Source organism: Vandammella animalimorsus (genome assembly GCF_002285265.1).
Lineage (GTDB): Bacteria > Pseudomonadota > Gammaproteobacteria > Burkholderiales > Burkholderiaceae_C > Lampropedia.
In genome coordinates, this window is sequence record NZ_NSJB01000001.1 from 112,041 (window position 1) to 227,383 (window position 115,343).

General features: G+C 67.0%; 87 protein-coding genes, 3 tRNA genes and 1 pseudogene (2 of these 91 cut by a window edge). 53 read left to right on the forward strand and 38 right to left on the reverse strand.

What is annotated here, in order from left to right; translation table 11 throughout:
• From CK625_RS00490 to CK625_RS00525, 8 genes and pseudogenes are all read left to right on the forward strand, one after another.
• Positions 1-304: the 3' portion of a RelA/SpoT family protein gene (locus tag CK625_RS00490; RefSeq protein WP_095538984.1), read on the forward strand. Its footprint begins 1,898 nt before the window's first position; only the last 304 of its 2,202 coding nucleotides appear in the window; its start codon lies beyond the left edge, outside the window; its stop codon occupies positions 302-304.
• 260 nt (positions 305-564) lie between these two features.
• Positions 565-2,373 carry a translation elongation factor 4 gene (gene lepA / locus CK625_RS00495; protein WP_095538331.1) on the forward strand — a complete coding sequence of 603 codons (1,809 nt, stop codon included), beginning with the start codon at positions 565-567 and terminating at the stop codon, positions 2,371-2,373.
• Between the two features lie 5 nt (positions 2,374-2,378).
• On the forward strand, positions 2,379-3,353 hold the full coding sequence (lepB, locus tag CK625_RS00500) for a signal peptidase I (protein ID WP_095538985.1): 975 nt from the start codon (positions 2,379-2,381) through the stop codon (positions 3,351-3,353).
• Between the two features lie 111 nt (positions 3,354-3,464).
• The gene (locus CK625_RS00505) at positions 3,465-3,860 is read left to right on the forward strand and encodes a DUF4845 domain-containing protein (protein WP_238945430.1); all 396 of its coding nucleotides are present in this window, start codon (positions 3,465-3,467) and stop codon (positions 3,858-3,860) included.
• A gap of 48 nt (positions 3,861-3,908) precedes the next feature.
• Positions 3,909-4,565, forward strand: a pseudogene (gene rnc / locus CK625_RS00510) (ribonuclease III); the annotation flags it as partial.
• Positions 4,566-4,726: 161 nt separating this feature from the next.
• On the forward strand, positions 4,727-5,671 hold the full coding sequence (gene era / locus CK625_RS00515; RefSeq protein WP_095538333.1) for a GTPase Era: 945 nt from the start codon (positions 4,727-4,729) through the stop codon (positions 5,669-5,671).
• Positions 5,672-5,692: 21 nt separating this feature from the next.
• Positions 5,693-6,574, forward strand: coding sequence for a DNA repair protein RecO (recO, locus tag CK625_RS00520; RefSeq protein ID WP_095538987.1), 882 nt, complete (start codon positions 5,693-5,695; stop codon positions 6,572-6,574).
• 15 nt (positions 6,575-6,589) lie between these two features.
• Positions 6,590-6,865, forward strand: a complete 276-nt coding sequence (locus tag CK625_RS00525) for a hypothetical protein (RefSeq protein WP_095538334.1) — start codon at positions 6,590-6,592, stop codon at positions 6,863-6,865.
• A gap of 36 nt (positions 6,866-6,901) precedes the next feature.
• On the opposite strand, the gene hemH is transcribed toward CK625_RS00525, so the two are convergent.
• From hemH to CK625_RS00570, 9 genes are all read right to left on the reverse strand, one after another.
• Entirely contained in the window at positions 6,902-7,957 is a 1,056-nt protein-coding gene (hemH, locus tag CK625_RS00530; RefSeq protein ID WP_095538988.1) for a ferrochelatase, read from the reverse strand.
• Positions 7,958-8,289: 332 nt separating this feature from the next.
• Positions 8,290-11,340 carry a putative bifunctional diguanylate cyclase/phosphodiesterase gene (locus CK625_RS00535; protein ID WP_095538335.1) on the reverse strand — a complete coding sequence of 1,017 codons (3,051 nt, stop codon included), beginning with the start codon at positions 11,338-11,340 and terminating at the stop codon, positions 8,290-8,292.
• A gap of 257 nt (positions 11,341-11,597) precedes the next feature.
• Positions 11,598-12,401 (reverse strand): spermidine synthase, encoded by an 804-nt coding sequence (locus CK625_RS00540; RefSeq protein WP_095538336.1) that lies wholly within the window; start codon positions 12,399-12,401, stop codon positions 11,598-11,600.
• Positions 12,398-13,003 (reverse strand): DNA-deoxyinosine glycosylase, encoded by a 606-nt coding sequence (locus tag CK625_RS00545; RefSeq protein WP_238945431.1) that lies wholly within the window; start codon positions 13,001-13,003, stop codon positions 12,398-12,400. Before CK625_RS00545 ends, CK625_RS00540 begins: the two co-directional genes overlap by 4 nt.
• 98 nt (positions 13,004-13,101) lie before the next feature.
• Positions 13,102-13,962: a TatD family hydrolase gene (locus CK625_RS00550; RefSeq protein ID WP_095538337.1), complete on the reverse strand. Its 861-nt coding sequence runs from the start codon at positions 13,960-13,962 to the stop codon at positions 13,102-13,104.
• A gap of 19 nt (positions 13,963-13,981) precedes the next feature.
• Positions 13,982-14,716, reverse strand: coding sequence for a lipoprotein-releasing ABC transporter ATP-binding protein LolD (gene lolD / locus CK625_RS00555; RefSeq protein WP_095538338.1), 735 nt, complete (start codon positions 14,714-14,716; stop codon positions 13,982-13,984).
• Positions 14,709-15,965, reverse strand: coding sequence for a lipoprotein-releasing ABC transporter permease subunit (locus CK625_RS00560; protein WP_095538339.1), 1,257 nt, complete (start codon positions 15,963-15,965; stop codon positions 14,709-14,711). The genes lolD and CK625_RS00560 overlap by 8 nt, the downstream gene beginning before the upstream one ends.
• A 174-nt stretch (positions 15,966-16,139) precedes the next feature.
• Positions 16,140-20,210 (reverse strand): phosphoribosylformylglycinamidine synthase, encoded by a 4,071-nt coding sequence (gene purL, locus CK625_RS00565; protein WP_095538340.1) that lies wholly within the window; start codon positions 20,208-20,210, stop codon positions 16,140-16,142.
• 43 nt (positions 20,211-20,253) lie between these two features.
• Positions 20,254-20,330, reverse strand: a tRNA-Arg gene (locus CK625_RS00570).
• Between the two features lie 242 nt (positions 20,331-20,572).
• Here CK625_RS00570 and CK625_RS00575 point away from each other — a divergent pair.
• From CK625_RS00575 to CK625_RS00605, 7 genes are all read left to right on the forward strand, one after another.
• Positions 20,573-22,297 carry an NAD+ synthase gene (locus CK625_RS00575; RefSeq protein WP_172425040.1) on the forward strand — a complete coding sequence of 575 codons (1,725 nt, stop codon included), beginning with the start codon at positions 20,573-20,575 and terminating at the stop codon, positions 22,295-22,297.
• Positions 22,298-22,429: 132 nt separating this feature from the next.
• Entirely contained in the window at positions 22,430-22,699 is a 270-nt protein-coding gene (locus CK625_RS00580) for a BrnA antitoxin family protein (protein WP_095538342.1), read from the forward strand.
• A gap of 172 nt (positions 22,700-22,871) precedes the next feature.
• Complete coding sequence (gene glnK, locus CK625_RS00585) at positions 22,872-23,210, forward strand: P-II family nitrogen regulator (RefSeq protein WP_095538990.1); 339 nt, start codon at positions 22,872-22,874, stop codon at positions 23,208-23,210.
• A 198-nt stretch (positions 23,211-23,408) separates the two neighbouring features.
• On the forward strand, positions 23,409-24,332 hold the full coding sequence (locus tag CK625_RS00590) for a hydroxymethylglutaryl-CoA lyase (protein ID WP_095538343.1): 924 nt from the start codon (positions 23,409-23,411) through the stop codon (positions 24,330-24,332).
• 22 nt (positions 24,333-24,354) lie between these two features.
• Entirely contained in the window at positions 24,355-24,930 is a 576-nt protein-coding gene (locus CK625_RS00595) for a YbaK/EbsC family protein (RefSeq protein ID WP_238945432.1), read from the forward strand.
• Entirely contained in the window at positions 24,911-25,225 is a 315-nt protein-coding gene (locus CK625_RS00600) for a DUF1289 domain-containing protein (protein WP_095538345.1), read from the forward strand. Before CK625_RS00595 ends, CK625_RS00600 begins: the two co-directional genes overlap by 20 nt.
• A gap of 38 nt (positions 25,226-25,263) precedes the next feature.
• Complete coding sequence (locus CK625_RS00605) at positions 25,264-25,929, forward strand: 2-hydroxychromene-2-carboxylate isomerase (protein ID WP_095538346.1); 666 nt, start codon at positions 25,264-25,266, stop codon at positions 25,927-25,929.
• A gap of 22 nt (positions 25,930-25,951) precedes the next feature.
• On the opposite strand, the gene CK625_RS13830 is transcribed toward CK625_RS00605, so the two are convergent.
• Positions 25,952-26,101 carry a hypothetical protein gene (locus tag CK625_RS13830; RefSeq protein WP_172425042.1) on the reverse strand — a complete coding sequence of 50 codons (150 nt, stop codon included), beginning with the start codon at positions 26,099-26,101 and terminating at the stop codon, positions 25,952-25,954.
• Between the two features lie 213 nt (positions 26,102-26,314).
• On the opposite strand from CK625_RS13830, the gene CK625_RS00610 reads away from it, so the two are divergent.
• The 5 genes from CK625_RS00610 (at position 26,315) to CK625_RS13990 (ending at position 31,387) form a co-directional block, all read left to right on the forward strand.
• Positions 26,315-27,034, forward strand: coding sequence for a Crp/Fnr family transcriptional regulator (locus CK625_RS00610; protein WP_095538347.1), 720 nt, complete (start codon positions 26,315-26,317; stop codon positions 27,032-27,034).
• A gap of 178 nt (positions 27,035-27,212) precedes the next feature.
• Positions 27,213-28,304 carry a phosphotransferase gene (locus CK625_RS00615; RefSeq protein WP_095538991.1) on the forward strand — a complete coding sequence of 364 codons (1,092 nt, stop codon included), beginning with the start codon at positions 27,213-27,215 and terminating at the stop codon, positions 28,302-28,304.
• A 78-nt stretch (positions 28,305-28,382) separates the two neighbouring features.
• Positions 28,383-29,666, forward strand: a complete 1,284-nt coding sequence (locus CK625_RS00620; RefSeq protein ID WP_095538348.1) for an acyl-CoA dehydrogenase family protein — start codon at positions 28,383-28,385, stop codon at positions 29,664-29,666.
• A 207-nt stretch (positions 29,667-29,873) separates the two neighbouring features.
• Complete coding sequence (locus CK625_RS00625; protein WP_095538349.1) at positions 29,874-30,350, forward strand: DNA polymerase III subunit chi; 477 nt, start codon at positions 29,874-29,876, stop codon at positions 30,348-30,350.
• Positions 30,351-30,385: 35 nt separating this feature from the next.
• Positions 30,386-31,387 (forward strand): hypothetical protein, encoded by a 1,002-nt coding sequence (locus CK625_RS13990; RefSeq protein ID WP_238945433.1) that lies wholly within the window; start codon positions 30,386-30,388, stop codon positions 31,385-31,387.
• Between the two features lie 38 nt (positions 31,388-31,425).
• Here CK625_RS13990 and CK625_RS00635 read toward each other — a convergent pair whose 3' ends face one another.
• Positions 31,426-32,706, reverse strand: coding sequence for a patatin-like phospholipase family protein (locus CK625_RS00635; protein WP_095538350.1), 1,281 nt, complete (start codon positions 32,704-32,706; stop codon positions 31,426-31,428).
• Positions 32,706-33,290: a restriction endonuclease gene (locus CK625_RS00640; protein WP_095538351.1), complete on the reverse strand. Its 585-nt coding sequence runs from the start codon at positions 33,288-33,290 to the stop codon at positions 32,706-32,708. The genes CK625_RS00635 and CK625_RS00640 overlap by 1 nt, the downstream gene beginning before the upstream one ends.
• Before the next feature lie 113 nt (positions 33,291-33,403).
• Between CK625_RS00640 and apbC the strand changes: the two genes are divergently transcribed.
• From apbC to CK625_RS00655, 3 genes are all read left to right on the forward strand, one after another.
• Positions 33,404-34,486, forward strand: a complete 1,083-nt coding sequence (gene apbC, locus CK625_RS00645; RefSeq protein WP_095538352.1) for an iron-sulfur cluster carrier protein ApbC — start codon at positions 33,404-33,406, stop codon at positions 34,484-34,486.
• A gap of 309 nt (positions 34,487-34,795) precedes the next feature.
• Positions 34,796-36,259 (forward strand): MFS transporter, encoded by a 1,464-nt coding sequence (locus CK625_RS00650; RefSeq protein ID WP_238945434.1) that lies wholly within the window; start codon positions 34,796-34,798, stop codon positions 36,257-36,259.
• Positions 36,260-36,289: 30 nt separating this feature from the next.
• The gene (locus CK625_RS00655) at positions 36,290-36,796 is read left to right on the forward strand and encodes an acyl-CoA thioesterase (protein ID WP_095538353.1); all 507 of its coding nucleotides are present in this window, start codon (positions 36,290-36,292) and stop codon (positions 36,794-36,796) included.
• Between the two features lie 219 nt (positions 36,797-37,015).
• Here the strand turns inward: CK625_RS00655 and CK625_RS00660 are convergent, their stop codons facing one another.
• From CK625_RS00660 to CK625_RS00690, 7 genes are all read right to left on the reverse strand, one after another.
• Entirely contained in the window at positions 37,016-39,721 is a 2,706-nt protein-coding gene (locus CK625_RS00660; RefSeq protein ID WP_172425043.1) for a choice-of-anchor D domain-containing protein, read from the reverse strand.
• Positions 39,722-39,999: 278 nt separating this feature from the next.
• The gene (locus tag CK625_RS13995; RefSeq protein WP_238945435.1) at positions 40,000-41,058 is read right to left on the reverse strand and encodes an OmpA family protein; all 1,059 of its coding nucleotides are present in this window, start codon (positions 41,056-41,058) and stop codon (positions 40,000-40,002) included.
• 142 nt (positions 41,059-41,200) lie between these two features.
• On the reverse strand, positions 41,201-42,697 hold the full coding sequence (locus tag CK625_RS00670) for a hypothetical protein (RefSeq protein WP_143326125.1): 1,497 nt from the start codon (positions 42,695-42,697) through the stop codon (positions 41,201-41,203).
• A 36-nt stretch (positions 42,698-42,733) separates the two neighbouring features.
• Entirely contained in the window at positions 42,734-43,861 is a 1,128-nt protein-coding gene (locus tag CK625_RS00675) for a metallophosphoesterase (RefSeq protein WP_095538356.1), read from the reverse strand.
• On the reverse strand, positions 43,861-45,210 hold the full coding sequence (miaB, locus tag CK625_RS00680; RefSeq protein WP_095538357.1) for a tRNA (N6-isopentenyl adenosine(37)-C2)-methylthiotransferase MiaB: 1,350 nt from the start codon (positions 45,208-45,210) through the stop codon (positions 43,861-43,863). The genes CK625_RS00675 and miaB overlap by 1 nt, the downstream gene beginning before the upstream one ends.
• Positions 45,211-45,599: 389 nt before the next feature.
• Positions 45,600-46,157 carry a hypothetical protein gene (locus CK625_RS00685; protein WP_238945436.1) on the reverse strand — a complete coding sequence of 186 codons (558 nt, stop codon included), beginning with the start codon at positions 46,155-46,157 and terminating at the stop codon, positions 45,600-45,602.
• A gap of 267 nt (positions 46,158-46,424) precedes the next feature.
• Positions 46,425-46,853 (reverse strand): RNA-binding S4 domain-containing protein, encoded by a 429-nt coding sequence (locus tag CK625_RS00690; protein ID WP_095538995.1) that lies wholly within the window; start codon positions 46,851-46,853, stop codon positions 46,425-46,427.
• Between the two features lie 329 nt (positions 46,854-47,182).
• On the opposite strand from CK625_RS00690, the gene CK625_RS00695 reads away from it, so the two are divergent.
• The 15 genes from CK625_RS00695 (at position 47,183) to CK625_RS00750 (ending at position 75,324) form a co-directional block, all read left to right on the forward strand.
• Positions 47,183-47,258, forward strand: a tRNA-Gly gene (locus tag CK625_RS00695).
• Positions 47,259-47,583: 325 nt separating this feature from the next.
• Entirely contained in the window at positions 47,584-52,353 is a 4,770-nt protein-coding gene (locus CK625_RS00700) for a choice-of-anchor U domain-containing protein (RefSeq protein WP_172425044.1), read from the forward strand.
• Between the two features lie 195 nt (positions 52,354-52,548).
• The gene (locus tag CK625_RS00705; protein ID WP_143326126.1) at positions 52,549-53,394 is read left to right on the forward strand and encodes a rhodanese-like domain-containing protein; all 846 of its coding nucleotides are present in this window, start codon (positions 52,549-52,551) and stop codon (positions 53,392-53,394) included.
• 211 nt (positions 53,395-53,605) lie between these two features.
• Positions 53,606-56,638, forward strand: a complete 3,033-nt coding sequence (locus CK625_RS00710; RefSeq protein WP_143326127.1) for a hypothetical protein — start codon at positions 53,606-53,608, stop codon at positions 56,636-56,638.
• 15 nt (positions 56,639-56,653) lie between these two features.
• Positions 56,654-60,904 (forward strand): Ig-like domain-containing protein, encoded by a 4,251-nt coding sequence (locus CK625_RS13835; RefSeq protein WP_172425045.1) that lies wholly within the window; start codon positions 56,654-56,656, stop codon positions 60,902-60,904.
• 178 nt (positions 60,905-61,082) lie between these two features.
• Positions 61,083-65,360: an RHS repeat-associated core domain-containing protein gene (locus CK625_RS00720; RefSeq protein WP_172425046.1), complete on the forward strand. Its 4,278-nt coding sequence runs from the start codon at positions 61,083-61,085 to the stop codon at positions 65,358-65,360.
• Positions 65,317-65,979: a hypothetical protein gene (locus tag CK625_RS13470; RefSeq protein ID WP_143326128.1), complete on the forward strand. Its 663-nt coding sequence runs from the start codon at positions 65,317-65,319 to the stop codon at positions 65,977-65,979. The genes CK625_RS00720 and CK625_RS13470 overlap by 44 nt, the downstream gene beginning before the upstream one ends.
• A 213-nt stretch (positions 65,980-66,192) precedes the next feature.
• The gene (locus CK625_RS00725; RefSeq protein ID WP_095538362.1) at positions 66,193-69,999 is read left to right on the forward strand and encodes an RHS repeat domain-containing protein; all 3,807 of its coding nucleotides are present in this window, start codon (positions 66,193-66,195) and stop codon (positions 69,997-69,999) included.
• On the forward strand, positions 69,989-70,288 hold the full coding sequence (locus CK625_RS13475) for a hypothetical protein (protein ID WP_095551742.1): 300 nt from the start codon (positions 69,989-69,991) through the stop codon (positions 70,286-70,288). The genes CK625_RS00725 and CK625_RS13475 overlap by 11 nt, the downstream gene beginning before the upstream one ends.
• Positions 70,289-70,486: 198 nt before the next feature.
• Positions 70,487-70,999 carry a tetratricopeptide repeat protein gene (locus CK625_RS00730; protein ID WP_172425047.1) on the forward strand — a complete coding sequence of 171 codons (513 nt, stop codon included), beginning with the start codon at positions 70,487-70,489 and terminating at the stop codon, positions 70,997-70,999.
• 20 nt (positions 71,000-71,019) lie between these two features.
• The gene (locus CK625_RS00735) at positions 71,020-71,439 is read left to right on the forward strand and encodes a hypothetical protein (protein ID WP_095551740.1); all 420 of its coding nucleotides are present in this window, start codon (positions 71,020-71,022) and stop codon (positions 71,437-71,439) included.
• Between the two features lie 2 nt (positions 71,440-71,441).
• The gene (locus CK625_RS00740) at positions 71,442-73,376 is read left to right on the forward strand and encodes a phospholipase A2 (protein WP_095538365.1); all 1,935 of its coding nucleotides are present in this window, start codon (positions 71,442-71,444) and stop codon (positions 73,374-73,376) included.
• A gap of 2 nt (positions 73,377-73,378) precedes the next feature.
• Positions 73,379-74,029, forward strand: a complete 651-nt coding sequence (locus CK625_RS13480; RefSeq protein WP_143326129.1) for a hypothetical protein — start codon at positions 73,379-73,381, stop codon at positions 74,027-74,029.
• Positions 74,030-74,188: 159 nt separating this feature from the next.
• A complete protein-coding gene (locus CK625_RS00745; RefSeq protein ID WP_095538996.1) occupies positions 74,189-74,506 on the forward strand; it encodes a DUF1153 domain-containing protein in 318 nt (105 codons plus the stop codon).
• Entirely contained in the window at positions 74,503-75,324 is an 822-nt protein-coding gene (locus CK625_RS00750) for an IS3 family transposase (RefSeq protein WP_095538366.1), read from the forward strand. The genes CK625_RS00745 and CK625_RS00750 overlap by 4 nt, the downstream gene beginning before the upstream one ends.
• A gap of 119 nt (positions 75,325-75,443) precedes the next feature.
• Here the strand turns inward: CK625_RS00750 and CK625_RS00755 are convergent.
• The 4 genes from CK625_RS00755 to CK625_RS00770 form a co-directional block, all read right to left on the reverse strand.
• Positions 75,444-75,519 (reverse strand) — tRNA-Val (locus CK625_RS00755).
• Positions 75,520-75,532: 13 nt separating this feature from the next.
• The gene (locus CK625_RS00760) at positions 75,533-75,805 is read right to left on the reverse strand and encodes an HU family DNA-binding protein (RefSeq protein WP_095538367.1); all 273 of its coding nucleotides are present in this window, start codon (positions 75,803-75,805) and stop codon (positions 75,533-75,535) included.
• Positions 75,806-76,096: 291 nt separating this feature from the next.
• Positions 76,097-76,666, reverse strand: a complete 570-nt coding sequence (gene pgsA / locus CK625_RS00765) for a CDP-diacylglycerol--glycerol-3-phosphate 3-phosphatidyltransferase (RefSeq protein ID WP_095538368.1) — start codon at positions 76,664-76,666, stop codon at positions 76,097-76,099.
• A gap of 111 nt (positions 76,667-76,777) precedes the next feature.
• On the reverse strand, positions 76,778-79,018 hold the full coding sequence (locus CK625_RS00770; RefSeq protein WP_095538997.1) for an excinuclease ABC subunit UvrC: 2,241 nt from the start codon (positions 79,016-79,018) through the stop codon (positions 76,778-76,780).
• 214 nt (positions 79,019-79,232) lie between these two features.
• Here CK625_RS00770 and CK625_RS00775 point away from each other — a divergent pair, with 214 nt between their 5' ends.
• Both CK625_RS00775 and CK625_RS00780 read left to right on the forward strand, forming a co-directional pair.
• Positions 79,233-81,533, forward strand: coding sequence for an arginine/lysine/ornithine decarboxylase (locus tag CK625_RS00775; RefSeq protein ID WP_095538369.1), 2,301 nt, complete (start codon positions 79,233-79,235; stop codon positions 81,531-81,533).
• A gap of 133 nt (positions 81,534-81,666) precedes the next feature.
• Positions 81,667-83,634, forward strand: a complete 1,968-nt coding sequence (locus tag CK625_RS00780) for a recombinase (RefSeq protein ID WP_095538370.1) — start codon at positions 81,667-81,669, stop codon at positions 83,632-83,634.
• Between the two features lie 168 nt (positions 83,635-83,802).
• On the opposite strand, the gene CK625_RS00785 is transcribed toward CK625_RS00780, so the two are convergent.
• The 10 genes from CK625_RS00785 to CK625_RS00830 form a co-directional block, all read right to left on the reverse strand.
• On the reverse strand, positions 83,803-84,990 hold the full coding sequence (locus CK625_RS00785; RefSeq protein ID WP_095538371.1) for a YncE family protein: 1,188 nt from the start codon (positions 84,988-84,990) through the stop codon (positions 83,803-83,805).
• Between the two features lie 69 nt (positions 84,991-85,059).
• Positions 85,060-85,344: a DUF3325 family protein gene (locus tag CK625_RS00790; protein ID WP_095538372.1), complete on the reverse strand. Its 285-nt coding sequence runs from the start codon at positions 85,342-85,344 to the stop codon at positions 85,060-85,062.
• Positions 85,341-87,059, reverse strand: a complete 1,719-nt coding sequence (locus CK625_RS00795) for a PepSY-associated TM helix domain-containing protein (RefSeq protein ID WP_095538373.1) — start codon at positions 87,057-87,059, stop codon at positions 85,341-85,343. The genes CK625_RS00790 and CK625_RS00795 overlap by 4 nt, the downstream gene beginning before the upstream one ends.
• Complete coding sequence (locus tag CK625_RS00800) at positions 87,056-87,421, reverse strand: DUF3649 domain-containing protein (RefSeq protein ID WP_095538374.1); 366 nt, start codon at positions 87,419-87,421, stop codon at positions 87,056-87,058. Before CK625_RS00800 ends, CK625_RS00795 begins: the two co-directional genes overlap by 4 nt.
• Positions 87,422-87,701: 280 nt before the next feature.
• Positions 87,702-89,366 (reverse strand): DEAD/DEAH box helicase, encoded by a 1,665-nt coding sequence (locus tag CK625_RS00805; protein WP_095538375.1) that lies wholly within the window; start codon positions 89,364-89,366, stop codon positions 87,702-87,704.
• Positions 89,367-89,901: 535 nt separating this feature from the next.
• Entirely contained in the window at positions 89,902-90,732 is an 831-nt protein-coding gene (gene kdsB / locus CK625_RS00810; protein ID WP_095538376.1) for a 3-deoxy-manno-octulosonate cytidylyltransferase, read from the reverse strand.
• On the reverse strand, positions 90,729-90,917 hold the full coding sequence (locus tag CK625_RS00815) for a Trm112 family protein (RefSeq protein WP_095538377.1): 189 nt from the start codon (positions 90,915-90,917) through the stop codon (positions 90,729-90,731). Before CK625_RS00815 ends, kdsB begins: the two co-directional genes overlap by 4 nt.
• A 110-nt stretch (positions 90,918-91,027) precedes the next feature.
• Positions 91,028-91,387 (reverse strand): hypothetical protein, encoded by a 360-nt coding sequence (locus CK625_RS00820; RefSeq protein WP_095538378.1) that lies wholly within the window; start codon positions 91,385-91,387, stop codon positions 91,028-91,030.
• Between the two features lie 86 nt (positions 91,388-91,473).
• Positions 91,474-93,066 carry a TolC family protein gene (locus CK625_RS00825; protein ID WP_095538379.1) on the reverse strand — a complete coding sequence of 531 codons (1,593 nt, stop codon included), beginning with the start codon at positions 93,064-93,066 and terminating at the stop codon, positions 91,474-91,476.
• A 69-nt stretch (positions 93,067-93,135) separates the two neighbouring features.
• On the reverse strand, positions 93,136-94,944 hold the full coding sequence (locus tag CK625_RS00830; protein ID WP_172425048.1) for an AMP-binding protein: 1,809 nt from the start codon (positions 94,942-94,944) through the stop codon (positions 93,136-93,138).
• Positions 94,945-95,191: 247 nt separating this feature from the next.
• On the opposite strand from CK625_RS00830, the gene greA reads away from it, so the two are divergent.
• The 7 genes from greA (at position 95,192) to CK625_RS00860 (ending at position 100,784) form a co-directional block, all read left to right on the forward strand.
• On the forward strand, positions 95,192-95,671 hold the full coding sequence (greA, locus tag CK625_RS00835) for a transcription elongation factor GreA (RefSeq protein ID WP_095538998.1): 480 nt from the start codon (positions 95,192-95,194) through the stop codon (positions 95,669-95,671).
• 38 nt (positions 95,672-95,709) lie between these two features.
• Complete coding sequence (locus CK625_RS00840) at positions 95,710-96,156, forward strand: DUF4149 domain-containing protein (RefSeq protein WP_238945437.1); 447 nt, start codon at positions 95,710-95,712, stop codon at positions 96,154-96,156.
• Between the two features lie 56 nt (positions 96,157-96,212).
• Complete coding sequence (locus CK625_RS00845; RefSeq protein WP_238945438.1) at positions 96,213-97,481, forward strand: MFS transporter; 1,269 nt, start codon at positions 96,213-96,215, stop codon at positions 97,479-97,481.
• A 54-nt stretch (positions 97,482-97,535) separates the two neighbouring features.
• Positions 97,536-97,667 carry a hypothetical protein gene (locus CK625_RS14200; protein WP_275250162.1) on the forward strand — a complete coding sequence of 44 codons (132 nt, stop codon included), beginning with the start codon at positions 97,536-97,538 and terminating at the stop codon, positions 97,665-97,667.
• A gap of 102 nt (positions 97,668-97,769) precedes the next feature.
• Positions 97,770-98,672 (forward strand): 4-hydroxy-tetrahydrodipicolinate synthase, encoded by a 903-nt coding sequence (dapA, locus tag CK625_RS00850; RefSeq protein ID WP_095538382.1) that lies wholly within the window; start codon positions 97,770-97,772, stop codon positions 98,670-98,672.
• Between the two features lie 70 nt (positions 98,673-98,742).
• Positions 98,743-99,882: an outer membrane protein assembly factor BamC gene (gene bamC / locus CK625_RS00855; RefSeq protein WP_095538383.1), complete on the forward strand. Its 1,140-nt coding sequence runs from the start codon at positions 98,743-98,745 to the stop codon at positions 99,880-99,882.
• Positions 99,883-99,899: 17 nt separating this feature from the next.
• Positions 99,900-100,784 carry an MBL fold metallo-hydrolase gene (locus CK625_RS00860; protein ID WP_238945439.1) on the forward strand — a complete coding sequence of 295 codons (885 nt, stop codon included), beginning with the start codon at positions 99,900-99,902 and terminating at the stop codon, positions 100,782-100,784.
• A 427-nt stretch (positions 100,785-101,211) separates the two neighbouring features.
• Here the strand turns inward: CK625_RS00860 and CK625_RS00865 are convergent, their stop codons facing one another.
• Together CK625_RS00865 and CK625_RS00870 are read right to left on the reverse strand one after the other, a co-directional pair.
• On the reverse strand, positions 101,212-101,787 hold the full coding sequence (locus CK625_RS00865; RefSeq protein ID WP_095538384.1) for a hypothetical protein: 576 nt from the start codon (positions 101,785-101,787) through the stop codon (positions 101,212-101,214).
• 225 nt (positions 101,788-102,012) lie between these two features.
• Positions 102,013-103,173 (reverse strand): JmjC domain-containing protein, encoded by a 1,161-nt coding sequence (locus CK625_RS00870; protein ID WP_095539001.1) that lies wholly within the window; start codon positions 103,171-103,173, stop codon positions 102,013-102,015.
• Positions 103,174-103,265: 92 nt separating this feature from the next.
• Between CK625_RS00870 and CK625_RS00875 the strand changes: the two genes are divergently transcribed.
• Positions 103,266-103,784, forward strand: coding sequence for an FKBP-type peptidyl-prolyl cis-trans isomerase (locus tag CK625_RS00875; RefSeq protein WP_095538385.1), 519 nt, complete (start codon positions 103,266-103,268; stop codon positions 103,782-103,784).
• Between the two features lie 125 nt (positions 103,785-103,909).
• On the opposite strand, the gene CK625_RS00880 is transcribed toward CK625_RS00875, so the two are convergent.
• A complete protein-coding gene (locus CK625_RS00880; RefSeq protein ID WP_095539002.1) occupies positions 103,910-104,605 on the reverse strand; it encodes a Bax inhibitor-1 family protein in 696 nt (231 codons plus the stop codon).
• Positions 104,606-105,184: 579 nt separating this feature from the next.
• Between CK625_RS00880 and CK625_RS00885 the strand changes: the two genes are divergently transcribed.
• From CK625_RS00885 to CK625_RS00905, 5 genes are all read left to right on the forward strand, one after another.
• Complete coding sequence (locus CK625_RS00885) at positions 105,185-105,676, forward strand: tripartite tricarboxylate transporter TctB family protein (protein WP_095538386.1); 492 nt, start codon at positions 105,185-105,187, stop codon at positions 105,674-105,676.
• A gap of 18 nt (positions 105,677-105,694) precedes the next feature.
• Entirely contained in the window at positions 105,695-107,209 is a 1,515-nt protein-coding gene (locus tag CK625_RS00890) for a tripartite tricarboxylate transporter permease (protein ID WP_095538387.1), read from the forward strand.
• Between the two features lie 4 nt (positions 107,210-107,213).
• The gene (locus CK625_RS00895; RefSeq protein WP_429001283.1) at positions 107,214-108,014 is read left to right on the forward strand and encodes an SDR family NAD(P)-dependent oxidoreductase; all 801 of its coding nucleotides are present in this window, start codon (positions 107,214-107,216) and stop codon (positions 108,012-108,014) included.
• A gap of 136 nt (positions 108,015-108,150) precedes the next feature.
• Positions 108,151-108,465, forward strand: coding sequence for a hypothetical protein (locus CK625_RS00900; RefSeq protein WP_095538389.1), 315 nt, complete (start codon positions 108,151-108,153; stop codon positions 108,463-108,465).
• A 20-nt stretch (positions 108,466-108,485) separates the two neighbouring features.
• A complete protein-coding gene (locus CK625_RS00905; protein ID WP_095538390.1) occupies positions 108,486-108,860 on the forward strand; it encodes a hypothetical protein in 375 nt (124 codons plus the stop codon).
• 6 nt (positions 108,861-108,866) lie between these two features.
• Here CK625_RS00905 and uvrA read toward each other — a convergent pair whose 3' ends face one another.
• Positions 108,867-114,833, reverse strand: a complete 5,967-nt coding sequence (gene uvrA, locus CK625_RS00910; RefSeq protein WP_095538391.1) for an excinuclease ABC subunit UvrA — start codon at positions 114,831-114,833, stop codon at positions 108,867-108,869.
• Between the two features lie 229 nt (positions 114,834-115,062).
• Positions 115,063-115,343, reverse strand: the 3' portion of a protein-coding gene (locus CK625_RS13840; protein WP_095538392.1) for a hypothetical protein. The gene runs 499 nt beyond the window's last position; only the last 281 of its 780 coding nucleotides appear in the window; the start codon falls outside the window, past its right edge; it ends in the stop codon at positions 115,063-115,065.

Below are 115,343 nucleotides of genomic sequence, written 5' to 3' on the forward strand. Positions count from 1 at the left end.
CCGTGACAAGGAGCCTGCATCGGCCATGGCGCTGGAGTGGGTGGATGAGCCGCAGGCCGAGTTCGACGCCATGCTGCTGCTGCATTTGCGCAATACCCAGGGGGCCTTGGCCGAGGCGGCCTTGGCGGTGGCGCGCGCCGGCGTCAACATCCTGCGGCTGGAGATGCTCGAGGAAGGCCGGCTGGAAATCCTGGAGGCGCGCATGAACGTGGCGGTGCGCAACCGCGCGCATCTGGAGCAGTTGCTGAAAAACCTGCGCCGCGTTCGCTCCGTGCAGCGCGTCGAGCGCTTCATGGCCGAGTAAGCCAAGCTGCGTGCAGCAGCCCTGCCCGATCTGGGGCGAGCGCTGTTGGCGGCGATTTTGAGCACAGGCCCCGGCGCAGTGCGACCGCGCCAGGCACAGTAGAATCCGGGCGCTGTCGGGCAGGGCTGGCGGGTTCACCTCCGGTGTCATTGGATGCGTTCGAGGTGAATGCCCCATGGCCAGCGCCCAGGCATTGCGTGCGCGTCGGGCTCAGGCGCGCTTTTTCGTGCGCGCCGGCCGGTGCGCTTTCATCTTTCAACATGAACCATATTCGCAACTTCTCCATCATCGCCCACATCGATCACGGCAAGTCCACATTGGCCGATCGCCTGATCGAATACAGCGGTGGCTTGAGCAAGCGTGAGATGTCCGCCCAGGTGCTCGACTCCATGGACATCGAAAAAGAGCGGGGCATCACCATCAAGGCCCAGACGGCGGCCTTGCAGTACAAGGCCAAGGATGGCCAGGTCTACAACCTGAACCTGATCGACACGCCCGGCCACGTGGACTTTTCCTACGAGGTCTCGCGCTCGCTCTCGGCCTGCGAAGGGGCGCTGCTGGTGGTCGATGCCTCGCAGGGCGTGGAAGCGCAGACCGTGGCCAATTGCTACACGGCGCTGGATCTGGGCGTGGAAGTGCTGCCCGTGCTCAACAAGATGGACCTGCCCCAGGCCGACCCCGAGCGCGCCAAGGCCGAGATCGAGGACGTCATCGGCATCGATGCTTCCGAGGCCGTGCCGGTCTCGGCCAAGACGGGCATGGGCATTGAGGAAATCCTCGAGCTGATCGTGCAGAAAGTGCCGCCGCCCAAGGGCGACGCGCAGGGGCCGTTGCGCGCCATGATCATCGACAGCTGGTTCGATGCCTATGTGGGCGTGGTGATGCTGGTGCGCGTGGTCGATGGCCAGCTGCGCAAGGGCGAGCGCATCCGCCTGATGGCCACCGGGGCCGTGTACGAGGCAGGCAGCCTGGGCGTGTTCACGCCGGCGTCCTCGCAGCGCGAACTGCTGCAGGCCGGTGAGGTGGGTTTTGTCATCGCCGGCATCAAGGAGCTCAAGGCCGCCAAGGTGGGCGACACCATCACGCTGGAGAAAAAGCTGCCCAACAATGCCGGGCCGGCCCAGCAGCCGCTGCCGGGCTTCAAGGAAATCCAGCCGCAGGTGTTTGCCGGCCTGTACCCGACCGAGGCCAACCAGTACGACGCGCTGCGCGACGCGATGGAAAAGCTGCAGCTCAACGATGCGGCCTTGCAGTTCGACCCGGAAGTCTCGCAGGCGCTGGGCTTTGGCTTTCGCTGTGGCTTTCTGGGCCTGCTGCACATGGAGATCGTGCAGGAGCGCCTGGAGCGCGAATTCAACCAGGATCTGATCACCACCGCGCCCAGCGTGGTCTACGAAGTGGTCAAGTCCGACGGCGAAGTCGTGATGGTGGAAAACCCCTCGAAGATGCCCGATTCGGGCAAGGTGCAGGAGGTGCGCGAGCCCATCGTCACCGTACACCTGTACCTGCCGCAGGACTACGTGGGCGCGGTGATGACGCTGTGCAACCAAAAGCGCGGCATCCAGCTGAACATGGCCTACCACGGCCGGCAGGTGATGCTGACCTACGACATGCCGCTGGCGGAGATCGTGCTGGACTTTTTCGACAAGCTCAAGTCCGTCAGCCGCGGCTATGCCTCGATGGACTATGAGTTCAAGGAGTATCGGCCTTCGGACGTGGTCAAGGTCGACATCCTGCTCAATGGCGAGCGCGTCGATGCGCTGTCCATCATCGTGCACCGCAGCCAGGCGCAGTACCGCGGCCGGGCGGTGGTGGCCAAGATGCGCGAGGTCATCGACCGGCAGATGTTCGACGTGGCCATCCAGGCGGCCATCGGCGGCCAGATCATTGCCCGCGAGACGGTCAAGGCGTTGCGCAAGAACGTGCTGGCCAAATGCTACGGCGGCGACATCACGCGCAAGCGCAAGCTGCTGGAAAAACAAAAGGCCGGCAAGAAACGCATGAAACAGATCGGCTCGGTGGAAGTGCCACAGGAGGCGTTTCTGGCGATTTTGCAAGTTGAGGATTGACGCAAGTGAAAGCAATCGCTGTTCTGACCGGGGCCCTGCTGGCGGGCGTCGCTGCTTATCTGCTGCTGTGGCTGACAGGCCAGATCGAAGGCAATTTCCCCCTGCTGCTGCTGCTGGCCACGTTGGTGTCCGGTGCATACTGGCTGGCCGAAAAACTGTACTTTCTACCGCGCCGCCGCCGCCAGGCGCAGCAGCTGGTGCTGCAGCTCAAGGAGAGGCACAGCGCCTTGCAGGCCCAGGGCGTGGTCACCGAGGAGCTGGACGTGGCCGCTGCGGCCAACCAGGCGCTGCGCCAGCCCTGGTGGCTGGACTGGACGGCCGGGCTGTTTCCCGTCATCGCGGCGGTGTTCGTGCTGCGCTCCTTCGTCTACGAGCCGTTTCGCATTCCCAGCGGCTCCATGATCCCGACGTTGCAGGTCGGGGACTTGATTCTGGTGGACAAATACACCTACGGCCTGCGCCTGCCCGTGTGGAATGCGGCGCTGACCCAGGGCAGGCGGCCGACGCGCGGCGAGGTCGTGGTGTTCCGCTACCCGCCCAACCCGCGCATGGACTACATCAAGCGCGTGATCGGCCTGCCTGGCGACACGGTCAGCTACCACAACAAGCGCCTGACGGTCAATGGCCAGGCGGTCAACTCCGTGCCGCAGCCCGATTACTTCGACAAGGACTCCGTCATCCACGCCAAGCGCTGGGAAGAAACCTTGGGCGGCCACACCTACGAGGTGCTGAACAACCCGCAAATGCCGGCCATGGTGATGGGCGCGGGCGATTTTCCCTTCCGCGACCAATGCGAGTACAGCGTCGAGGGCGTGAGCTGCCGTGTGCCCGAAGGGCATTACTTCGTCATGGGCGACAACCGCGACAACTCGCTCGACTCGCGCGCCTGGGGCTTCGTGCCCGATGCCAACGTGGTCGGGCGCGCCGTGGTGGTCTGGATGAATTTTTCAGACCTGGGGCGCGTGGGTAAAATTCAGTAACTTCATCGGCACAGGCCTTGTGCCGATGGCGCTTTGTCGAACGCATTCATTGATGGCCGGCAGGCTGCGCACTGCAGCCGCGCTGGCGTGAAAACCAAAGAGGGACTTGCTGTGGACGCACTGAACAACATGAAAAAAGCCACCACGATTTCGCTGGCGCAACGGCAGCGCGGCATGTCATTCATTGGCCTGTGCATGCTGGCTGCGATCATCGTTTTCCTGGGCTATGTGGGCTTCAAGTCGGTGCCTGTGGTGACCGAGTACATGGCGATTAAGCGGGTGCTTAAGAAAGCCGCTACGGGCGGCAGTGTGCTTGAAGTGCGCCAGCTGTTCGACAGCCAAGCCAATATCGATTATCTGGATCAGTATGCAAACCCCATCAGCTCCAAGGACCTGATCGTCAGCAAGAAGAATGACGCGGTGGTCGTCGAGGTGGAGTACGACCGCGAGATCCCGCTGGTGGGCCCGGCCTTTCTGGTTTACAAGCTGCATGCCAGCTCCCATTGAGGGGCTGGCCGGTAGTGGCTGCGGAGCAGTTTCTTGAGTGATACGCGATTGGAGCGGCTGGCGCGCAGCCTGGGATGGGACGGCGCCGAGCGGGCTTTGCTGCAGCAGGCCTTGACGCACCGCAGCTTCAGTGCCGATCACAATGAGCGCCTGGAGTTTTTGGGCGATGCGGTGCTCAATCTGTGCGTGTCGCGCTGGCTGATGCAGCGCCTGCCGCAGGCCAGCGAGGGCGAGCTGTCGCGCACGCGGGCCAATCTGGTGCGCGAGCAGTCCCTGCACCGCATCGCGCTGGGCCTGGGCCTGCCCGAGCTGTTGCGGCTGGGCGAGGGCGAGAAGAAATCCGGCGGGCAGCAGCGCCCCTCGATGCTGGCCGATGCGCTGGAGGCCTTGCTGGGCGCGGTGTTCCTGCACATGGGCTTTGCCGCCGTGGAGCAACTGGTGCAGCGCCTGTTCGCCCAGGTCGACTTGTCGAGCAGCGCCCAGACCCACGCCAAGGACCCCAAGACCCGCCTGCAAGAGCTGCTGCAGGGGCGTTATCTGGCCCTGCCGCATTACGAGCTGCAGCAGGTGCGCGGCGCCGATCACCAGCAACTGTTCGTCGTGCAATGCACCCTGCAAACGCCGCCGCTGCAGGCGCAGGGCCAGGGGCCTTCGCGCAAGGCGGCCGAGCAGCAGGCGGCCGAGCAATTGCTCGACCAATTACAGCAGCATGGCCAGTGGCAGGCCACGGCCACGGTCAAGGCCAAGCCGCGCCGTGCAGCGGCCGCAGTGCCCGTGCGCACTGGGCGCGCGCCCAGTGCGCCGCTGCAGGACAAGGGCAAGAAACGACCAGGGTCGACTGGGAAAGGATGGGTGGCGTGAGCGTGATGTCTTCTTCTGAGCCCGGGGCGCCGGCGGAGCAGGGCGGCGGCGATGCGCCGCAGCGCTGCGGCCTGATCGCCCTGGTGGGGCGCCCCAACGTGGGCAAGTCCACGTTGATGAATGCCCTGGTGGGGCAGAAGGTGAGCATCACCTCGCGCAAGGCCCAGACCACGCGCCATCGCATCACGGGCATTCGCACCGAAGGCCGGGCGCAGTTCGTGTTCGTGGATACGCCGGGCTTTCAGACCCGCTACCAATCGGCCCTGAACCAGTCCCTGAACAAAGCCGTCACGGGCACGATCTCCGACGTGGATCTGGTGCTGTTCGTGGTCGAGGCCGGCAGCTTCTCGCTCAAGGATGCCCAGGTGCTGGCCTTGCTCAAGCAGCGCATCCCGACCATCCTGGTGGCCAACAAGCTCGACACCGTGCACCGCCGCTCCGAGCTGGCGCCCTGGCTCAAAAGCATGCAGGAGCGCCACGATTTCGCCGAGTTCGTGCCCATGTCGGCCAAGGACCCCAAGGACGTGGCCCGCCTGCTGGCCGTGTGCGAGCGCTACCTGCCCGAGCAGCCCTGGTGGTACGAGGAAGACGAGCTCACCGACAAGAGCGAGCGCTTTCTGGCAGCCGAGATCGTGCGCGAAAAGCTCTTTCGCCTCACCGGCGATGAGCTGCCCTACACCTCGACCGTGCTGATCGACCGCTTCCTGGAAGAGCCCGGGCGGCAGGTGCAGCGCATGGTGCGCATCGCCGCGAGCATCGTCGTCGAGCGCGAAAGCCACAAGGCCATGGTGATTGGCGAGAAGGGCGAGCGCCTCAAGCGCATCGGCACCGAAGCGCGCCAGGATTTGGAAAGACTGCTGGATGCCAAGGTCTTTCTGGAGCTGTGGGTCAAGGTGCGCTCGGGCTGGTCGGACGACGCTGCGCGCCTGCGCGCCTACGGCTATGAGTGAGCGCGGCCGGCTGCGGGCATGATGGCAGGCGCCGCAGTGCATGCCGCAGCCGCCGTGGACGACGCAGCCGCCGGCGCGGCCTTGCAGGCTGCGCTGGCAGCGCCAGCTGGCCGCAGGGCCAGGGCCGCTGCAGGCGCTGCGCCGGCGCGGCGCACGCGGCGCATCAGCGGGCAGCAGGCCTTTGTGCTGCACCAGTACCCGTACAGCGAATCGAGCCTGATCGTGGACTTGTTCACCCGCGACCATGGCCGCCTCACGGCCCTGGCCAAGGGCGCGAAAAAACCCACCTCCAACTTCCGTGCGCTGCTGTTGCCCTTGCAGCTGCTGCGCCTGGATTGCAGCTGGGTGGAGCAGGAGCAGGGCATGATCGCCACGATCCGCAGCGTCGAGCGCGCCGGCGGCCCGGCCGTGCCGCGCGGCGAGCCGCTGCTGGCTGGCCTCTATCTGAACGAGCTGCTGGCCCGCCTGCTGGTGCGCGGCGATGCCCACCCCGCCGTCTTCGATGCCTACCAGATGACCTTGCACGTGCTGGCCAGCGCGCCGGGCCAGGCGCTGGAAGTGCTGCTGCGGGCCTTTGAGCTGGTGCTGCTGCAACAGCTGGGCATGCTGCCCGACCTGTCGGTGCAGACCCAGGACCAGCAGCCGCTGGGCGAGCGCAAGCGCTATGCGCTCATCCCCGAAATGGGCCTGCACGAAGTCTGGGACGGGCGGCGCAGCCTCTCGGGCCAGCAGTGGCAGGCCATTGCCCAGGCGCTGGCCGGCCCCCAGGCGCTGGCCGCCTGCATGCGGGCCCTGGGCGATGCCGCAGCCGATCTCAAGCCCCAGCTGCGCGCCGCGCTGGCCCATTACCTGGGCGCGGAGCTGCACACCCAGCGCCTGATGCGCGGCCTGCGCACGCTGTAGCGCGATGGGGTAGCCATGGGGGTGGCGCAATTTCTGGCCCATCTCGGGGCCTTGCTGTTGCCGGCCTGGGCGGTGGCTGCGCTGCTGGTGGGGCTGAGCCGGGCCCTGCTGCGCCGCGCGCACTGGCGCATGCGCGCCTGGGTCAACCTGCTGGCCGCAGGCTTGTTGGGTTCGCTGGTGCTGCTGGCAGGCCTGTTGCTCACCGGCGAGGACGGGCGCATGGGCAGCTACGCGGCCTTGCTGCTGGCCCTGGCCAGCCTGCAGGCCTGGGCGGCCGGGCCGCCGCGATAGTTCTGCGCCACCAACCAGCCAGCGGCGCGCCGCCGCTCACCAATGGGCCGTATGGCGCAGCACCAGATCGCGCAGCGCGCTGATCCAGGCCGGGTGGTCGTTCAGGCAGGGGATGTAGCGGAACTCCTGCCCGCCATGGGCCAGAAAGGCCTGGCGCACTTCCATGTCGATCTCTTCCAGGGTCTCCAGGCAGTCGCTGGCAAAGCCGGGGCAGATCAGATCGACCGTCTTGACGCCCTCGCGCGCCAATTGCTCCAGCGTGGGCTGGGTGTAGGGCTGCAGCCATTGCGCGCGGCCAAAGCGCGATTGGAAGGTCACGCGGTATTGCGCGGGCTGCAGGCCCAGCTGCTGGGCCAGCAGGGCGGCGCTGCGCTGGCATTGCTGCGCATAAGGATCGCCCTTGGCGACGTTGCGCGCCGGGATGCCGTGGTAGCTCATCACCAGCACTTCGGGCCGGCCATGGGTTTGCCAGTGCTCAAGCGTGCGGCGCGCCAGGGCGGCGATGTAGCCGGCATCGTCAGCGTAGTGCTTGACGATGCGCAGCTCGGGCATGTTGCGCTTGCTGCCGGCCCAGGCATGGGCCTGGTCGATGACGCTGGCCGTGGTGGTGGCCGAATACTGCGGGTACAGCGGCAGCAGCAGCATTTTTTCCACGCCCTGGGCGTGCCAGCGTTCGAGCTGCGCGATGATGCCCGGCTGCCCGTAGCGCATGGCCGCCTGCACGTCCACGCCGCGCAGCCCGGCCTCACCCAGCCAGCCGCGCAGCATCAGGGCCTGCTTGCGGGTGTAGGCCAGCAGGGGCGAGCCGCCGTCCTCGGGCTGCCAGATTTTTTCGTATTTGCGCGCCGATTCCTTGGCGCGCAGCGGCAGGATGGCCAGGCGCAGCAGCGGCTGCCACAGCAGCGGCGGCAGCTCGACCACGCGCGGGTCGCTGAGGAATTCGGCCAGATAGCGTTTGACGGCCGCAGGCGTTGGCGCATCGGGCGTGCCCAGGTTGCACAGCAGCACCCCCAGGCGGGGGGCAGGCTGGCCAGCGGGCGATGGCGCAGCGGCAGCGCTGCGGGCAGTGGGGCGTGGGGCGGTGGTGGGCATGGCGCTGTCGGGCAGCGGGGGCTGCGCGGCGGACGGTGGGGCAAAGGGTTTTTTGGGTTTGTTGGAGAGCCGGTGCAAGGCCTTGGCGCGGGCGGGCAAGAGGCGGTTTTGGGGTGGGCTGCCAGGCACGCAACACAGCCGCGGCGGTGGCCATGGCTGCTAGTGGCTATTGGCTGGCGCGGCCTTGGCGCGCATCTTGCGGGCGCCGAAGGCGGCCCAAATCCGAGCTCTTGTCCGCCCGTGCAGGGATTTTGAACAGGTTCTTGGGGCCCCGATTGGAGCACATCTGCGCTGCGGCTGCGGCGGGCAGGCGCAGCGCGCTGGTCAGCAGTTCAGGCCGGCGGCGCGGCGTGAACGAATTGCCGCTCGAAGTCCGCCACGGGCAAGGGCATGCCGATGAAGTAGCCTTGCCAGTGGTAGCAGTCGTAGGACTTGAGGATTTCCACCTGCGCGGCTTCCTCCACGCCCTTGGCCATGGCCCTGATGCCCAGGTTGTGGCAGAGCTGCACGATGCTGTGCACGGTGCGTGCATTCTGTGTGGAGTGGCCCAGATCGCGCACGATGCGGTAGTCGATGTCCACCTCGTCCAGCGGCAGCTGCTGCAGCAGCTTCAGCGAGGATTCGCCCCTGCCGAAGCCGTCCAGCGCGAAGCCCACGCCGTAGGCGCGCAGCTGGCGCATGCAGGCGATGGACTGGGTCAGGTTGTGCTGCAGCACTTCTTCGGTCAGCTCCAGCACCAGGCGGTGCGCCGGGGCAGAAGTGCTGGCAATGGTTTGCAGCACCATTGCGGCGAAGTTGTCTTGCCAGAACTGTTTGGCGCTGATGTTGATGGACAGGCTCAGGCCTGCGGTCTGCGGGTGCTGCGCCCAGGCGGCCAGCAGCCTGCAGGACTGGGCCAGCACCCAGTGGCCCAGCGGCACGATGAGGTTGCTGTGCTCGGCCGCGGCGAGGAATTGCTCTGGCGTGATGACTTCCTGCCCCTGGCCATTGCGCCGGCGCAGCAACACCTCGGCGCCGGTGAGCTGGTGATGGCGCACCTGCGGCTGCAGGTACAGCACGAACTGCTGCGTGGCCAGGCCGGTGCGGATGCTTTCTTCGAGCAGCGCATTGGCACTGGCTGCGGCCTGCATGTCCGGGTCGAAAAAGCACGGCTCCTTGAGCTGCTGGCGGTGCGCCTGCTCCAGGGCCTGGTGCGCATGCTGCCAGAGCAGGTTGGCGCTTTCGGAGCGCTGGCCATGAAACAGCACGATGCCCAAAAAGGCCTTGAGGGCCATGTGCTGGCCGCCATGGCGAAATGGCGCCTGCAGCGCATGCAAGATGGTGTAGCCCAGGTCCTTGCTGTGCCGCATGGCCTCGCTGCCGTTGTGCGTGGCCGCGTGGATCAGCAGCGCGAACTGGCCAGGGCCGGTGTGCGCCAGGGTCTGGCCCAGCGGGCAGCAGGCCCTCAGGCGCGCTGCCACCTCGCGCACCAGCGGCGCGGCCCAGTCGTGCTCCTGCAGGTTGTGCGCTTCGCTGAGCGGGGCCACGTCCAGCAGCAGCAAGGCGCCGTATTGCTGCTGCTGCGCGGCGCATTGCAGGGCCTGCTGCAGGCGGTCGAGCAGCAGGAAGCGGTTGGGCAGGCTGCTGGTGCGGTCGTACAGCGCCTGCAATTGCAGCGCATGCTGGGCGCGCTTGTGGGCGCTGACGTCCACCAGTGTCAGCACCATTTGATCGTCCAGCACCAGCGCGGAGAGCTCCAGCGTCACGTTCAGTCCGGCGGCGTTGATGTCCTGCGGGGCGGCCCAGGCCGGCTGCAGGCTGATTTCCACGGGGCGCACGATGCCGTTGCCGGCAATGGCGCGGGCCAGCTGGGCATCCCAGCGCGCGCGCGCGCTTTGGCGCAGGCCTGCATCGGTGATGGTGCATTGCCACCACTCCTCCAGGCTTTCGGGCAGCGGGGCTTTGAGCTGGCTGATGCGCTGAAAGCCCTGGTTCATGAACTGGATGCGCATCTGGCTGTCCAGGATGCACAGGCCCAGCGGCACTTGTTCGAGGATGGCCGCTTGCCGCTGGATGCGGCGGTTGAGCTGCGCCTGCAGGGTGCGCGTCTCGCTTTGGTCGTGCACGATGAGCAGCCTGTGCCCTTGCAGCGCGCTGCTGCCGTGCGGCTTCCGGGGGCTGATCTCCAGCAGGTCCACCCAGACCACGTGCCCCAGGCTGTGCAGCAGGCGCAGGTTGCCGATGCGCCCATAGCGGTAGCGCGCGTTGGCCCGCTGGGGCTCCAGCGCCTCGGGCCGGTGCAGGCGCTGCACGTCCTCCGGGTGGGCCAGGCTGGCCAGCGTCAGGCGCTGCAGGCTGTCCTGGCTGTAGCCCAGCAGCTGCGCCAGCCGGGGCGATACGGAGATGAACTGGCCGGCCGCGCCCTCGATCTCGGCCACCGCCAGCAGCGGGTGGTTGATCAGCGCCAGGTAGTGCTCGCTGCTGTCGCTGGCGTATTCGCGCCAGTGCCGCAACTGCTGGCGCACGCGCCGCATGTGCCAGGTGCGCAGCAGCACGTAAAGCAATAGGGCCAGCACGGCCACCAGCACAGGCTGCCACAGCATGTATTGCCCAGGGCTGCTGGGCTCGGCGCTGCTGGCGTCTGGCTCGGGCGGGGCCAGCGGGTCGGCCTCGGCCTGGGCGCCTGGCGGCGGCGCGGCCAGGACCAGCTCCAGCGCCTGGCCCAGGACGGACAGGCGGGTGTGCAGCTGGCCATCGTGCCAGTACTGCTCGGGCCGGACCGAAGGCTGCTGACTGCCGCTTTCGGGCTGGGCGGGCGCCTGCTCCAGGTACAGGCCCTGCGGCAGGCTGGGGTCCAGCCCCAGGCTGCGCTGCACTTCGCGCAGCCAGCTGTCATAGCGCAAGTCCAGCGCCAGCAATTGCTGCTGCGGCCCGGTGGCGGTGTGCTGCGGGGCCGGGGTGAACAGTGTCAGGCCCTCGGGGCGGGCCAGCGCCTGTGGCAGGGGCGATGTTTGCTGCCGCGCTGCGGCCCAGAGCGCCGCATCCTCCGGCGGCATGGTGCTCAGGTCCGCCGGCGGGGCCGGCAGCAGGCGCAGGGTGGAGGCGTTGATCAGGCCGGGGTTGTGCTGCGCCGCATCCCACTGCGTTTGCAGCAGCTCGGTGTCCTGCTCCGCATTGCCGCGCAGGCCGACCTGGGTGGCGTGCAGCATGCGGGCATAGCCCTGGGCGCTGGTCTGCAGGGCATAGGCATAGCGCAGCGCCTGCGCCTGCGCCTGCGCCTGCATGGCCTGTTGCTGCATGAGGCTGCTGCGCTGGTGCAGCCACAGCAGGGTGGTCAGCACGCAGGCGGTAGCGATCAGGCCTACCAGACGGTACAAAACGCGCAGCGGGCCCAGGCTGTGCATGGGCGGTGGCGTGGGGGGAAGGGGCGAGACGGGGGGGCTCAAGGCAGGCAGTGCGGCTGGGCGGCGGTGGGGAAAATTATAGGAGCGCGCCTGGGGTTGTTGAGATTGGGTTTGCCAAGCGGTTTTTCGAGACAAAAGCCGCAAACAAAAGCCGCAAATGCAAGGCGAAAACGCGCGCAAGGTCTGGACGCCTGACAAGCGTTTTCAACGCGGCAGTTGCGCAGTTTTGACCGAAAACACCGCTGCAACACTCCATCTCAACAATCCCCAGGGGGCGCCGGCGCGGGTTGCCAGCGTTGCAGGGCTTGGACCCACAGGCGCGCGGGCAGTTTCCAGCGCGCCTCGATGGCCTCGGCGCGTTGGCGCATCAGCGGGCGGGAGACTTCGGAACCGCCCTTGCGCGCCAGCAAAATGGTGTTGCCCTCGTGCGTGGGCTTGAAATGCCACAGCGCCTGCGCCCCGAAGGCGGCGGCGATGTGGCGCATGTTGCGCTCGAAGCTGGCCGTGCGGCCAAACAGATTGACGCTCATGCAGCCGCCCTCGGCCAGCATGGCGTGGCAGTGGCCGTAGAACTCGGCGCTCTCCAGCACCGGCCCGGCCGCGTCGTGGTCGTAGAGATCCACTTGCAGCGCATCGACGCTGCCGAGCCAATCCGGGTCTTGCACGGCGTCCTGGGCATTGGCCACCAGCACCTGCAGGCGCTCGTCGTTCTCGGGCAGGCGAAACCAGCGCATGCAGGCGGCCACAACCTGGGGGTTGAGCTCGATGGTCGTGGTGCGCATGCCCAGGCGTTTGTAGCAAAACTTGGTCAGCGCCGCCGCGCCCAGGCCCAGCTGCATGGCGTGCAGGTCGGGCACGGAATCGGGTTCGACGAACAACAGCCAGGCCATCATGCGCTGCACGTATTCCAACTCCAGATCCAGGGGCTTGGCAATGCGCATCGAGCCCTGAATCCAAGGCGAATCCAGGTGCAGGTGGCGCACGCCATCCTCTTCGGAGATGCTGACATCGGGCAGCGCGGCGGGCTGGGGTTTGCGGGCGTTGGCGCGGGCGGTTTTCATTGCGAGGCGGGGGGTGTGGGAGCAGGGTCGTGGCCGGGCGCTGTGGGCAGCGCAGGCGAGGGTGTGGGCAATAGCGCTGGCAGCAGCGCGGCGCGCCAGGCGGCCAGCTTGCGCTCAAAGCTCCAGCTGGCATTGGCCGGACTGGTCGAGGGCAGGCGCAGCACAGGCAGGCCCAGCGCCTGGCTCAGGCGGCGGTGGCGGTAGCTTTCGCCGCCGTTGTGGGCGATCAATGCCAGCTGTGGGCAGCGCTGGCGCAGGCTGTGCAGCGCGTTGACGCTGGCGTTGCGGATGGCGCTGTCCAGGCTGCCCTGGCGCTCGCAGGCGGCGTACACATCCCACAGGCCAATGCCTTGCTGCAGCAGCCATTGCCGGCGTCCGGCGTAGTCCGCTGGCAGTGCCGGCCAGGCCGGCGGCGTGTGCAGCGCGGCCAGGATGGGCCAGAACTGGTTGCGCGGGTGGGCGTAGTACTGCCCAGCTGCCAGCGAGGCCGCGCCGGGAAAGCTGCCCAGCACCAACACGCGCGTGCGCGCATCGAGGATGGGCGCCAGCCCCTGCAGCGGCGGCGGCGCGCTCTGGCCGGCATCGGCCGCAGCGTGTGCCACGGCAGGTGCGGCAGCCGGTGCTGGTGCGGGCGCCGGTGATGGAGCCGGTGATGGGGCCGGTGATGGGGCCGGTGATGGAGCTGAGCGCCTGGCCATGTTCATGCCTGCGCCGCGCCGTGGCCCGCGGGCGCCAGCCCCTGCAGCAGCGCGCGCAGGCGGGGCAGGGCGGCCAGGGCGTTGGCGCTGCTCTGGGCCTGCCATTGCGCCAGCGGCAGGCCGCGCAGCCCGGCCACGACGGCGGCAATGCGCGGCAGCTCGGCCGGGCTGTTGCGGCCCTGGGGCTGGCCTTGCGCGCGCGCCTGGGCCGGGGTGTAGAGCCAGTGCGGCGGCATGTCCGGCGCGTCGGTTTCCATGACGATGGCCTCGGGCGGCAATTGCGCGGCCAGGCGGCGCAATTGCTGGGCGCGCTCGAAGGTCACCGCGCCGCCAAAGCCCAGCTTGAAGCCCAGATCCAGAAAGGCATGGGCCTGTTGCAGGCTGCCGTTGAAGGCGTGGGCGATGCCGCCGCAGTGAAAGTGCGCCGCGCGCAGCTGCTTGAGCACCTGATCGACGCTGCGCCGCACGTGCAGCAGCACTGGCAGCGCATGGGCCTTGGCCAGGCGCAGCTGGGCGCTGTAGAGCTGGGTCTGCCAGCCGCTTTCCAGGCCGGTGAAGAAGTCCAGCCCGATCTCGCCCACGGCCACCAGCCGCGCGTCCTGCGCGTGGCGCTGCAAGGCCGCATCCAGGGCCCCCAGGTCGGCCTGGCTGGCCCCGGGCGTGTACAGCGGGTGAATGCCCAGCGCATAGGCATCGCCTTGGGCATGGGCCAGTTGGCGCAGCGCCTCGAAGCCAGAGGCTTGCACGGCCGGCAGCACGCAGCAGCGCACGCCGGCGGCGCGGGCGCGCTCGCGCTCGGCGCTGCGGTCGGCGTCGAACTCGGCCGCATCGAGATGGCAATGGGTGTCGATCCAGAACGGCATGGCGCGGCGCGCTGTGGTCTCAGCCCTGCGGCGCGGGCTGGCCGGGCTCCTCCAGCTGGCCCGATTGCATGCGCAGCTGGCGGTCGCAGCGCGCGGCCAGCTCCTGGTCGTGCGTGACCAGCACGAAGGCCGTGCCGCGTTGGCGCGCCAGTTGCATCATCAGCGCGAACACGGCGTCGGCCGTTTCGCGGTCCAGGTTGCCGGTGGGCTCATCGGCCAGCACGCACACCGGCTCGGTGACCAGCGCGCGGGCGATGGCCACGCGCTGGCGCTCGCCGCCGGAGAGCTCGGCCGGGCGGTGCTGCAGGCGCTCGCCCAGGCCGACCTGGCGCAGCATGGCGCTGGCCTTGTCCGCGCATTCCTGGGCGCTGGCGCGGCGGATGCGCAGCGGCATGGCCACGTTCTCCAGCGCGCTCAGCTCGGGCAGCAGGTGGTGGAACTGGTAGACAAAGCCCAGCTTGCGATTGCGCAGCACGCCGCGCTGGTTGGCGCTCATGCCCTCTAGCGGCTGGCCCTGCAGCAGCACGCTGCCGCTGCTGGGCTTGTCCAGCCCGCCGAGGATGTGCAGCAGCGTGCTCTTGCCCGAGCCCGAGGCGCCGACGATGGCCAGCGTCTGGCCGGCATACACGTCCAGCGACAGGCCCTTGAGCACGGTCACGTCCAGCGGGCCTTCGCAAAAGCGCTTGACCACCTGGCGCGCCGAGAGCACCACCGGCGGCTGCGCCGGTGCGGGGGGGCGAAGGGCTTCACTCATAGCGCAGGGCCTCGGCGGGGTTGATGCGGCTGGCGCGCCAGCTCGGGTAGAGGGTGACGACGAAGGCCAGCGCCAGCGCCACGGCGCAGATCGAGACGATGTCGCGCAGCTGCGGGTCGCTGGGGATCTGGCTGATCAGGTACATCTCCGGCGGCAGGAACTGAAAGCCCAGCAGCCGCTCGATGAAGGGCACGATGACGTCGATGTTGTGCGCCACGGCCAGGCCCAGCAGCAGCCCGGCCAGCGTGCCGATGATGCCCACCATGGCGCCTTGCACCACGAAGATCGCCATGATGCTGGCCGAGCTGGCGCCCAGCGTGCGCAGGATGGCGATGTCGGCGCGCTTGTCGGCCACCGTCATCACCAGCGTGGCCACCAGGTTGAAGGCGGCCACGCCGACGATCAGCGTCAGGATGATGAACATCATGCGCTTTTCCATCTGCACGGCCATGAACCAGTTGCGGTTTTGCATGGTCCAGTCGCGCAGCAGCAGCGGGTCGCTCAGGCTGTTGGCCAGTTGCTGCACCACCTCGGGCGCCTGGTGCAAGTCCTGCAGCTTCAGGCGGATGCCGCTGGGCGAGTCCAGTCGGAAGATGCGCTGCGCATCCTCGATGTGCAGCATGGCCATGCCCGAGTCGTACTCGAAATGGCCCGAGTCGAAAGTGCCCACCACCGTCATCTGCTTCAGGCGTGGCACCACCCCGGCGGGCGTGACCTGGCCCGAGGGCGCCACCAGCGTGACCTGCCCGCCGGGCACCACGCCCAGCTGCTTGGCCAGCTCGTGCCCGAGCACGATGTGAAAGCTGCCCGGCGTGAGCTGATCGAGCACTTGCTGGCGCAGGCTGCCGGCCAGCTGCGTGACCTCGGGCTCCAGCGCCGGATCGATGCCGCGCACGATGGCCCCGCGCATGTCGTCTCCGCGCGCGATGAGCGCCTGCACCGAGACGAAGGGCGCCAGGCCCACGACCTGCGGGTTTTGGCGCACCTGGGCCGAGACGCGCTCTACGCTGGGCAGCGTGCCGCCGCGCGGGGCGAACACCTCGATGTGCGAGACCACCGAGAGCATGCGATCGCGCACATCGCGCTGAAAGCCGTTCATCACGCTGAGCACGATGATCAGCGCCGCCACGCCCAGCGCAATGCCGATGGCCGAGACGCTGGCCACGAAGGAAAGCAGGCCCTTGCTGCGGCTGGTGCGCCCCGCACGGGTATAGCGCCAGCCCATGGCCCATTCATAGGGAGTTTGCATAGTCGTTGGCGCGCGCCGTGGCGGCCATTGGGGGAAGAACAGAAGGGCGCAGGCCAGGCGCTGCGCTGCCGCGGGGGCGGGCGGCGCGCCAGGCCAGGGCCGCGCGGGACCAGCGCCCCGGCGCGCGCTGCGCTGCGCGTCGGCCTTGCCCGGGCGCGGGGCGTGTGCCGCCCGTCACCCGAGCCACTTGCGGGCGTTGCGCCACAGGCGCATCCAGGGGCTTTTGGCGCCCAGGCCGCCGGTGGCGGGCAGGTCCGTCCAGCTCATCTGGGCGTTGCGGAACACGCGCTCGGGGTGCGGCATCATGGCCGTGAAGCGGCCGTCGGCCGTGGTCACGGCGGCCAGGCCGCCGGGGCTGCCATTGGGGTTGAGCGGGTATTGCTCGGTGGGCTGGCCCAGGTGGTCCGCGTAGTGCAGCGCGGCGATGGCGGCGCTGGCGTTGCCGCGCTGGCCGAAGTTGGCAAAGCCCTCGCCATGGGCGACGACGATGGGCAGGCGGCTGCCGGCCATGCCGGCAAAGAACAGGCTGGGCGAGTCGGGCACCAGCGCCTGCACCAGGCGGGCCTCATAGCGCTCGCTGCGGTTGGTGGTAAAGCGCGGCCAGGCCTGCGCGCCGGGGATGATGCCGGCCAGCTCGGCAAACATCTGGCAGCCGTTGCACACGCCCAGGCCGAAGGTGTCGCCGCGCGCGAAGAATTGCTCGAATTGCTCGGCCAGCGCTGGGTTGAAGGTGATGGAGCGCGCCCAGCCGATGCCAGCGCCCAGGGTGTCGCCGTAGCTGAAGCCGCCGCAGGCCACCAGGCCCTGAAATTGCGCCAGGTTTTCGCGCCCGGCCTGCAGGTCGCTCATGTGCACATCGATGGCCTCAAAACCCGCTTCGCTGAAGGCGTAGGCCATCTCGACGTGGGAGTTCACGCCCTGCTCGCGCAGGATGGCCACGCGCGGGCGGGCCTGGCTGCCGATGAAGGGCGCGGCCACGTCCTCGGCCGGGTCGAAGCTCAGCTGCACGTGCAGGCCGGGGTCGTCCATGCGGCCTGCGGCGGCGTGCTCCTGGTCGGCGCAGTCGGGGTTGTCGCGCTCGCGGGCGATCTTCCAGCTCACGCTGTCCCAGACCTGGAACAGGTCGTACAGCTCGGCGCTGAAGACGTTCTTGGTATCGCGCCAGATTTGCAGCTGGCCCTTGCCGTCTTCCAGCGGGGCCTGCGCCGGGCGGGTCTTGCCGATGAAGTGGCTGTGCTTGGACAGGCCGTGCGCGCGCAGCGTTTGCATGACAGCGTCGCGCTCGGCGGTGCGCACCTGCAGCACCACGCCCAGCTCTTCGTTGAACAAGGCCTTGAGGGTGAGCTCCTCGCGGCGCGCGCCGATTTGCTGGGCCCAGTTCTTGGCGTCGCCGTATTCGGCGCGGCTGTCGCTGATGCCGTCGCTTTCGGTGATGAGCATGTCCACATTCAGCGCCACGCCCACGCGCCCGGCAAAGGCCATTTCGGCCACGGTGGCCAGCAGGCCGCCGTCGCTGCGGTCGTGGTAGGCCAGCAGCTTGCCTTCGCGGCGCAGTTGGTTGACGGCATCGACCAGGCGCACCAGGTCTTGCGCGTCGTCCAGGTCGGGCGGCGCGCCGCCGTCCTGGCCCAGCACCTGCGCCAGCATGGAGCCGCCCATGCGCATCTGGCCGCGGCCCAGGTCGATGAGGATGAGGGTGGTGTCGGCCTCGTCGCGATGGAGTTGCGGCGTGAGGGTGCCGGTGATGTCGGGCAGGGTGCAAAAGGCGCTGGCGATCAGCGTCACGGGCGAGGTGACCTTGCGCGGCTGGCCTTCGTGCTGCCAGACGGTGCGCATGGACAGGCTGTCCTTGCCCACGGGGATGGAGATGCCCAGCTGAGGGCACAGCTCCATGCCCACGGCGCGCACGGTGGCGTAGAGGTCGGCGTCCTCGCCCGGCTCGCCGCAGGCGGCCATCCAGTTGGCCGAGAGCTTGACGCGCGCCAGCTCGATGGGCGCGGCCAGCAGGTTGGTGATGGCCTCGGCAATGGCCAGGCGGCCCGAGGCCGGGGCGTTGAGGGCGGCCACCGGGCTGCGCTCGCCCATGGCCATGGCTTCGCCCGCCAGCCCTTTGAAATCGGCCAGGGTGACGGCGCAATCGGCCACCGGCACCTGCCAGGGGCCGACCATTTGATCGCGGTGCGTGAGGCCGCCGACGGTGCGGTCGCCAATGGTGATGAGAAAGCGCTTGCTGGCCACCGTGGGGTGGCTGAGCACGCCGATGATGGCCTCTTGCAGGCCCACGCCGGTGACGTCCAGCGGCTGGGGCGTGCGCGCCACGCTGCGCACGTCGCGGTGCATCTTGGGCGGCTTGCCCAGCAGCACGTTCATGGGCATGTCCACGGGGTGCGGGGCAGTGGTGGCTTCGGGGTTGTCCTTGCCGTCCTCGCCGTCCTCGCCGTCGGTCACGCGCAGCTCGCGCGCCTCGGTGGTCACGCCCACCACGGCAAACGGGCAGCGCTCGCGCGCGCACAGTGCCTCGAAGCGCGCCAGCGCCTCCGGGGCGATGGCCATGACGTAGCGCTCCTGGCTTTCGTTGCTCCAGATCTCCTTGGGCGAGAGGCCGCTTTCCTCCAGCGGCACGGCGCGCAAATCAAAGCGCGCGCCGCGCCCGGCGTCGTTGACCAGCTCGGGGAAGGCGTTGGACAGGCCGCCCGCGCCCACGTCGTGGATGGCCAGGATGGGGTTGTCCTGGCCCAATTGCCAGCATTGGTTGATGACTTCCTGCGCGCGGCGCTCGATCTCGGGGTTGCCGCGCTGCACGGAGTCAAAGTCCAGATCGGCCGCGTTCACGCCGCTGGCCAGCGAGCTGGCCGCGCCGCCGCCCATGCCGATGCGCATGCCCGGCCCGCCCAGTTGCACCAGCAGCGTGCCGGCGGGGAATTGCACTTTCTTGACCTGCGTGGCGTCAATCTGCCCCAGGCCGCCGGCGATCATGATGGGCTTGTGAAAGCCGCGCTGCACGCCAGCGACTTCTTGCTCGTACTCGCGGAAGTAACCGGCCAGATTGGGGCGGCCAAACTCGTTGTTGAAGGCCGCGCCGCCCAGCGGGCCTTCGGTCATGATTTGCAGCGGGCTGGCCATGTGGGCGGGCTTGCCGCCGGGCTGCTCGCTCAGGCCGCCCCAGAGTTTGGAGACGGTAAAGCCCGTCAGCCCCGCCTTGGGCCGCGCACCGCGGCCGGTGGCGCCTTCGTCGCGGATCTCGCCACCCGCGCCGGTGGCAGCGCCAGGGAAGGGCGAGATGGCCGTGGGGTGGTTGTGCGTCTCCACCTTCATCAGCACGTCGTGGCGGGCGGGCTCGCGCACGTACTGGCGTGGGGCCTGGGCGTCGCCGGCGCGGGCGACGAAGCGCTCGATGGCGTGGCCTTCCATCACCGAGGCGTTGTCGGCATAGGCCACGACGGTGTGCTGCGGCGCCATCTGGTGCGTGTGGCGGATCATGCCAAACAGGCTTTTGTCCTGGCGCTGGCCGTCGATGGTGAAGTCGGCGTTGAAGATCTTGTGGCGGCAGTGCTCGCTGTTGGCCTGGGCGAACATCATCAGCTCCACATCCGTGGGGTTGCGCCCCAGTTGCGTGAAGGCGGCGGCGAGGTAGTCGATCTCGTCATCGGCCAGGGCCAGGCCCCAGTCGCGGTTGGCCGCCTCCAGCGCCTGCTTGCCTTGCTGGGGGCCGCCGCTGAGCACGTCCACCGTTTGCAGCGGCGCGGCCGGCAGGCTCTCGAACAGGGCCTGGGCCTGCTGGCGATCGCGCAGCGCCGACTCCGTCATGCGGTCGTGCAGCAAGGCGGCGGCCTGCTGCCACTGCGCATCGTCCAACGCCTCGCGCTGGCCCAGCAGGCCGGGCTTGAGGTGCAGGCGGTACTCCACGGCGCGCTCGATGCGGCGCACCGGCAGGGCGCAGTTGTGCGCGATGTCCGTGGCCTTGGACGCCCAGGGGCTGACGGTGCCCAGCCGGGGCGTGACCAGCACCAGCGCATCGCCCGCGCCGGCCTGCGCCGGGGCAAAGGGCTCGCCATAGTCCAGCAGGCGCGCCAGCTGCTGCGCCAGCGCATCGCCCATGGGCTGCTCGGTGGCCACCAGATGCAAAAAGCGCGCATCGATGGCCTGGATCTTGGGGTGGATGGCCTGCAGCGCAGGCAGCAGCTTGGCGGCGCGAAAGGGCGACAGGGCGCGACCGCCCTCGAATTCGGTGACGAACAAAGACACGGCGGAATGTCCCAGGGCAAGAAAAGCGCAGGGATGGGGGCATTGGCCTGCCAGGAGGGACTCGAACCCCCGACCTGCTGCTTAGAAGGCAGCTGCTCTATCCAGTTGAGCTACTGGCAGTTGGCCTGCAACCCTTGGAGTGGGCTCCAAGGCCCGGCCTGCCCATGCCGGCCGGGCTGCGCGAAAGGCGCGAATCATACCAGTGCGACCCCAGGGAAAATCTGCACCGATCGCACAGGCGCGCGGCGCTGCGATGCGTGAACAGGCCCTGGCGTGATAATGGCCGCTTTTGCCAGGGCGGCAGGGGCGCAATGCCTGCGCCCCGCTTGCCCTGCGCCCCATTTGCCGCCATGCCTTCGCCCATGACTCTTTCCATCTGTGTCGCACAACTCAACCCCGTCGTGGGGGATGTACCGGGCAATCTGGCCCAGGCCCTGCAGGCCGCCGCCCAGGCGCAGGCGCAGGGCTGCCAGCTGCTGGTGCTGCCCGAGCTGTTTCTCAGCGGGCCGGGCGCGGCCGATTTGCTTTGCCGCCCGCGCTTCCTGCAGGACTGCGAGCAGGCGCTGCAGCAGCTGGTGGCCGCCAGTGCGCAGTGGCCGCAGTTGCACATCGTGCTGGGCCATCCGGAGGCGGTGGCCGCGCCTGGGCATGCCGCCACAGACCCGCTGCTGCAGCTGCCCAGGCCGCTGGCCTGCAATGCGGCCAGCCTGATCGGCGCGGGCCGGGTGCTGGCGCGCTGGCGGCAACAAGGCGGGCAGGGCGGGCAAAGTGGCGAGCAGCGCCATTTCATTGCCGGCCCGCTGGATGCGCCGCTGGCGGCGGCCACGGTGCAGGGCCTGCCGCTGGCCGTGCTCATCGGCACCGATGCCTGGCGGCCCGAGCTGGCGCAGCAGGCCCGCCAGGCCGGCGCGCGCCTGCTGCTGGCGCTGGATGCATCGCCCTTCGTGCAGGGCCGGCCGGCGCAGCGCGCGGCGACGCTGGGCGCCTGTGCCCAGGCCGCCGGGCTGCCACTGCTGTATGCCAACGCGGTGGGCGGGCAGGATGAGCTGGTGTTCGATGGCCATTCGCTGGCCGTGCAGGCCGATGGCCAGATCGCGGGCTGGGCCCCGGGCTTTGCCGCCTGCCTGTGGCCGCTGCAGTGGCAGGGCGACACGGCAGGGGCCGCCGAGCCAGGGCCATGGCAGCTGGCGCCCGGGCAAAACCACGCGCCGGGCGATGGGCTGCTGCAAATCTGGCAGGCGCTGGTGCTGGCCACGCGCGACTATGTGCGCAAGAACGGCTTTGAGCAGGTGCTGCTGGGCCTGTCGGGCGGGCTGGATTCGGCCCTGGTGCTGGCGCTGGCGGTGGACGCGCTGGGCGCGCAGCAGGTGCATGCGGTGATGATGCCCTCGCCCTATACGGCAGCCATCAGCCTGGAGGATTCGCGCGAGATGGCGCGCCGCCTGGGCGTGCGCTACGACGAGATTTCCATCCGCGAGCCCTTCGAGACGCTGCAGCACAGCCTGGCGCCGCTGTTCGGCCAGCGCCCGGCCGATGCCACGGAGGAGAACCTGCAGGCGCGCATCCGCGGCGTGCTGCTGATGGCCTTGTCCAACAAGTTCGGCGGCCTGCTGCTGACCACCAGCAACAAGAGCGAGGTGGCCATGGGCTACTCCACGCTGTACGGCGACATGTGCGGCGGCTTTGCGCCGCTCAAGGATGTGTACAAGACCGAGGCCTTTGCGCTGGCGCGCTGGCGCAATGCGCACGTGCCGCCCTGCGCCGTGGGCCCGGCCGTGGCCCAGCCCATCCCCGAGCGCATCATCACCCGCCCGCCCAGCGCCGAGCTGCGCGAGAACCAGACCGACCAGGACAGCCTGCCGCCCTACGAGGTGCTCGACGCCATCGTGCGGCTGCGCATGGAGCAGGAGCGCTCGGCCGATGAGATCGTGGCCGCAGGCCACCCGCGCGAGCGCGTCGAGCAGGTCTTCAGGCTGCTGCGCATCAGCGAATACAAGCGCCAGCAAGGCGCGCCCGGCCCCAAGCTCAGCGCGCGCAGCTTTGGCCTGGATTGGCGCTATCCGATCACCAATGGCTACCGGGGCTGATGTGGGGCGCGCGGTGCCAGCTGTGGCAAGTCGCTGAAACTGTGCTTGGGCCGTCAGCTGCGGGCAAAGAAACGCCCGTCGGCATTCGCATCATCAGCTTGCGCAAGGCCAATCGAAGAGAGGTTGCCCGCTATGAGCAAGAAACCCAATCCTGAACTGGTCGATGCCAGCAATCCAGAATGGACGCCGGCCATGTTCAAGCAGGCTGTTCGCCTGGATACCCTGCCCGCCAGCCTGCAAGCCAAGCTGCGCCGTGGCCGAGGCCCCAACAAGGCCCCAACCAAGGAGCGCATCACGATCCGGCTGTCGCCGGAGGTGGTGCAGCATTTCCGCGCCAGCGGTCAGGGCTGGCAAGGCCGCATCGATGCCGCCCTCAAGGAGTGGATGGCCGAACACGCCTGAGTCTTGCCCAGGCAAAAGCCCGCTCTGGGCGGGCGGCCCTGGCAAAAAATGGCGTTACCATTGCGGGCTTTTCGGGCGGCGTCGCCATTTTTTTCGGGCGCAGGCTTTGTATCGGACAGCAGCCGCGCGCCTTTGAATTGCCGCATCCCAGGCAAGGAGTTTTGCAATGAGCATGAAATTGATCACCGCCATCATCAAGCCCTTCAAGCTCGATGATGTGCGAGAGGCCCTGGCCGAGTCGGGCATCACCGGCCTGACGGTCACCGAGGTCAAGGGTTTTGGCCGCCAGAAAGGGCACACGGAGCTGTACCGCGGCGCGGAATACGTGGTGGATTTTCTGCCCAAGGTGAAGATCGAGATCGCCGTGACGGACGCCGTGGTGGACAGCTGCATCGACACCATCGCCAAGGCCGCGCGCACCGGCAAGATCGGCGACGGCAAGATCTTCGTCTCCCCGCTGGAGCAGGTGGTGCGCATCCGCACCGGCGAGCAGGACGAGGCGGCCGTCTGAGCACGGGCTCTGAGCCTGTTGCTTGAACAGGCCTGACGTTTTGCTGCCCCGGCGGGCGGCGCAATGGATGACACACAGGCCTGCCCGGGGCGACCGGGCAGGCGCGCGCAGCGCATGGGCCGGGCCGGCCATTAGGCCCTGGCCCATGCGCTGCGCGCTGGCGTTTTCTTCTTCACACCTCTTCAGGAGCCCCAAGCCATGGCACTGCCCAGCAAAGTCAAACTGGTGGAAGTCGGCCCGCGCGATGGCCTGCAAAACGAAAAACAACTGGTGCCGGCCGAGGTCAAGATCGGCCTGGTGCAGCGCCTGCAGGATGCGGGCCTGAAGGAGATCGAGGTCACCAGCTTCGTCTCGCCCAAATGGGTGCCGCAAATGGCCGACAACAGCCAGGTCATGGCCGGCATCGAGCGCCGAGCCGGGGTGCGCTACTCGGTGCTGGTGCCCAACATGAAGGGGCTGGAGGCGGCCCTGCCCAGCCAGCCCGATGAGATCGTGGTCTTTGCCTCGGCCAGCGAAACCTTCAGCCAGAAGAACATCAACTGCTCGATCGCCGAGAGCATCGAGCGCTTTGCGCCGGTGGTGGAGGCCGCGCGGGCGCGGGGCATTTACGTGCGCGGCGCCATGTCCTGCACCGTCGGCTGCCCGTATGAGGGGGAGGTCTCGCCCCAGCAGGTCGAGTCGCTGGCGCGCCAGCTCAAGGCCATCGGCGTGCAGCACGCCGGCGTGGCCGACACCATTGGCGTGGGCACGCCGCTGAAGGTGCAGCGCGCCATCGAGGCCACGCTCAAGCACTACGCGCTCGATGACGTCTCGGGCCACTTCCATGACACCTACGGCCAGGGCGTGGCCAATACGCTGGCGGCCCTGCAGCTGGGCGTGTGGCAATTCGATGCGGCCGTCGCCGGCCTGGGCGGCTGCCCCTACGCCAAGGGCGCCACCGGCAACGTGGCCACCGAGGACGTGGTCTACATGCTGCACGGCATGGGCATCGAGACGGGCATCGACCTGGACAAGCTGGTCGATGCCGGGCTGTACATCAGCCAGTTCCTGCAGCGCCCGTCCAGCTCGCGCGCGGGCACGGCCATCGCCAAGAAGCGGCCCGAGGCCGTGGCCTGCGGCTGAGGCGGGGGCCAGCGCCTTGGCCTTGCGCAAGCTGCCAGCAGGCGCGCAGCCCCAGTCGCTGCCACTGCCCGAACAGCCGCCCGCGAGGCTGCCCGAGCCAGTGCAGCGCGTGCAACAGGCCCTGCGCGCCTGGCCGCAGCTGGGGCCGCCGCGGTGGCTGGGGCAGCCCGCGCGCAGCCTGCGGCAGACCGCTGCGCTGCTGGGCGTGGCGCCGGGCCAGCTGGCGCGCGGGCAGGTGCTGCGGCGCCTGGCCGATGATGCGCCGGTGCTGGTCATGGCGGCGGGCGATCGCCAGGTCGATCGCGCCAAGGTCTGCCGCCTGCTCGGGGAAGTGGGCCGCGCCGATGCCCGCTTCGTGCGGGAGCGCACAGGCTTTGCCACAGGGGCCGTCGCGCCGCTGGGCCATCGCGAGCCGGTGCTGTGTTTGCTGGACGAGAGCCTGCAGCGCTTTGATGCGCTCTGGGCCTGGTGCGGCCATGCGCGCGCGCTGCTGGCGCTCAGCCCGGCGCAATTGCACCACTGCACGGACGCCCCGTGGGCCGATGTGGTGCGGACTTTCCCACGGGGCTTGCCCAGCCATGCCGCCATCCCAGGCTGAAGACAGGCCGCCTGACCCGGTGCAGGCGGCGCAGCGCCTGCTGGCGCGGGCCCGGCAGCTGCGCGCGCAGGGCTTGCTGCACGATGGCGCGCCGCAGCCGCCGCCTTCGCCCTGCATCCAGGTGTGCGCCATGAGCGCCGAGCCATCGGCAGCCGATGCGCCAGCGCCCCATTGCCTGGGCTGCTACCGCCAGCTCGATGAAATCGCCCAATGGGGCCAGGCCAGCGCGGCGCGCAAGCGCGCCATCTGGCAGGCCATGCTGCAGCGCGCCGCCGCACGCCTGGGCCAGCCTTGATGGCCTCAGGTCCCCAACCCCTCAATGCAAGACCCGCCATGCAGCCCATCCATTTTTATTTCGACTTTGTCTCGCCCTATGCCCACCTGGCATTTCACGCCTTGCCGCAGGCGCTCAAGGGCGGCAGCTATCAGGTGCTGTACAAGCCGGTGCTGCTGGGGGCCTTGTTCAAGGCCCAGGGCGTGACATCGCCGGCCAGCATTGCCAGCAAGCACGGCTGGATCCGGCGCCACACGCAGTGGCTGGCCGCGCAGCATGCCCAGGCGCAGCAAGGCCTGGCAGAGCAGGAGCCCGGCACGCTGCCGGCGGCCATGCAGGCGCAGCAGGCGGGCTTTGCCTGGCCGGCCCAGCACCCCTTCAACAGCCTGCCGCTGCTGCGCCTGGCCATGGCCTGCAGCACGGACGGCTGCATCAACCGCTACACGGCGCAGTGCATCTTTGAGCACGTCTGGCAGTCCGGCGGCGCCGACGCCCTGCAGCCCGAGCGCCTGGCGCAGCTGGAGCAACGCCTGGCGCAGCAGCTGCGCGTCGAGGGCGGCCCAAACGGCGCGGCCTGCAAGGAGCTGCTGCGCGCCAACACCGACCAGGCGCAGGCCGCAGGCGTCTTTGGCGTGCCGGCCTTCGTCGTCGCTGGCCAGCTGTTCTGGGGCCTGGATGCCCTGCCCATGCTGCGCGAGCAGATCGTGGGCGCAGGCCTTTCTTGAGAGCCAGGCGCCGAGCGCCTGCTCAGCGTGGGGCTTGCGCGCCGCCGGCTGGCGCCGTCACCGCCCCCGCCGGGGCAGCGGGCTTTTTGCTTTTGAGCGTGCTGAACATGCCGTAGAAGACCACGGCAGTGATGGCCAGCAGCACGAACAGGCTGGTCAGAAGTCGTTTCATGGCGGGCATGGGAGAGCGCGGCGACAGTGCCAGCGGGCACTGTAATGGCATTTGTGCGCCAGGCCCGCGCGCCGCGCCGGCAGGGCCGGCATTTGTGCGTATCATCGCGCGCGCACGTGCGCCGCCCAGCGCGATGATGGGCGCTGCGCAGCTGCCTTTGCATTGCCGCCCGCCGCAGCGGGCAGGCGGTGCCAGTCACTCAAAAGACACGCCATGGACGAACCTATTCTTACCATGCAGGAACGCGAGGCGATCAATGCAGGTCGCTGGTTCAACACACTTTCGCCGACGCTGCGGCACGATATCCTGCGATGTGCATACGTCAAACGCTACAAGGACGGCGCGCTGATCTGCGCGCGCGGCGATCCGCCCGAGGAGTGGATCGCCTGCGCCAAGGGCGCGGTGCGCGTGAGCTCGACCTCGTTGACGGGCAAGCAGATCACGCTGACCTACGTCGAGCCGGGCATCTGGTTTGGCGACGTGGCCTTGCTCGATGGCGACAAGCGCACCCACGATGCCTATGCGCACGGCAACACCACCATCGTGGGGGTGAGCAAGAGCGATTTCTTCAAGATCCTGCAGACCCATGTGGAGTTCTACCAGGCCATTTTGCGCCTGCATGCGCGGCGCATCCGCGGCCTGTATGGGCTGGTCGAGGACCTGAACACCCTGCCGCTGCGCGCGCGTCTGGCCAAGCAGCTGCTGCACCTGGCGCGCAGCTACGGCATTGCCGACCTCAGCGGCGGCAACCACATCCGCATTGGCCTGCAGCTGGCGCAGGAGGAGCTGGCGCAGCTGCTGGGCGCTTCGCGCCAGCGCGTCAACCAGGAGCTCAAGGCCATGGAGCGCGAGGGCATCATCCGCATCGAAACGGGCGGCCTGGTGGTGCTCGACCGCGAGGCGCTGCTGCGCATTGGCGAGGCGGCCACGTAGCCGCCTGCCCAGCCCTGCTGCGGGCGCAACCGAAACCAGAGACAGAACCGGCACGCCGCAACCGGCGCGCGCACCAGGGATTGCCCCTGGCGCGCGCGCCGGTTGCGGCGTTGTCATTGCGCGCGCGCCGCGCCGCCTTGCGGCGGCATGAATGGAACAAGCAAACGATGGAGATGGCATGAGTGATTTCGAGCATTTCGTGGGCACGCGCGAGGTCAGCGCGCAGCACGCCTTCGATACGGCGGCGCTGCAGCGCTGGATGCAGCAGCACGTTGAGGGCTTTGAGGGCCCGCTGTCGGTGGCCATGTTCAAGGGCGGGCAATCCAACCCGACCTATGAGCTGACGAGCCCGACGCAGCGCTATGTGATGCGCGCCAAGCCCGGGCCGGTGGCCAAGCTGCTGCCCTCGGCCCATGCCATCGAGCGCGAGTTCGCCGTGATGCGCGCGCTGGCAGGCACGCCCGTGCCGGTGCCGCGCATGTATGCGCTGTGCGAGGACGAATCGGTCATTGGCCGGGCCTTCTACATCATGGAGTTCAAGAGCGGCCGTGTGCTGTGGGACCAGGCGCTGCCTGGCCTGAGCGCGCAGGAGCGCAGCGCCATCTACGACGAGATGAACCGCGTCATCGCCGCGCTGCACTCGGTGGACTACCGCGCCTGCGGGCTGGGCGATTTTGGCCGACCGGGCAATTACTTCGAGCGCCAGATCGGCCGCTGGAGCAAGCAGTACCGCGCCAGCGAGACCGCGCCCATCGAGGCCATGGACCGGCTCATCGAATGGCTGCCGGCCAACATCCCGGCCTCGGCGCGCGACGAGCGCCTCAGCGCCATCGTGCACGGCGACTTCCGGCTGGACAACCTGATGTTCGCCAACGATGCGCCGCAGGCCATCGCCGTGCTGGACTGGGAGCTGAGCACCATCGGCCACCCCTTTGCCGACTTCAGCTACCACTGCATGGCCTGGCACATCCCCAGCGGCGTGTTCCGCGGCATTGCCGACGTGCCCTATGCCAGCCTGGGCATCCCCAGCGAGCAGGAATACATCCGTCGCTATTGCGAGCGCACCGGCTTTGCCACGGCCGAGCAGCTGACGGCCGACTGGAACTTCTACCTGGCCTACAACATGTTCCGCCTCGCGGCCATCTTGCAGGGCGTGGCCAAGCGCGCCCAGCAGGGGCTGGCCAGCAGCGCGCGCGCCAAGGCCCAGGGCGAGAACACGCGCCCATTGGCCGAGATGGCCTGGCGCAAGGCGCAGCAGGCCGGCGCCTGATGGCCATTTGCCAAGGCGTGAGCGCCGCCCTGTGCGCCGCCGCGCCCAACCCGATCCCGACCAAGAAGGAGCACAGCGATGGACTTTGACTACTCTGACAAGACCAAGGCCTTGCAGGACAAGCTGCAGCAGTTCATGCAGCAGCACATCTACCCCAACGAGCAGGCCTACCACGAGGAGATGCAGGCCAACACGGCCGCCGGCAAGCGCTGGACGCCGCTGCAGACCATCGAGAAGCTCAAGCCCATCGCGCGCCAGCAGGGCCTGTGGAACCTGTTTTTGCCCGTGGACACGGCCGCCGCCTCGGGCTACGAGGGCGCGGGGCTGACCAACCAGGAATACGCGCCGCTGGCCGAGATCATGGGCCGCGTGCCCTGGGCCTCGGAGGTGTTCAACTGCTCGGCGCCCGACACCGGCAACATGGAGACGCTGGCGCGCTACGGCAGCGAGGAGATCAAGCAGCGCTGGCTCAAGCCCCTGCTCGAAGGCGAGATTCGCTCGGCCTTTGCCATGACCGAGCCGGCCGTGGCCTCCAGCGACGCCACCAACATCGAGACGCGCATCGAGCGCCAGGGCGACGAATACGTCATCAATGGCCGCAAGTGGTGGATCTCCGGCGCGGGCGACCCGCGCTGCAAGGTCTTCATCACCATGGGCAAGAGCGACTTTGACGCGCCACGCCACGCCCAGCAAAGCATGATCGTCGTGCCGGCCGACACGCCGGGCGTGAAAATCCTGCGCCCGCTGAGCGTGCTGGGCTACGACGACGCGCCGCATGGCCACATGGAAATGGTGTTTGAAAACGTGCGCGTGCCCGCGGCCAACATCCTGCTGGGCGAAGGCCGTGGCTTCGAGATCGCCCAGGGCCGCCTGGGGCCGGGGCGCATCCACCACTGCATGCGCCTGATCGGCCAGGCCGAGCGCGCGCTGGAATACCTGTGCCGCCGCGCGCTCAGCCGCGTGGCCTTCGGCAAGACCATCGCCCAGCAGACCGTCACGCAGGAGCGCATCGCCCAGGCGCGCTGCGAGATCGACATGGCGCGCCTGCTCACGCTCAAGGCCGCCTGGATGATGGACACCGTGGGCAACAAGGTCGCGCGCACCGAAATCGCCATGATCAAGGTCGTGGCCCCCAGCATGGCCTGCCGCGTCATCGACTGGGCCATCCAGGTGCACGGCGGTGGCGGCCTCAGCGACGACTTCCCGCTGGCCTACAGCTACGCCAACGCCCGCACGCTGCGCTTTGCCGATGGCCCCGACGAGGTGCACCGCAACGCCATTGCCAAGTGGGAGCTGGGCAAATACGCCGATACGCCGCCCAAGGCCGGCGAGATGGAGCCGCCGGTCACGCGCGGATTCTGATGCCTTGGGACAGGCGCTTGCTCTGTTCACGGGCGCGACGCGCAGGCCCACAACAGAGCGCACAAAGCCCCGCCTGGCCAGCAGCCCGGCGGGGCTTTGTGCCGTTTGCAGGGCCGTTGTGCAGCGGTACGCGGTCGTGTGCGGTCGCGGCCAGCCATCGTGCGCAGGCCCGGCGCTGCGGGCAGGGCTTGGCTGGATAATGCGCCCATGACGGACGTGCATTTCTACTTCAACGTGCCCGACAAGCTGCACTTTGCCTGCCGCCTGGCGCGCAAGGCCTTCATGCAGCAAACGCCGCTGCTGCTCAGCGCCGCGCCGCAGCAGCTGCAGCAGCTCGACGCCATGCTCTGGCAGATGGCCCCGGCCGATTTCGTCGCCCACGACTGGCTGGATGCGCCGCCAGGCCAGGCCAGCGCCGCCGCAGCGCCTGCCGCGCCCGGCGTGCAGGCGCCCATCTTGCTGTGCGAGCGCATCGACCCGCAGGCCTTGCACGGCCGGGTCCACGCCCTGCTCAGCCTGTGGGATGAGGTGCCGGCGGGCTTCAGCCATTTCGAGCATTTGTATGAGCTGGTCTCGCCCGACGCCCACGACCGCCAGCGCGCCCGCCAGCGCTGGCGGCACTACCAGCAGCGTGGCTACGCCATCCTCAGCCACGATCTGGGCCAGGCCGCCGCCGGCGCCTGATCGGGCCGCCCAGCCAGCCACCGAGGATTTTTGCCATGACTGAGAGCGCACACAATCCATGCCGCCCCCTGGCCGTGCCCACGCTGACCGACATCGTGCAGGCCCAGCCGGGCGCCGAGGCCGCCGATGCTGCCCAGGCCCCTGCAGCCAACGATGCGCAGCCGCCAGCGCAGGCCCGCGCGCAGGCCCGCATGCAGGCCGCCGTGCCAGCGGACATCCCAACGGACATCCCGGTGGACATCCCGGCGGACATGCCGGTGCCGCTGGCGCAAATCCCCACGCTGATGCCCGAGCCCCAGGCCGATGCGGCGCTGCGCACCTCGCGCTACATCGAGCGCGCGCTGCACGCCGTCGGGGGCGGGGCAGGCGAAGCGCAGCCGCCGCAGCCCGAGCCGCCTGCGCCGAACGATCCGAGCGCGCCGAACGCGCAGGGCGCGCCAGCCTGGCTGGACGCCTTCGACGATCTGCAGCCTTTGCACAAGCCCTATGCCAACGGGCCGCAGGTGCTGCACGGCCTGCAAGGCGATGCCTCAATGCCGCCTGGCGGCGCAGCCGCTGCCTTGGCCATGCAGGCGCCGCCGCCGCGCGATGCGGCCAGCGAACTGGCCGAGCGCGTGGCCTGGGAAATGCTGCAGCTGGGCCAGCTCGCCCCGGCGCAGCCCGCGCCACTGCAGCCCGTGCAGCCGCCTGCCATGGCCGAGCCGCCGCAGGCCGCTGCCGAGCAGGCCGATGGTTTTTGCGCCGTGGCGGCCCGGGCCGCGCAAGCTGATACTTGGCCGGATGCCGCCGCCTTGCGCGGGCTGTTGCCGGGCGACTTCGAGGAGCAGCTGGTGCACCGGGTCATGCAGCGCGTTGACGCCGTGCTCACCGACCGGGTGGGCGAGGTCATCGCCGCCGTCATCGAGCGCCAGACCCGCTCGCTGCTGCCCAGCATCCGCGAGGAGCTGGAATTTGCCATCCGCAAAAGCGTGTACGAGGCCATGGCCGATGAGCTGGCCGGCATCCAGGCCAGCGGCCTGGCGGGCAAGCCGCAGTAAGGCTGCGGGCTGCGCCGCCGCCAGCGCGGCGCGCTGCCTCAAGGCATGCCGGGTGGGGCCTGCCAGCCCATGAAATCCAGCACCTGCTGGCTGCGGCGCAGCGTGTCTTGCTCGCCCAGCGCGATCAGCTCCTGCGTGAAGGCGGCCTCGAACAGCAGATAGCTCACCAGGGCCGAATGGCCCAGCTCGCGCGCATCGCTGCCCGTGCCCAGCGCCCCCAGCAGGGCGCGGATGCTGGCGGGCAACTGCTGCAGGTGGCGCGCGGCCAGCGCGTCGATGTCCTGCGATGGGGTGATGGCCAGCAGCTCGATGGGGCGCAACTGGCTTTGCGCCTGCTGCTCCGGCGTGAGCAGGCGCAGCGTCTGGTTGATGCGCTGCAGGCGCTCGATGTCGGTGGCCAGGGTGTCCAGGAAGATGCTCGAGAGCGCGTGCCCGGCGATCTGCGCCAGCGAAGGCGCGCTGGCGCCTGCGGCGCTTCCCGCCGTTGTCACGCCGCGCCCCACGCCAATGACCAGAATGCGTTGCGCGCCCAGGTGGATGGCCGGGGCCATGGGCGCCTGCTGGCGCATGGAGCCATCGCCGAAGAATTCCACCCCGTGCGGCAGGGCCAGCTCTTGCGCGGCAAAGACGAAGGGGATGGCCGCCGAGGCCAGCAAATGCCCATGGTGCAGGGCCGTGGCGCAGGCCAGGTGCAGCGAGCGCTGCCAGGGCTGGATGGGCGTGGCCGATTGGTAAAAGCTCATGTGGCGGCCGCTGCTGTAGCTGGAGGCCGTCACCGCCACGGCGCGCAGGTGGCCGCGCTCGATCAGCGCCGGGATGCGCGCCATGGCAATGCGCGCTTGCAGCAGCTCGGCCAGCGGTTGATTCTCCAGCAGCGCCTGCGGCTGGCCGCGCCGCCAGCGCGCCACGGCCCAGCCCAGCGAGAGCAGGCGCAGCCAGCGCGTGCCGCTGCGCAGCACGCTCCAGGAATCGCTGCGGTAGACCTGCTCGGTGTGCAGTCCGGCCCAGGTCTGTTCGAGCTGCGCGACGGCGTGCTCGAAATGGTCGGCCCCGCTGGCCAGCGCGGCCACGTTGATGGCCCCGGCCGAGGTGCCCACCAGGATGCCGAACGGGCTTTGCCGCAGCCGCTGCGGCTGCGAGCCATGCAGGCGCGCCAGGGCCTTGAGCACGCCGACCTGGTAGGCGGCGCGCGCCCCGCCGCCGCAGCACACCAGGGCAGTCTGCGCCGCGCGCTGCTGCTGGGCATGGCGCGCGGCCGATGGCGGCGGCCGGCTCGGGTGGGAGGGGCAGGGCGCGGCGGCGTGCGGCACGGCAGCCATCAGGCGCCGGGGCGCTTGCCCAGCAGGAACAGCGACAGGGCCTCGCCCAGCCAGACCTGAATGTTGTGCTCGCGCGCAAAACGCTGCGCGGGCGGGCTGAGCTCGCCGCCGGCGGCGATGTACAGCCCGTGGCCGATGCCGCTGTCCTCCATGGCGCGGGCCAGTTGGCGCAGTGGCTCCAGCCCATGCACCGAGGCCTTCCAGCGGCGCGCCAGCACCAGGGTGTACTGGCCTTCGCGGGTGATGCGCCAGTCCGCGCCGGGGTGTTCGGGCGCGCTGGCGTGGATGCCCTGCAGACGCCAGCCTTGTTGCAGGCGCCGGGAGAAATCCTCCCAGCTCAGCTGTGTGGCCTCCTGCAGGACCTGGCTGCGCTTTTCATCGCTGGGGGCATGCCACTGCTGCCAGGCGGCCACGGCCCCCACGATCAGCAGCGGCAAGGTGCCGGTCAGGGCCAGCAGCACATATTCGCGCGGCATCAGCGCCGCCAGGGCCGCGCCCAGCACGGCGGCCAGCATAATGCTGACCCACCACGGAGAGCGCAGCAGCAGGCCGAAAAGCGAATGGCGTGGAATGGTGAATTTCACGGCAAAAACGCAGCGAACAGGCAAGAGATGGCCACGGCAATTGGCTGGGCTGCGCGCGCAGGCCCCGGCCGCCGTGGCTTTGCCTTTGGATTGATGAAAACAGTGGATTGACTATGGCAGTGCAGCAAGAGCGCCTGCTCGCAGAGCTGGCGAGTGTAAGAGATATTTTTACGGGCGAGGACTTTGCCTCGCCCAAGCGCATGCAGGCGCACATTGAGGGCGAGCAGGTGCAGCTGCGCGTGCGCATGCCGTACCCGGCGCAGTCGCAGCAGGCGCTGTGGCGCGAGCAGCTCACGCAGGCCGCGCAGCGCGCCGGCGCCGGGCAGGTGCAGCTGCAGTTCGAGCTGGAGGTGGCCGCCCATGCGGTGCGCCCAGGGCTGACGCCGCTGCCGCAGGTGCGCAACATCATCGCCGTGGCCTCGGGCAAGGGCGGCGTGGGCAAGAGCACCACGGCCGTCAACCTGGCGCTGGCGCTGGCGCAGGAGGGCGCGCGCGTAGGCCTGCTCGATGCCGATGTCTACGGCCCCAGCTTGCCGATGATGCTGGGCCTGGACCAACGCCCCGAGAGCCTGGACGGCAAGAGCATGCAGCCGCTGCAACGCCACGGCGTGCAGGCCATGTCCATTGGCTTTCTGGCCCGGCCCGACGACGCCATGATCTGGCGCGGGCCCATGGCCGTGCAGGCGCTGGAGCAAATGTTGCGCCAGACCAATTGGGACGATCTGGACTACCTGCTCATCGACATGCCGCCGGGCACCGGCGACATCCACCTGAGCCTGAGCCAGCGCGTGCCGCTGACCGGCGCGATCATCGTCACCACGCCGCAGGACATCGCGCTGCTCGATGCGCGCAAGGGTATCCGCATGTTTGAGAAGGTCGGCGTGCCCATCCTGGGCCTGGTGGAGAACATGGCCATGCACGTGTGCAGCCAGTGCGGCCACATCGAGCACGTGTTCGGCCAGGACGGCGGCCAGCGCCTGGCGGCCGAGCTGGGCCTGGCCTATCTGGGCGCACTGCCGCTGGACATGCAAATCCGTTTGCAGGCCGATGGCGGCAGCCCCAGCGTGGTGGCCGAGCCTGAAGGCCCCATCGCGGCGCAGTACCGCCACATCGCGCTGCAGGCCGCAGCCAAGGTGGCGCTGCGCGGCCGGGACTATTCGCAGCGCCTGGCCGGCATCAAGGTCAGCGCGCAGTAGGGCTGTTGAGATTGGGTTTGCGAAGCGGTTTTTCGAGACAAAAGCCGCAGATGCATGGCGAAAACGCGCGCAAGGCCAGAACACCTTGCAAGCCTTTCCAACGCAGCGGTTGCGGTTTTTTGATCGAAAACACTGCCGCAACACTCAAGCTCAACAACTCTTAGAGCGTGTCATGCGCTTTGCGCTCCCCGCAAAGCCGCGCCATAGTCCCAAAGCCATGGCTGCGAGCTGTGCGTGAGATGGCTCTTTGCAGCCCAGCCCCAACCACTTCTTGCCCAATCGCGCCGAGACTTTGAACAGGCTCTTACCGTGCCCGCCGCCGATCTTCTGCACCCCCCAGCGCCCACCACGGCCACTGCCCAGGCCACGGCCGACCAGGCCGATGGCCTGCCGCCGGCGCAGCGGCGCAAGGCGGTGGTCGTGATTTTGCTGGGCCTGGTGCTGGTGGTGCTCGATGGCTCCATCGTGACGCTGGCGCTGCCCAGGATTGCGCGCGCGTTTGACGTGCCAGCGGCCTCGGCTGTCTGGGTCGTCACGGGCTATCAGCTGGCCGTGCTGGGGCTGCTGCTGCCCATGGCCTCGCTGGGCGAGCGCCTGGGCTACCGCCGCGTGTATCTGTGGGGCATGGGCCTGTTTGCCTGCGCCGCGCTGCTGTGCGCGCTGGCGCCGGCGCTGTGGCTGCTGGTGCTGTGCCGTGCGGCGCAGGGCGTGGCCGGCGCGGCCGTCATGGGCGTCAATGCCGCGTTGGTGCGCCAGGTCTACCCCAGCGCCTTGCTGGGGCGTGGCATTGCCTTGAATGCCATGACCGTGGCCATGGCCGCCGTGGCCGGCCCGGCGCTGGCCTCGCTGGTGCTGTCGCTGCTGTCCTGGCACTGGCTGTTTGCGCTGGGCGTGCCGCTGGCGCTGGCCGTGGTGCTGCTGGGGCGGCGCCATCTGCCGGTGGGCCAGTGCAGCGGGCGCACGCCGTTTTCGGCGCTGGACTGGCTGCTCAACATCCTGGCCTTCGGGCTGCTGTTCTGGGCTGTGGATGCGCTGGCCGCGCATGGCCTGTCGCACTGGCTGGCCCATGGCCACTGGGGCTGGCACGGCCGCCTGGGCGCGACCGCTCTGGGGCTGAGCCTGCTGCTGTGGGTTTGGCATGTGCGCCGCCAGCGCCGCCTGCCCGAGCCTCTGCTGCCGCTGGATTTGCTGCGCATCCCGGTGTTTGCGCTGTCCATGTGCGCCTCGGTGATGGCGTTTGCGGCGCAGATGCTCAGCTTCATCGCCCTGCCGTTTCTGAGCCTGAGCATCCTGCACCATGCGCCGTGGCAGACGGGCCTGTTGGTGAGCATGTGGCCCCTGGCCATTGCGCTGGTGGCGCCGTGGGCCGGGCGCAGCATCGGGCGCTTTCCCGGCGCGGTGCTGGGTGCGCTGGGCATGCTGCTGCTGGCGGCCGGACTGTTGCTGCTGGCCTTGCTGCCCCTGCATGCGCCGCTGTGGGCCCTGGGCTGCGCGGCCTGGCTGTGCGGCGCGGGCTTTGGCCTGTTTCAGTCGCCCAACAACCACATCATCCTCACGGCTGGGCCGCGCACGCGCAGCGGCGCCGCAGGCGGCATGCTGGGCACGGCCCGGCTGACGGGCCAATCGCTGGGCGCGGCGCTGGCCGCCGGCGTGTTCACGCTGTGGCCGCCGCCGCAACACCTGGGCGGGCCGCAAACCGCTTTCGCGCTGGCCGCCGGCTGTGCATTGCTGGCCGCCCTGGCCAGCGTGCTGCGCCGCAGCCGCCCTTTTTGAACATGCCCTTCTTTTTTTGACAGATCGACCATGCACACTGCCAACCCTTCTTCGCCGGCTTCCGCTGTTCGGCCCGAGCCCTTGCCGCGCAGCGCCTTTGCCGCCTTCGAGCGCATCGACACGCGCTGGAGCGACAACGACATTTACGGCCACGTCAACAACGTCGTTTACTACAGCTGGTTTGATACGGCCGTCAACCGCCACCTCATCGCCCAGGGCGTGCTGGACATCCATGCCGGCGGCGTCATCGGCCTGGTGATCGAGACCCAATGCAATTACTTCGCGCCGCTGGCCTTCCCGCAGGCCATTGAGGTGGGCCTGCGCACCGCGCACATGGGGCGCTCCAGCGTGCGCTATGAGCTGGGCATCTTCGCCCAAGGCCAGGCGCTGTGCGCCGCGCGCGGGCATTTCGTGCACGTCTACGTTGACCGCGACAGCCGCCGCCCCGTGCCCTTGCCCGAGCCGCTGCGCCAGGCCCTGCAGCGCCTGCAAATGCCCAGTGATGAATCGGCCCACAAGGCGGGCGCCGAGCGCTGAAGGCGCTTGGATCTGCTGCCACGTGATGGCGGCGGCCCCAGCGCGCAGGCGCCTATGAAAAACGGCCCCGTCCATGGCTTCGCGCCATGAACGGGGCCGTTTGGGGTTTTGCGCGCCTCAATGAGGATGAGGCGGCGGCTTGCCCGCTTCGCCCTGCCTGCTGCCAACTGGCTTCACACCAGCTTGGCAGCGGGCAGGCCGCCCGGGCTCATGGCATGGTCATGCCTTGCGCCGCAGGCCGCGCTGCAGCAGGCCGGTGGCGCCCAGGCCCAGCGAGAGCAGCAACAGCAGCAGCGGCGCCAGCGCCGGCACGGGTGTTGCGCCCAGCGGCACGCCGCCACGCAGGCGCACGATGGTCGGGCTGCCTGCGGCATCGTGGCTGAAGTGCAGCTCAGCCTCTTGCAGGCCGGTGGCTGCCGGCTTGAACCGCACCTGCACCGTGCAGCTTGCACCAGGTGCCAGCGTCGCCACATTGCAGGTGCCCACATCCAGCACGAAGGCTGCGGCATTGGGGCCTGCCAGCGAGGGCGGGCTTGTCAAGGTCAGCGCTGCCGTGCCACTGTTGGTGAAGGTGATGGTGGCCGGTGCAGACTCATTGCCCACGGCGATCACGCCAAATTCCCAGTGGCCGACCGAGACCTGCGCAGTGGGCGCTGGCGCAGCCTGGCCCACGCCGCGCAGGGCCACGGTCGATGGGCTGCCCGCGCCGTTGTGGGCAATGCTCAGCGCGCCATTGGCAGGGCCTGCAGCGGTGGGCTTGAAGACCACATTGACGGTGCAGCTGTTGCTCGGGGCAATGTTCACCCCGGCGGTGCAGGTGCTGCCAGCGGCGATCTCAAAGGGGCCGGACACGGCAGGGGCTGCGCTCAAGGTCAGCGGGCCTGTGCCGTTGTTGGTCAAGGTCACCGTTTGGGCTGCCGAACTGGCGCCTACCGTGGCATTGCCAAGATCGAGCGAGGTGTGCGAGAGCTGCACGCCCGGTGTGAGCGCCACGCCCACGCCCTGCAGGGCCACGGTCGATGGGCTGCCCGCGCCGTTGTGGGCAATGCTCAGCGTGCCGTTGGCTGGGCCAGCGGCTGTGGGCTTGAAGACCACGCTGATGGTGCAGCTGTCACCTGCGGCGATGTTTGCGTCGGCGGTGCAGGTGCTGCCGGCGGCGATCTCGAAGGGACCGGATACGGTGGGCGCTGCGCTCAAGGTCAGCGGGCCTGTGCCGTTGTTGGTCAAGGTCACCGTTTTGGCTGCCGAACTGGCGCCTACCGTGGCATTGCCAAGATCCAGCGTGGCGGGCGAGAGCTGCACATTGGGTGCTGGCGCAGCCTGGCCCACGCCGCGCAGGGTGACGGTTGATGGGCTGCCAGCAGCATTGTGGGCAATGGTCAGCGAGCCATTGGCTGGGCCAACGGCCGTGGGCTTGAAGACCACGTTGACGGTGCAGCTGTTACCAGGGGCAATGTCCATGTTGGCTGTGCAGGTGCCGCCGGCGATCTGGAAGGGGGCAGCAACTGTAGGCGCTGCGTCCAAGCGCAGCGAAGCCGAGCCATTGTTGGTCAGCGTCACGGTTTGCGCTGGCGAGGTGCTGTTGAGTGCAATGCCGCTGAAGTTGAGCGCGCTGGTGCTCAACTGCGCATTGGGGGCCGCGGCATTGACGCCCTGGCCTCTCAAAGACAATTCGCTGACATTGGGCGTGCCATTGTGCGTGATGCGCAGCAGCTCTTGTGCATTGCCTGCACTGGCAGGCGTAAAGCGCAGCCGCACGGTGCAGGTGCTGCCTGCGGCCACGGGGGTGCCCACAGCGCAGCTGCCACCGGCGGTGACGCTGAAAGGCGCGGGGGCCGTGATTTGCGTCAGATTCAAAGGCGCGTTGCCACTATTGCGCACCGTCACGTCTTGCTGGGCATTGCCCCCCACGGTGACGGCCCCGAAATTCACGGGATCGGGCGTCAGCTGCACGGCGGGCATCGGGGCTGCAACCCCGGTGCCGTTCAGTGCCACGGTGGTGGTGGCCGGCGAGGCGTTGTGCTTGAAGGTCAGCGAGCCCGACGAGCCGCCCAGTGCCGTAGGCGCGTACGTCACGGCGACTGTGCAACTCTGGCTGGCCGCCAGCGTGGTGTTGGCCGCACAGGTCGTGCCGGCTGCGGCAATGGCAAAAGGCGCGGCGACGCTGGGCGCCTGCGTCAGCGTCAAAGCGGCCGTGCCTTGGTTGGTCAAGGTCACCGTTTGGGCGGCAGAAGTTTGCCCTTGCACCACATTGCCGAAATTCAGCACCGTGGGCGCCACTGCGGCAATCACCGTGCCAGTCGAAGGCGTGCCGTAGAGATGGCGGCAGGCTGCGATGTCGTCGGGCTGCAGAGTCTGGGATGGGTTGGGGGAGTAACTCGTCAGTGGCGGGCCGGACATCACGACATCATCCACATCGGAGTGGGCAATGCCCATCATGTGGCCCAGCTCATGGATGATGGTTTTGTTGCTGGCCCGGTAGCGCGAAGACAGCCAGACATCGCCTTCTTTGGCCTGGCCGTTGGACGTGCCCACGCCGCCTGTGCCCGCAACGCTGTTGTTGCCTGGGTCGTGCCAGCCGATCGTGCTCTGGCCATCAAAGCTGCCATTGAGTGCCAGCCCTGGCAGATTGGTGGTCGTGCCCTTGTAGACAAAGCGCACATTGCACACCGTCTGCCATTGCTGCATGCCGTTTTGCAGCGCCGCAACGGCTTCATCGGCGGAGGCATAGGCAGCGGGCCGGTTGGCATCGTTGTAGTACCACTGGATTTCCCCGCCAGCGAAGCCGGAGGTGACATGGTCGAACAGCTTGAACTTCTCCAGCAGGTCTTGCCAAGGGGCTTGGTAGACCACGCGGAAGTCGCCTTGCTCGTAGATGTGAGGGGGCTGCGGCGATGGGCTTTCCTGCCCATGGGCCCCTGCCATAGGGAGCAATGCGGCGCCGATGGCCAGTATGCCAAGCGCGCCAATATGTCTAGATACCATGAATCTCCTCCGGCTGTTGCAGAAAAAAGCAATGGGCTTCAAGTGTAACAGCGGTCTTTGCATACCAGCCCTCTTGGCGCTACTTGGATTTTGAAGGCTGTGCGTCTGTGTGGATGGGGGCTGCGGCCTTTGTGTAGTGTTTGCTTGAGGCAAGAAAAAACGCCGCGCAACAGGCATTGCGCGGCGTTTGGGTTGGCTGGAGGTTGAAGTTGCGGCCTTCAGGGGGCGAGGCGCACCTCGACGCGGCGGGCTTCGGCATTGTCGCCGCTGCCGGTGTGCGACTGGGGCTTTTCCAGCGTGATGCGCTCCTGGGGCACGCCCAGCTCAAGCAGCGTGCGCTGCACGGCCTGGGCGCGTTTCTTGGCCAGCTCTTCATTGAAGGCGGCATTGCCCGTGGGGTCGGTGTAGCCGGAAATCACCGCGCTTTGCCCTGCGGCCACGGCGGCCACGACTTCGGCCAGCGCCTGGGCTGCGCCGTTGGCCAGTTCATCGCTGGCCACGCCGAAGTAGAACTTGACCACGCCGCCTTCGACGGCCACGCGCGGGCCATCCTGTGCGGCGCTGTTGGGCTGGGCCATGGGCTGTGCGACAGGCGAGGGGGTCTGCACCTCGGCGATGGGTGCTGGCACAGGGTTCACGGGAGTGGGCGCAGGGGGGGCGACAGGCGTTGCTGGGGAGACGGCGCTGGCGGGGGCTGGCTGGGGCAGTACCACCACCTCCACGCGCTGGGCCTGCAGCCAGTCGGCGCTCAGGGGGTCGCTCTGCACTTCGGCCAGCAGCAGCTGCGATGCGGGCACGCCCAGGCTGCGCAGCAGCTCATACACCTGGTGACCACGCTGCTTGGGCAGCAGGGCATTGGCCGCGGTCTGGGATTGGGTGCCGTTGAACGGCAGGATGTGCAGCTTGCCGCCTGCGCGCAGGCGCTCCAGCAGCGGGGCCAGGATGGGCTCGGCCTGCGCGCTGCCAGGCGCGGCGGCGCTGTCTTGCGCGAACAGGAAGGTGGCCATGGAGCCGGTCAACTCCACCCTGGGGATGTTGCCCGCAGCGGCCACAGGGGCGCTGCCGGGGCTGACCGAGGCGCGGGTGCCGGGCGCGCTGCCAGGGCCGACGGAGGCATGGGTGGCCTGCGGCTGAACCACAGGCGGCGGTGCAACGGCCTTGTTGCGCTTGAGCGCGCCGGCCGTGGCAAACCACAGCACGCCGGCGACGATCAGGCCGATGAGGGTGAAGACGAGAAACAGTGCAATGCGCGAATCCTTGTCGTTTTCCTGGGTCATGGTGTGTCCTTGGCGCTGGGGGCGGCAGGCGCTGAGCGCTGGTGAAAGTGATGAACAGGCCGGCGCACTGTGGCGCCAGGCGGCATGGCAGCGCGCATTGTATGCGCAGGGTAGGGGCGGGTTTGCGATGGCGTGGGCGGCGTTACTGGGCGAGCGGGGCGAAGGGCAGTTGCAGGGCTGTGGCGCGCGCGCTGTCATGCAGCGGGATGTGCAAGGCCCAAGTGCCATCGGGCAAGGTGGTGATCTCTGGCGTGCTGCCGGGCAGGTGCAGCTCGGCAGGGCGCTGCGCGAACAGGGCCTGCCAGGCTTGCAGCGCCGGTGCGCCAGCGGCAGGCGCAGGTGCGGGCTGCATGCGCAGCCACAGCAGGCTGGCGATGGCGCGGCGCGTGGCTTCGCGGTCGTGCAGGCGCTGCGGGTAGCTGGGCTGGGCTGCAAAAATAGGCTCGCCTGTATTCCATAAGCAGGCTCTGGGAGCCAAAGCGCAAGCAGCTTGCCAGGCGATGGCCTGGGCGTGGGCGGCTCCCAGCGCGTGCAGCCGGGCGAAATCGGCCTGGGACAGCGCTTGCTGGGCCTCGGGCGTGCAGGCCCAGGCGTAATGGGGGGCGCTGAGGCGGCGCAGGGTGTGGTCGTGGCTCCAGGCGGGCAGCAGCGCAATCAAGATGCGTTGCCAGCGCTTGGCGTGGGAATGCTGCGCTCCGCTTTCCAGGCCGCTGCCTTCCAGAAAGGCGTCGCGCGCCCACGAGGGCAGGGGGTGGCGCAGGGCGCCCAGGCTGAATTGGTATTCATTGCGGGCGATGTCGCACAAGGACTGGGCGTGATCGGGCTGCGGAGCAAAGGCCTGTAGACAGTTTGAAGGCGCCTGGACTTGGGGCGCGTGGTAGAGCATGTCGGCCAGCAGCGCGGCGCTTTGGCGCAACTGCGCGGCGGCAACCATTTGGGCGATGAGGGTGCTGTGCGGGCCTTGCAGCAGGCGTTGCATGGTGTCGGTGTGTTGGCACAGGCCGTGCATGGCCTGTTCGGGCTGGCTGCTCCAGAACTGCACGGCGTATTGGGTGGCCGGGTAGAACAGGTGTTGGTAAGAGGGCAGCGGCGTGTCCATGCGCCAGGCGAAGGGTTGGCTGACGTAGCGGTAGTCGGCCAGTGCGGCGATGCGTTGGAGCAGCGCTTGGTGCGCCTGGATTTGGGCCTGAAAGCGCGGCAGATCGGCGCGCACGCGCTGCAGGCAGGGTTGCTCGTCCCAAACGCGGCACCAGCTGGCGTGTTCCTGCGGCGTCAGCTCGGCAAAGCGCTCGGAAGGGGCTTGCCAGGCATCGCCACGGTAGCTGGCGAAGTGCTCCACATCCTGCCAGGCCACGGCCTGTTGCTGCTCTGCCGGGACGTCGCGCGCCAGCAGCCACAGAGCGGCGAAGCCGTCTTGCGGGCTGGCCTGGGCAAGGTTGGCTGGCGTGGCGGCTGGATTGCGCAAGGTGGCCAGCGCCTGCTGCTGCGCTGGCGTGGGGCCGCGCAGCAGCGCCCAGATGGCCAGGCCCGCCCACAGCAAAGCAATGCCCAGTGCCAGCAGGCCCAGGGTTTTGAGCAGGCGCGCCAGCCAGGTGCGCAGCCATGCGCGCGACTGCATTGAGCGGTCGGATGGGGGCATGTTGGCAGCGTATTTGGGTATGGCGCACCAAGTGCTTCACGCACAGGGCGCGGTCACGGTGGCCCAGGTCTGGCCAGTGTCGAAGACCAGGGTTTTCTCCGGCCAGCGCAGGGCGGCGAGGTGGAAGCGGCTTTGGCGCGGGTCATGCTGGCCTTGCAGGCGTTCGCTCCAGCGCGCGCCGGCGGAGAAGTCCACGCAAAAGACGTTGCCGCGCTTGCCGTGCCAGGCGTTGCCGGGGATGCCGGCGAACAGCGCGCTTTCGGCGTGTGCGCCCAGGCCGGGGGGCGGGGCTTGGAACAGCCGCCAGTAGTGGCCGATGACCACGGGCGTGGCCTCGTCGTAGGCGTTCCACCAGGGTTGGCGCTCGGTGAAGCGCCATTTGCCGCCCGCGTAGAAGGGGGCGCTGGCGGCGGCTTCGACGCCGGTGGTCAGCACCTTGAGCGGGTTGTGCATTTGCTTGAGCAGCTCGCGCTCGCCGTGTGCGCTCAGCAGCGGCGGCTGATGCTGACCGTCCTCCAGGTCGTGCGGCCAGGCGGCGCTTTCTTGCTGGATGCGCCTTTGCAGTGAGCCGCTGCGCGCCTGTTCGGCCGCTTGTTCTTCGAAGCGGTCGTACTGGCGGCGCGCCGTGCCCAGGGCAAAGCCGCGCGCAGCGGCGATGGGCGCGGCCTGCCAGGCGGCGTGCACCACGCGCAAGTCTTCGCGCTCCAGCGCCACGGGCAGGCGGTTGCACAGCGCGGCGTGGCGCTCGCGCTGGGCGGGCGAGGCGATGACGAAGGGGGCGTATTTGGCGCGGTCGCGCTCGGTGCGCGCGTCGAAGTACCAGCCCGCGCCGTCTTTGGCGTCTTCGCGGATGAGGTTGACTTCGTGGTTGCCCAGCACGGCGGCGCAGCGCCCGGCCTCATAAACCTCGCCAAACCAGTCGAGCACGGCCGGGGTGTTGGGGCCGCGGTCGCACAAGTCGCCCACGAACACCAGAGTGCGGCCCGCCGGGTGGCGGCCCTGGCGGTCGTAGCCCAGGTGCGCGAGCAGGGCTTGCAGCGCATCCCATTCGCCGTGCACGTCGCCGACGATGTCCAGCGGGCCGCCTGGCAGGCGGCCGACCAGGCTGGGCGTTGGCGCGGCGGGGGTGGCTGGGGTGTCGGAGGATTTGGGGGCTTGGGCCATCAGGCGTGCTCCTCGACCAGGGCCTGGCCGCGCAGGGTGTAGGTCATGGCTTCGGTGATGCGCACGTCCAGCATTTGGCCGATGAGCGCGGCGCTGTCCACGCCCTGCGGGGCGGGGAAGTTGACGACGCGGTTGCATTCGGTGCGGCCCATCAGCTCGCTGGCGTCGCGCTTGGAGCGCCCTTCGATCAGCAGGCGCTGCACGCTGCCCACGCGCTCTTGGCTGATGCGCTGGATGTTGGCGTTGATGGCCGCCTGCACGGTTTGCAGGCGCTGGAGCTTGACTTCGTGCGGCGTGTCGTCGTGCAGGTTGGCCGCGGGCGTGCCCGGGCGCGGGCTGTAGATGAAGGAGAAGCTGTTGTCAAAGCCGATGTCGTCGATGAGTTTCATCAGCTTGGCAAAGTCTTGCTCGCTCTCGCCGGGAAAGCCGACGATGAAGTCGCTGCTCATGGCCAGATCAGGGCGGATGGCGCGCAGCTTGCGCACGGTGCTTTTGTATTCCATGGCGGTGTAGCCGCGCTTCATGGCCATGAGGATGCGGTCCGAGCCGTGCTGCACGGGCAGGTGCAGGTGATCGACCAGCTTGTCGATTTTTTCGTAGGCGGCGATCAGCCGGGGCGTGAATTCGTTGGGGTGGCTGGTGGTGTAGCGGATGCGCTCGATGCCGGGGATTTCGGCCACGTATTCCAGCAGCAGGGCGAAGTCGGCGATCTCGCCGCTCTCGCCCATGGGGCCGCGGTAGGCGTTGACGTTCTGGCCCAGCAGGTTGATTTCTTTCACGCCCTGGCTGGCCAGATCGGCCACTTCGATCAGCACGTCCTCGAACGGGCGGCTGACTTCCTCGCCGCGCGTGTAGGGCACGACGCAGTAGCTGCAGTATTTGCTGCACCCTTCCATGATGGAGACAAAGGCCGTGGCGCCTTCCACGCGCGCGGGCGGCAGGTGGTCGAACTTCTCGATTTCGGGGAAGGAAATGTCCACCTGCGGGCGGGCCTGCACCTCGCGCTCGGCCAGCAGTTGCGGCAGGCGGTGCAGGGTTTGCGGGCCGAAGACCACGTCCACATAGGGCGCGCGGCGGATGATTTCCTCGCCCTCCTGGCTGGCCACGCAGCCGCCCACGCCGATTTTGGCGCCGGGCTTTTTCAGCAGGCGCGCGCGGCCCAGGTCGCTAAAGACTTTCTCCTGCGCCTTCTCGCGCACCGAGCAGGTGTTGAACAGGATCAGATCGGCCTCTTCCATCCGATCGGTTTTTTCGTAGCCCTGGGCTTCGTGCATGACGTCGGCCATCTTGTCCGAGTCGTACTCGTTCATCTGGCAGCCAAAGGTTTTGATGAAGATTTTCTTTTTCATGACAAGGCAATGGAACAGGTGATGAGCCCTTTTCCCGATCGGGCCAGTCCGCCAGCGCAGGCCCACGGCAGTGCAGTGGAGCCCAGGGAGCGAAGCTGCGCAATGCATGCTTCGATTCGGAAAACAGGCTCAGGCCCGGCAGCGCAGCGGGCGTGGATTGGGGCGGCGCTATGTCCGGCAGGCTCAGGACGTCGCCGCCAGGCAGTTGAAGGTCAGTGCCGCGCATCCGCGGGGGTGTGCGCGGCGCTTGGCTTGTGGTCAGTGGGTGCTTGGGCGCTTGCGCGCAATGGAGCTCGCGGGCCTCAGGTGGGGCAGGGGAGAGCCCGTCATGCCACCCGGGCGGGGATGGCGGCAAACCGCTCAACCCCAGGGCGAGCCAGATGGCGTGCTCAGCGCATCGTGGCCGTGCCGTGGCCGGTGATGGTGCCGTGGCCGCTGTGCGCGCCACTGGCCGAGGCCGGGCGCAGCGCATTCTTGGCCGTGCCCACGCCCAGCGGCCCAGGCTGCACCTCGTGCGGATCCTGCGTGGCCGGCCCGAACAGGCCGAAGAAGCGCCGTGGCGGCATCTCCGCATCGCGCAGCACCCAAACGGTTTGCACCATGCCAGTGGCCACCTCCATCTGATAGCGCACGCGCAGGCGCTGGCCGGCCAATTGCGCAGCAGGCACCATGTGGTGCTGTTGGTTGTACAGGCGCAGGCCAGGGGCCAGGCCAATGCGTGTGCCATTGAGCCGCGCCGATGAGGCATCGATGATGACCAGCGTGCCGTACAGCGCAGACTCCGGGAAGGTGCGAGCGGCCTGAGGGCTGTGCCCGGCTTGAAAAGGGGCATGCTGCGCCTGGGCCGCTGGGGCGGCCAGCAAGGCTGCGGCAGACAAAGACAGCGCAATCAGCCAAGGCGCTGCGCGGGGGCTGCGGGTGGCGTGGGGGCGGGGACAGCGGTTCATGGTGTGTATCCAGAGGCTGAAGGAGGGTGGGGCGGATATTGTGGCAGGCCACAAGGCCGAGCGTCGCAGGCCGGGCCATGAAGCACGCGGTAACCAGAGTCGGGCGAGATTAGCCTGGCGGGGCCGGGCGGCGCAATCGGCCTGCTGGCGGCGCAACCGGCCTGCGATTGTAGGGGCAGGGGCCAGCGGCGTCACGGCCCTGAGGCGCATGTTGGATGGGCGCAGCAGACGCGCCCAGGTGCCTTGCTCTGGCAGCAGGCGGGGCCGTTATTCATCGCCCAGCTTGGCAGACCAGCGCGCATCCAGGGCCGCAGGCGAGCGCCCCCAGTGCTGCTGCAGTTGGTCCAGCTCGCGCCGGCTCTTCTTGGTTGGCCGGCCATGGCGCAGCCCGCTGGCTGGCTCTGGCGCCAGCTGGCGCAACTGCGCCTGGCGCTCGCGCGCGGCAATGCTCTCGGCCGTTTCTTCATACAGCAGTTGCGCTTGGGGCGCAGGGCCGCGCTGCTGACTCAAGGCCAGAACGCGCACCACCCGCTGCTGCGGGCCATGGCCGATGCGCAGCACATCGCCCGCGTGCACCTCGCGCGCCGGCTTGGCGGGCACGTCATTGACCAGCACCCGCCCCTTGTCGATCTGCTCGACGGCCAAAGAGCGGGTCTTGAAAAAGCGCGCGCACCACAACCATTTGTCCAGCCGCATGCTCTGGCGTCGTTCGGCATCTTCCCCAGCCTGCGTGCGCGGCCCGCCACTGTGCTGGCGGGCAAGTTTGGACGTGCGGGCGGTTTTCTGCTGGGCCATGGGTGAAAGAGACTTGGCAAGCCATTGGGCAATGGATGTGAGGGTGCGTGCAGCGCTGCCCGCTGTGAGGCGGGGCTGACGCGTGCGCCGTGTGCGCAACCTGCGATGACCGAAGCCCCGCACGCAGGCTCCACACGATGGCGCCCATTGTGCGGCAGCTTGCCCGCCACGGCAAAAAACCTGTGCTAGAATGCGCGCTTTCCAACAAAGCACAGCTTTGAAGGATTGATGCGGGAATAGCTCAGTTGGTAGAGCGCAACCTTGCCAAGGTTGAGGTCGCCGGTTCGAGACCGGTTTCCCGCTCCAAATTCCATCTTGCGCGCCACTGCAGGGCGCGCAGTCTTACCGAAAAGGAGCCAGTTGGCTCCTTTTTTTCGGCCTTTGTCTTGCTGTATGTGGCCATCCCTGGTCGCACATGGGGTTCGCACTTTTGGATTCGATGCCCCACATGCCCCTGGCTTGGGTTCGGTTTGTTTCTTCTGTATGTAATTTGCCTTTTCTCGCCCCCTGTATTTAGAATGCCGCAAAAAAATAGCATGGGGAGAGTCCTATGGGGCGAGAGGGGAGCAAGGGATGCTATGGCGCGTGGCGTTGCGTTTGGTTGATCCTGTATCTGCTGCTGTTTTTGCAGATGGCAGGCCCTGCATGGGCTCAGGCGAGGGGCGCGGTCTGTGCCGAAGTCAAAATCGTCATCGAGCAAAAGCTCTCCCTGGAGCGTCAGGCCTTTGATGCGCGCATGGTCATCACCAATGGCCTGCCCGATCAAAAGCTGCAAGATGTGCGCGTTGAGCTGCTGTTCATGGATGCCAACAACAATCCATTGACGGCAACCTCTGACCCCAGTGCCGTTGGGGCTCCGTTCTTTTACCGCACAGACCACCTCAGCGGCATTCAAAGCCTGGATGGCGGCACCATCCACGAAGGCCAGGCGGCCAACATCCATTGGCTCATCATTCCCGCGCAAGGCACAGGCGGCAATACGCCTGAGGGCAAGCTCTATTACGTGGGGGCCAAACTCAGCTATACGCTGGGCGGCAAGAGCGAAACCGTCGAGGTCACGCCCGAATTCATCGTCGTGCGCCCACAGCCGCTGCTGCAGTTGGATTATTTCCTGCCGCGTAACGTGCATGGCGATGACGCGTTCACTCCAGAGGTCGAGCCACCCGAGCCTTTCACGCTGGGAGTGCGCATCCGCAATGTCGGGGCAGGTGCCTCCTACAAAACCAGCATTGATACCGCCCAGCCCAGGATTGTCGAAAACGATCTTGGGCTATTGATTGGTTTTGAGATTCTCAGCGGCTTTGTGGCCGACCAACCAGCAGGCAAGAGCCTGCTGCTGGATTTTGGCGACATCGCTGGCGGTGAAACGGCCACGGGGCGCTGGAACATGCAGACCACGCTGTCGGGCAAATTCGTCGAATTCGATGCCCGCTTCAGCCATGCCGACGCACTGGGCGGTGCGGTGACTTCTTTGATTCGTGATGTGCATGCGCATACGCTGGTGCGCGATGTGCGCGTTGATTTGCCCGGGCGCGACCTGATCCGCGATTTTCTGGCGCGCGATGGCGACGTGTTGCGGGTGTATGAATCCGATGGCGTGGATACGGCAGTGGTTGATCAAAGCGCGCATGCGCGCTTGAGCACGCAAGGCGGTGATGCTGCAATGCTGCGCTTTCCCGCCGTGGCCACAGGCCTGGCCTATGCCAAGGTGGCCGACCCCCATCGCGGCCAGCGCCCCATTGGGCCGGTGCTGCGCTCGGACGGTCGCATCGTGCCGGCCGAAAACGTTTGGCTCTCGCGTGAACGTGACGACAGCCGGCAGTGGCGCCACTACATCAACCTTTTCGATGCCAATACCCCGGGCGAATACCGCCTGGGTTTTGCCGCTTCGCAGCATGCACAACTGTCGGGCCAGGTCTACCAAGACGGCAATGGCAACGGCATTCGTGAGCAGGGCGAAGCGCCCATTGGCGCCGTGGCCGTGCAATTGCAGGGCACGCAAACTGCCAGCGGCGCTGCGGTGGCCGTCACAGCCCATACCGAGGCCGATGGCAGCTTCCAATTCGTGGGGCTTCAGCCTGGCCTCTACAACCTGGCCGTGGCCCAGGTGGCCGGCTTGGTCGATGGCAACAGCTTGGCTGGCAATGCAGGGGGCAATGCTGCGCCTGGCTTGATCTCAGGCATCCCGCTTGGTGCAGGCAGCCAAGCCCAAGGCTATGCGTTCAGCAAGCGCCGGGGCGCGCCAGGGGCTGCGGGTGAACAGGCCGATCTGGCCATCACCCTCAAAACTTCAGCCCAGGCCGTGCGCGTGGGCGAAAAAATCACGGCCACACTCCAGGCATCGAACCAAGGTCCTGCCACGGTCAGCGATGCTGCCGTGCAACTGACCTTGCCCGAGCAGGTGGCAATCCGCACCTGGCAGGCTTCCCGCGGCAGCCTGGAGCAGGGCAAATGGACGCTGGGTGCTCTGGCATCTGGCGATACCGCCACGCTCACGCTGGAGATGGAAGTGCTGCCCACACAGGCTCAGCACCTGCTGCTCAACGCCGTGATCGGGGCCGCCCTGACCGACCCGCGGCCTTCGGACAACAGCAGCAGCATCCGTGTGCAAATCGAGGATGCGCAAACACTCCTGGTTGAGCAGACGCTACAGCAAGGCATGCGCGCTTTGGTCTATATCGCTTGCCCGGATGCCGCCGTCCACTGCCCGGCCGCCCAGCAGCAGACGGTGCAGCAACTGTTTGGCGCGCAGGGCTGGGAGGCGATGATCGTGACTTCGCCCCAAGCCTACGGCCAGGCGCTGCGCTCGGGCCATTACAGCCTGCTGTGGCTGCATGGTGATCTGTCCAACTGGGCGCAGCAATGGATTGCGGAAACTCAGGCCGCCGCCATGCGCGGTGCGACGCTGGTGCTTGATGGCCGGCCACATGCCCACTCGGCCACGTTGGCTGGCCTGTGGAATGGCGGCTATGGCGATGCGCCGCTGCAGGGCGCGCAAACGCTGCACATCGATGACGGGGCGACAGGCCCGGTCTCCATCCCTCTGAGCGGCCCGGCCTGGGCGCTGCAAACAGGCAGGGGGCAGGCCGTGGCCCGCTACAGCAGCGGCGAGCCTGCCGTGCTGAGTGCGGACACGGGCTTGGGCATGGTGTATGCGGCGGGCTTTGAGCTGCTGGGGCAGGCCGCCTCGCAACCGGCTCTGGCGCAATGGCTGGTCGAGGAGCTGGCGCAGCGTCTGGCGCCGCCCGTTGTTGAGCCCATGCTGGCAGCCTCTCAAGTGGAGCTGCTCACCACCATCCACAACCAGGGCGATGCGCCGCGCGAGTTGCAATTGAGCACCGCATGGCCCAGCGGCGCGGCCATTGCCCAGGCCGATCCAGCGCCCAGCAGCGCGCAGGCCGACCAGGCCACATGGCGCAGCAGTCATGGCGCGGGCCAGCAAAGCCGCACGGTGGCGCGCATCACGCTGCCGCCGCAAGCGCAAGCATTCGTACTGCACTCGGCGCTGTCCGACACCCAGGCGGCGCAGGAATTGCAGCAATGGCAATTTGCGGTGCGCACCGTGGATTTGGCGGCGGTGCAGGCCCAGGTGGACGACTTGCTCAGCGCTGCAGGCCAGCAGCCCGCCTTGGCCGACATCCGCTCGGCCGTGCAGGCCGCCCGCACCGCCTGGGATGCCGGGCAGACCGAGCAGGCGCTGACCGAGCTGGCCGCCGCCTTCGTGCTGGCCGATGCGCTCGACGGGCTGGCCTCGCAGCAAGCCTTGCAAATCGCCCTGGCCCAGTGGCTGGGTCTGGCCGCCGCCGATGGCGCTGCCTTGCCACAGCCAGGCCACGGCATTGAAGCCCACGCCGGCTGGGGCCAGAGTGCGCTGGTGGGTGAGGCCTTTGCACAAGTGCTGGTAGCGCGCGTGACCGACGCCGATCAGCGCCCCGTAGTCGGCGCGCAGGTGCGCTTTGTCTTGCCCGATGGCGGCGCGTCTGCGCGTTTTATTGGCGCAGGGTCGCAGGCCACGGCCTATACCGATGCACAGGGCCTGGCGCATGCGCCGGTGATGCAGGCCAATGCCACGGTGGGCAGTTTCGAGGCCTTGGCGCAATTGCCCGACATGGTTGGCGTGGAGCCTGCACGTTTTTCCCTGAACAACCGGTCCGCTGATGCCCAGCCCTTGGTGCTGGAGGTGCTGGCCGGCCATGGCCAAAGCGCCCGCATTCACCAAACGTTCGCCCAAACCTTGCAGGTGCGCGTTAGCAATGGGCAGGGCCAGCCAGTGGCCGCTCAGGGGGTGTTGTTCACCCTGCCAGAGCGCGGCGCTTCGGCCCGTTTTGCTGGCGGTCTGCTGCAGGCGCGCGCTTTGACCGATGCCCAGGGGCTGGCCCACTCCCCCGCGCTCACGGCCAATGGGCAGCAAGGCAGCTACCACGCAACCGCCAGCACAGCCGGGGCGCTGCACGCCGTGCAGTTTGTGTTGGAAAACCTTGCACCGGCAACCCCCGTCCACACCCTTGCAGTGCATGGTGGCGATGGGCAAACGGCGACAGTGCACACCCCCTATGCACAACCGCTGCAGGTGCGCGTCACCAATGCACAGGGGCAACCAGTGGCAGGCCATCGGGTGCGTTTCAGCGCCCCGGCCAGCGGCCCATCGGTGTTTTTTGCTGGTGACGTGACGCAGGCCGAGGCGTTGACCGATGCCCAGGGCGTGGCCACAGCGCCCGGCATGCATGCCAATGCTCAGGCCGGTGCATTCGCCGTGCTGGCCAGTGCGGCGCAGGTACATGAAGGCGTAGCGCTGCGCTTGCGAAACCAACCCGCCCAGGCTCCGGACGAGCGCCGCTTCAGCGCCGCCACGCCCACTGGCACGGGCACTGTCAGCGTCTCCATCAGCGGCGGCGGGCCACAGTGCCGCTTCAACCCGGCCAATACCTCCGTGCGGCGTGCGCAAGGGTTGCTGCCGTTGTTTGAAGTGCTGCTGTTCCCGCATGGCGTGCTGGATTTCGAGTTGGTCGGCTGCGAGCCTGGCAGCACGGTGACGGTCAGCACCGAGTGGCCCGATTTGCAGCACATCACCGGCTATCTCAAGTACGGGCCCACGCCCGGCTCGCAAGGGCGCAGTGTCTGGTACGCACCCAATCAATTGCACATTGCGGGCCGCGCCATCCGTTACGCCATCACCGATGGCGGCCTGGGCGATGACGACCTTGTAGCCAACGGCCGCATTCGTGATCCTGGCGGCCCAGTCATCCAGTTCGGGCCTTTGCCTGGCGTTGGGCAACCGCCGCAAGGCGCCAGGCCCATTCCCATCGGTGGCGTGGTTTGGCTGCTGGGGGCTGCAATGGGCATGGCGCTGCTCACACGCTGGCGCTGGCGCCCAGAGCGCCGCCGCAGCGGCAGAACTTGATCGGCTTTCACTCACTGCAGCACCATGATGAGCATCGCGGATTTCATGCCAGGGTCAGGCGCAATCCTAAGTTGCAGCAGGGGCGGCCTTGACCTTTGCCTCAAAGGAGCGCGCCTTCTGGTCGCTACCGTGGCATTGGCGCTAATGGGGCTGTGCCAAGCTGGCGGACAGGATCACCGCGCCGAAGGCGAAGGGGTGGGACAGGAGCCTATTTGCCGCGCCCAGCAGTTCCAAGGCCAGGCCGAGCCCATGGCCTGGCCCAGGCAGCAGGGCGTGTTGAAACTGGACGCCCCATGCTGGATCGCCCCTGCCCAGCTGCGCCAGCAGCTGGCAAAGGCACAGGGCGCGCCTGTGCTGCTGGTTGATGTGCGGACGCATGGCTGGCGCGCCGATGCGCTGGAGGGTGCCATCGCCTTGCCCTTGCGCGATCTGCCGCACCAGGCTTTTCTGGCGCAGGGCGAGGCTGTGCTGGTTGGCAGCGGCCTGGACGTGGCCGAACTCAACCAGGCTTGCATGGACTTGCGGCGCAAGGGCTGGAGGGTGAAGGCGCTGCGCGGCGGCGCGCCAGCCTGGCTGGAGCACCGCAGTGGCCTGGCGCAAGCCATCACGGCGCAGCAATGGATCATGGCCCTGGGGCAAGGCATGGACTGGCACTTGGCGCTGGGCGCAGCGTTGCCAGACGGGCAAGCAGAGCGCTTGCCCCTGGCACCTGCGCTGGTGCTCGATGCCAAGGCCAGCGCATCCGCGCAGGCGGTGGCCGAGCAGTTGCTGCGCTTGCAGCAGCGTCTGCAGCGCCGCGCCAGCAAACAGGCCACGCAGGTTGCCGTGGTGTTTCTTGCACAGGGCGATGCCTCGGCCGTGCTGCAAGCCCTGCATGCCGCGCAGCGCCAGGCCCCGTCGCCCAAGGCGATTGCTGCCGCCACGGTGCCGATCTACGTGGTGCAAGGCGGCTGGGATGCCTATCGGGCCGAAGTTTTGCAAAACCATGCCATCCATGCGACCGCCCAGCACGCTTTGGCGCGCGCTTGTGGCGCTTTGTGATGTTGGGAGCTGCATGCGATACCACCCATTGCCCAACCCAAACAAGCAGGCTCTTGCTCCAGCAGCCACACCAAGCGATTAAAGGGAAAGCTCCATGACGCTCGCTCCATCCTCGTCTTTTGAACCTTGCCGCGCTGCCCGCATGACTGCCTGGCGGCATGACAAAGCCTTGCAGCAGCGCAGGTGGAGCCAGGCCGTTGCATTGCTATGCATGTTGTGGTGGACCGCGCTGTTCACGCTGCTGGCCAGCAGCGCGCAGGCACAGACCGTGGTCAGCGGCAGCATCACCAGTCATCAGACTTGGACGGCAGCCCAGTCCCCCTATCTTTTGCAGGGCGATGTGGTGCTCGACAACAACGCTCTGCTGAGCATCCAGCCTGGTGTCACCGTGCGCATGGCCCAAGGGGCCAGCTTCACCCTCAAGCAAGGGGCTTTGCAGGCCGTGGGCACCGCAGCTGCGCCCATTGTGATTACCTCCGATGCCGCCACGCCAGCGCCGGGCGACTGGCGTCAATGGCGCTTTGGCCCTGGCACCGACGATGCCCGCACCCTGCTGGAGCACGTGGTCATCGAATACGGCGCGGGCGTGGCCATCGAATCGGCCTCGCCAGTGCTGCGCCACACCGAGTTGCGCCACCACAGCGGCCCCGCCGTGCAAATGGATCTGGCCTCTTCGCCAATCGGCGCTGGCAACCGCGCACATGGCAATGCGCTCAATGCCATTGCCGTGCCGGCGGGCACCATCCGCGGCCAGGTCATCTGGGGACTGGTGGGTATTCCTTATCTGGTGCGGGAAGGGTTGGTGCAAGTGGGCCAGGCGCCGCTGTCGCTCGAGCCTGCGCGGCTGCGGCTCAGCCCAGGCGTTGTGGCCTTGCTGCGCGCCAGCCTGGCACAACCGGCTGGCGGCGCAGGCGTGGTGCTGGACGTGGCCAGCAGCGTGCCCTCGGTGGCCTCCACAGCCAGCCGCGTCACGATTGGCGCAGGCCAATCGGGCGGCGACATTGAGGTGCAGGCCGGTGCATTGGGCAGCACCCGCATCACCCTCAGCCACGCCCAATTGGGCATGGCCGAAACCCTGGTGGAAGTCGTGCAGCTGCCGCCGCTGTCGCTGGCGCCCGGCAGGCCCACGCTGGGCGTGGGGCGGCCCTATCCGATGAGCTTGTCGCTGCCCGCGCCCGCGCCCGCAGGCGGCGCAACCGTACAACTGCTCAACACCGACGCCAGCGTATTGGCCGCGCCCAGCAGCGTGGTGGTGCCAGCCGGCCAGCGCAGCGCCCGCTTCGAAGTCACTGGCCTGGCCGATGGGCAAAGCCGCTTGTCTGCACGGGCGCAAGGCTTTGCCGATGCCATGGCCACGCTGACCGTGCGCGGCAAGGCGCTGGTGCTGCCAACGAGCATCGTCGTGGCCCCAGGGGGCAGCACCGAGGTGCTGCTGCACGCCACGGAGCCTGCGCCCGCAGGCGGGCTGCAAGTCAGCCTGAGCAGCTCCAACACGGCGGCGGCACAGGCGCCTGCCTCCACCAGCATCGCCGCCGGGCAAAGCAGCGGCCAGTTCACGCTGCAAGGTGTGGCGTTGGGCACAGCCCAGCTCACCGCCAGTGCGGCGGGTTACCAACCGGCCAGCGGCACGGTGCTGGTCGATGCCATTGCGATTCAGGCAGAGCCCAGCGGCGACATCACCACCAACGAAGGGCTGGAGCGCACCCTGCGCGTGCTGCTGTCCAAGGCGGCCCCGCCGGGGGGCATCGCCATCGCAGCCAGCAGCAGCGCGCCTGCTGTGGCCTCCGTCTCGCCCGCTGAACTGCTGGTGCCTGAAGGGCAGGTCTATGCCAGCCAGCCCCTGACGATCCAGGCGCTGAGCGCCGGGCTGACGGACATTGCCTTGTCGGCCCCGGGGTTGGTGGGCAAGAGCGTTCAGGTGACGGTGCGTGAGGGGGCTGCCCTGCGCCTGAAGCCCTACAGCGGCAGCAAGGTGCTGGTGGGCAAAGGTATGCAGCTTTATCACTGGGGCAGTGATGGAGAGCTGCGCGTGCAGCGCATCATCAACGGCAGCGTCAGCAGCGGAGCCGATGCGGTGACGGTGAGGCTGCGCTGCGTGAACGCGCAGGTCTGCACGGTGCCCGAGACGGTGACCATTCCGGCGGGCCATAGCCAGGTAGCCGTGCCGGTCACAGGCGTGGACGTGGGCAGCACGCACATCGAGGCCACGGCCGAGGGCTACACAGCAGCAGAGCCGTTGGAGGCACAAACCGTGCTGCCGCAAGTGGTGTTTCACAGCCTGGACGGTAACCGCACCACCTCCAGCGTGCGCGATGACTTCTCCATTTTCTTGCGTGTGCCCGGCGCGGTATGGCCAGACCATGCGGCGCTGACCGAGACGGTCAACATCCAGCTGGATTTGACTGAGCAAACACCCGCAGGCGTAGTCAACGGCTTTTACAGCGCGGCCACAGGCGGCAACCTAATCACGCAGCTGACAATTGCGGCGGGTCGCAACAGCAGTGGCAGCGCCTACATTGCTCAGCCTGCCCTGGCAGGCAGCTATCGGGTGCAGGCCGATGTGACAGGCATCACCAGCGAACAATCGGCAGTGCAAACAGTGACGACGGCTGAACAAACTTTGCGGTTAAGTCCCTACAGCGGCAGCAAGGTGCTGGTGGGCAAAGGTATGCAGCTTTATCACTGGGGCAGTGATGGAGAGCTGCGCGTGCAGCGCATCATCAACGGCAGCGTCAGCAGCGGAGCCGATGCGGTGACGGTGAGGCTGCGCTGCGTGAACGCGCAGGTCTGCACGGTGCCCGAGACGGTGACCATTCCGGCGGGCCATAGCCAGGTAGCCGTGCCGGTCACAGGCGTGGACGTGGGCAGCACGCACATCGAGGCCACGGCCGTGGGCTTTGGCCCAGGGGTGGTGACGATGGAGACCATCGCCCCCCGGCTGATGATCACCAACGTGCCCGCCACCTTGGCTGCCGGGGCCAGCCGCTACGTGTATGCGCGCGCCCAGGTGCCCGGCGCTGTCTGGCCAGACAGCCAAACGCCCGCTGCGGACTTGACGCTGAGCTGGACCAGCGCCGTGCCCTCGGTGGGTACGGTCACTGCCAGCGTGCGCTGGAATGCCGGGGCAGGCCAGTCCCAAGCAGCCACGTTCCAGGGCGTGGCGCCGGGCGCTACGACGGTCACGGTCAGCGCGCCCGGGTTCGTTCCGGCCACCAGCGCGGCCATTCAGGTCACCACCCCATAAGAAGGAGGCCGCCCTATGCCAGGCTCCCGCATCCATCGCCTACTACTGCCCCGCGCCGCATGCGCAGCGTTTCGGGCCGTGGCGCTTCAGTGGTTCATGCTGTTTGCCCTGTTCGGTCTGGCGCAGGCCCAAAGCGGCACAGCCCAGCTCAGCATTCAGGACGGCGTGGTCGTCAAATTCGGCCCCGGCGCGGGCTTGCATGTGCGCGATCGCTTGCACACCGGCGCGGGCGTGGTCTTGACCTCGCAGCAAGACGACAGCGCCCTGGGCCCGGTCGATGAGGCCCAGCCGGGCAGCCCGCAGGCGGGCGATTGGCTGGGCCTGTTGGTCGATGCCGGCGTGCCTGCCGCCCAATTGCGCATCGATGGCCTGGGCATCCGCTGGGCCGGCGGCGCGCAGGGCCTGCCCAGCCACATCGAGGGCGGCGCTGGCCTGGTGCTGGGCGCAGCCCCCTACAGCCTGCAGCGCCTGGAGCTCTCGCACAACACCGTTGGCATGCGCCTGATCGGCAGCGGCAGCGCCACCATCAGCCAGTCGCGCCTGCTGGGCAATGGCATTGGCCTGCTGGCCGAGCAGGGCGCAGCCCCCTCCATCGGGGCGTCCGCCATCGCGGGCAATCACAGCTTTGGCATCCGCAACACCCAGCCCAGCGCCGTGGTGCAGGCGCAAGGCAACTGGTGGGGCCATGCCAGCGGCCCGCGCGATGGCGTGGGCAACCCCACAGGCCAGGGCGATGCCGTCAGCGCCGGGGTGGACTACGCCAACCCCTTGAGTGAAGAGCCTGCGCTGGCCTGCACCATCGCCCCCAGTGCGGGCTACACCACGCGGGTGCGCGCCATCGAGCTGCGGCTCGATTGCCCGCAGGCCGTGCGCTACCGCATCAGCGAATCCGATGCCGCAGCCGATTTCGACGCCCTGCCTTGGCAGGACATGACAGGCCAGCCCACCTTGGCGGCCTACACCCTCTCGCCTGCGGCGGGCGAGAAACACCTGTTCGTGCAGTTCCAGACTGCGCAGGGCCGCATCAGCCAGTTTGGCCTGGCCCAGCCCGTGGCCTTCGTGCCCCAGGGGCCGTTGGTGCAGTGGCTGCAACCGGCGGCCGATGCGGTGCTCGATGCCGACGTTACGCTGGCCGTCTCCGTCGAGGATCCCGAAGGCGTGCGCAGTGTGGAGTTCCTGGTCGATGGCCAGCGCCTGGGCGTGGTGGACAGCGCCCCCTACGAAATGCGCTGGCCGCTGGCGGGCGTGCCCAATGGCAGCCACACCCTCGGCGCCAAAGCCACGAACCGCTTGGGCCAGGCCCATACCGCCACGCGCCGCGTCACGGTGAGCAAGCCGGGCGGGGCGGGGCCTGTGATGGATGTGCAGTTCGCAGGCCAGCCCTTGCTGCCCAACGCCACCGTGAGCCAGCCAGGCCAGCTGGTGGTGCAGGCCAGCAGCGCCGTGGGCGTTGTCCGCATCGATGCACAGCTCAACGGCGTGGCCATCTTCTCGCGCAGCTACCCTGCCGCGCCCAGCGTCAGCGCCAGCCAGTTCATTGACTTTGCGCAACTGCCCGATGGGGCGCACCAGCTCAGCATCGTGGCCAGCGATGCCGATGGCGTCAACAGCACGCTGAACCTGCCCTTCACGCTGGCCTTGGCGCAGCCCGCCGCGCCGCAGATCAGCAGCCCGCTGGACGGCGCCACCGTTGCCCAGGCCAACGTGCCGGTCAGCGGCACGGCATCGCCCGGCAGCCAGGTGCAGCTCTACCTCAACGGCCAGGCCGCTGGCAGCCCCGTCAGAGCCGCCGCCGATGGCAGCTTCAGCGCCAGCATCGCCTTGGCAGGGGAGGGCGACTGGCTGTTGCAGGCGAGCGCCAGCAACGCGCGCGGCAGCAGCGCACTGAGCGTTGGCGTCAACCTGCGCTACCAACTGGCCGCGCCCAGCATTGCCTTTGCCACACCGGCCGAAGGCGCACGCTTGACCATCGCGGCAGGCGCCAGCGTGCCCGTGGCCGTCACCGCCAACGCGGCGGCAGGCATTGCCCAGGTCCGCCTGTTCGCCAACGACCGGCCCATTGCCACCCTGACCCAGCCCCCGTACAGCGCGCCGTGGGCCATTGGCGGCCTGGCCGCAGGCCAGTACACCCTGCGCGCCGTGCTCACCAGCAGCAATGGGCGCGAAGCCAGTGCCACCCGCACCGTGCAGCTGGAGGCCGCAGGCCCGGCTGCGCCGCCGCCGGCGCCCTACACCGCGCAGCTGCAATCCATCAGTCCGGCCAGCTCTTTTGGCGAAACCCCCATCGTCATCAGCGGCCAGGCCATAGGCCGCGATGGCCAGCCCGTGCCCAACGCCGCGCTGCGCCTGCTGCTGCGGGTGGGCGGATTTGAGCGCCGCATCCAACTGTCCAGCGATGCGGCCGGGGCCTTCAGCTACCAGTTCGAGCCGCAGAGCAGCGACAGCGGCCTCTACGAAGTGGCCGTGCAACACCCAGAGCAAGCGGGCTTTGCCGCCCAAGGCCAGTTCAGCATCGACCGCTTGATCTTCAGCCTGCAAGAGTACGAACTCAGCGCCGCGCGCGACATCCCCAGCGAAATCAGCATCATGGCCCGCGCCAGCGCAGGCACGGGCGCCAGTGGCGTGCGCTGGGTGGCAGAGCCCGCGCGCCAGCCCAGCGGCAGCCTGCCGCCGGGCATCAGCGTGGATGGCGGCGCCCCCATCGACGTGCCCGCCGGCAGCAGCGCGCCCAGCATCATCCGCTTCACCGGCAGCAGCCGCGCGGGCGAGCGTGGCAGCGTCGTGCTCACCGCCTACGCCAACGAATCGGGCGACCAGCCGCGCGGCAGCCTCACCATCCATTACCGCCTCAGCGACGCCCGGCCATCGCTGTACGCCCAACCTGCGTCGATCCAGACCGGCGTGCGCCAGGGCCAAAGCGTCAGCGAGCAAACCCTCATCGGCAACCGGGGCCTGACGGCTGCGCACAACGTGCGCGTGCGCCTGGTCGATGCGCAAGGCCAGGCCGCGCCCGGCTGGGTCTTTTTGGCCAGCGGCAGCGCGCTGGGCGTGGTGGACGTGGGCGCGCAAGTGCCCATCGAACTCACCGTCCGCCCAGGGCAAGACGTGGCCGACGGCATCTACCACTACCGCATCCTCGTCGATGCCGACAACCAAGGCCAGGGCAGCATCCCCGTGGCAGTGGCCGTCACGCAAAGCGGCGAAGGCGGCGTGGCCTTCAGCGTCAGCGACCTCTTCACCGACACCCCCGATGCGCAAGGCCAGCGCATCGCTGGCGTTGCAGGCGCGCGCATCCGCGTGCAAAACGAAGCCGTGCCCACAGAAATCCACAACGTCACCACCGACGCCAGCGGTCGCGCCCAACTCAACGGCATTGCGCCAGGCAGCTACATCTGGCGCGCCAGCGGCCCGCGCCATGCCGACAAAACCGGGCGCATCTTCGTGCGCCCAGGCATCACCATCAGCGAGCACATTCACCTGAGCTACCAAACCGTCAGCGTCGAATTCAGCGTCACTGAAACCACCATCGCCGACCACTACGACATCGTGCTCGAAGCCACCTACCAGACCCAGGTGCCAGCGCCCGTCGTCCTGCTCGAACCCATGGCCATCAACCTGCCCGAGCTGCAAGTGGGCGAAGAACACAGCGGCGAGCTCACGCTGACCAACTACGGCCTCATCGCAGCGCGCAACCTGCGCCTTGCGCTGCCGCAAAGCGACCAGTACTACCGCTACGAATTCCTGGCCGACATCCCCCAAAGCCTGCCGGCCAAGAGCCGCATCGTCATCCCCTACCGCGTCACAGCGCTGAAGCTGCACCCCAAAAGCCTGGGTTTCAGCAGAACTTTGGAGCAGGGCTGGGTCAGCGAGCTGCAGAAAAACATCGCCAGCCTGTTCAGCGCCAAGGCGGGCAGCTGCACACACTACGCCCGGCACCTGGTGGCCAGCTTTGACTGGGAATGCGCCAACGGGGAGACCGAAGGCGGCAGCAGCAGCGCCACCTTCAGCCGCCTGGTGGGCACGCGCTGCACCAGTGCTGGCGCTGGCGGAGGCGGCGGCGGTGGAGGAGGAGGAGGCGGCGGCGGCGGTTGGGGAGGCGGCGGTTGGGGAGGCGGATCGCCCATTCCGCTCGCGCCCAGCTGCACCCCCCATTGCCCGGCTTGCGGCTGCGGTGGCCCTGGCGGCGGCGGAGGTGGCGGCGGCGGAGGTGGCGGCGGCGGCGGCGGCGGAGGAGGAGGCAACGGCCCGCCACCAATAGCCTACTAAGCCTCCGCGGGCGTTGAGCATTCACCAAGCCCACGAAGCCCACCGCAATCCCATCTCATCCCATTGCAAACATTCATTCCAATCCAGCCAGCGCCAGCGGCGCTGGCTTTCAGAGGAGAGCCACATGCCTTTGCCCGCACCTCTTGCGCCCTGCCACGCAGCCCCCAGCCGCCGATCTATGCCCTGGCTTCTGACCCTGCTGCTAGCCCTATCGCCCCTGCTGCCCTTGCCAGCGCAAGCGCAGCCGCACCTGTCGGGCGCGGCCACCCCCTGGGTAGCAGAAGTCGAGCTGGGAGTGGGCCTGCAGCTGAGCGCCAGCGCGCCCAGCGTGCGTCAGCCCAATGGCGAATACCGAGAAACGCACATCGACCTGCGCGTCAATGCCCTGGGCGGGCCCATCGACATCGCGCGCAGCTGGAGCCAGGGGCGCTGGTGGCTCAACCCTGCCTGGGCGCCGCTGAACTTCGAACTCGACCCGCTGGACGGCAGCGCCCGCGTCATCGAACGCGCAGGCCTGATCTACGAGCGAAGCGGCAGCAGCGAACTATTCATCTCCAAAGCCAACAGCTACGCGCCCGTCTTCATCCGCAAGACCACCAGCAACCCCTACAGCGGCCAGGCGCCAGGCTGGCAATGGAGCGACCGGCTGGGCAACACCATCGACTACGACCGCCAAGGGCGCATCCTCGGCTACGCCAACCCCAGCGGCGTGCAAGTGCGCTTTGTCTACGACAGCGCCAGCAGCATCCGCATCCTCGACCACCTGGACCAGCTGGCCTACCGCCTCAGCCTGCAAGACGGCCTGGTCACCCAAGTACAAGACCGAGCAGGGCGCAGCGTGCACTACCACTGGAGCGGAGCGGGCGAACAACGCCGCCTGAGCCAAGTCACCGACGTAGCCGGACACACCTGGCAGTACCGCTACGACAGCCACGGCCAACTCACCCAACGCATCGACCCCTTGGGCGAACAACAAGGCGACACCATCACCGTGCGCTACGCCAGCAGCGTCGCCGCGCCACCGGCGCAACTGACCGTAGGCAGCGCCGGCCAAACCTACGACCCCAGCGGCGCCAGCGGCCCGCGGCACAAACTGCGCCACATCTGGGGCGCAGCGCGCGTGGCCCAACTCATCGACAGCCGAGGCACCAGCAGCTCCAGCACCGAATACCTCAAAGAAAAACGCCAATACCAAGTCAGCCAGACCGACCACCGGGGCAACCACATCCAAATCACCTACGACCTGGCCGGCTTCGAACTGGCGCGCAGCTTCAACGGCCAAGCCACCCACCGCCGCCAATGGGACGGCAACTACCACAGCATCGTCACCAACGCCCGCGGCCTGAGCACCCGCTACGACTACGACCACAACCGGCAAATCACCCAAATCATCCACCCCGACGGCAGCCGCGAGAGCAGCCAATACAACGCCCGAGGACAAAAAACCCGCCACGTCAACGAACTGGGCATCGTCAGCACCTGGCAATACGACCAGGCCGGCCGCCTCATCGAACACATCCAAGCCGCAGGAGCGCCAGAACAAAAAGTGCACCGCTGGCAATACGACCCATACGGCCAAGCCATCCGCTACCAACTCAGCCCCACCGGCGAGCCCGGCGACCCCCAAACCATCACCACCGCCTGGCAATACGACCACTGGGGCAACCGCATCAGCCAAACCGACGCCCTGGGCCAAGTCACCCGCTACCAATACGACGCCGTGGGCAACCTCATCGCCCGCACCGACCCCCTGGGGCGCACCAGCCGCTACCAATACAACAGCCGCAGCCAACTCATCGCCCACACCAGCGCCCTGGGCCACACCCGCCAATACACCTACGACGCGCGCGGCCAAAAAACCCAAAGCACCGACCCCTTAGGCCACAGCCAAAGCACCCGCTACGACCGCCACGGCCGCATCCAAAGCCAAACCGACGCCCTGGGCCACACCACCGGCTACCACTACAACGAATACGGCGACCTCATCCAAACCACCAGCGCCCAAGGCCTGAGCAGCACCACCGAATACGACAAAGAAGGCCGCCCCACCCTCCAAACCGACCCCCAAGGCAACCGCATCAGCTACCACTACGGCGCCAAAGGCACGGAGCAAGCCGACCTACTCATCCAAATCCACTACCCCGGCGGCCTGCAAACCCACTACCAATACGACCAAAGAGGACGCAAAACCGTCACCACCCAAAAAGCCACCAGCGGCCCAGGCGCCGGACAAGAGTTGCGCACCAGCACCACCTACGACAGCGCCGGCCAGGCCGTGGCCCACACCAGCGCCGCCGGCAAAACCACCCTCACCGAATACGACAGCCTGGGGCGCGTGCGCGCCAACACCGACCCGGACGGCCACAGCACCCACTACCAATACAACCTGCAAGACCAAGCCACCCGCGTCACCGACGCCAGCGGCAACGTACACCAATACCAGTACGACGCACTCAAACGCCTGACCCAAGAAACCCGGCCCGAAGGCGGACAAACCCACTACCGCTACGACGCCGCCGGACAACTCATCGAACGCACCGACCCCGACGGCAACACCAGCGCCTGGCAATACGACCTCGATGGGCGCACCACCCATGAAAGCAAAACCCACCCCAGCGGCCAGGCCACACTGAGCCAAACCACCCGCTACCACTACGACGCAGCAGGGCGGCTGACCGGCTACGAACAACACAACGGCGCAGGCCAGCGCATCAGCCAAGCGACCTACCAACTCGACGCCCTGGGGCGCACCAGCGAAGAAACCCTCAGCTACGGCCAAGGCAGCAACGCCATCAGCGCAAGCCTTGCGCAAAGCTGGAACGCCGACGGACAAAAAACCAGCCAAACCTACCCCGACGGCAGCACCGCGCACTACCACTACGAACAAGGCCTGCTCAAAACCGCCAGCCTGCCCGCCAGCCAAGGCAGCAACCCAGGCAACCCAGGCAACCCAGCCCCCATCACCTGGCAAAGCTACGCCTGGAACCAGCCCAGCGCCATCCAATACCCTGGCGTCACAAGGCACAACCACTACGACGGCTTCTGGCGCTACCAGCGCATCCACGCCCGCCGCGCAGACTCAACCAACCCAGCCAACCCAGCCAATCCAACCAACCCCAACACCCCAAGCCTGCTGGAGCTGAGCTACCAATACGACCCAGACAGCAACATCACCCACATCCAAAGACAGGCAGGCGCTGACATCCAAGGCAGCACCGACTACCGCTACGACCGGCTCGACCGCCTCATCCAGGCCAGCCCCAGCCTCAGCCTGCAAGAGCTGGGCCTGCCCCACGAACACTACAGCTACGACGCCGTGCACAACCGCACCGCCAGCGCCCACCAGCCAGGCCCCTGGCAATACGCCAGCGGCAACCGCCTCACCCAATGGGGCCAACAACAACAGGCCACCCGCTACCAATACAACCACAGCGGCCACATCACCCAAAAAACCCAAGGAGGAACCAACAACCCAGGCAATCCAGGCAGCCCCAACGCCAGCGCCACCAGCACCACCAGCTACCACTACGACGCCGCCCAGCGGCTGGTGCACATCGAACAAAACGGCCAGACCATCGCGCGCTACCACTACGACCCCAAAGGCCGGAGAATCGCCAAAACCACCGGCCAGGGCAGCGAACAAACCACCACCTGGTACGTCTACGCCGAAGAAGGACTGATAGCCGAGCTGAACGAGCAAGGCCAAACCCAGAAAAGCTACGGCTGGGAACCGGACAGCCCCTGGGGCACGAAAATCCTCTGGCAGGCCGATCACCACAGCAGTAGTGGGACAGGCTCAAACACAGGAACAAACCCCAACGCCCCCACAAGCAGCAAAACCTACCACTACATCCACAGCGACCACCTGGGCACGCCACAAATCGCCACAGACAAAAACGGCCAGCAGACCTGGGCGCAAGTGAGCGAGGCGTTTGGCAAGGCCACGATCTCAGCCAACGCCAGCACCGAGATCAACATCCGCTTCCCAGGCCAGTACTACGACCAGGAAACCGGCACGCACTACAACTTCCATCGGGACTATGACCCGAGCACGGGACGGTACTTGCAGAGTGATCCGATTGGGTTGAATGGGGGAGTCAACTTGTTTTCATACGTAGAGCAATCTCCACTAAATAATATGGATATTTATGGTTTGCAGTCAAATGGCTGTGGTGCCGCAGGAAGCTTATTTAAGCCGCCTGATGCGCCTTTTGGGTTTGACTTTCTCCATTGCTGTAACTCGCATGATGAATGTTATGGGGACTGCGATGGGCCATCAAAGAGAGAATGTGATCTTCAATTTTGTAGTTGTATGGCAGATGTTTGCAGCATGCAAAATCAACTCCCAAAGAGGATGCTTTGCATGGATGCTCGTGACATATACTGTGTTGCTGTTATGGCATTTGGAGGAGATGCTTTTAGAAATGCAAGAGGGGATTGTAATTGTGAAAAATAAAATATTGCGCTTGAAGTCCAGCAAATTGGAAAAGATTTTATTGTGCTTTTTTGGGTGGGTGATGTTTACTGCATGTGACTCTGGTTATGGGGTCGCGGGTGCTAGCATGGATAGTAAGATGTCTTTGAACGAAGTTGAAAATTTTAAGGTATTTGTAGATGGGGAGTATGCTAGGGAAGTTGTTAAGAATAGGGGGTGTAGTGACGTTCCTTGGATTAAATTTGGGGATAAGGTAAAAAATCCATATAAAATTGCACAATTTGGCGAGGAGATTTTTATAAATGGTAAAAGCTATAGATTCAGTAATAGTCCTTATTTCGAAGTTGGTGAGGTTGGGTCAAGTGAATCATTTGTTATGAGAAATATTCCTAAGGTTTTTGTTGGTAGGCCTGGTGTTCTTGCTGTTTTTGATGGTGGTAAATATTGGGTTGTATTGATTAGCTCAAGGGCATCTACTGCTAAGTTTTATATTTTAATTTTTAATTTTCTCGGGAGTGTGATTTATGAAAATGTTCTTGATAAGGTGGGTTTTTATGGGCATATTGATTTTCGCGATGATGTATTTAAAATTAATGGAAAATGTGTAATTAGAGAAATATCTCTGAACACTTCTAATTGACTGGTGTCCCGTTGTCCCGTCCGCTGTCCGCCGACACTTCTTCACCTGCTTTCAACCCCGTTTTTTCAAAAAACCAGGCTGAAACCCGCAGTTGCGCGCGCCATCACAGCATCCGCACGTGTGATTTCCTCTCTTTTTTGCACTGTTTCTTGCTCACGCCCACCCAAACAGGCGCGTTGATCCCTTGCGCAATGTGACAAGTAAGCCCCCCACATGCCCACTGCTTCCCAGCGCCCCGCAGCAGCCCCCAGCCGCCGATCATTGCCCTGGCTGCTGCCCCTGCTGCTGCTCGCCCTATCGCCCCTGCTGCCCTTGCCAGCGCAAGCGCAGCCGGCGCTCGGCGCTGGCCATGCGGGCACAGCCAACCCCTGGGTAGCAGAAGTCGAACTGGGAGTGGGCCTGCAACTGAGCGCCAGCGCGCCCAGCGTGCGCCAGCCCAATGGTGAATACCGAGAAACCCACATCGACCTGCGCGTCAATGCCCTGGGCGGGCCCATCGACATCGCGCGCAGCTGGAGCCAGGGGCGCTGGCGGCTCAGCCCCGCCTGGGCGCCGCTGAACTTCGAACTCGACCCGCTGGACGGCAGCGTGCCTGCGCCGCCCACCCAACTGGGCTTTGGCATCGTGGGGCGCACCCACGACCCCAGCAGCGGCGCGCAAAGCAAACTGCACAACGCCTGGGGCGCAGGGCGCGTGGGCAGCCTCACCGACTGCCTGGGCACCGTCAGCGGCTCCGTGCAATTCTTGGCCAGCTCCAGGCAATTCAAAGTAGTCATCACCAGCAGCCGGGGCCAATCCAAAACCTTCTACTACCCGGCAGTCTACGGCTCGGCCCTGGACAAAGGCATAGGCGTCTCGGGCGCGAGCTACGCGCAAGACGCCCAAGGCCACCTTCTTGGGCAAACCCACTGGGACGGGCGCTTCACCGAGAAATACCGCGGCCCCCGAGGCCTGATCACCACCCACCGCTACACCTACGACTGGCAGCCCTCGGAAATCATCCACGCCGACGGCGCACGCGAAGCCTTCGAATACGAAAGCCAGCGCGGCCTCATCGAAAAATACACCGATGCGCTGGGCATCCAAACCCACTGGAAATACGACAGCCGCGGCCTGCTCATCGAACAAACCGAAGCGGCAGGCACCAGCGAAGCGCGCAAAACCACCTGGCAATACGACCAATGGGGCCAAGTCACCCGGCAAACCCTGGGCGAAGGCCAAGAAGCCATCACTTGGCAATACAGCTACGACGCCGATGGCAACGCCACCCAAATCACCGACCCTGTGGGCGACGCCTGGCGCCTGAGCTACGACCTGGCCGGGCAAGTCACCGCCGTCACCAACCCCCTGGGCCACACCACCCGATTCGAATACGACAGCCAGGGCAACCTCACCCGGCGCACCAGCCCCAGCGGCCACAGCAGCAGCACCGTCTACAACAGCCTGGGCCAGCCCACGCAGCTCAAAGACGAACTGGGCCGCCAATCGAGCATCACCTACAACCACCAAGGCCAGATCAGCAGCGTCACCAACGCCCTGGGCCACACCGCGCGCTACACCTACAACGCCTTTGGCAACCCCACCAGCGAAACCACCCCCTCGGGGCTGAGCACCACCTTCGAGCACGACCAGCACGGGCGCGTCATCGCCTACGTCGACCCCTGGGGCAACCGCGTCCAATTCGAGCACGGCAACTACGGCAGCGAACAAGCCGAACTGCTCACCGCCATCGTCCTGCCAGGCGGACTGCGCCAGGAATACCAATACGACCAGCGCGGCCGCCAAACCGTGGCCACCACCCGCGCCAGCGACGGACAAACCCTGCGGCAAACCACCACCTACGACGCCGCTGGGCGCATCGTCGGCCTGAGCAGCGCCGGCGGCCAAAGTGCCAGCGGCCAATACGACGCGCTGGGCCGGCTCATCCAAGTCACCGACAGCCTGGGCAACGTCACCCGCGCCACCTACAACCTGCTCGACCAAACCACCAGCATCACCGACGCCAGCGGCAACACCACCCAATACCGCTACGACAAAGCCGGGCAACTGCTCGAAGAAATCCGCCCCGAAGGCGCCAGCACCCGCTACCAATACGACGCGGCAGGCCAGCTCAGCGCCATCGCCTACCCCGACGGCGCCAGCATCCAATACCACTACGACCCCGACGGCAACCCCATCCGGGAAACCCGCCGCAGCGCCGCCGGCGCGCCCGAGCAAACCATCACCTACCAATACGACGCCAGCGGCGACATCACCGGCTACACCCAGCAAAACGCCAGCGGCCAGACCATCAGCAGCGCCCGCTACCAACTCGACGCGCTGGGCCGCGTCAGCGAAGAAACCATCACCTACGGCCAAGGCGCGCAAGCCATCAGCCGCACCCTCAAGCGCCAGTGGGACGCCGACTTCAACACCACCGCCCTGGACATCAACGGCCAAAGCCAGCGCTACCAATACCAGCAAGGCCGCCCCAGCAGCATCCAAACCCCCCAAGGGCAGACCATCCGCATCAGCGCCTACGACTGGCACTACCCCACAACCATCGAATACCCCGGCGCCACCCGCACCCAAAGCTACGACAGCCTCTGGCGCCCCAGCGGCATCAGCGTCAGCAACAGCGCCGGACACACACTGCTGGACATCCGCAACAGCTTCAACCAAGAAAGCAGCATCAGCGACCAGCAAATCCAACAAGCCGGCGGCATCCAAGGCAGCATCCACTACCAATACGACCGCCTCGACCGCCTCACCCAGGCCCAGCCCAGCCAAAGCCTCAAAGACCTGGGCCTGCCCGACGAACACTACAGCTACGACGCCAGCCACAACCGCACAGCCAGCGCCCACCAAGGCGGCGCCTGGCGCTACGAAAGCGGCAACCGCCTGGGCAGCTGGGGCCAGCCAGACAACCCCACCCGCTACCAATACAACGCCAGCGGCCACATCGCCAGCGCCGAACACAACGGCGCCACCCGCCACTACCACTACGACGCCGGCCAGCGCCTGAGCCACATCACGCAAAACGGGCAAACCATCGCCCGCTACCAATACGACCCCGCCGGGCGCAGAATCAGCAAAACCACCGGCCAGGGCGCACAGCAAACCACCACCTGGTACCTCTACAGCGACGAAGGCCTGGTAGAAGAAATCAACGCCGCCGGACAAACCACCAAAAGCTACGGCTGGCAAGCCGACAGCGGCTGGGGCACAGCCCCGCTGTGGCAAACCGAGCACAACAACAGTGCGCAAGGCCAGGCGCAGACCCAAACCCACTGGCTGCACACCGACCACCTGGAGCGCCCGCTGGTAGCCAGCGACAGCAGCGGAGCGGCCACCTGGCAAGCCCTGGCCGAAAGCTTTGGGCAAACGTGGGTGAACAGCACCAGCCGCACCGAAGTCAACATACGGCTGCCGGGCCAATACTGGGACGCGGAAAGCGGCAGGCACTACAACCAGCAGAGGTACTATGACCCGCAAACGGCCCGCTACCTGCAAAGCGACCCGCTGGGCCTGTACGATGGCATCAACACCTACGGCTATGCGTACCAGAATCCGCTGAGCTACAGCGACCCCACGGGAGAGGCCGTTCCGGCCATTGTGTGGAGCTATGCGCGGTGCGTAGCCAGCTGCAAAGCCGCCGATGCGCTGACGGCGGCCATTCAGAGTGAGTGTGATCCTCGGACGTTGGGTGATTGTGCTAAAGAGTGCCTAAACCCTCGCAAATGGTTTGGCAAAATTAAAAACAAGAAAAATATCAATGAAAAAACTCCCAAAAAGCCCGATAATAAAAGAAAAAAAGACCCGTGCAAAGGCCTTAGATTGCAAATTGCTGCCCATGAATTAAAACTGAAACAATACATTAGCGACCCTTTATCTGCGGATAATAAGGGGCATTTGGCAGGCGCTATGGATAACCCGGCTCTTTATGAAAAAATATACCAAGAAAGAGTGAGATCTTTGAGAAAGCAGATTGAGAATTTCAAAAGGCAACTGGAAGAGTGCGAGAAAAGAAATGCAAGATAAAATAAAAATCGATGAACTGCGACTCATCACTAATAAAATATTCGATAGTTTTGAGTTGATTGGGTGTTTTGAATTTTCTCTTGATGAGGATTTTTATTGGGATGTGTATGAGGATGAAAGGTATGATTTCACAAAAAGCCCGGATGGGTATTCGGTTGGGCAATTATTTGATGATATTTATTTTCTGAGGAAAATATTGGAGGATGAAGAGATGGCCTGTCCTATCATGTTTCTTCATTTGTTTCCGATTCTGAGGTATATGGCTTTGCGCGTTGGTTTTGATAAGTGATTGTGTGGCTCATGGCTTTATAGGTTGGGGCTGTGTTTTGATTGGCTGAAATTTTAAATGACTGGCTGGGTAGAGGGGCGTAGCCTTATAGGTAGATGTGAGAGTCAAAGGCGAAATGCGGGGGCATCCAGATGCAGAGGAGCATTCAAGACGACCAAAAGGAGGGTTTCGCATCAGAATGTCTTTGCGGAGCAATTGATGGATGAGTCTATTTATAATGAAGAAATGGATGGCATCTATAGGATGATTCGTTCTGGAAAGTATGCGTCGGCTATTGATAAAATGATGGTTGGCGATGGTTTTAGATTGGATGCTGTTTATAAGTTTGATGCCAATCATTCTTGGTATGTTTTGGGGGGTATTTTTTTAAAAATTGGTAATTATAATTCGGCAATTGAGTCATTCAGGAGGTCGCTAAAGTCTTGGCCTGAGGAGGTGGATGCTTTGATGGCTATGGGGAATATTTACAGTGAAATAAAGAAATACAAGATGGCTGAGCGGTTTTTTAGAAGGGGACTTTTGATAAATCCTGAAAGTCTTGGCATGAAATTCAATCTTGCCAATGCGCTTTTTGACCAAGGGAAGCTGGATTTGGCGTTGAAGGAATATGCTTCGATTGCAAGGCAAGAATCCGACCTCTCGGGCCAGGCCAATAGGATGATTGGGCTCATCAATCAAAAGGCCCGCAAAACAACCCGAACCAGACCGTAAAAATCAATTCTCAAGCAACCATGCGCCTTATTGTCCTCACCATCATCGCCCTTTGCCTTGTTCTGGGCATCAAGCACTGGCGCCAGAGCCGGGATCCGCTGGCCCATGCCACGGCATCAGCTCAGGGCTTCGTGTCAGTGCCCATGCCCGATGGCGCACAGGCGCGCACCGTGTTGATTTTTACCCCGCGCAATTGCCCCTCCGACTGGGCCCAGCGCGCCCAGGCATTGGCCGATGCGCTGGCGCGTGAAGGCATCCCCGCGCAGCGCAGCTCGCATTACCGCGTCAGCATGGTCGACCCCACGCCAGAGCAAGAACAGGCCTTGCAGCGCTTTACGGCATTGAGCAAGCAGCCCGGCCCCTTGGTGCTGATCAACGGCCAAGCCAAGGCCAACCCCAGCGCCGATGAAGTCATCGCGCAATACCGCAGCGACCATTGAGCATGGCAGTACGAGCGGACGGACGCACCACCCATGAAAGCAAAACCCACCCCAGCGGCCAGGCCACACTGAGCCAAACCATCCGCTACCACTACGACGCAGCAGGGCGGCTAACCGGCTACGAACAACAAAACGGCGCCGGCCAGCGCATCAGCCAAGCGACCTACCAACTCGACGCCCTGGGGCGCACCAGCGAAGAAACCCTCAGCTACGGCCAAGGCAGCAACGCCATCAGCGCAAGCCTTGCGCAAAGCTGGAACGCCGACGGACAAAAAACCAGCCAAACCTACCCCGACGGCAGCACCGCGCACTACCAGTACGAACAAGGCCTGCTCAAAACCGCCAGCCCGCCCGGCAGCCAGACCAGCAACCCAGGCAACCCAGGCAACCCAGGCAACCAAAGCAGCCCAGCCCCCATCACCTGGCAAAGCTACGCCTGGAACCAGCCCAGCGCCATCCAATACCCCGGCATCACAAGGCACAACCACTACGACGGCTTCTGGCGCTACCAGCGCATTCACGCCCGCCGCGCAGACTTAACCAATCCAGCCAATCCAGCCAATCCAACCACCCCCAACACCCCAACCCTGCTGGAGCTGAGCTACCAATACGACCAAGACAGCAACATCACCCACATCCAAAAACAGGCAGGCGCTGACATCCAAGGCAGCACCGACTACCGCTACGACCGGCTCGACCGCCTCATCCAGGCCAGCCCCAGCCTCAGCCTGCAAGAGCTGGGCCTGCCCCACGAACACTACAGCTACGACGCCGTGCACAACCGCAGCGCCAGCGCCCACCAGCCTGGCCCCTGGCAATACGCCAGCGGCAACCGCCTCACCCAATGGGGCCAACAACAACAGGCCACCAGCTACCAATACAACCACAGCGGCCACATCACCCAAAAAACCCAAGGAGGAACCAACACCCCAGGCAGCCCAGGCACCCCCAACGCCAGCATCACCGGCTACCACTACGACGCCGCCCAGCGGCTGGTGCACATCGAACAAAACGGCCAAACCATCGCCCGCTACCACTACGACCCCAAAGGCCGGAGAATTGCCAAAACCACCATCAGAGACAACAATCAAAGCACCACCTGGTACATCTACGCCGAAGAAGGACTGATAGCCGAGCTGAACGAGCAAGGCCAAACCCAGAAAAGCTACGGCTGGGAGCCCGACAGCCCCTGGGGCACGAAAATCCTCTGGCAGGCCGACCACGGCAGCAGCGGCAACGCCAACACAAACGCCAAGACCTACCACTACATCCACAGCGACCACCTGGGCACGCCACAGATTGCCACAGACAAAAACGGCCAGCAGACCTGGGTGCAAGTGAGCGAGGCGTTTGGCAAGGCCAACATCTCCCCGGGCTCCAGCACCGAGATCAATCTCCGCTTCCCTGGCCAGTACTACGACAAGGAAACGGGCACGCACTACAACTTCTATCGGGACTATGACCCGAGTACGGGCAGGTACTTGCAGAGTGATCCGATTGGGTTGGATGGGGGGATTAATGTTTATTTGTACGCAAATGGCAGCCCAACCTTGTACATGGATCATTTGGGGCTTGAAACATGTGGATCTGGATGGAATGAAAAACTAGTGCCTGACAATCCATTTGGCTATCAGTTTTCAAATTGCTGCAGAGAACACGATCAGTGCTATGGAAAGTTGGACTGTTCCATCTCAAAAGAAATGTGTGATTTGAATTTTCAGAGGTGCATGCTGGCTGTATGTGATCGAGTAAGATCACAAAATCCAGAATTTGAAGATGGCTGTAGAGCTATGGCCAACGCTTACTACAAAGCTGTAAAAACAATGGGATTCAGTGCCTTTTGCACCCCAGAAAGAAAAGATCGGTGTCCCTGCGACGAGGAGTGTCAAAATTACTGGAATCCTTCAGAACCGCCTCCCAACATTTACGAAAATTGATTATGAAAAAATTATTTTTAAGCCTTCTGTTATTTTTCCTTGGAGGCTGCTCCTCTGTCACGAAAATTAACTATCAGGGGAGCGCTTTATGGCATCCCATGAATTTCGGCAGCCATTATGTACTAAAAAAACCGGTTTTCTTGATAGAGGTTTTTGATGAAAAAAAATCTTATATTGCGCTTGTTCCTCCAAATATCAAAACCGGATATCACAAATCACCAAAATCTATCGAAGAATATTTGATTGATCCAAAAAATATCAACTGGAGTCGTGTTTTGGACATTGGGGCGGACAAAAGCGATATCATGGCTTACATAAACAGGTGGCACCCTAATTTCCCAATAGAGGCTTTAAGAAAGCTAGAGAGCTCTCCTTTGTATGACTATTTTGAGTTATTGAAAGATTATTCGGATCCATTGTTTTATTTTAATTCTTATTATTGCTGCCGAGCTATTGGGATTGCCAATGCCGGTGCGGTTATTGTCGCGCACGAAGCATACGTAATAGACTTATTTAATCCATTAACATCCCCTGTGACCCATAAAAGATACATGCGCTTTGCAAAGTACAAAAAAAAAGAAGAATTAGTGGTTAATATTGATTCAATGCTGATAAAAAATCGTTTCTTTGAGTATTTTGAAAAAATTGATTAATAGTGATTTTTCTTGTCTGTTCCTTGTTCCGTTGTCCCACCCACTATCCACCGACACTTTTCACCCGCCTTCATCCCCGTTTTTTCATAAAAACCGGACTGAAGCTTTGTATTGACCCAGTGAAAACCTGCACAGGAGTTAACGTTGAAGGAAACGACGATGAGCACCCTGATGGAAGACGACATCAAGCGCTGGACGGCCAAGCGTAAAACGGCCCTGGTCCTGGACATCATCCAGGGCAAGACGACAGTCTCGGAGGCTAGCCGGGCTTTCGATCTGAACCCCTCCGAGGTGCAGCAGTGGGTCGATGAAGGCAAGCGGGGCATGGAGAACGCCCTGCGTACCAAGCCGCTGGAAGTCAAGGAGCAGTACGAGAAGCAACTGCGTGAGCTGCAGGAGGCCTACGGCGAAGCCATGCTGGAGCTGCGTGCCAGAAAAAAGCTGGCGTCCCTGCTGGGCAACGAGGACGAGAAATGATCCTCAGCCTTCAGCAGGGATTGGCTGAAGACGGGTTCAAGGTCAGCCTGGTCAAGCTGTGCCAGTGGTTCGAGATACCCCGACGCACGGTGTACTACCGCAGCACCAAGGCCGCGCCCAAGGTGCAGGAGCAGTTCGTCAAGCCGATCAAGGCGATGATCGAAGAGAACCCGTCGTTCGGCTACCGCACGGTAGCGCACCTGCTCGGGTTCAACAAGAACACCGTGCAGCGCATCTTCCAGATCTTGGGCTGGCAGGTGCACAAGCGCCCGGTGGGCTTCAGGCCACGCATCCAGGCCTTGCCATCCGTGGCCAAAGCGCCTGATGAGCGTTGGTCGACTGACCTGTGCCGGGTGTGGACAGGCCGTGATGGCTGGGCCTGGCTGGCCCTGGTGATCGACTGCTACAGCCGCGAGCTGCTGGGCTGGCAGCTCAGCCGCAGCGGCCGATCCAAGACCGCCGAGGCGGCGCTGGAGCAGGCGCTGATCGCCCGCAACGGCTGCCTGGGCAAGGTCAAGCACCCGTTCCTACTGAGATCGGACAACGGCCTGGTGTTCACCAGCCGCAGCTACACAGCCCTGGTCAAGAGCTATGGCCTGCAGCAGGAGTTCATCACCCCTTACAGCCCTGAGCAAAACGGCATGATCGAGCGCGTGATCCGCACGCTCAAAGACCAATGCGTGCACCGCCACCGATTCGAAACCCTGCAGCACGCCAACCGCGTGATCGGCGATTGGATCGGCTTTTACAACCACCAGCGTCCTCACCAGGCGCTGGGCATGAAGACGCCCGCTGAGGCTTATGCTTTAGCGGCCTGACCTGTGCAGAAAGTGGTGGGTCATTACAGTTGAACTTGCGCTCGTTTCTTTGCGCGAATGGGCAACAAAAAAGGACTTGGGCAAATCCAAGTCCTTTTTTGTTGAGACCGGGTGGGTGTTGGTGGGTGCTAACGGGGTCGAACCGCTGACCTACGCCTTGTAAGGGCGCCGCTCTACCAACTGAGCTAAGCACCCCACCGTAAAGCATTTATTTTACAGCATCTTTGAGGGCTTTTCCGGCGCGGAACTTGGGCACTTTGGCGGCTTTGATCTTGATGCTCTCGCCAGTTTGCGGGTTGCGGCCTTTGCGGGCGGCGCGCTTGGAGACTTCGAAGGTGCCGAAGCCGATGACCGACACGGTGCCGCCTTTTTTCAGGGTGGTCTTGATGGCGCCGATGGTGGCTTCCAGCGCGCGGGCGGCAGCGGCCTTGGAGATGTCTGCCTGGGCGGCGATGTGTTCGACCAGTTCTGTTTTGTTCACGGTATGCCTCTCTGGATGAAATGAAAACCGCCAGCCCTGGTTGGGTGGCGGACGCTGATTGATTGTGGTGCTGCAGCCGATGCCGGTGCACAGGCTGCTGCTTGGTAAAAACGCTCGGGGCCGGGTGCATGGCCTTGCCACATGCCATGGCCGTGTTGCCTGGCCCGATGCCGGAAGCGGCGATTAGAGCAATGCCCCCGTGTCCATGTCAAGCATGGTGCGGGCCTGCAGGCCTGGGATTAACCCTGCCGCAAGGGACGGCAGAGCAGTGCCCGGTTTGCGGGGCGGATTCTACTGCCCCAGGCGGGTGCGGATGGCTAAAGAGGCCTTGCGCATGTAGTAGACCATGGACCAGATGGTCAGGCCGGCGGCCATCCACAGCAGGATTTGGCCGGGCAGCCGGCTGTGCCAGCCCGGCGGCAGCGGGCCGTCGTAGAGCAGAAAGGGGATGGCCAGCATTTGCAGCGAGGTTTTGAGCTTGCCCAGCATGTGCACGGCGACGCTGGCGGCCGCGCCGATCTGGGCCATCCATTCGCGCAGGGCGGAGATGGCGATCTCTCGCCCGATGATGATCAGGGCGACGAAGACGTCGATGCGCTGCAGGTGCACCAGCAGCAGCACGGTGGAGCAGACCAGGAACTTGTCGGCCACGGGGTCGAGAAAGGCGCCAAAGGCCGATGTCTGGCCCAGGCGGCGCGCCAGATAGCCGTCGAGCCAGTCGGTCAGGGCAAAGAGCACGAACAGCGCGGCGGCGATGGTGTTGGCCTGCGTGACGCCTGTGGGCAGGTAGAACACCAGCACGATGCCGGGGATGGCCGCGATCCGGCTCAAGGTCAGCAGGGTGGGGAGGGTCAATGACATGGTGGATGGGCGCGCCAATCGATCTTGAGCGGTGCTGTGGCATCGAATGCCTGCGTATTATCAGTGGCTTTGGTGCATGCGCTTGGCTTGCAGGCCCTGGGGCTGGCCGCCCTAGCCGCGCAGCGTGTGGTAGATGCTTTGCGCCAGCTCGCTGGAGATGCCTTCGACGCTCATCAAGTCTTCCACGCTGGCCTGGGCCACGCCTTGCACGCCGCCAAAGCGCTGCAGCAGGCGGGCGCGGCGCTTGGGGCCGATGCCGGCGATGTCTTCCAGGCGGCTGCCGCCGGTGCGCACGCGGGCGCGCTGGGCGCGCATGCCGGTGATGGCGAAGCGGTGCGCCTCGTCGCGGATTTGCGCCACCAGCATCAGCGCGGCGCTGTCGGGCGGCAGGCTGAGCTTGGCGCGGCCATCGGCAAAGACCAGCTCTTCCAGGCCGACCTTGCGCCCGGCGCCTTTTTCCACGCCCACCAGCAGGCTGGGGTCCAGGCCCAGTTGCTCGAAGACCTCGCGCGCTGCGGCCACCTGGCCGCGGCCGCCGTCGATGAGCACCAGATCGGGCAGGCGCGCTGTGCCGGTGCTGGTGGCCGCGTCGGCATCGGCCGCCAGTGGCTGAGCCTGGGTCTGGGCGAGCTTGCCGTAGCGCCGCGTGAGCACCTGGCGCATGGCGGCGTAGTCGTCGCCGCCGGTGATGCCTTTGATGTGGTAGCGCCGGTAGGCGCTGCTTTGCATGCGGTGCTGCTGGAACACGACGCAGGAGGCCTGCGTGGCCTCGCCAGCGGTGTGCGAGATGTCAAAGCATTCGATGCGCCAGTCGTCGAGCTGGGCCTCGTCCAGCGCCAGCCCCAGGGCCTGCGCCAGGGCGCGGGTGCGGGCTTTTTGCGAGCCTTCCTCGCCCAGCAGGCGCGCCAGTTGCAGCTGGGCATTTTTTTGCGCCATCTCCAGCCAGGCCTTGCGCTGGCCGCGCGGCTGCACGATGTTGCGCAGCGCGCGCTGGCCTTGCTGGCGCAGCAGGGCCAGCAGCTGCGGCGCGACCGGGTGGCTGGTGATCAGCAGCGCCGGGGCCGGGTAGTTCAGATAGTGCTGGGCGATGAAGGCCGCGAGGATGGCTTGTTCGGCGCTGCTGTTGGCATTGGCATTGACTGCCATCGCGTCCACGCTGGCTTCTGGGGCGGTGCCCGATGCGGCATCGTCGGGCGTGGCAAGGCAGGGGGCATCCGATGCGACATCTGGGGCGCAGTGCTGGGGCGCGGCGCTCTCGGCTGGGCCGGGGGCTGCGGCGCTTTGCGGCATGCCGGTGTCGGCGGGCTCGGCGCCATCGGTATCGGCGCCATCGCCTTCGTGCAGGGCCAGCGCGGCCTCCAGCTGGGTGGGGAAGTAGGCGCGGTCGCCCAGGTGGCGGCCGCCGCGCACCATGGCCAGGTTGACGCAGGCTTTGCCGCCCTGGCGTTGCACGGCGATGATGTCCACGTCGGCATCGCCCACGGTTTCCACGGCTTGTTGCTGCAGCACGGTCGAGAGCGAGGCGATGCGGTCGCGCACGGCGGCGGCCTGCTCGTATTCGAGCTGCTGGGCGTGCTGCATCATGCGCTGCTGCAGTTGCTGCACCAGCGCATCGGCCTGGCCGCGCAGCAGGGCCTGGGCCTGTTGCACGTCGGCCTGGTAGGCCTGGGCGCTGATTAGGCCCACGCAAGGCGCCGAGCAGCGCTTGATCTGGTGCAGCAGGCAGGGGCGGGTGCGGTGGGCGAACACTGTGTCCTCGCAGGTGCGCAGCAGGAAGACGCGCTGCAGCAGCTCGATGGTTTCCTTGACGGCCCAGGCGTTGGGGTAGGGGCCAAAGTAGTGGTGCCGGCGGTCCGTGCCGCCGCGGTAGTAGCTGATGCGCGGGAAGTCTTGCGCTTGCAGCGCTGGCGCTGCCTCCCCCTGCGCGACGCCTTGCGTTGTCGCGCTGCGCGTTTGACTGCGCGCCTGGCTGCGCCCGGAAATTTTCAGATAGGGATAGCTTTTGTCGTCGCGAAACAGGATGTTGTACTTGGGGTGCTGCGTCTTGATGAGGTTGTTTTCCAGCAGCAGGGCCTCGGCCTCGGAGCGCACCACCGTGGTTTGCAGCCTCGCAATCTGGCCCACCATGTGGCCGATGCGCGTGCCGCCATGCTCTTTCTGAAAATAGCTGCTGACGCGCTTTTTCAGGTTCTTGGCCTTGCCCACGTACAGCAGCTGCTCGCGCGCGTCGAAGAAGCGGTACACGCCCGGCAGGCCCGGCAGGCTTTGGGCTTGCCGCAGCAGGGTCTGGCGCGTGGGCTGGGCGGCAGCCGCCTGGGATTGGTCTGGCGGCGGTGCGGGTGTCTGGTCCATCGTGTCGGGGTGTGTTGGGGCGCGGCGGGCCCGTGCGCCCATGAGGGGAGGGGCTGCGCGGCCAGGCAATGGGCGCGCTGGCGCCATGGGCCGGGCGTTTGCTTGGGTTTGCCTTTACACTGCGCGGCTTTGCTTGGCCAGCGGCGCTGGCCGGGGGCATTGTGCCCCGATTCGTTTCCCATTTCGAGCTGGCGCGGCCGGCCTGGAGTGCCCCATGAAATTTCGCTTTCCGATCGTCATCATCGATGAGGACTACCGCTCCGACAACACCTCGGGTCTGGGTATCCGCGCTCTGGCTGAAGCCATCGAGAAAGAGGGTTTCGAGGTCGTCGGCGCCACCAGCTATGGCGATCTGCGCCAGTTTGCCCAGCAGCAAAGCCGCGCCAGCGCCTTCGTGCTGTCCATCGACGATGAGGAGCTGATCGAGAGCGAGGGCGACGAAGCCGCCGGGGGGGAGGCCCAGGTCATTGCCGAGCTGCGCGATTTCATCGGCGAGGTGCGCCGTCGCAATGATGAGGTGCCCATCTACATCCACGGCGAGACCAAGACCAGCCAGCACCTGCCCAACGACATCCTGCGCGAGCTGCACGGCTTCATCCACATGTTCGAGGACACGCCCGAGTTCGTCGCGCGCCACCTCATCCGCGAAGCCAAGAATTACCTGGAGAGCATCCAGCCGCCGTTTTTCAAGGCGCTGCTGGACTATGCCGAGGACGGCTCCTACTCCTGGCACTGCCCTGGGCACTCGGGCGGCGTGGCCTTTTTGAAAAGCCCCATCGGCCAGATGTACCACCAGTTCTACGGCGAGAACATGCTGCGCGCGGACGTGTGCAACGCCGTGGAGGAGCTGGGCCAGCTGCTGGACCACAACGGCGCCATTGGCGAGAGCGAGCGCAACGCGGCGCGCATCTTCAACGCCGATCACTGCTTTTTCGTCACCAATGGCACCAGCACGTCCAACAAGATCGTCTGGCACCACACGGTGGCCCCTGGCGACGTAGTGGTGGTGGACCGCAACTGCCACAAGTCCATCCTGCACAGCATCATCATGACCGGCGCGATCCCGGTGTTTCTCAAGCCCACGCGCAACCACTACGGCATCATCGGCCCCATTCCCAAGAGCGAATTCGAGCCGGCCAGCATCCAGAAAAAGATCAAGGCGCACCCGTTGCTCAAAGGCGTGGATGCCAAGAAAGTGCGCCCGCGCGTGCTGACGCTGACGCAATCGACCTACGACGGCGTGCTCTACAACACCGAGACCATCAAGCAAATGCTCGATGGCTACGTGGACAATCTGCACTTTGACGAAGCCTGGCTGCCGCACGCGGCCTTCAACCCCTTCTACGGCACCTACCACGCCATGGGCCGCAAGCGCCCGCGCCCCAAGACCAGCGTGGTCTATTCCACCCAATCCATCCACAAGCTGCTGGCCGGCATCAGCCAGGCCAGCCACGTGCTGGTGCAGGATTCGCAGGAGCAAAAGCTCGACCGCGCGCTGTTCAACGAAGCCTATCTGATGCACACCAGCACCAGCCCGCAGTACAGCATCATCGCCAGCTGCGACGTGGCCGCCGCCATGATGGAGTTGCCCGGCGGCCAGGCGCTGGTGCAGGAGAGCCTGCAGGAAGCGCTGGACTTTCGCCGCGCCATGCGCAAAGTCGAGCAGGACTTTGGCAAGAACGACTGGTGGTTCAAAGTCTGGGGCCCCGAGGCGCTGGCCGAGCAGGGCGTGGGCCGCTCGGCCGACTGGATCATCCGCAGCAATGGCAGCAAGAGCCGCAAGGCATCGAGCAACTGGCACGGCTTTGGCAATCTGGCCGACGGCTTCAACATGCTCGATCCGATCAAGGCCACCATCGTCACGCCGGGGCTGGATCTGGACGGCAAGTTCGACAAGAGCGGCATCCCCGCGGCCATCGTCACCAAGTTCCTGGCCGAGCATGGCGTGGTGGTGGAGAAGACGGGCCTGTACAGCTTCTTCGTCATGTTCACCATCGGCATCACCAAGGGCCGCTGGAACACGTTGCTCACGGCCCTGCAGCAGTTCAAGGACGACTACGACAAGAACCAGCCGCTGTGGCGCATCATGCCCGAGTTCAGCCACCAGCACCGCCGCTACGAGCGCATGGGGCTGCGCGATCTGTGCCAGCACGTGCACCAGCTCTACGCCAAGTACGACATCGCGCGCCTGACCACGGAGATCTATCTGTCCGACCTCAAGCCCGCCATGCGCCCGGCCGATGCCTACGCCCACATCGCGCACCGCAAGACCGAGCGCGTCGTCATCGACGAGCTCGAAGGCCGCATCACCGTGGGCCTGGTCACGCCGTACCCGCCGGGCATTCCGCTGCTCATCCCTGGCGAAGTCTTCAATCGCAAGATCGTCGATTACCTGAAGTTCGCGCGCGAATTCGCGCAGCAGCTGCCCGGCTTCGAGACCGACATCCACGGCCTGGTCGTCCAGGCGCAGCCCGACGGCAGCAAGCAGTTCTTCGCCGACTGCGTGGCCGAGTGAGGCGGCGGCGCGGCAGGGGCCGCCCCTGCCTGCCCTGCCCATGCGCCGCAGCCCCCGCCTGCGGCGCTTTCCCCCCTGGGCGCTGACTGGGCGCTTTTTGACTCTTTCCGCTCCGTGATCGTAAGGCCCACCCATGCCCCTGCCTGACCTCACGCCTTTTGCAGGCTGTGCCGACTTCCAAAGCGCGCTGCAGCTGCTGGTGCAGCACCTGCGCGGCAATGCCGAGCAGGCCGGCGACGCCTTGCGCGATTTCCTCGATGCGCTGCAGCAGCAGCCCGAGATCAACGAGCACGTGGCCGGCTTGTTCCACCAGTGGCTGCAGCACTCGCGCCTGGCCACCGGCTTTGTGCAGACGGGCATTTACTCGCGCCAGGACTTCGGGCGCGAGCTCAGGCGCCGCCTGTACGACCGCATCAACCCGCCGCCGCGCAACCCCGATGCGCTCGAAGACGTGCTGCAGGCCGTGCTGCGCCCCAGCGACCTGGACTGGCTCAACAGCATTGCGCCGCGCCTGTGGCTGCGGCTGTACGAGCAGCTGGGCAGCGCGCAGCAGCGCGAAACCAGCCAGCACTACGTGCGCGACCAGTTGCTGCGCGCGGCGGAAATGCTGGCGCTGTGGGTCGCCGGCGAGGACCTCAACCCCGATCTGATCCGCCTGAACCCGCGCCTGCTGGAGGTGGACTCAGCCTTTCTCAGCCTGCAGCGCGAGGTGCAGAACCTGGTCGAGGCCGAGCGCGCCGGGCGCGAGCCGCCCGACACCGCCCAGCTGGACGTGATGCTCGACCAAAGCCGCGAGCAGGTGGCCCACCTGCGCCGCCTGGGCAACCAAAGCGGCGCCTCGCTGACCACGGCCCATTTGCTCGAACGCCTGGGCCAGAGCCTGGACCGGCTCGAAGGCATTCTCACCATCCTCACCAGCGAGCGCTCCGAGCGCAGCGCCCGCGCCTGGCTGGTGCAGCTGGGGCAAATCATCAACAGCGGGCTGGAGCAGCGCAGCATCCGCGAGTTCGTGCGCAACAGCGCCGGCATGCTCAGCAAGAGCATCAGCAGCAGCAAGAGCGAGCACGGCGAGCACTACATCACCACCACCGCGCAGGAGTATTGGCACATGCTGCGCTCGGCCGCCGGCGCCGGAGTGCTGATTGCCTTGATGGCCCTGTTGAAGATCGAGATCGGCCGCTGGCAGCTCGCGCCGCTGTGGAGCACGCTGCTCATCAGCCTGAACTACGGCATCGGCTTCGTCATCGTGCACATGCTGGGCTTTACCATCGCCACCAAACAGCCGGCCATGACAGCGGCCAGCATTGCCGAAAGCGTGCAGCAAGGCCAGAACAGCCGCAACCTGCCCAAGCACCTGGCCGAGCTGCTCATCAGCGTGCACCGCTCACAAAGCGTGGCCGTGCTGGGCAACGTGTGCCTGGCCATGTTCGTGGCCGCTGGCGTGGCCTGGCTGTACCAGCGCCATGCGGGCCAGGCCCTGCTCACGGCCGATGAAGTGGCCTACCAGCTCAAGGCCCTCAAGCCCGTGCCCGCGCTGTGGTATGCGGCCATTGCCGCGCTGTGGCTGTTTTGCGCCGGCATCATCTCCGGCTACTACGACAACCGGGCCGATTACGTGCGGCTGCGCGAGCGCCTGGCGGCGCACCCGGCGCTGCGCTGGTTGGGGCCGGCGCGCCAGCAGCGCTTTGCCAATTACCTGCACGAGCATTTCGGCGCGCTGCACGGCAACTTTTACTTCGGCGTGCTGCTGGGCGTGACGCCCTACATCGGCCACCTGTTGCACCTGCCGCTGGACATCCGCCACATTGCCTTCTCGTCGGCCAACTTCAGCTACGCGGCCAGCAGCGCCCATCTGGGCGCCAAGGCCCTGGCGCTGGGCCTGCTGTGCGTGCTGCTGATCGGCATGGTCAACCTGTGGCTGAGCTTCTTCCTGGCGCTGCGCGTGGCATTGCGCGCCCGCGACACGGAAATCCCCAGCCTGGGCAAGCTGCTGCAGGCCTTGTTCAAGCAGCTGAGCGCCAACCCCATGGCGCTGCTGTGGCCGCCGGCCGCGCCGGCCGATGCCCCGCGCAAGCAGCCGCCGCCCGACGCGGGGCATTGAGCGCGCCAGCCCTGCCGCCACAACGCCTGCTGACAACGCCCTGCTGACAACGCGCGGGCCAAACGCAAGCCGGCGCGCGCAGGGCCAGCCTTGCGCGCGCCGGTGTTGTGCGCCCTGCAGCCAGGCCCAGGCAGAGAGCCTGGGCTGCTGGCGGCTTTGCACAGGCTCTTAGAAGCTCAGGCGCACCACGCTTTCGTTGCTGCCCTTGGCGTCGTTCTTGCCGTTCTTGACGGTGGCGTACACAGCGCCGGTTTGCGCGTCCAGCGACAGGCTGTTGGGGTGCGAGGGCAGGTCAAAACGCTGCAGCGGCTGGAAGGTTTTCAGATGGAACACTTCCACGCTGGCGCCTTCGCGGGTGGTGACCCACAGGCGGCCGCGCTCGGCGTCGGCCAGCAAGGTGACGGGGCCTTTGCCCTTGGTGGGCTGGCTGGCCAGCAGCGAGCCGTTCTTGGGGTCCAGTGCGACGATGCGATCGCCCCGGCCGCGCGAGACGTAGTCCTTGAGGCCGGCGCGCTCGCGCGATTGGTTGAAGGCGTCCAGGCCCTGATCGACGGCAAACAGGCGCTTGCTTTTCGCGTCGAAGGCCAGGTTCAGCGGCTGATCCAGGGCGATCTCGTGCTTTTTCTCCAGCTTGAGCGTGCGCGCATCAACGGTGAAGAGCTGGCCCTGCTGGTTGGAGACATAGACCTTGCCCGCAGCCTCATCCAACGCAATGCCGGTGGCGGTAAAGCCCATGCCGGGGATGACTTTTTCCACCTTCAGCGCGCGCGTATCGACAACGTACAGGGCGCTGTTCTTGGAGTCCATGCCGGGCATGAACAAGCGGCCATTGGCCTTGTCCAGCACGAGCTGGCGGAAGCGGTGCTCATAGCGCTCTTGCATCTTGCCGTCGCGGCCTGGGGCCTGGACTTTCTTGGCCAGCTGCACCACGCCCAAGGTTTTGCCGCTGGCGATGTCGATGACGGTGACGGAGGAGTCGATGGTGTTGCCGATGTAGAGGCGGCCAGCGTCTTCGTCCAGCGCCATGCCGAAGCCGCGGCGCTGCAGCGGGATTTCGCCCAGCACGGCCAGGCTTTGCGGATCCAGGCGCAGCAGGCGCGAGGCCGGCGCATCCTTGCCAAAGCCGCCCGAGGAGTTGACGAACACGGCATTGAATTTGGGCGAGTAGGCCAGCTCGTACAGGCCCGGGGCGATGGCCTGGCGCACCACCTGGGGCTGGGCCTGCGCGCCGGCCTGGGTGGGCTGGCCGGGCTTGGCGGCATCGGGGGCCTGGGCCTGGTGGGCGCAGCCGGCCAGGATGGCGGCCAGGGCCGCGGCTGCGGCGGTGCTGAGCAAACGGTGTGGCAGGGTGTTCATAAGCTTCCTTTACAAGAGAGAGGGGAGAAAAACGAGAACGGAGGGGAAAAGTCGTGTGCGCCGGCCCCTTCAGCGCCGCGCGCGCTGGCGTTGCCGCGCCAGCAAGCCGATGAAGACCAGCCCGGCCGCCAGGCTGGTATGGCCGCCATAGCCCACCAGGCCCAGGCCCCAGCCCATGCCGCGCACGGCCAGCGCCAGTGCGGCCAGCAGGGCCAGCCAGCCGCCGCTGCGCAAGGCGCGGCTGGCGCTGGCGGGCAACTCGCGGCCCAGCGCATCGGGCTGGTGGCGCGGCATGGCCAGCGCCAGGCAGGCAAAGGCCAGCAGGCAGGTGAGGAAAACCGGCGCATGGCTCATGCCTGGGCGCTCCGGGCCGCGGCGCTGGCGCTGGCATGGGCGGCGGCGTTGGCGGTGGCCTGGCCGGGCTGGCGGCGCGCCGGCTTGCGCGCCGCGGCCCGGGGCTGGTGGCGCGCCGTGCGCCAGGCCAAATGGGCGTGCAATGCAGCGAAGGCCAGCAGCGCCAGCTCGAAGCCGGCAAAAACCCAATCGGCCTGCATCAGGCTGCGCAGCAGATGGCGCTCGGTGGTCAGGGCGCTGAGCAGGGGCAAGAGCGCCAGCAGCGCGGCCGCCAGGGCCAGCAGCTCGACCCAGGCGCGCTTGGCCGGGCGCAGGCAGGCGTAGAGCAGCGCCAGCGCCCAGGCGATGAAAAAGCCGTGGATCTCCCATTGCGCGCGCTGCTCCAGCCCCAGCGGCAGCAGGCGGTTGAGCCAGAAAAAGCCGGCCATGGCCACGCTCAGCCCGGCAATGGCGGCGATGTTCAGCCGCTCGACCAGGGCAAAGCCGATGTGCGGCCGCGCCGGATCGGCCAGGCGCGTGCGGCGCTTGACGGTCCACAGCACCAGCCCGCTGCCGACCATGGCCGTGCCCGCCAGGCTGGTGAGGAAATACAGCCAGCGCAGCGTGCCATCGGCAAAGCGGCCCATGTGCAGGCCGTAGAGCACGCCGCGCGTTTGCGCGGCCGGGGCGGCGCTGTCGTGGCTTTCCAGCAGGCGGCCATTGCGGCCGTCGAACACCAGATAGCGCGGCTGATCGGAGATGCGCCCGGCTGCGCTGCGCGAGACGATGACGCGGGCGTCGGCCTGGCCGGGGTTGTTCACCAGCACTTGCCCCACCAGATAGCGGGCTTGATCGTCATGCTGGCTGTCACCCTGGCCATCGCCTTGCCCAGCCCAGTGCCGCTGCGCCTGGGCCACCAGCGGCGCCAGCGGCACCGTGGGCACAGCGGCGGCGTCGGGCTGCGGCGGCGCGGGCGGGCGCCAGGCGCTGACGCTCTGCATGGCCTGGGCGCGCTCCTGCGCGTTCAGCGCCAGCTGCTCGCCCCAGGGCATGTACAGCGCCATCAGCATCACCAGGCCGCTGTAGGTGATCATGAAATGAAAGGGCAGGCCCAGCACCGACAGGCCGTTGTGCGCATCCAGCCAGCTGCGCTGGCCCTTGCCCCAGCGGAAGGTGAAGAAATCGGCAAAGACTTTCTTGTGCGTGATGACGCCGCTGACGATGGCCACCAGCATGCACATGGCGCAAAAGCCCGCAATCCAGCGCCCCCAGACAATGGGCAGGTAATGCAGGTTGAAGTGAAAGCCGTAGAAGAAGTCGCCACCTTCGGTCTGGCGCAGAGACTGCGATTGGCCATGGGCATCGAACACCGCATGGCCCCAGTCGCCGCGCTGGCCGCCTGCGGGCATCCAATAGGCCGAGGCGCCGGGGTTGCGCGCCGTGGGCAGGGTGATGCCAATTTGCTGCGTGCCCGGCGCGCGCGCCAGCACGGCATCGAGCACCTGCTGCGCCGTCTGGCCCGGCTCGGGCGCAGCATCGGCACCGGCCACCCCGGGCGCTTGCAGCTCGGGGCGCAGGTACAGCGAAATCTCCTCGCGGAAGTAACTCACCGTGCCGGTGAGGAACATGGCATACAGCACCCAGCCCACCAGCAGCCCGGCCCAGGTGTGCAAATCGGCCATGCTTTGCCGCAGCCCGCGCGGCGGGGCAGGCCGTGCGGCGGCGGGTGCGCTCATGCCTGCGCCCCTTGCCACACCTGCCAGGCCAGCGCCAGCAGCGGCAGGGCTGCCGCTATCAGCCCGGCCCAGGCGCGCAGCGCCGAGCGCGCGGCAAACACCCAGACCACGGCGCAGGCATAGACCAGAAAGCTCAGCAGCATGCCCGTCATGACGCCTTCGGCCTTGGGCATGGGCAGCGCCACTGCCGCCACGGATGCCAGCGCCGCCAGCGCATAGCCGCCGGCGATGGCCGCGATGACGCGCGCCACCAGCCCAGCCCAGCGCCGCCACCAGGCCAATGCCTGTGCGGCCCAGCGGGCGTGCTGCGGGACCGGGGCAGGCAGACCGGGCGCGGGCGTGGCGGTTGCGCGATGGGGCATCGAGCGGGAAGGGGGGCAAGAAGGGGCAGGGTCTGCGCAGCTTCACAACCTGTGCAAGCCGCACCCCTCGGGGGGGCAGGCCTGAACAGGCTGTCAAAAAGCCGCCCCGGTCAAGGGCGGGGCGGCGCAGGGCATGGGGTCGCCATTGTAGACAACAAAACTGCAAACAAGACTGATTCACATTGATGGCTGAAAACATCACAGCCCCCAAGAGCAGCCCCCAAGAGCGCAAAGAAAAACCGGCCATTCAGGCCGGTGGCTTGTGTGCTGGGGCTGGGCTTCAGCCGCGTTGCCGCATTTTGGCGCCGTGGCGCTGGCTGGTTTTGGCGCTGCCCGTGCCGTGGTGCGCGCCGCTGCGTTCGCTGCGGTAGCGCGGGGCTGGGGCGGCCTGGGCGCTGGCATGGCCGTGGCCGTGCGCGCGGGGCTTGCCGCTGCGGCCAGCCCAGCCGTTGCCGGCCGCGGCCTTGCTGCCGGGGCGGGGCGGGCGGGCATTGCGTGCGCTGCGGCCAGGGGCGCCGCCTTTGCCGCCGGGCTTGCCGCGGCCTTGCGGGGCGGCGTTCCAGGCCGGAAAGCGCTGGCTGGGCTCCAGCCCGGGCAGGGTATCGACGGCAAATGGCTGGCGCGTGAACTGCTCGATGTCGTGGATGCGGCGGCGGTCGCGCCATTGCGCGAAGCTGATGGCCAGGCCGTTGCGGCCGGCGCGGCCGGTGCGGCCGATGCGGTGCGTGTAGTCCTCGGCCTTCATGGGCAGGCCGTAGTTGAAGACGTGGCTGATGCCGGGCACGTCGATGCCGCGCGCGGCCACGTCGGTGGCCACGAGGATTTGCACGCGCCCCTCGCGCAGCGCCGCCAGGCGGCGGTTGCGCAGGCCCTGGTGCAGCGCGCCGTGCAGCGCCACGGCGCTGAAGCCGGCCTGCTGCAGGTCCTGGGCCAGCGCATCGCATTCGAGCTGGGTGCTGGCAAAGACGATGGCCTGCTCGATCTGCGGGTCGCGCAGCCAGGTGTCGAGCAAGGCGCGCTTGTGCGCATCGTCGTCGGCCCAGAAGAGCTTTTGCGCGATGTTGACGTGCTTTTGCTGCGCGGTGGCGATTTCCAGGCGCTGCACGTGCTGGCCGCCGTCGTGCATGACGCGCATGCCCAGCTGCTGGATGCGCGGCGCGAAGGTGGCGCTGAACATCATGGTCTGCTGGCGCTGCTCGGTCAGGCGGTGGATGGCTTCGAGGTCTTCGGCAAAGCCCAGGTCGAGCATGCGGTCGGCCTCATCGACGACCAGGAACTGCACCCGATCGAGCAGCAGCTGGCCGCTGCGCTGCAAGTCCAGCAGGCGCCCTGGCGTGGCCACGACCAGATCGGCGTTTTGCAACTGGGCGATTTGCTTGGGGTAGGGCAGGCCGCCGATGACGCTGGCGATGCGCACGCCGCGGCAGAACTGCAGCAGCGCAATGGCTTCGCGCGCCACCTGCATGGCCAGCTCGCGCGTGGGGCACAGCACCAGCGCGCCGGGGTGCACGGGCTCGAAGCGGCGCTGCAGCGGGTTTTTGCGTTTGGGCTTTTTGGGCGGCGGCAGGCCCTGGGCCAGAGCTTGGGCAACTTGCGCATCGAAGGCGGCCTGGGCGGCGGCCTTGCGTGCGGCGTGGGCCTGGATCAGGGTGTGCAGCACCGGCAGTAAGAAGGCCGCAGTCTTGCCGCTGCCGGTCTGGCTGGAGACCATCAGATCGGTGAAGGGGCTGCCGGCCTGCGGCGCGCGCGGCAGCGCCAGCGGGATGGCGCGCTGCTGCACGGGCGTGGGGCTGGCGTAGCCCATCTGGGCGGCGGCCTGTACCAGCGCCTCGTCCAGGCCCAGCAGGGCAAAGGGGTTGGTGCCGTCTGCGGCAGGGGCGGGCGTGGGGGCGGCGTGGGCCGTGGGCTGCGCAGAGGCGCTGGAAAAGGAATGAGAAGAGGGCATGGGTTGGGCGGCCCTGAAAGGGCAGGAGTCAACAGCCGGTGCGCACCGCGGCCCAGTATGGGCTTGCGGGGTTTTGCACCTGTTCAAACAGGTGCCAGACACGCGGATGGGGTGAAAAAACCTCTCCATCCGACGGCGCAGACGCTGCCACGTCCATCCATGGCAGGCAGCACGGGGCTGCACAAACAGGCGGCGGGGCAGGTCAGGGGGCTGTTTCTGGCGGGCTTGCAGGCTGCGCGCAGGCGGCCGGTGCAAGAAGTGCAAAAGTGCAGGGCAGGCGGCAGTGTGTGCGCTGCCGCTGCGGTGCCAACCCAGTAGAAGCTGTTCCAGATCTCTGCTTGCGCCGAGATCTGGAACAGGTTCCGAGATAGAAAGATGCGATGGCCTGGCGCGATCGGTGATTGGTGATCGGCTGAGCGCGCCAGGCGAAGCCGTGCATTATGCGCGCTGGCAGGCCTTGGCTCGGCGGGCTGGCGATACGGCCCAGGGCCGTGCAGGGTTATTCGCTGGCTGCGCCGGGATTTTGAACAGCGTCTCAGTGTTCTTGGGTTGCGGCGTGGCGCCGGGCGCGCTCCAGGTCTTGCGGGGTATCCACGCCGGGGGGCGGGGCCTGCTCGGCCAGGTGTACGGCAATGGCGTGGCCGTGCCAGAGCACGCGCAGCTGCTCCAGCGCCTCGGTCTGTTCCGTGGGGGCCGGGGGCAGCTGCGGGAAGGCCTTGAGAAACCCGGCGCGGTAGCTGTAGATGCCGATGTGGCGCAGCGGCGCATGCAGCTGCGTGGCGGGGCTGTGGGGCTCGGCGGCATCGGCCCACCAGTGGGCCTGCCGGGCGTCGCGGCAGTGCGGGATGGGCGCGCGGCTGAAATACTGCGCGCGTCCGCGCGCGTCCAGCACCAGCTTGACGACGTTGGGGTTGAGAAAGTCCTGCACGTTGTCGATGGCGTGCGCGGCCGTGCCCATCACGGCGTCCGCGCCAGCCTGGGCCAGGGTCTGGGCCACGGCGTCGATCAGCGCGGGCGGGATGAAGGGCTCGTCGCCTTGCACGTTGACGACCAGCGCCTCATCGGGCAGTTGCAGGGCCTGCACGGCCTCGGCCAGGCGGTCGCTGCCGCTGGCGTGGTCGCGGCGGGTGGGCAGGCAGTCGATGCCGTGCGCGGCGCAGGCCTGGGCGATGCGCGGGTCATCGGCGGCGACGATCACGGCCTGGGCCTGGCTTTGCCTGGCCTGCAGAGCCACGCGCACCACCATGGGCAGGCCGCCGATGTCGGCCAGCGGCTTGTCGGGCAGGCGGTTGCTGGCCATGCGCGCCGGGATCAACACGGTGAAGGCCGCTGTGGCCGGGCGCGGTGCGGCGGGGATGCTGTTCATGCGGCTGCGGCCAGCTCGTCATCGCTGAGCGGGCGGGCTTCGTTTTCCAGCAGGATGGGGATGCCGTCGCGGATGGGGTAGGCCAGGCGCGCGCTGCGTGAGATCAGTTCGTTGCGCTCGCGATCCAGGCGCAGCGGGCCTTTGGTGACGGGGCAGACCAGCAGTTCGAGAAGTTTGGAATCCATGCGGGTTTCGGGGACGGGATGGGGTCGGGGACGGCGGGGCGAAATGCAAGGCACGCCCTTGCGGGCGTGCCTTTGAACAGGTTCTTGGAACTGCTTCCAAGAACAGGCGCTTACTGCTGCGCCGGGCCAACGCGCGTGGCGCGGTGCTCATACAGCATACCGCCGCCGAGCACGCTGCCCTGGTGCTCGGCATGCTGACCGCGCACGCGCTCTTCACAGGCTTGGCGGGCATCCAGATCTTTGTGGGCCATGCAGCGCTGCAGGGCGTTGTTGCTGAAATCCTCGTTCGGGTCTTGCGGCGCTTTCTGGCGGGCAGCGCCGAATTCGCGGCGGCAGGCCTGGCGATCCTGGCTGCCGTCGTCGCAGACGGCGATGCCTGCGGACTGGGCGGCCACGTGGGCCGGTGCGCTGGCGAGCAACAGGCAGGCGCTGATGGAGCAGGCCGAGGCCAAGGTGCGGATCAGGGACATGCGATCTCCTTTCGTGACGGGATGAACGAAGCGCAATGGTAATGCGCCGCCGCCAGCGCCCGGGGCGCTGTGCCCAGGCAAGTGTTTCAGGGCGCAACAGCCGCGCCGCGCGGCGCGGCGGCGGGCGGGGTTTTGTCGCTGGCATCCGTGCGGGCGTTGCCTGCGGGCCGGGGGGCTGCAGCGGGCGCATCTGCCCGGGGCACATCTGCCGGGGGCGCGAGCAGGGCGTTGATGCGGCGCACGGCATCCAGCCCCAGGGTGCCGCTGGCCTGGGCCAGGCGCAGCTGCGCCATCAGCACGCCGTAGCGCGCCTGGGCCAGCTCGCGCCGGGTCTGGTAGAGCTGGCTCTGGGCGTTGAGCACGTCGATGTTGATGCGCACGCCAACCTGGTAGCCCAGTTGGTTGGCCTCCAGGGCGCTGAGGCTGGAGGCCTCGGCCGCCTGCAGCGCCTGCACCTGGCTCAGGCCCGATTGCAGGCCGAAGAAGGCCTCGCGCGTGGCCTGCACGGTCTGGCGCTGGGCCTGGTCGAGCTGGGCGCGGGCCTGTTCTTGCAGCGCCAGGGTTTCCTTGACGCGGTTTTGCACGGCAAAGCCGGCAAACAGCGGCATGTTCAGCGCCACGCCAATGCTGGCCTGCTGGTTGCGCGTGCCGGGGTGGGGGGCCGCTGGCGTGCCGTTGGGGTTGTGCACCTGGGCCAGGCGCGCGCTGAGGTTGACGGTGGGCAGGTGGCCGGTCTTGGCCTTGTCGGTCTCCAGCCGGGCCTGCTGCAGCGCCAGCTGCGCGCGGCGGATTTGCGGCTGGTGTTGCTCGGCGCGGGCCACCCAGTCTTGCAGGCCGGCGGCCGGCATGGCCTTGTCAGGCTGGTCGGAGGCAGTGGCAGCGCCGGGTTCAAGGCCGGCTTCGCTGCTGGCTTTGCCATCGGGCGTGTGGCTGGCCGCGTTGCCGGTGGGGGAGAGCGCGGCCAGCAGATGGGCCGGCAGTTTCAGCGGCCAGGGGCGCGTGCCGTGCAGGCCCACGGTCTGGTCCAGCGCCAGGCGGCGCACTTGCAGGCTGTTCTCGGCGGCGATTTCCTGGGCGCGGATCAGGTCGAAGCGGGCCTGGGCCTCGCGGGTGTCGGTGATGGTGGCGTTGCCCACGTCGAAGTTGCGCTGCGCGGCGGCGAGCTGCTCTTGCACGGCGGCTTTTTGCGCGCGCACCACGGCCAGGGTGTCTTGCGCGGCCAGCACGTCGAAATAGGCTTGGGCGACGCGCACGATCAGGTCTTGCGCGCTGGCGTCGAGCTGGTGGGCTGCGTCTTCGATGGCCAGCTTGCTTTGCGCCAGCGTCAGCCGGTCGGCCGGGCGGTACAGGGGCTGGGCGGCCTGCAGCGCGACGGTGCGGGTCGTGCCGTCATGGCGCAGGCCCAAAGGCTGCACCCGGGTGTGGCTGCGCGCCAGCTCCGCGCCCACGCCGACCTGGGGCAGCAGCGCGGCGCGGGCCTGGTCGCTGCGGCGCTCGGCGGCCTGCTTGTGCGCCAGCGCGGCGCGCCATTGGGCGTCGTAGCCGCTGGCCTGTTGCACCATCTCCAGCAGGCTTTGGGCCTGTAGGCTGGGGGCAGCGCTCAGCAGCGCCGCGGCCAGGGCGCGGGCGAGCAGCCAGCGCGGCTGTCGGCGGTGAAGAAGGGGGAGGGGTGAGGGCATACGCATGCGGTCAAAAAGGGCGGGCATTGGGTGCGGCATCGTACACGCTGCATGCGTCGCCCTCAGCCCTCAGGCCAGCCCAGCCCAGCCCTCGTCCAGCGTCCAGGCGAAGGCGTAGCCGTCAAGCTCTTCGCGGATGGCCTGCTGCGCTTGCGGCGAGGGCTGGCTCAGGCGCACCCGCACGTCCAGGCCGCGCTTGCCGCCTTCGCTGGCCTGCACCTGCAACTGGGCATCGCCGCTGAGCTGGCGCAGCGCTGGCTCCAGCAGGCGCACGGCAGCCTCGGCGCGCAGCGCGGGCTTGTAGGGCTTGCCCACGGCTGTGACGGGCAGGGCGTCGAGCACGTACAGGGCCTTGGGCCAGGCCGGGCGCTCGGCAATGTGCTGCTGGGCGTATGCCTGCAAGGCGGCCAGGTCGGTCTGCGGCTCGCGCAGCACCAGGAAGACCACCGGCAGCTCGCCGGCGTAGCGGTCGGGCTGGCCGACGGCGGCGGCCGCTTCCACCGCCGGGTGGCTGGTGAAGGCCTGCTCGATCATGGCCGGGTCGATGTTGTGGCCGCTGCGGATGATCAAGTCCTTGCTGCGCCCGGCGATGAACAGCCGGCCCTGCGCGTCCAGGTAGGCCAGGTCGCCGGTGTTGAGCCCGCCTTCCTCGAACACGCCGGCGTTCTGCTCGGGGTCGCGGTAGCCGGGCGAGACGTTGGGCCCGGTGACGAACAGCACGCCCACTTCGCCGGGCGCGCAGTCTGCGCCCAGGCGGCCGTCGGCCAGGCGCTGGCGCACCCGGATCTGGCTGCCGGCGATGGCGCGGCCCACGGAGCCGGCCGTGGGCGGCACGCGGGCGTCGTCCGAGGCGGTGACGCCGCCGGTCTCGGTCATGCCCAGCAGTTCGTAGATGGGCTTGCCGGTGACTTGCGCAAAGCGCTGCGAGACCGCCGCCGGGCACAGCGCCGCGCCGGTGAGGCCGCAGCGCAGCGAGTCGATGCGGGCATCGACGGGCACGGCCAGCACCGAGGCCAGGGCCGTGGGCACGGCCCCCAGCACCGTGACCTGGTAGCGCTCGACCATGCGCCAGATGTTCTGCACCATGGCCGGGTTGCGAAAGCCCAGCGGCGAGAGCATCAGCACGTTGGCGCCGCGCAGGAAGAAGGCCAGGCTACAGGCGATGCTGCCGCCGACGTGAAACAGCGGCATGCCGTTGGTGATGCAGTCCTGCGGGCGCACGTCCAGCAGCTCGGCGCCGCCGCGCGCGGCGCTGAGCTGGTTGGCGTGGGTGTGGGCCACCAGCTTGGGCAGGCCGGTGGTGCCGCCGGTGTGGAAGTAGGCGATGGGCTGCCGGGCATCGGCCACGGGGCTGAACTGCAGCTGCTCGCTGGGCTGCTGCGCCAGCGCCGCGCCCAGGTCCTGGATGGCCGCGCCCTCGGCGGCCTCGTCCAGCGGGCCGGCCGGGCCCAGGCACAGCAGTTGCAGGCCGGGGATGCGGCGCTGCACGTGCAGGCTTTTCTGCCAGACATCGGGCGCCAGAGAGCCGACGGTGACCAGAATGCGCGCGCCGCTGCCGCGCACCAGCTCCTCGATCTGCGCCTCGGTCAGAAAGGGGTTGAGCGGCACGGCGTAGCCGGCGGTCTCTGCGCCCCAGAGCACGAAGTGCGTCTCCACCACCGAAGGCAGCAGATAGGCCACGCCAACGCCCACCCCGCCGCATTGCACGAACAGATTGGCCGCCCGGGTGATGCCGGCGAGCAACTCGCGGTAGGACACGACGCGCGCCTGCTCCTGCGCGCTGCCGTCGCGCACGAAGGTCAGCGCCGGGCGCTCGGGCATGCGCTGGGCAACGTCTTGCAGGGCGTCGTAGATGGTGGCGGGGGCTGGGGTGGACATGGGGTCTCCTTCTATTTCAAGCAAAGGGGCGATTGTGCGGGTGAATCCTGCGGCAGTTGCGCGCCGCGCTCCGGCGCGCTGTCGCCCATTGGCCCTGGCTGCGGCTTGCGCCCGGCCCCCAGCCAAGCCGTTACAATCGCCGCCACCGCCCAAAGCACAGAGAGTGGGCGCATTTTTTTGCGATGGAATACGACACCGCTGGATGGCAACATCCGGCGGTGCATTTTTTTGGAAAGAGAACTGCCCAATGACGACGACCCTTCCCATCACCAAGCGCGGCGCGGAGCTGCTCAAGGCGGAGCTGCACCAGCTCAAGACGGTGGACCGCCCGGCGGTCATCAACGCCATTGCCGAGGCGCGCGCCCAGGGCGACCTGAGCGAGAACGCCGAGTACGACGCCGCCAAGGACCGCCAGGGCTTCATCGAGGGGCGCATCAAGGACATTGAAGGCAAGCTGGCCGCCGCCCAGGTCATCGACCCCAGCGCGCTGGATGCTGGCGGGCGCGTGGTGTTTGGCGCCACCGTCGAGCTGGAGGACGAGGACAGCGGCGAGCGCGTGCGCTACCAGATCGTGGGCGAGGACGAGGCCGACATCAAGCAGGGCCTGCTCAATGTCTCCAGCCCCATCGCCCGCGCGCTGATCGGCAAGTCCGAGGGCGAAGTGGCCGTGGTCAATGCCCCGGGCGGCGAGAAAAGCTACGAAATCGTCGCCGTGCACTATCAGTGAATGAGCGGCCCGGCCACATTGCTTCAAGGAGGAGTCCCATGCCCACATTGCGCTACGCGCTGCTGCAGCGCCTGCCGGTGATGGCCGCCGCCCTGTGGTGGGGCGGGCTGTCGGTGGTGGGCTTTCTCAGCGTGCCGCTGTTGTTTATGAGCCTGCCCACGGCCCAGGCCGGGCAGGTGGCGGCCAAGCTGTTCACGGCCATGACCTGGCTGTCGGTGGCCTGCGGCATGCTGCTGGTGTTTCTGCTCAAGCCCGCGCGCGCTGGCGACGGCGCGGCAGCGGGCGCTGCAGCGCCCGTGCCGCTGGCCTGGACGGGCTGGGCCCTGGCCGGGGTGGTGCTGGCGCTGCTGGTGGAGTTCGGCATCGCGCCGCGCATTCTCGCGCGCGAGAACCTGGCGCTGTGGCACAACCTGGCCACGGCCTTGTACGCGCTGCAATGGCTGTGCGCGGCCGTGCTGCTGTGGCGCCTGGGCGGGCGCCGCTGAGGCGCCGGCCTCTTTGCAGGATGAAAGCACTGGATGGAAACCAAAGCCGCTGCGCCATGCCATCGAACCTGAATTCACCTTCCTCTGCGGCCCGTTTGCCCATGCAGCAGGTGCTGCTGTGCGGCGCGCTGGTGGTGACCCTGTCCATGGGCGTGCGCCACGGCTTTGGCCTGTGGCAGCTGCCCATCGTCACGGACATGGGCTGGCTGCGGCAGGATTTCTCCAACGCCCTGGCGATCCAGAACCTGGCCTGGGGTTTTTTCGGCATCTTCATCGGCATGGCGGCCGACCGCCTGGGCGCCTTGCGCGTGCTGCTGGCCGGCGCCGTGTGCTACGCGGCCGGGTTGCTGGGCATGGCCTATGCCAGCAGCCCCTGGATGTTTGCGCTGTTTGCCGGCATGTTGCTGGGCCTGGCGCAGGCCTGCACCACCTACGCCGTGGTGTATGGCGTCATCGGGCGGCAGATCCCGATGGAAAAGCGCTCCTGGGCCATGGGGGTGACGGCCGCGGCCGGCTCCTTCGGCCAGTTTCTGATGCTGCCGCTGGAGGGCTGGCTGATCACGCAACTGGGCTGGCAGCAGGCGCTGCTGGTGCTGGCCGTGGCCGTGCTGGCGATCGCGCCGCTGGCCCTGGGCCTGCGCGAGCCGGGCTTTGGCCGCCGCAGGCCAGCCCAGCCGGCCGCGCCCATCGCCCTGGGCGAGCCGCAAACCGTGGCCCAGGCCCTGCGCGAGGCGCTGTCGCTGCGCAGCTTCCAGTTGCTGACGCTGGGGTATTTCGTCTGCGGCTTTCAGGTGGTGTTCATCGGCGTGCACATGCCCAGCTACCTGAAGGACTTGTCCATGCCGGTGCATGTGGCCACGTATTCGCTGGCGCTGATCGGGCTGTTCAACGTCTTTGGCTCCTACCTCTCGGGCTGGCTGGGGCAGAGCATGCCCAGGCGGCGCATCCTGGCCTTCATTTATTTCGCGCGCTCGGTGGTCATCAGCGTGTTTTTGCTCGCGCCGCTGAGCAGCGCCAGCGTCTATCTGTTCTCGGCCGTCATGGGGCTGCTGTGGCTCTCGACGGTGCCGCCCACGAACGCCACGGTGGCGCAGATCTTCGGCGTGCGCCACCTGTCCATGCTCGGCGGCGTGGTGTTCTTCAGCCATCAGGTCGGCAGCTTCATGGGCGTGTGGCTGGGCGGTTACCTGTACGACCGCACCGGCAGCTACGACATCGTTTGGTATATTGCCATCGCCCTGGGCGTCGTCGCCGGGCTGATCAACTTGGCCGTCGATGAGCGCCCTGTAGCGCGCCCTTTGCAAGCGGCCCCAGCAGGGGCGTGATGCCCCGGGCCCGGCCGCCCCCGTCAAGATTTTTGAAACCTTCGCAGCAAAGCCATGCGCAAACCCCGGCTTTCCCACTTGCTGGCCCTGGCGGGCCTGGCCGCATTGCTGGCCCTGGCGTTCTGGCTGTATGCCCGCCCCGGGCTGATGGTGTATCTGGCCGAGCAGTTGTGGGCCTGTTTCTGAACAGGTCGTTACGCAGACGCTGGCCCATGCAGGGGGCGGCGCCCATCACGCTCTAGAATCGCGCTTTGTTTTTTTGCGCGCCCCCCAACAAGCAATTGACCTATGGCTTCTTCTTCCCCATCCGTGCTCTTGACGGGCAGCATCGTGGCCCTGATCACGCCTCTGAACGAGGATGGCAGCGTCGATTACCCTGGCCTGCGCAAGCTGATCGATTGGCACATCGAGCAGGGCACGGACTGCATCGGCGTGGTCGGCACCACGGGCGAGTCGCCGACGCTGACCTTCGATGAGCACCACGAAGTCATCCGCGTAGCGGTCGAGCATGCGGCCGGGCGCGTGCCCATCATGGCCGGCTGCGGCGCCAACTCCACGGCCGAGGCCATTTCGCTGGCGCGCTATGCCCAGCAAGTCGGCGCGCACAGCCAGCTGCAGGTCGTGCCCTACTACAACAAGCCTACGCAAGAGGGGCAGTACCAGCATTTCCGCGCCATCGCCGAGGCCACGCCCGAGCTGCCCATGTTCCTCTACAACGTGCCTGGGCGCTCGGTGGCCGATTTGCAGCACGAGACCGTGCTGCGCCTGGCGCAAATCCCCAGCATCGTCGGCATCAAGGAGGCCACCGGCGATCTGGCTCGGGCGCAATGGCTGATCCGCGACGTGCCCGAGGGCTTTGCCGTGTTCTCAGGCGACGACCTCACCGCCGTGGCGCTGATGCTGTGCGGCGGCCACGGCAACATCAGCGTGACGGCCAACGTCGCCCCTGCGCTGATGAGCCGCCTGTGCAAGGCCGCGCTGGCCGGCGACGTGCAGCAGGCCAATGCGCTGCAGCGCCAGCTGCTGCCGCTGCACAAGGCGCTGTTCCTGGAGGCCAACCCCATTCCCGTCAAATGGGCCATGCACCGCCTGGGCCTGTGCGGCCCGACGCTGCGCCTGCCCATGACCGAGCTGAGCCAGGCCCTGCAGCCTGCCGTGCAAGAGGCGCTGCGCGCCGCGCAGTTGCTTTGAGTGGCCCCCGTGTGGCGCGGCGATGCTGTCGCCTCTTCCCTTTCCTGAACCCATTGCTGGCATGACTCGCATGACCCGTCCGACCGCTTCGTCCTCCCGGCCTCTGCAGGCCGCCTCGCTCAGTCTGGCCGCCGCGGCCTTGCTGCTGTCGGCCTGCTCCTCGCTGCAGGGCGACAAGATCGACTACAAGAGCGCCAAGCGCGGCACTTCGCTGGAAGTGCCGCCGGATTTGACCCAGCTGTCCACCGACACGCGCTACGCCGTGCCTGGCGGCCCTGTATCGGCCAATGCGCTGCTGGCCTCCCAGGTGCGCCAGGGGCAGGGCGAGCGCGTCGCCGGCGACAGCGTGGCCGACGTGCGCATCCACCGCGACGGCAATGTGCGCTGGCTGAGCGTGCCGCGCACGCCCGATGCGCTGTGGGAGCCGGTGCGCCAGTTCTGGGTGGACAACGGCTTCGTGCTGACCATGGACCAGCCGGCGCTGGGCATCATGGAAACCGACTGGGCCGAAAACCGCGCCAAGCTGCCGCAGGACTTCATCCGCAACACCCTGGGCAAGGTGCTGGACTCGCTGTACTCGACCGGCGAGCGCGACAAATTCCGCACCCGCATGGAGCGCCGCGATGACGGCGGCACGGACATCTACATCACGCACCGCGGCATGGTCGAGGAATTCACCGACCGTTCGCAAGAGCGCACCATGTGGCAGCCGCGCCCCTCCGATCCAGAGCTGGAGACCGAATTCCTGCGCCGCCTGATGGTGCAGCTGGGCGTGAGCGAGGAGCAATCGCAGGCCATCGCCCAGCAAAGCCAGCAAGAAGGCGCAGCGGCCACAGGCAGCGCCGGCGGCGCTGCCCTGGTCGAGCTCGGCGGCGTGCCGGCCCTGCAGCTGCAAGACGACTTCGAGCGCGCCTGGCGCCGCGTTGGCGCGGCGCTGGACCGCACCGGCTTCACCGTCGAAGACCGCGACCGCTCCCAGGGCCTGTACTTCGTGCGCTACATCTCGCCCGAGGCGCGGCGCGACAAGCCCGGCTTCTTCGGCCGCATGCTGGGGCAATCGTCCAGCGCCCCGGCGCCTGTGCGCTACCGCATCCTGGTGCAAGGCCAGGGCCAGCGCTCGCACGCCATCGTGCAAAGCGAGGCCGGCGCCGCCGTGGTCGCGGCCGAGGCCGGGCGCATCCTGCAATTGCTGCACGAAGACCTGCGTTGACCTTGTCGGCGCCAGCCTTGTCGCCATCGCCATCGCCATTGCCCAGCCCGCGCCGGCCGCTGCGCTTTCGCAGCCTGGCCAGCGGCAGCGCCGCCAACGCCACGCTGGTGCAAGGTTGCGATGGCCAGGGCGCGCCCATGACCGTGCTGATCGACTGCGGCCTGACGCAGCGCCAGCTCGCCGCCCGCCTGCAAAGCAACGGCCTGCAGCTGCGCGACCTCCAGGCCATCTTCGTCACCCACGAACACTCCGACCACGTCGGCCCCAGCTTCGAGCTGGCGCGCAGCCTGGGCATACCGATCTGGTCGAGTTACGGCACCTGGCAGGGCGCGGGCTGCCCCGATGCCGGCGGCCTGTGGCGCGTGGCCTGCGATGGCCAGCCCATTGCCTGGGGCGCCATGCAGGCCACGCCCTTTACCGTGCCGCACGATGCGCGCGAGCCGCTGCAGCTGTGCATCCGCCAGGGCCAGGCGCGCCTGGCCCTGCTGACCGACCTGGGCCACGTCACGCCCCATGCACTGGCCCACGCGGCGCATTGCCAGGCCCTGCTGCTGGAGTTCAACCACGAGCCAGAGCTGCTGCAGCAATCGCGCTACCCGCCCTTTCTCAAGCGCCGCATCGCCGGGCCGCGCGGCCACCTCTCCAACGCCGCCGCCGCGCAGCTGCTGGCCCAGGTGCTGCACGCTGGCCTGCGCCACGTCGTCGCAGGCCACCTGAGCCAGCAGAACAACTGCCCGCAGCGCACGTTGCAATGGATGCGCCAGGCCGTGGGCGCACACCCGGTGGCCCTGCACATCGCCACCCAGGAGCAGGGCTGCGATTGGATCGAGCTGGACGCAGGCTGCGCGCAGCAGGCAGAAGTCGCCAGCATCCATGCCGAGCTTGCCGGTGCGCAGGCTTGAGTACTGGCACTGACCACATGCGCCCGAGTCATCAGCTCGGCATGGGGTGTGAGTCGATGCGGAGCAAGGCAATACAGGGGCCAGTATTGGCGCTGCCGTTGCTCAGAGACATTGAGTCAGCGACAAAGTGTGCGCTGCGGGGCGAAATGGAAAGCGAGGCCCGAGTTGCAGCGGTATCAGGCGGTGTCGCGAGGCTTGGCAGATGAAGCAGGCCCCCCGTATTGGCAGTTGCGTGCGGCGCAGCGGTTCGTGCAGGCTTTCTTCTTGAGGGGATGAGATTGGGTTGGCGAAGCGGTTTTTCGAGGCAAAAACCGCAGATGCAAGGCGAAAACGCTTGCAAGGTGTTCACGCCTTGCAAGCGTTTTCAACGCGGCAGTTGTGGAGTTTTGAGCGAAAACACTGCCGCGATACTGAATCTCAACGGGCCCTATAGCCCCAAAGTCCTGCTGGCAAAGCCGATGCTGCTGCGGTTTTCCAGCCATTCCTGGGCCTGCTCGCCCACTTGCTGGGCCAGGGCGGGGTCGTTGCCGTAGATGCCGGTGAAGAAGTCGGGGTTGCTCAGCCAGATGCTTTGCCTGCCGGCCAGCGCGAAGCTGGGGGTTTCGCGCGTGAACTGGCGCGCCACTTTGCGCCCTTGCACGACGTTGTCCCAGCGGGTGCGCCAGGCCACGAAGCGCGGTTGTTGGCGCATCAGCGTGTCGAATTGGTTGGCGATCAGGATCAGCTGGCGCTGTGGGCGCAGCCAGTCCTGCAGTGCATCGAGCAGCGGGGCGCTGGACAGCGGCCAGCCGCAGAAGTCGGGGCTGCAGCAGACGATGCGCGCGCAGGCTTGCTGCTCGGCCGTGCGCAGGAGCTTCTCCAACGTTTGCTGCCATTGCGCGATGCCGCTGATGGCGTAGCGCTCGGTGTGTGGGGCGCTGGCTGGGGTGGCGACATCGGCATCGGTGTTGGCGTTGGCGGCCTGGGCTGGCGCTGCTGCGTGGTGGTGTTGCTCGTGCTGCATGGCTTGCTCCCCTCTTTCTGCGCGCTGCTGCGCTTGGGGGCAAGTATCGCCCAGGGCCTGAGGCCTGTGCTCAAAACCCTTGCGCCGCGCTCATCCCCCGCTCATCCCCCGCTCATCCCCATGCCTGGGCGGTGTGCTGCGCCTGCAAATTAGCGCCTTGCGGCCCATCCAGGACCTGGGCCGTGCGCCATTGATGACGACGTTGAGCGCAGGCGCTTGGGGCGCTCAAGGCATGAAGAACAGCCAGCCCTGTTCGGCCCATTCCTGCAGCACGCCCTGGGCGCCGGGGCTGAGGCGCTGGAACTGGGCCTGTGCCAGCCAGCGGGTATCGGCCAGTTGGCGCAGCAGCGCGGCGTCGCGCCCACCGATGCGCCAGCTCTCGCCGTTGATGTAGAGAAAGCGCTCGTCGTAGAGCATGCGGGTTTTGCGCCCGAGGGCGATGCCGGCCTGGCCCGGGGCGGGCGGCAGCGGGGCGTCGTCGCCTTCGAAGACCACGCTGGGGTGCGGCTCGCTGAGGTATTCACCCAGCAATTGCTCGATGGCGTGGGGCTGCTGCAGGCGCCGCAGCATGGCGTCGCGGGCGAATTGCTGCATGGCCGGCGGAATGGCGCCGGGCTGGGCCGTGGCTGGTTGCCCTGCATCGCGGTAGAGCACGGCGGCGTGGGCGTTGCTGCTGGCGGGCGTGTCCTCGTCCCAGTCGGGTTCGGCCAGGCGTTCGAGCAAGGTGGCGGCCAGCTCGCGGCGGCCTGGCGAGCGAAAGCCGATCGAGTAGGTCATGCAGCCTGGGCCTTCGGCAATGCCGTCGTGGGCGTAGCGCGGCGGCAAATACAGCATGTCGCCCGGTTCGAGCAGCCATTCCTGCTCGGCCTCGAAATGCTCCAGCAGGCGCAGCGGCACGCCTTGCTGCAGGCGCAAGTCCTTTTGCTTGCCGATGCGCCAGCGCCGCCGCCCCTGGGCCTGCAGCAAAAAGACGTCGTAGCTGTCGAAATGGGGGCCGACGCCGCCGCCATCGCTGGCGTAGCTGATCATCAGATCGTCCAGCCGGGCCTGCGGGATGAAGGCAAATTGCTGCAGCAGCGCGTGGGCCTGCGCGTCGTGCAGGTCCACGCCCTGCACCAGCAGCGTCCAGCCCGGGCGCGACTGCGGCGGCAGCTGGCGGCGGTTGAAGGGGCCGTGGCGCAACGTCCAGCCGCGCGCGGTCTGCGTGATCAGGCGCGACTGCACGGCCTCGCTGGCGGCCAGGGCAAACAGGCGCTGGGCATCGACCGGTGGCGTGAAGGCGGTGATGGCCTGGCGGATCAGCAGTGGCTTGCGCTGCCAGTGGCTGCGCATGAAGCGCGCCGGCGTCAGGCCGCCGAGCAGGGGCAGGGGGGTGTCAAGAGCAATCGGGGACATGGGTTGTGGGCGACTTTGAGAACAGGCCCTGGCAGTGGCGGGCAGGCGGGCAGGGGGCGGCAAAGCTGCGACAATCGCCCGCCATGGAAATCATGAACAACACCGTAGTGGCGCTGACCTGGACGCTCAAGGACAGCCTGGGCGAAATGCTCGACGAGCTGCACGAGCCGGTCGAATTCTATGTGGGCGGGCAGGACTTGCTGCCCAGCATCGAACAGGCCTTGCTGGGCCAGCGGGCCGGCGCGGCGCTGAATCTGTACCTGGAGCCCGAGCACGCCTTTGGCGACTACGACGAGGCCCTGGTGTACCTGGAGGCGCGCGCGCTGTTCCCGGCCGAGCTGGAGGAGGGCATGGTGCTCGAAGGCAGCGCCTTGCCGCCGGGCGCGCAATCGGATGCCCCGGCCGATGCGCTGTTGACCGTGACCGAGCTGTACCCGGAGCACGTCGTGCTCGATGGCAACCACCCGCTGGCGGGCATTGCGCTGCAGTTGGCGCTGAAGGTGCACAGCGTGCGGCCCAGCACGGCCGATGAGCAGCGCCTGCAGTCGGCCGGCACGGGGTTCTTTCGCATTGCCCCGCAGGAGCCGCCCTTGCTGCACTGATTCCATGCACGGCTTGCCGCGCGATGGCGTGCACGTTTTTGTGCGCGGCAGTGGCGCAAAAAATGCCAGCGGCCCTTGCGGGGCGCTGGCATTGTCGTTTCAGCGGGATTTCTTGCTGGCAGGCATCAATCCTCGCCGCCGAAGATGCCCAGCAGGCCCAGCAGGCTCTGGAAGATGTTGTAGAGGCTCAGGTACAGCGACAGCGTGGCCGAGATGTAGTTGACCTCGCCGCCATCGACGATGCGCTTGAGGTCGTACAGCAGCCAGAAGCTGAACAGCACGATGGCCACGGTGGAGGTGGCGGCATACAGCGCGGTGGACTGGAACACGAAGATGTTCAGCAGGCCGGAGATCAGCAGCACGATGGCGCCGACGAACAGCCACTTGCCCGCGCCGTCGAAGCTGCGCTTGGTCGTGCTGGCCACGGTGGCCATGGTGGCGAACACGCCTGCGGTGCCGGCAAAGGCGGTCATCACCAGTTGCGAGCCATTGCCCATGCCCAGCACCACGCCCAGCAGGCGCGAGAGCATCAGGCCCATGAAGAAGGTGAAGGCCAGCAGCAGCACCACGCCCAGGCCCGAGTTCTTGGTCTTCTCGATGGCGAACATGAAGCCGAACGCGCCGGCCAGGAACACGATCGCGCCCAGGCCGCCCGAGAGCGCGGCCGTCATGTTGGTGGCCAGGCCGACGTAGGCACCCAGCACCGTCGGGATCATCGACAGCGCCAGCAGCCAGTAGGTGTTGCGCATGACGCGGTTGCGCTGTTGCGTGGCGGCCTGGTAGTGGGCGCTGCCGTTGTAGGAGTCGAAGGAGGGATTCATGCGGATGACCTTTCTGTCAAGCTGCAAGGGGGTGGAACGTGGCCTGCGGCCATCCGCATCCACACGGGCGTGTGCGGCCATGTGCGGATGGGGCGGGCAGATTGCGGCGGATTCTAGCGGCAGCCCTGGCCGCAGCGCGCCCAGGCGGGGCATTTCCCCGCAGATCGAATGCTTTTTGCAGGCATTGCCGTTGTTTTTGGCGGTTTTGATGGGCACTTGCCCGAAATGGCCAGCGGGCAGGGCGCGGGGGGCGCGCCTGTTTCCTCATCGCGCTGCTCAATCGTCTGGGCAAAAGCTTGGTCAAGCGTCTGGCCCGGCAGGAGGGATGGAGGTCTGCTGCCTGTGCGTTTGTCGCCAATGCTCGATCAATTGTGACAAATTGGGGCTGATCTGGAGTTCAGGCGGGCCCGAAGTAGGCACAATACCGCCCTCGCAATGTGGCCATTGCGACCCGACTCACCACGACAGTGTGTGTTTCAGTGTGCCGGCCCCTGCGGGACGGCGCGCTGGCCATCCCGATGCGCAATAAATACACACTTTGCCGCTGGATTCGTGCAGACCTTCCCTAGGAGATCTGGAGTGCTGATCAAAAGCCAGAAAGACTTTTTCTCGGGCCTGATGTTTTCCATCATCGGCGTGACGTTCGCAGTGGGCGCCAAGTCCTACTCGATCGGCACGGCCGCGCGCATGGGGCCAGGCTATTTCCCGCTGATGCTGGGCATTTTGCTCGCGGCCCTGGGGGCGCTGATCATGCTCAATGCCGTGCTGCGCCGCAATGCCCCGCCCGATGGCGACCCGGTGGGGCGCTGGGCCTGGAAGCCGCTGTTCTACGTGCTGGCGGCAAACTTTGCGTTCGGCATTTTCCTGGTGGGCCTGCCCAAGCTGGGCATCCCCTCGTTCGGGCTGATGGTGGCGATCTACGTGCTGACCATCATCGCCAGCCGCGCGGCGCACCAGCCGTCCTTCAAGACCAGCCTGATCCTGGCGACGGTGCTGGCGGCGGGCAGCTACTTCGTATTCATCAAAGGCCTGGGGCTGGTGCTGCCCGTGTGGCCCAGCTTCATCGGTTGAGCCAGCGGGAGTGCATGCATGACTGAAATGATTGACCACCTGGCGCTGGGCTTCAGCGTCGCCTTCACCGCCCAGAACCTGCTGTACGCCTTCATCGGCTGCCTGATGGGCACCTTGATCGGCGTGCTGCCCGGCCTGGGCCCGGTGCCGACGATTGCCATGCTGCTGCCCATCACCTATGGGCTGGAGCCGGTCTCGGCGCTGATCATGCTGGCGGGCATTTACTACGGCGCGCAGTACGGCGGCTCGACCACGGCCATCCTGGTCAACCTGCCCGGTGAATCGGCCGCGGTGGTGACCGTGATCGACGGCTACCAGATGGCCAAGAAGGGCCGCGCCGGCCCGGCGCTGGCCGCCGCCGGCATCGGCTCGTTCATCGCCGGCTGCTTTGGCACGCTGTGGATTGCGGCCTTTGCCGTGCCGCTGACCAAGGTGGCCTTCATGTTCGGCCCGGCCGAATACTTCTCACTGATGGTGCTGGGCTTGATCGGCGCGGTGGTGCTGGCCTCGGGCTCGCTGCTCAAGGCCATTGCCATGATCGTGCTGGGCCTGCTGCTGGGCATGATCGGCACCGACATCAACTCCGGCGTGGCGCGCTATTCGCTGGGCATCCCGGAGCTGACCGACGGCATCGACTTCGTGGTCATCGCCATGGGCGTGTTCGGCTATGGCGAAATCATCGCCAACCTCTCGCATCCGCCCGAGAGCCGCAACATCATCACCACCAAGGTGCGCGGCCTGATGCCCACGGCAGAGGACTTCAAGCTGATGCTGCCGGCCATTCTGCGCGGCACCATGTTGGGCTCCATGCTGGGCATTCTGCCCGGCGGCGGCGCGCTGCTGTCCTCCTTCGCGTCCTACACGCTGGAGAAGAAAACCAAGCTCAAGCCCGGCGAGGTGCCCTTCGGCCAGGGCAACATCCGCGGCGTGGCAGCGCCCGAATCGGCCAACAACGCTGGCTCGCAGGCCTCGTTCATCCCGCTGCTGACGCTGGGCATCCCGCCCAATGCCGTGATGGCGCTGATGGTGGGCGCCATGACCATCCACAACATCCAGCCCGGCCCCGAGGTCATGACCAGCAACCCCGAGCTGTTCTGGGGCCTGATCGCCTCGATGTGGATCGGCAACGCCATGCTCATCATCCTGAATCTGCCGATGATCGGCGTGTGGATCAAGCTGCTGACCGTGCCCTACAACTGGCTGTTCCCCTCCATCGTGCTGTTTTGCGCGCTGGGCGTGTACACCACCAACAACAACGTGTTCGACATCTGGATGGTGGGCATCTTCGGCTTCGTCGGCTACCTGTTTCACAAGCTCGCGGTCGAGCCCGCGCCGCTGCTGCTGGGCTTCATCCTCGGGCCGATGATGGAGGAATACCTGCGCCGCGCGCTGCTGCTCTCGCGCGGCGACTGGTCGGTGCTGGTCACGCGCCCGATCTCCGCCGGCCTGCTGATCACCGCCGCACTGCTGCTGATCATCGTGCTGCTGCCATCGATCCGCAGCAAGCGCGAGGAGGCCTTCGTCGAGGACTGATGCAATGCCGAAGGCCATGCCCAATGCCCAAGCCGCTGCGCTGACGATCCTCACCGGCGCCTCGCGCGGCCTGGGCCTGGCCATGGCGCGGCAACTGCTGCAGCCCGGCCAGACCCTGCTGACCATGGCGCGCCAGCCCGATGCCAGCCTGGCTGCCCAGGCCCAGCGCGCCGGCGCCAGGCTGGAGCAATGGGCCATCGACCTGGGCCAGCCGCAACAGGCCGCGCAGCGCCTGCACGATTGGCTGCGCAGCCAGCCAGCGCGGGCCTTTGGCGCGGCCACGCTCATCAACAACGCCGGCGTGATCCCGCCCATTGCGCCGCTGCGGCGCAGCCAGCCTGCGACCATGGCGCAGGCGCTGCGCGTCGGGCTGGAGGCGCCCATGCTGCTGAGCGCCGCCTTCCTGGCCGCCACGCAGGGCTGGGCCGGGCCGCGCAAAATCCTCAACATCTCCTCCGGCCTGGGGCGCCGCCCCATGGCCTCTCAGGCCCCATACTGCGCCGCCAAGGCCGGGCTGGACCACTTCACCCGCTGCCTGGCGCTGGAGGAGGCCGCCACGCCGCAGGGCGCGCAGGTCTGCGCCCTGGCCCCGGGCGTGATCGACACGGACATGCAAACCCACCTGCGCAGCGCCGCCGCGCAGGACTTTCCCGACCTGCCACGCTTTGCTGCGCTGAAAAGCCAGGGCCAGCTCAGCAGCGCCGAGGACACGGCGCGCCGCATCCTGGCCTATCTGCAGCGCCCCGATTTCGGCCAGCAACCCATTGCCGACATCCGCGAGGTGGCTGAAGAGGGCGCAGGCTGAAGGCCGCTTTCACGATTCGTTTTGCAAAGAGGCGCTGCTGGCCGCGCCCGATGCGTCGCCGGTGCGCATCGGTACACCTGGGCAGCGAGATCGAAGCGGACCTTGACGGTAACGCGCGTTATGTCAACAATGCCTCATGCTGCCCACCGTCATTGAAGCTGCCGAATACCAAGCCCGCGTCGTGAAGATTCTCTCCGCCGAGGAGCGCGAGCAATTCAATGTCTGGATTGCGCAAAATCCGCTGGCCGGCGATCTGGTCGTGGGCACGGGCGGAATGCGCAAGGTGCGCTGGGCCATCAAAGGCAAGGGCAAAAGTGGTGGCGCACGCATCATCTATTTTGAGATGCTGGCAAGCGGTGTGGTGGTGCTGTTGACGATTTATGCCAAATCAGGGCGTGAAAGCCTCTCGGCCGCTGAGATTGGCATCAAACGGAAAAAAGCGGGCATTTGATTTTCAATCAAGGAGTGACCATGGGCCAAAACCGTGACGGCTTGCAGGTGGCCATGCAGGCGCTGAAAAATCTCGATGTGGATGCGCTGGTCGCCGCCGCCGAGCGCGATGCAGGCCACCCCATCCCTGGCTTGCGCCAGGGATTGATGGATGCGCGCAGCGGCAATTTCGCCCAGGTGCATACCCCTGAACAGCTGCAAGCGGCCGCACGCAAGCATCAGGGTGCATACGAGCAACGCAAACTCCAGGCGGGCAGCATGCGCATTCCCGGTGGCCTGCTCTCTGCCGAGGCTGCCCAGGCCTTGCAAACCTTGCTCGATCGTGGCGCCCCATCGAAAGCGGCCGCCATCAATGCGGCGCTGATTGCCGCTGCGCAACGCGCTGCCCAGGTCTGAGCCTGTTCAGCACTGGCCAGGCCGTTGCAGCACCGGGGCCAGGGCCTGGCCGGTCAGGCTGCCTTGGGCGGCCACGTCCTCGGGCGTGCCGGCGGCGACGATCTGGCCGCCGGCCTGGCCGCCTTCGGGGCCCAGGTCGATGATCCAGTCGGCCTCGGCGATCAGGTCCAGATCGTGTTCGATGACGAGCACGCTGTGCCCGCCATCGACCAGGCGGTGCAGCACGCCGATGAGTTTTTCCACGTCGGCCATGTGCAGGCCCACGGTGGGCTCGTCCAGCACGTACAGGGTGTGCGGGGCCTTGTTGCCGCGGCGGGTGATGTCGTCGCGCACCTTGGCCAGCTCGGTCACGAGCTTGATGCGCTGGGCTTCGCCGCCGCTGAGCGTAGGGCTGGGCTGGCCCAGGGTGAGGTAGCCCAGGCCCACGTCTTGCAGCAGTCGCAGCGGATGGGCGATGGCGGGCATGCTGGCGAAGAAGCCGATGGCCTCGTCCACCTCCATTTGCAGCACCTGGCCGATGTGCTTGCCGCGCCAGGTCACGGCCAGGGTTTCGGGGTTGAAGCGCGCGCCACGGCAGAGCTCGCAGGGCACTTTCACATCGGGCAGAAAGCTCATTTCGATGGTGCGCATGCCCTGGCCTTCGCAGGCCGGGCAGCGGCCCTCGCCGGTGTTGAAGGAGAAGCGGCTGGCGCTGTAGCCGCGCGCCTTGGCTTCGAGCGTGTCGGCAAAGAGCTTGCGCACCGTGTCCCAAAAGCCGATGTAGGTGGCCGGGCAGGAGCGCGGGGTTTTGCCGATGGGGGTTTGATCGACTTCGAGCACGCGGTCGATGCCTTCGAAGCCTTGCAGGCCGCGCAGGTGTTGCAACTGCCCGGCCGCGCCGCGCTCGCGCAGGGCTTCGCGCCCGGCCTTGCTGGCCTGCTGGCCGACCAGCCGCGCCACGTTGGCCAGCAGCACTTCGCGCGCCAGCGTGGATTTGCCCGAGCCGGACACGCCAGTGATCGCCACCAGCCGCCCCAGCGGCACCCAGGCGTTGATGCCTTGCAGGTTGTGCAGGCTGGCGCCTTGCAGGCGCAGCGCGGGGCTGTCTGCGCCCACGGCGCGGCGCGGGCGAAACGGGTGGCGCATGGCCTGGCGCAGGTAGCGGCCGGTGAGCGAGTCGGGGTGCTGCGCCACGGCCTCGGGCCGCCCCTGGGCGACGATGGTGCCGCCGCGCACGCCCGCGCCGGGGCCGATGTCGATGAGGTGGTCGGCGCTGCGGATGGTGTCCTCATCGTGCTCGACCACGACCAGGGTGTTGCCCTTGTCGCTCAGGGCCTGCAGCGCGCCCAGCAGGATGCGGTTGTCGCGCGCGTGCAGGCCGATGGTGGGCTCGTCCAGCACGTAGCACACGCCTTGCAGGTTGCTGCCCAGTTGCGCGGCCAGGCGGATGCGCTGGGCCTCGCCGCCGCTGAGCGTGGGCGCGCCGCGATCCAGCGTGAGATAGCCCAGGCCGACCTGCTCCAGAAACTCCAGCCGGGAGCGGATCTCTGGCAGCAGGTCGCGGGCGATTTCGGCTTCGCGGGGGCTGAGTGCGTCGGCGGCGCTGCCCGCTTGCAGGCTTTGCACCCAGGCGCGCAGCTCGCTGACCGTCCGCCGCGCCAAGTCGGTGATCGCCTGGCCGTGAAAGCGCACGGCGCGCGCCGTGGCGTTCAGGCGCGTGCCCTGGCAAGTGGGGCAGGCGGCCTCGCCCAAGCCTTCCACGTCCGGCTCGTCAAAGCTGCGCTCGCGCCCGCGCTCGTCCTGCGGGGTGGAGTCGTCCAGCGCCTTGCGCTGCTCGCGCGTCAGCGCCAGGCCGGTGCCCACGCAGTCGGGGCACCAGCCGTGCGCGCTGTTGTAGGAGAACAGGCGCGGGTCCAGCTCGGGGTAGGAGGCGCTGCATTGCGGGCAGGCGCGCAGCGTGGAATAGCTGTCGATCTGGCCCAGGCCGCGCGTGCCCTGGCCGCTGGGGTCGGCCGCCAGCGCGGCGGCCAGGCCGCCGGGGCTACCGTGGCCATCTGGCTGGCCGGTGCCGCTGAGCACCTGCACCACGCCCTTGCCGTGTTGCAGCGCCTGCGCCAGTTGCTCGCGCAGCAGCGCCTCGTTGGCGGGCGTGACATCCAGGCTGCACACGGGCAGCTCGATGTGGTGTTCCTTGTAGCGGTCCAGCTTGGGGAAGGGCGCGGTGGGCACAAACGCGCCATCGACGCGCAAATGCGTGTGGCCGCGCAGCCGCGCCCATTCGGCAACCTCGCTGTAAATGCCCTTGCGGCCCACCACCAGCGGCGCCAGCAGGCCGATGTGTTGGCCGCGGTGCTGGCGCAGCACGTGGGCGGCGATGGCGTCCAGCGATTGCGGCTGCACCGCCGCGCCGTCGTGCACGCAGTGCTGCACGCCCAGCTTGACGTACAGCAGGCGCAGGTAGTGCCAGACCTCGGTGGCCGTGCCGACGGTGGATTTGCGCCCGCCGCGCGAGAGGCGCTGCTCGATCGCCACCGTGGGCGGGATGCCGTGCACGGCGTCCACATCCGGGCGGCTGGCCGGCTGCACGATGGAGCGCGCGTAGGCGTTGAGCGATTCCAGATAGCGGCGCTGGCCCTCGCCAAACAGGATGTCGAAGGCCAGCGTGGATTTGCCCGAGCCGGACACGCCGGTGATGACGTTGAAACGCCCGCGCGGGATGGAGACGCTGAGGTTTTTCAGGTTGTGCTCGCGGGCGTGAATGATCTGAATCTGCTGCGCAGATTCAGGTTGGGCGTTGGGCGTTGGGCGTTGGGCGTGAGCTGGCTCTTCCCGCACGCTCAACGCCCAACGCTCAACGCTCAACGCTTTTTCATAGTCGCGCAAAGCCTTGGCAGTGAAGGAGCTGGGGTGCCGGGCCACTTCTTCTGGCGTGCCTTGCGCCACGATGCGCCCGCCAGCCTCGCCGGCTTCGGGGCCCAGGTCGATGATCCAGTCGGCCGCGCGCATCACGTCCAGGTTGTGTTCGATCAGGATCAGCGAGTGCCCGGCATCGAGCAGCTTGCGCAGCGCGCGCATGAGCTTGGCGATGTCGTCGAAATGCAGGCCGGTGGTCGGCTCGTCAAATAAAAACAGCGTGCCCTTGCGCGCCAGCGGCTGGCGGCTTTTGCTGGCCCGCTGCGCGGCCTCGGCCAGGTGCCCGGCGAGCTTGAGGCGCTGGGCCTCGCCGCCGCTGAGCGTGGGCACGCTCTGGCCCAGGCGCAGGTATTCCAGCCCTACGTCGGCCAGCGGTTGCAGGGCGCGCAGCACCTCGCGGTCGGCGGTAAAGCACGCCAGCGCCTCGTCCACCGTCAGCGCCAGCACGTCGGCCACGTTCAGCGCCTGGCCGCCGCGCTCGATCTGCACCTCCAGCACCTCGGGGCGGTAGCGGCTGCCGTTGCATTCCTGGCAGCGCAGATAGACGTCGGAGAGGAACTGCATCTCCACATGCTCGAAACCGCTGCCGCCGCACACCGGGCAGCGCCCGTCGCCGCTGTTGAAGCTGAACTTGGCCGCCGTGTAGCCGCGCTGGCGCGCCAGCGGCGCATCGGCAAAGAGCTTGCGGATGGCATCCCACGCGCCCACGTAGCTGGCCGGGTTGGAGCGCGCCGTCTTGCCGATGGGCGATTGATCGATGAACACCGCATCGGCCAGGTGGTCGGCCCCCAGCAGCGCATCGTGCGCGCCGGGCGCGTCCGTCGCTTTGCCAAAGGCGCGCAGCAGCGCCGGGGCCAGCACGTCCTGAATCAGCGTGGACTTGCCCGAGCCGGACACGCCCGTCACGCACACCATGCGCTGCAAGGGGAACTCCACATCCATGCCTTGCAGGTTGTTGGCGCGCGCGCCCTGCAGCAGCAGGCGCGGCGTGCCCGGCTGCACGGCGCGCCGCGCCGGGCTGTCGATGCGCAGCCGCCCGCCCAGGTATTGGCCGGTGAGCGTGTCGGCCTGGCGCAGCGCGGCGGGCGTGCCATCGAACACGATGCGCCCGCCGCCGCTGCCTGGGCGCGGCCCCATGTCGATGATGCGGTCGGCCGCCAGCATCACCGCCGGGTCGTGCTCCACCACCACCAGCGTATTGCCCGCATCGCGCAGGCGCAGCATGGCCTGGTTGATGCGCTGCATGTCGCGCGGGTGCAGGCCGATGCTGGGCTCGTCGAGCACGAACAAGGTGCCCACCAGCGAAGTGCCCAGCGCCGTCGTCAGGTTGATGCGCTGCACCTCGCCGCCGCTCAAGGTGCGGCTTTGCCGATCCAACGTCAGATAGCCAATGCCGACCTCGTTGAGAAAGCGCAGCCGCGCGTTGATTTCTGCCAGCAGCATGCGTGTGGCCTGGGCTTGGGCGCCGTCGTCATCCTCGGGCGGCGCCAGGGTGGCCATGAAGTGCGCCAGCCGCGCCAGCGGCAACTGCATCAGATCGTGCAGGCACAGGCCGGGCAGGGCCTCCAATTGCGCGCGGCTCCAGCCCACACCTGCGGGCATGAAGCGCTGCGCAGCGGGCAGCGCCGCATCCGCCGCCGCCTTGGTGCCCACGCGCCAAAGCAGGCTTTGCGTCTTCAGCCGCGCGCCTGCGCAGGCCGGGCAGGTGGTGTAGCTGCGGTATTTGGAGAGCAGCACGCGGATGTGCATCTTGTAGGCCTTGCTCTCCAGGTATTCGAAAAAGCGCGCAATGCCGTACCACTTCTGCGTCCATTTGCCGTTCCAGTCCGGCGCGCCGTGCAGCACCCAGTGCCGCTGCTCGGGCGTCAAGTCCCGCCAGGGCGTGTCGCGCGGGATGCTCCAGCTCTCGGCGTGGCGCAGCAAATCGTCCTGAATCTCCTTCCAGGCCGGGGTTTGGATGGCCTTGATGGCGCCCTGGCGCAAGCTCAAGCGCTCATCGGGGATCACCAGGCCCCAGTCCACGCCGATCACGCGGCCAAAGCCCCGGCAGGCCTCGCAGGCCCCGGCCGGGGAGTTGAAGGAAAACATCGAGGGCGTGGGCTCCTGATAGCGCAACTGGCTTTCGGGGCAGTGCAGGCCTTGGGAGAAGTGCAGCACTTCGGGCGCTGCGGCCTCGCCCTCGGCCTCAGCCTCGGGTAGCACATACACCGCCAGCCGCCCGTGGCCGCGCTGGAAGGCCGTCTCCAGCGCCTCGACCACCCGCGCTGGCTCGGCACGCGAGAGGCGAAAGCGATCGGCCACCACATCCAGCACCTTGCGCTGCGCCGGGGCCGAGCTGGCCTTGGCCGCCTTGGCGGACTTGCCCGTTTTCTTCGCCGCCTTGCCAGTGGCGGCAGTGGCTGCGGCCTGCTCCACCTGCACCAGCCGCTGGGCTTGCACCTTGGTGTAGCCGCTGGCGGCCAGCCACTGCTGCATTTGCTCCTCGCTGGTGTCGGCGGGCAGCTCCACGGCAAAGGTCACCACCAGGCGCGGGTCGCCCTCGCCCTGGCCATCCTCTTTGCCATCCCCCTTGCCACCCTCCTTGCCGAAGCGCGCCTGCAAGGCCGCATACACGCTTTGCGGCGTATCGTGGCGCACAGGCAGGGCCGTCTGCCGGTCGTAGAGCTGGGCCGTGCGCGCAAACAGCAGCTTCAGGTGGTCGTTGAGCTCGGTCATCGTGCCCACGGTGGAGCGGCTATTGCGCACCGGGTTGGTCTGGTCGATGGCGATGGCCGGCGGCACGCCCTCGATGCGGTCCACCGCGGGCTTGTCCATGCGGTCGAGGAATTGCCGCGCGTAGGCCGAGAACGTCTCCACATAGCGGCGCTGGCCCTCGGCATAGAGCGTGTCGAACACCAGCGAAGACTTGCCGCTGCCGCTGGGGCCGGTGACCACTGTCAGCGTGCCGGGGGCAATGTCCAGATCCAGGTTCTGCAAATTGTGCTGGCGCGCGCCACGGATGCGGATGGCCTGCGGCTGCGGGGCCGCTGGGCTGGCTGGCTGGGCTGAGGGGGCAGAGGAGGGAGCGTCGGAGCGGGGCATACGTGTGGGGCGTGCCAGGGCCGTGCGCGGGCCTGGGCGGGGCGAATTTGGAATGGAAATTGCGGGCGTTCTGCCCGGGGCTGGGCAAAGTCTTGGCGAGGCGGCTGCGGATGGATTGACCTTGCGCGCCAGGGTTGTTGAGATTGGGTTTGCGAAGCGGTCTTTCGGGGCAAAAGCACGCAGGTGCAAGGCGAAAACGCTTGCAAGGCGTTCAACCTTGCAAGCGTTTTCAACCCCCTTCAGCGGGGAGCGTGATGGGCTCAAACGCTGTATCCCAGTCGAAATCGAAAGTCTGCCTGAACAGGCCTGGGATGGTTTGGTCAATGTGCAGCAGCAAGCCGCGCTGGGTGTCGATGCTCAGGCGCTGCTCCAACTGGAGCTGGCCGAGCTCGCCCTTGCTGTGCACCGTCAGTATCGGCGCGCCGGCGGCGCTGGTGCTGCGCTGCACCGCCAAGATGGCGTGCTGGGCCAGATAGGCTGCGCTGGGCGTTGGCCTGGGCAGAGGCTTTT

What these genes read in the sequence shown, in the direction of transcription:
- lepA (WP_095538331.1), top strand. Translation starts at nt 565, where the DNA reads ATGAACCATATTCGCAACTTCTCCATCATCGCCCACATCGATCACGGC.
- era (WP_095538333.1), top strand. Translation starts at nt 4,727, where the DNA reads ATGTCTTCTTCTGAGCCCGGGGCGCCGGCGGAGCAGGGCGGCGGCGAT.
- recO (WP_095538987.1), top strand. Translation starts at nt 5,693, where the DNA reads ATGGCAGGCGCCGCAGTGCATGCCGCAGCCGCCGTGGACGACGCAGCC.
- CK625_RS00525 (WP_095538334.1), top strand. Translation starts at nt 6,590, where the DNA reads ATGGGGGTGGCGCAATTTCTGGCCCATCTCGGGGCCTTGCTGTTGCCG.
- hemH (WP_095538988.1), bottom strand. Translation starts at nt 7,957, where the DNA reads ATGCCCACCACCGCCCCACGCCCCACTGCCCGCAGCGCTGCCGCTGCG.
- CK625_RS00535 (WP_095538335.1), bottom strand. Translation starts at nt 11,340, where the DNA reads ATGCACAGCCTGGGCCCGCTGCGCGTTTTGTACCGTCTGGTAGGCCTG.
- CK625_RS00540 (WP_095538336.1), bottom strand. Translation starts at nt 12,401, where the DNA reads ATGAAAACCGCCCGCGCCAACGCCCGCAAACCCCAGCCCGCCGCGCTG.
- CK625_RS00550 (WP_095538337.1), bottom strand. Translation starts at nt 13,962, where the DNA reads ATGCCGTTCTGGATCGACACCCATTGCCATCTCGATGCGGCCGAGTTC.
- lolD (WP_095538338.1), bottom strand. Translation starts at nt 14,716, where the DNA reads ATGAGTGAAGCCCTTCGCCCCCCCGCACCGGCGCAGCCGCCGGTGGTG.
- CK625_RS00560 (WP_095538339.1), bottom strand. Translation starts at nt 15,965, where the DNA reads ATGCAAACTCCCTATGAATGGGCCATGGGCTGGCGCTATACCCGTGCG.
- CK625_RS00575 (WP_172425040.1), top strand. Translation starts at nt 20,573, where the DNA reads ATGACTCTTTCCATCTGTGTCGCACAACTCAACCCCGTCGTGGGGGAT.
- CK625_RS00580 (WP_095538342.1), top strand. Translation starts at nt 22,430, where the DNA reads ATGAGCAAGAAACCCAATCCTGAACTGGTCGATGCCAGCAATCCAGAA.
- glnK (WP_095538990.1), top strand. Translation starts at nt 22,872, where the DNA reads ATGAAATTGATCACCGCCATCATCAAGCCCTTCAAGCTCGATGATGTG.
- CK625_RS00590 (WP_095538343.1), top strand. Translation starts at nt 23,409, where the DNA reads ATGGCACTGCCCAGCAAAGTCAAACTGGTGGAAGTCGGCCCGCGCGAT.
- CK625_RS00600 (WP_095538345.1), top strand. Translation starts at nt 24,911, where the DNA reads ATGCCGCCATCCCAGGCTGAAGACAGGCCGCCTGACCCGGTGCAGGCG.
- CK625_RS00605 (WP_095538346.1), top strand. Translation starts at nt 25,264, where the DNA reads ATGCAGCCCATCCATTTTTATTTCGACTTTGTCTCGCCCTATGCCCAC.
- CK625_RS13830 (WP_172425042.1), bottom strand. Translation starts at nt 26,101, where the DNA reads ATGAAACGACTTCTGACCAGCCTGTTCGTGCTGCTGGCCATCACTGCC.
- CK625_RS00610 (WP_095538347.1), top strand. Translation starts at nt 26,315, where the DNA reads ATGGACGAACCTATTCTTACCATGCAGGAACGCGAGGCGATCAATGCA.
- CK625_RS00615 (WP_095538991.1), top strand. Translation starts at nt 27,213, where the DNA reads ATGAGTGATTTCGAGCATTTCGTGGGCACGCGCGAGGTCAGCGCGCAG.
- CK625_RS00620 (WP_095538348.1), top strand. Translation starts at nt 28,383, where the DNA reads ATGGACTTTGACTACTCTGACAAGACCAAGGCCTTGCAGGACAAGCTG.
- CK625_RS00625 (WP_095538349.1), top strand. Translation starts at nt 29,874, where the DNA reads ATGACGGACGTGCATTTCTACTTCAACGTGCCCGACAAGCTGCACTTT.
- CK625_RS13990 (WP_238945433.1), top strand. Translation starts at nt 30,386, where the DNA reads ATGACTGAGAGCGCACACAATCCATGCCGCCCCCTGGCCGTGCCCACG.
- CK625_RS00635 (WP_095538350.1), bottom strand. Translation starts at nt 32,706, where the DNA reads ATGGCTGCCGTGCCGCACGCCGCCGCGCCCTGCCCCTCCCACCCGAGC.
- apbC (WP_095538352.1), top strand. Translation starts at nt 33,404, where the DNA reads ATGGCAGTGCAGCAAGAGCGCCTGCTCGCAGAGCTGGCGAGTGTAAGA.
- CK625_RS00655 (WP_095538353.1), top strand. Translation starts at nt 36,290, where the DNA reads ATGCACACTGCCAACCCTTCTTCGCCGGCTTCCGCTGTTCGGCCCGAG.
- CK625_RS00660 (WP_172425043.1), bottom strand. Translation starts at nt 39,721, where the DNA reads ATGGCAGGGGCCCATGGGCAGGAAAGCCCATCGCCGCAGCCCCCTCAC.
- CK625_RS13995 (WP_238945435.1), bottom strand. Translation starts at nt 41,058, where the DNA reads ATGACCCAGGAAAACGACAAGGATTCGCGCATTGCACTGTTTCTCGTC.
- CK625_RS00670 (WP_143326125.1), bottom strand. Translation starts at nt 42,697, where the DNA reads ATGCCCCCATCCGACCGCTCAATGCAGTCGCGCGCATGGCTGCGCACC.
- CK625_RS00675 (WP_095538356.1), bottom strand. Translation starts at nt 43,861, where the DNA reads ATGGCCCAAGCCCCCAAATCCTCCGACACCCCAGCCACCCCCGCCGCG.
- miaB (WP_095538357.1), bottom strand. Translation starts at nt 45,210, where the DNA reads ATGAAAAAGAAAATCTTCATCAAAACCTTTGGCTGCCAGATGAACGAG.
- CK625_RS00685 (WP_238945436.1), bottom strand. Translation starts at nt 46,157, where the DNA reads ATGAACCGCTGTCCCCGCCCCCACGCCACCCGCAGCCCCCGCGCAGCG.
- CK625_RS00690 (WP_095538995.1), bottom strand. Translation starts at nt 46,853, where the DNA reads ATGCGGCTGGACAAATGGTTGTGGTGCGCGCGCTTTTTCAAGACCCGC.
- CK625_RS00700 (WP_172425044.1), top strand. Translation starts at nt 47,584, where the DNA reads ATGGCAGGCCCTGCATGGGCTCAGGCGAGGGGCGCGGTCTGTGCCGAA.
- CK625_RS00710 (WP_143326127.1), top strand. Translation starts at nt 53,606, where the DNA reads ATGTTGTGGTGGACCGCGCTGTTCACGCTGCTGGCCAGCAGCGCGCAG.
- CK625_RS13835 (WP_172425045.1), top strand. Translation starts at nt 56,654, where the DNA reads ATGCCAGGCTCCCGCATCCATCGCCTACTACTGCCCCGCGCCGCATGC.
- CK625_RS00720 (WP_172425046.1), top strand. Translation starts at nt 61,083, where the DNA reads ATGCCCTGGCTTCTGACCCTGCTGCTAGCCCTATCGCCCCTGCTGCCC.
- CK625_RS13470 (WP_143326128.1), top strand. Translation starts at nt 65,317, where the DNA reads ATGCTTTTAGAAATGCAAGAGGGGATTGTAATTGTGAAAAATAAAATA.
- CK625_RS00725 (WP_095538362.1), top strand. Translation starts at nt 66,193, where the DNA reads ATGCCCACTGCTTCCCAGCGCCCCGCAGCAGCCCCCAGCCGCCGATCA.
- CK625_RS13475 (WP_095551742.1), top strand. Translation starts at nt 69,989, where the DNA reads ATGCAAGATAAAATAAAAATCGATGAACTGCGACTCATCACTAATAAA.
- CK625_RS00730 (WP_172425047.1), top strand. Translation starts at nt 70,487, where the DNA reads ATGGATGAGTCTATTTATAATGAAGAAATGGATGGCATCTATAGGATG.
- CK625_RS00735 (WP_095551740.1), top strand. Translation starts at nt 71,020, where the DNA reads ATGCGCCTTATTGTCCTCACCATCATCGCCCTTTGCCTTGTTCTGGGC.
- CK625_RS00740 (WP_095538365.1), top strand. Translation starts at nt 71,442, where the DNA reads ATGGCAGTACGAGCGGACGGACGCACCACCCATGAAAGCAAAACCCAC.
- CK625_RS13480 (WP_143326129.1), top strand. Translation starts at nt 73,379, where the DNA reads ATGAAAAAATTATTTTTAAGCCTTCTGTTATTTTTCCTTGGAGGCTGC.
- CK625_RS00745 (WP_095538996.1), top strand. Translation starts at nt 74,189, where the DNA reads ATGAGCACCCTGATGGAAGACGACATCAAGCGCTGGACGGCCAAGCGT.
- CK625_RS00750 (WP_095538366.1), top strand. Translation starts at nt 74,503, where the DNA reads ATGATCCTCAGCCTTCAGCAGGGATTGGCTGAAGACGGGTTCAAGGTC.
- pgsA (WP_095538368.1), bottom strand. Translation starts at nt 76,666, where the DNA reads ATGTCATTGACCCTCCCCACCCTGCTGACCTTGAGCCGGATCGCGGCC.
- CK625_RS00770 (WP_095538997.1), bottom strand. Translation starts at nt 79,018, where the DNA reads ATGGACCAGACACCCGCACCGCCGCCAGACCAATCCCAGGCGGCTGCC.
- CK625_RS00775 (WP_095538369.1), top strand. Translation starts at nt 79,233, where the DNA reads ATGAAATTTCGCTTTCCGATCGTCATCATCGATGAGGACTACCGCTCC.
- CK625_RS00780 (WP_095538370.1), top strand. Translation starts at nt 81,667, where the DNA reads ATGCCCCTGCCTGACCTCACGCCTTTTGCAGGCTGTGCCGACTTCCAA.
- CK625_RS00785 (WP_095538371.1), bottom strand. Translation starts at nt 84,990, where the DNA reads ATGAACACCCTGCCACACCGTTTGCTCAGCACCGCCGCAGCCGCGGCC.
- CK625_RS00790 (WP_095538372.1), bottom strand. Translation starts at nt 85,344, where the DNA reads ATGAGCCATGCGCCGGTTTTCCTCACCTGCCTGCTGGCCTTTGCCTGC.
- CK625_RS00795 (WP_095538373.1), bottom strand. Translation starts at nt 87,059, where the DNA reads ATGAGCGCACCCGCCGCCGCACGGCCTGCCCCGCCGCGCGGGCTGCGG.
- CK625_RS00800 (WP_095538374.1), bottom strand. Translation starts at nt 87,421, where the DNA reads ATGCCCCATCGCGCAACCGCCACGCCCGCGCCCGGTCTGCCTGCCCCG.
- CK625_RS00805 (WP_095538375.1), bottom strand. Translation starts at nt 89,366, where the DNA reads ATGCCCTCTTCTCATTCCTTTTCCAGCGCCTCTGCGCAGCCCACGGCC.
- kdsB (WP_095538376.1), bottom strand. Translation starts at nt 90,732, where the DNA reads ATGAACAGCATCCCCGCCGCACCGCGCCCGGCCACAGCGGCCTTCACC.
- CK625_RS00815 (WP_095538377.1), bottom strand. Translation starts at nt 90,917, where the DNA reads ATGGATTCCAAACTTCTCGAACTGCTGGTCTGCCCCGTCACCAAAGGC.
- CK625_RS00820 (WP_095538378.1), bottom strand. Translation starts at nt 91,387, where the DNA reads ATGTCCCTGATCCGCACCTTGGCCTCGGCCTGCTCCATCAGCGCCTGC.
- CK625_RS00825 (WP_095538379.1), bottom strand. Translation starts at nt 93,066, where the DNA reads ATGCCCTCACCCCTCCCCCTTCTTCACCGCCGACAGCCGCGCTGGCTG.
- CK625_RS00830 (WP_172425048.1), bottom strand. Translation starts at nt 94,944, where the DNA reads ATGTCCACCCCAGCCCCCGCCACCATCTACGACGCCCTGCAAGACGTT.
- greA (WP_095538998.1), top strand. Translation starts at nt 95,192, where the DNA reads ATGACGACGACCCTTCCCATCACCAAGCGCGGCGCGGAGCTGCTCAAG.
- CK625_RS00840 (WP_238945437.1), top strand. Translation starts at nt 95,710, where the DNA reads ATGCCCACATTGCGCTACGCGCTGCTGCAGCGCCTGCCGGTGATGGCC.
- CK625_RS00845 (WP_238945438.1), top strand. Translation starts at nt 96,213, where the DNA reads ATGCCATCGAACCTGAATTCACCTTCCTCTGCGGCCCGTTTGCCCATG.
- CK625_RS14200 (WP_275250162.1), top strand. Translation starts at nt 97,536, where the DNA reads ATGCGCAAACCCCGGCTTTCCCACTTGCTGGCCCTGGCGGGCCTGGCC.
- dapA (WP_095538382.1), top strand. Translation starts at nt 97,770, where the DNA reads ATGGCTTCTTCTTCCCCATCCGTGCTCTTGACGGGCAGCATCGTGGCC.
- bamC (WP_095538383.1), top strand. Translation starts at nt 98,743, where the DNA reads ATGACCCGTCCGACCGCTTCGTCCTCCCGGCCTCTGCAGGCCGCCTCG.
- CK625_RS00865 (WP_095538384.1), bottom strand. Translation starts at nt 101,787, where the DNA reads ATGCAGCACGAGCAACACCACCACGCAGCAGCGCCAGCCCAGGCCGCC.
- CK625_RS00875 (WP_095538385.1), top strand. Translation starts at nt 103,266, where the DNA reads ATGGAAATCATGAACAACACCGTAGTGGCGCTGACCTGGACGCTCAAG.
- CK625_RS00880 (WP_095539002.1), bottom strand. Translation starts at nt 104,605, where the DNA reads ATGAATCCCTCCTTCGACTCCTACAACGGCAGCGCCCACTACCAGGCC.
- CK625_RS00890 (WP_095538387.1), top strand. Translation starts at nt 105,695, where the DNA reads ATGACTGAAATGATTGACCACCTGGCGCTGGGCTTCAGCGTCGCCTTC.
- CK625_RS00895 (WP_429001283.1), top strand. Translation starts at nt 107,214, where the DNA reads ATGCCGAAGGCCATGCCCAATGCCCAAGCCGCTGCGCTGACGATCCTC.
- CK625_RS00900 (WP_095538389.1), top strand. Translation starts at nt 108,151, where the DNA reads ATGCTGCCCACCGTCATTGAAGCTGCCGAATACCAAGCCCGCGTCGTG.
- CK625_RS00905 (WP_095538390.1), top strand. Translation starts at nt 108,486, where the DNA reads ATGGGCCAAAACCGTGACGGCTTGCAGGTGGCCATGCAGGCGCTGAAA.
- uvrA (WP_095538391.1), bottom strand. Translation starts at nt 114,833, where the DNA reads ATGCCCCGCTCCGACGCTCCCTCCTCTGCCCCCTCAGCCCAGCCAGCC.